This is a genomic window from Peribacillus sp. Aquil_B1, from assembly GCF_022603275.1.
In the GTDB taxonomy this organism is placed as follows: domain Bacteria; phylum Bacillota; class Bacilli; order Bacillales; family DSM-1321; genus Peribacillus.
Map to the genome: position 1 here is coordinate 403,699 of NZ_JAKXEE010000002.1, position 115,343 is coordinate 519,041.

Here is a 115,343-nt window from a genome sequence, read left to right on the forward strand (position 1 = left end):
ATCAAACAGCCGGCCCTCCAAGCTAAAGCCGTTTTGGATTTCAAGTGTATCGGCCGTTTCATGAATTGCACCAGTGGGCAATGACCTTTCATTCAACTCCCAATGTTTATTGATGGGAAGAGATATTCTGCAATGCTCCAATCTCCCCCCTGTTCCAAATGGAAAATTGAATACAGTATGATAACCAGCCCCCCACGGAAAGGGTTCAATGCCCTTGTTGGTGATTTCCAATTTTATATCCAATGTTTCAGCCCTTAAAGATAAAGACATATTCACAGTGATATCTTGTGGAAAGCTATCTTTTAGATCAAATTCACTGCTTGAAAATTCAGTATTAATGATGATTTCTTTCCCGCTCACTTCCCTTTTGCAGACTTGCCAAGGCTTGTCATGTAAAAAACCATGTATATGATTGAATTTTTCCCTTTCATTTACCGGAAACCTATACTCAGTGCCCTTATATGTAAATTGACCATCTTCAATTCGATTAGGAGGAAACAGGATAGGCATTCCGTATAAAATGGGAGCCTTTTTATACTCTTCCAGACTAACAGGAGTTCGCAGCACCTCAATATCCTTTTGCTTGTACTTAAACGAAAGCAGATTGCTTCCTAAAGACGGCGCAAGTATCGCTTCCACTTTTTCATTGCCGAATTTTAGGGCCTTTTCATTTAAAAAAGTGATATCTTCTATGTAACCTGTCACTTATTCTCCTCCTTTGACTTGAACATATATTAATCCTACTTCCACCGACCATTTTTTGCAACAAATGGAAAATATAATTCATTATCTTATATTTATGTTGGCAATCTAGCATTCGTACCGATCGACTTATACCTTATTAAATAAAAAAAAGGATGCCGTTACGGCACCCTTTTTTACTTATCTATTACTTTCACTTACTAAAGCCACTATGCCTTCTTCATCATCCAAAACAAGTTCAATGCCCGAGTATGGATCTTTATTCATGTATTCATCCAGCCATAAACGCAGCGCTTCTATCAAGTTGATGGTAATTAACACTTGTTTCCGGCCTTCCACAAACGCTTCCGCCGAAAAGCCATAATCATCATCATACATTAACTCCACTTCTACCTCATTGGGTTGTACCTGCTTTTTACGGGAAATGTAAACACAAACCGCATTGATGATATCTTGTTCGGAAATCTTTAGCCTCTCCATGGATTTGCATCCTCTTTCTTCTTCTTATCTTTGAAATATGTGAATATTTTACGGATTACAACGATTAATACCACAACCGCCAACACGTTGATTAATAGACCAAGTATAGAACCAAGCATTCCCATATTGGCGAATAGGCTGCCAAAAAGTAAACCTGCCAGTCCACCTAACATAAGTCCTTTCATTAAACCGCCTTTTGCAAATGTGTTTCCAGTCTTAGCTTTATTGGCAGTAGTAGCATCGGATTTCTTCGTTTCTTTATTTTGGAAATTCGAATTATTATTGTTGTTGCTGTTAAAGCTTCTTTTACCGGACTTGTAGCCCCTCGCATCGACAGACTCCGCATGATCCTGGAATACATAAGTGCCGACAGGCGAGAATGCTAGTGTAATTGTAAGTAATGCAGCCATAAGTTTTTTCATCATGTTTTTATTCCTCCGTTTAATAGTATGAAATGTTGTTTCTTATATGTTTTCCCAGATTTACTGAAAGTCCACATCACCTATCCTTGTTTTATCTTATAGTATTTACGTTGAAATTCAAAATAAGTTTCATTTTTTTTGATTTTTTTCAAAAAAAATAAGCAGGAGGATTTTCCCCCTGCTTATTTTTGAACGATTAGTTTACACGAACGACACGGCCGTTGAATTTACCTGCCCAATATCCGCTAGACATATTGGCGATTGCAACACCTGTTGAACTTTGGGAACCGATAAATTTGCCGCCACCGACATAAATACCAACATGCCCATCAGTTTTATACGTATTGAAAAATACTAAATCTCCAGGTTGTTTTTGACTGCTAGATACTTGACGTCCTGCACTTTTCAATGCATCCGTACTGGCTGGAAGGTTCACACCTGCTTGTTTATAAGCCCATGCAACGAATCCTGAGCAATCGAATAAACCGTTAGCGATATCGGATGCCGTTCTTCCGCCACCAAATTTATATGTGGAGTTACCGATATATTTATAACCTGCTGTAATGGCAGATCCAGTATTCGCACTGCTTGGCTTGCTTGATGCTTCAGTTTTGTTTGCTGCAGGTTTGGCAGCAGAACTGTTTTTAGCTGAATTTGAAGATGATTCAACTTTAGAAGAAGCTTTTGCCGAAGCTTCGCCTTTGGACGAGCTTGATGATTTTTCGTTAGAAGAACTTGATGATTCTTCGTTAGAAGAGCTTGATGATTCTTCACTGGAAGAATTTGAAGAATTCACTTCTTCAGCAGCGCGGTCAAGATCAGCTTTCTCTGCTGCTTTACGTTCTTCCTCTTTTTTGATATTTTCACGGATGGATGCTATTTGTGCTTCTAAACCGGCATCTTTATTCTCTAAAGATTGTTTTAGCGCTTCTGTTTCCGATTCTTTCTTTTCAATCTTAGCCTTCATGTCGACAGTTTCAGCCTTTTGATCTTTAATTTGAGATTGCATGCCTTTAAGCTCTACTTCCATATCCTTAAGGCTTTGCAATTTTTTCTCAACGGTCGCTTGCTTTTTCTCTAAGTCAGCTTTATCCGCTTCCTGCTCGCTAAGAATCTGTTGGTCTGCTTCAACGATAGTGGCTACCGCTCCAACACGATTAACGAATTCACCAAAGCTTTTAGAACCTAACACAACTTCTAGGTACTCAACGTCCCCGCCGCTCTCTTGGAATGAAAGCGCGCGCTCTTTCAAGACTTCCTCGCGTTTTGCGATTCTTTCTTCCAACGCTTTAATTTCTTTCTTTAAAGATTCTATATCTTTTTCGGTGTCTTTAATTTCTTGTTTAGTATCTTTGATTTTTTGATCGTTTTCTTTCATGGCCGATTCGATCTGGGCAATTTGGGCATTCATTTTCGATTGTTCTTTTTTCAATTGCTGAATAACTTGTTCCGCCTCTGAAATATCTGATTGTATTCCCGTACGTTGCGATTGAATGTCCGTGATAGATTCAGCTTTTACAGACGGTATGGCAAAAGCGCTTCCTAATCCAAGCATAATTGTCGTGTTCAATACGATAAGTTTTTTCTTCAAACTCATTTCCCCTGCTTTCCTCCCCTTGCATTTCCATCGACCCACTTCTTTTTCTCTATGAAAAATACTTAGTCAAAACAAATTGCTGGGAACTCTTCTCTATTTTTTTTACTCATTATGTAATCTTCTATGGTTGAGATAATATTAAATACATTTCTTAAATTCTACTATGTTTTCATCTAAGTCGTAGTATATCATCACATTTTGTCAAATGCGTAATAACAATATTACAATTATATTTCAATTTTAACATTAAACATAAAAATTCGACTTTTTCACGTGATAAAACATCCAATATCTTACATAACTAACCTCTTAATTAGACGCAAGACTTTCTATCTAGTGTTTGGAACCAAGGGACCATAGACTATTGGCAGGCAAAACTAACTACTTGCGAATGCTTGGAAGCCCTTTTGTAACAGATTACAGCTCCTTTACCTTTCGTATTGGTAGGTCCGCTGGCATACCCATAAAAAAAACCGCTCATCAGCGGTTTTTTCGTCAATATTCGACCCATCCTTAAATTCCAGCCATAAAGTCGACAAAAACTTTCAATTCTTTTGGTCGGACGAATACCTTTTCCCCTTTGCTTATTCCCAGTTTCAAATATTGTTCTTTCATCAGTTCGATTTCAAGCGGTTCGTTTGTATCCTGACGAATGACTTCTATCCGGACAATCGGGCCAATTGTATGGATGTGGTCAATAATGGATGCGATCGAATCCTTTTCTGTTGGTTCTCTTTCTATGATAAAGTTATGAGCCCTTACATAACCAGTTCCCGCTCCATCTTCACTGCCCGGTGCATTCATTTCCACATTCCCGGTTACCAATTTCCCTTGGTGAACGTTGCCCTTGAAAAGATTGACACTGCCAAGAAAATCATAAACGAATGGATTTTCCGGGTGATCATATACTTCTTCCGGAGTTCCAATCTGTTCAATTTTCCCTTCATTCATGATAACGACCCGATCAGCAACATCCATCGCCTCTTCCTGATCATGCGTCACGAATACACTTGTAACATTGAATTCATCGTGAAGTCTTCTAAGCCAACGCCGAAGTTCTTTGCGAACCTTGGCATCCAATGCCCCGAATGGTTCATCAAGCAAAAGGATATTCGGTTCAACGGCAAGTGCCCTTGCCAATGCGACACGCTGGCGCTGGCCGCCTGATAATTGCGATGGATAACGATCTTTATATCCTTCCAGCTTGACGAGTTGAAGCAATTCGGTAACCTTTTGTGCAATAACTTCTTTTCTGGGCCTTATTTTTCTAGGGCGTACCTTTAATCCATAGGCAATATTATCAAAAATCGTCATATTGCGAAAAAGGGCATAATGCTGAAAGACGAAACCCACATTTCGATCTTTTACATGTTTATGCGTGTAATTCTCTTCATTAAAAAGGATCTTTCCGTTCTCAGCCTGTTCAAGACCCGCGATGATACGCAGTAATGACGTTTTTCCTGATCCTGAAGGGCCAAGCAGGGCTACAAGTTCACCGCTCTTTATTTCCAAATCGATGTTCCGGAGTGCTTGATAGGACCCGTAATATTTTGTAACATTTTCAATGATGATACTCATTTCATTCCTCCTATCTCGCTTTGGTTGATTTAAAGTCAGTTTTCCACTCTATGAAGCTTTTAATGATCAAGGTTATGATTGCAAAGATGGACATCAGGGATGCAACGGCAAAAGCGGCCGAAAATTGATATTCATTGTATAAGATTTCAATATGAAGCGGCATCGTATTTGTCATGCCCCGTATATGGCCCGATACGACCGATACAGCTCCAAACTCCCCGATTATCCTTGCATTGCAAAGGATGACTCCATATAGAAGTCCCCATTTTATATTGGGGAGCGTCACATACCAGAATGTCTTAAACCCTCCCGCACCGAGCGTGAGTGAGGCCTCTTCTTCAGACGTCCCCTGGCTTTGCATGAGCGGGATCAATTCGCGCGCAATGAATGGAAAGGTGATGAAAATGGAGGCGATGACAATCCCTGGTATTGAAAAGATCACTTTAATGTCCAGAGATTGGAGCAGCGGACCAAGTGTTCCATGCAAGCCGAACAAAAGGACAAAAATCAACCCGGCAATGACGGGTGAAACGGAAAAAGGCAAATCTATTAATGTTATTAAAAAGTTTTTTCCCTTGAAATCGTATTTTGTTATGGTCCATGCGGCAACCACTCCAAATATGGCATTGAGTGGCAAGGTGATAAGGACAACGATCAATGTTAACTTAATCGCAGCAACGGCATCAGGATGCACAATGGCCGCAAAATATGCTTCGGCACCTTTTTCAAAGGCTTTTACAAAGATCGCGATTAATGGGACAACTAAAAACAAAGTGAGAAATAGCAATACAATGGAAATAAGGATCCACTGAATGGATCTAGGCTCTTTAGTTGCGTTTCTCGTAATCATGACTGGGTGATTCGCATGTGCAACAACGGAATTATCATGTTCCATCATATCCCTCCTACTTCCCTGAATATCTTTTGCCGGTCCACCATTGTAAGATATTGATGGTGAATAAGATTATAAATGTAATAATGAGCATGACAGCTGCAACTGCTGTAGCACCTTCATAATCATACTGTTCAAGCTTTGTCATGATGATCAGAGGGGAAATCTCCGTTTTAAACGGCATATTTCCGGCAATGAAGACAACTGATCCATACTCTCCAAGTGCCCGCGCAAAAGAAAGTGCAAAACCCGTCAATATCGCTGGAATCAATTCCGGGAAGATAATTTTAATGAATGTCTGCATTCGATTCGCCCCTAAAGAGGCAGATGCTTCTTCCATCCCTTTTTCGATATTTTCAAGCACCGGTTGAACCATCCGCACCACGAATGGCAGACCGATAAATATAAGGGCGATGATGATCCCTGCGGGAGTGAAAGCGACTTTAAAGCTGAAAAATTGCCCGATCCATCCGTTCGGTGAATACAAGGTGGTCAACGTAATTCCTGCCACGGCAGTCGGGAGGGCAAAAGGCAAATCAACCAGTCCATCGATGATCCGTTTGCCGGGAAACTCATAACGAGTAAGCACCCAGGCAATTAACACACCAAAAACTGCGTTCACAAAGGCCGCAGTTAACGCTGTCATGAAACTCAATTTATAAGAAGCGAGAACCCTTGGTTCAGTTATGGTCGCCCAAAAATCCTGGAACCCCATTGAAAATGTGTTTAGAAAAACCATCGATAACGGGATCAAAACGATGATGGAGAGATACAGCAGCGTAAACCCCATCGTCAATCCAAAACCGGGTATGGTCCTCTTTTTCGTCTGTTTACCTTCAGTCACTATATTCATCGCTTCGCCTCAACCCTTTTCTGATTTATGAAGGAGAAGATGGTAAAGCCATCTTCTCCTTCATGCTTATTGCTGTTGATAAATCTCGTCAAATGTGCCACCATCATTAAAATGCGTTTCCTGGGCTTTTTTCCAGCCGCCAAACGTATCATCAACAGTCACCATATCGATATTGGCAAATTGGTCTTCATATTCAGCAAGAACCTTCTCATCCCTTGGACGATAGAAGTTTTTCGCGGCAATTTCCTGACCGGCATCCGTATAGAGGTATTCCAGGTAGGCTTCAGCCACTTCCTTTGTTCCTTTTTTCTCGACCACTTCATCGACAACAGCTACCGGTGGCTCTGCTAATATACTGATTGAAGGATTGACGATTTCAAATTTGTCATCTCCGAATTCTTCCAGTGTTAAATAGGCTTCATTCTCCCAAGCGATTAGCACGTCACCAATTCCCCTTTCCACAAAAGTGGTCGTTGCACCGCGGGCCCCTGAATCCAGGACTTCAACATTCTGATAAAGTTTTTTCATGAAATCCTTCACTTTTGTTTCGTCATTAACGAAATTTTTCTCCGCATAAGCCCAAGCAGCCAAGTAGTTCCACCTGGCCCCTCCGCTTGTCTTTGGATTTGGGGTAATGACGGATACATCCTTTTTAATCAGATCATCCCAATCTTTAATGCCTTTAGGGTTATCTTTTTTCACCAAAAACACAATGGTCGATGTGTATGGCGTCGAGTTCTCCGGTAAACGTTTTTGCCAATCCTTCGCTAACAAATTACTAGCTTCATAAATGGCATCAATATCATAAGCCAATGCCAATGTAACGACATCAGCCTCCAATCCATCAATAACTGCCCTGCCCTGTTTACCAGATCCGCCATGTGATTGCTGAATCGTTACATCTTGACCGGATTCTTCTTTCCAGTGCTTCACGAACGCTTCATTGAATTCCTGGTACAATTCCCTTGTCGGATCATATGACACATTCAAAAGCTCGACTGACTTTGATGTCCCGCCGCCTTCCGTTTTTTCCGAGTTGCATCCCGCAAGTACACCGAATGCTAAAATCAAACTTATCAATAACATTACCTTTTTCATGAGCTTCCCCCTTTTTTTACAACAAAAAAAGCATGCTATTTCCCTTTCGATTATTCAGGAGATAGTATGCCTTCAGTTCTCTGATCAGCAAGTATTTTCTTGTATATCATTACCATAAAGCAAAGTTAACCCAGTTGTCAACTAGGTTTTTTGTGTCCTTTTATTTAAATTCATTCACGTTTTGCAAGGTTAAAAATTCCACCAAACGAAAAGGGCTCGATCCAACGGGGAGATCGAGCCCTTTTTAATACCTATTATGAATTTGATGCTTTTTGATACAGCTTATTGTCCACGATATATTGATAACACTGATCAGGCAGTAAATATCTTGGTTCCCCGCCCATCGCGAACTCATCCCTTATATATGTAGAACTGATTTCCATGGAAAGACCTTTATCAATAAGGTGAAATGTATTGCCATCATCATAATTCCTTAGCAATGGACTTTTGGATATGATTTTCAGCATATCGATCCCATCCCGTGCCATGACGATGAATTTATGATTTGCAATCAGTTTTTCCCTGAATTTCCATCGTAAGTGTACCGGCAACTCCTGATTATCAATATCTTCAAGTAAATCTGCACCCATTATGAAGTAAACTTCGTCCTTTGGAAATCGTGATTTAAAATATTCCATCGTATACCAAGTATATTGTTTACTCGTTCCGGCACGTTCATTAATTTCATAATCACTGACTTCGAATAACGGGTTGCCCCCTATTGCCAGCTTGAGCATTTCCCAACGGTGTTCATTGCTTGTTTTCATCTGTTTATCGATACGGCCATTTGAGCAAGGTAAAAAAATCACCTTGTCAAGCTTAGCACGGTGAGCAATGGTGGATGCTGTCCATAAATGCACATTCGTGACCGGATCGAAAGAAGATCCATAAACTCCAATTTTGCCCATCCTTATATCCCCCTTATCAGCCTTTCTTTTTAACCACGGCCCTGACCGGCCGGCTTCTAATGCAAGCGTCAATGCAGTCAAGACTCCAGGACCAGCCCTTCGTGGGTATGAATCCCACAGCCTGACAGTTTATTGCGGGCAGGCAATTCTTTGCTGCCGAGACAGTCCCCTTTATTGGGATGGATTCTACAGATATGAATGTTGCTATCCCCTAGCCAATATGGCGTATTTTCATTAAGGCGTTGGGAAATATCTAACCATTGGTTCATGATATTCCCCCCATTCAAAGCTTACAGTTTGGTCCTTAATGTCCAAAGCTCAGGAAAAAATGGCTGTTCAACCACTTTCTTCAGATAACTTACACCGGATGATCCGCCCGTTCCCTTTTTATTACCGATGATCCGTTCTACAGTGCTCATATGATTGAATCTCCAGAATTGTTGTTGACTTCCAATATCAACGAGTTTTTCGGCCAGCTCATACAAATCCCAGTAGTTATGCACATCACGGTAAACGGTCAGCCATGCTTGTTCAACACTTGCATTTTCCTGATAAATTAAAGACCAATCCCGCTTCAGGACCGATTGATCAATGGGAAGCCCTCTTGCAGCCAAAGCCCCTATAGCCGCATCATAAATACTTGGTTTATTCAAGGCTGCCATCATCGACTCATAAAGTTCGGGCTGATGACGGAAAACGGCCAATATTTGCGAATTCTTTTGACCCATCGCAAATTCTATCAACCTGTTTTGAAATGATTGAAACCCTGAAGAGTTTCCTAATTTCTCCCGGAATTCCATATAATCGGATGGAGTCAAGGTCGAAAGCACATTCCAAGATTGAACTAGTTGCTGTTGAATCCTGGCCACTCTGGATAGCATCTTAAAGGAAGGCTCCAAATGTCCAGCCTCTATATGATCAGTTGCCGCAGTCAATTCATGGATGATCAATTTCATCCACAATTCACTTGTTTGGTGAATGATGATGAACAGCATTTCATCGTGATGGCCGGAAAGTCGATGCTGACTTGATAAAATTTGATTTAAATGCAGATAGTCCGCATAGGACATATCTTTTTCAAAATCAGTTACCATACTTTCTTCCAAGCGATGTTCATCTCTTGGGCCCTTATCCATACTATCCCTCTTTCCCTTTACTTTCTTTTGAATTTCGACATCAATAAATAAACGATGCAAAGAAAGATCAGCCAAGGAACCCCGAACTGGAGCACAATTTTAAATGGGCCAGTGAACCAGGTAGATACCGTCAAAGCAAACAAAAGAAATGCACCAAGAATCGTTAAATATGGAAATCCATACATTTTAACCGGTAATTTGCGGCCCCCTGATTTCTCCCATCTCTTCCTGAAATATAAATGGGAAATGAACACCATAAACCAGGTTAAAATGGCTCCGAACATCGATATCCCCATCATGAATGCATAGGAAGTATCCGGAAGCAGGACCTTTACTCCTGCAGCAAGAAATATTCCTAAAGTGGATATGAGAAGGGCCCTTACCGGGACACCTTTCCTGCTCACTTTTTGAAATAGGGCTGGAGCCTGCTTTTGCTCGGATAACGAAAATATCATTCTGGTGGAGGCATATAATTGACTATTCATAGCGGATAAAGCAGCGGTTAAAATAATGAAATTCATGATCCCCGATGCCCCGGGAACATTCAGGATTTCCATTACCTTAACAAATGGGCTTTTATCAATACCGGCAGATTGCCAGGGAACAATCATTAACATGATCCCGATAGTCAGTACATAAAAAGTGGCAAGCCTGAAGACAGTTGCCTTCAAAGCTTTAGGGACGGCTATATCCGGGTCCTTTGCTTCTCCCGCCGTCACCGCAATCAACTCAGTTCCTAAAAAGCTGAAGAGCGAAATGAATATGGCGACCCAAAGCCCCCAAAATCCAAAAGGCATAAAACCTCCATCATTGGCATAGTTCTCTACACCTATCCCGCTTGAAGGTCCGGCACCAATCACTACATAGGCACCCAGTAGAATGAATATGACAATGGCGCTTATCTTGATCATTGAAAATACATACTCAAAATTCCCGAATGTATTGACACTTGTCGCATTTACATAGATTAGCAGTGCAGCAAAAAGAAAAATCCAAACACTTCCAGGTACAGCAGGGAACCAATATTTCATATAAACAGCGATGGCACTCACTTCGACACCGATGGCAAGAACATTCGCTATCCAATATGAATACCTCACAACAAAACCCGCAAATGGACTTATATATTTTTCAGCAATGGTTCCAAAGGATCCCGATGTTGGATAGGCTACAGTCATTTCCGCCAAACAACCCATCAGCAGAAGGACAATGAATGCACCTATTGCATAGCTGATAAGTACACTTGGACCTGCCGTTGAAATCGCAAGGCCGCTGCCTAAAAATAACCCGGTGCCAATTGCACATCCCATGGCTATCATTGTGATTTGATTCGATGATAATTCACGATGCAGTTTATTTTTCTCCATATGTTGCTCCCATTCTAGGCAATGATTCCCCTTTTATTTTCATAGTTCTCATCTTCCAAGCCGCTATTTTTCACTTGTAAATCCCTACCCCTTCCCATGCCAACCTTATCATTCCGTCAGGATCTTTTTCAATATAATCCTTTTTATCAAAAATCATTGTGTAGTGATTTCTTTCATCATATTTCGGCCAGATTTCGCCTTCCGGGGGATTGGGGTTTCCATGTTTCGCAAAGTTGACCCAATGGCCCTGCATTCTATGGGAAACCTTTAGGGCAGCTGACCTTGAACCATATGAAGTAATCCGTTTCCCAAATGCCGAGTCGAAAGTCTGGAAGGCAAAAGGAATTTCCATACCATGTGTCGCCCCTAATTTACTTATGCGCATTGCCGCCGTTTTATAATCAAAACGGTACATCCATGTTTTTTCAAAGCGGCTGTATGCCTCCGCATACCAAACCGAGGGAATATGGAAAGTCGCATCACGGCCAATGCCAAGTGCAGCTTCCTTTTCTGGGTAGTTTATATAAGCATTCGTAATTCGCTCTTTCGCCTCTGGATCAGTATTTTCGAACATTTTCTGAATCATCGTCGCATTAATTGGAATTAATGGGGAATCCATCTGGTCGAATAACGTCGCTTCGTCCCTATTTGTTCCTATAAGCAAGGGTATTCCCTTCGCTATTCCGGATCGAATCGAATCTAGTGGATAATCTGGCAGGAAGTCACCATCTACGACAGGTCCAAATGATAGTGAGCCCGGCATGGCCTGTGAATTTTCCTGCAAGAGTTGGTAGGAGGCAGTGACAATCTCTTGAACAGGAAGTGTCTTTAAGAGGTGGATATCATCCTTTCCAATGCCCAATATTTCAAGAAACCTTTCACTGAATTGGCGCGCAAATCCTTTTCCGTAAACAGATGTCGGAGCGGGACTTTCCGCAATGGCCTGTTTAAAAAGACCTCTTGCTGAAGGAACAGTAAGTAAAGTCGTCACCGCATTGCCACCAGCTGATTCACCAAATATCGTAACATTATCAGGGTCGCCCCCAAACGCTTCTATATTTTCTTTTACCCATTTCAGAGACGCAACCTGATCACGTAAACCTAAATTGGTTTCAAATATTTCCCCATCACCTGCCAACTCGGAAAAATCCAGATATCCCAGTGCCCCCAGCCTATAGTTGATGCTTACTACGACTACATCTCCATTCTTAGCCAGTAAATGTCCATTGTACATCTCAAGGGATCCAGCTCCCGTTATATATGCCCCTCCAGGAATCCACACCATGACCGGGCGTTTTTTATCATCAGCTCTAGGCGACCAAATATTCAGGAACAAGCAATCCTCATCCATTTTTTCATTTCCGGCCATTCCTGTCCTTACCGCCCGATCCATCGGCTGCGGGGGAATCGGACCAAAGTCCACTGCATCCAGGACACCGCTCCACTTATCAACTGGCTCCGGTGAGAGGAAACGCAGGCCCTCAACCGGCGCTTTCGCATACCTGACTCCACGCCAAACGCATATATCGTTTTCCATAGCACCTTGAAGATGCCCTTTTACCGTCGTAACTATCGACCCAATCATTCCCCTTCACCTCTTCATATAGTAGTAGATACTTAAGTTCTTCTTTTTCCATTCACTTATATCCTTCATCTTTATTGAAAAAAGATCTATAGACTCCGTTCAAATAAAGTACCGCTATCGTATATAAAGTCAGGTTATCCTCATGAGTTTGAAGTTTTCATTAAATGACCAGTTAACAAAAAAAGACCCAATCAGGTCTTTTTTTTGTTGAACTTGGTAACTTAGGCGAGCATGGCAAGGATACTCAATAAAGAGCTGCCCCGAACGGAAAGCTGTTGTGCAGCATATGTTAATTGCTGTTCATCGAGCTGTTCCAATAAAGGCTTTAATTCTAGCAATTCATTCTCCAGTCCTTTAAGGTCTGTAGATAGCTTGTCCACCATCAAGAGCACTTGCTCGGAATCAACAGTGGTTTCCGACCAGACTTGTAACCGTTCCTTGATTTCAGTCAAAGGCATATTCTGTTCTTTATACCGATTAATCATTTGAAGACGATTTAAAGCATCTTCTGTGTAATACCGATATCTTGACCCAGTTTTTTCATAGTTCAGCATTCCTAATTGTGTGTAATAGTCAATGGTTCTTCTCGAAACATTCGCAAGTTCAGCAAGCTGGCCAATCCGATATACATTCACCCAGATAGTCACCTTCTTTTAAAAATCTACTGTTAACGATACTATAACATAACTAACCAAAAAGGTGACTTCGAGGATGAAACTATTAGACTACTTTATCCGAATTGCCCTTCAACTGCTTCTTGGCAAAATACAGCGCATCTTCCTTCGATTTAAAAAAGTGCTGTTTATCTATTTTATGATACAACCCAGTGCTGAGTAACAATTCCTTTGGTTGCTGCTGAATTCCGGAAATGATTAATTTCCCCTTATATTTTCCGATGCGATTAACAATCGCCAATAGTGCTGCCTCTGCTGAAGTGTCCATATATGTTACTCGGCGCATGCTTAATACCAACACTTTCGTCTTATTATCCAAGTTCTCCAATATCGATGACTCAAGGACGTCTATCGAACCAAAGAAGAGGGGACCTTCCAAGTTATACACATTGATTTTTGAGTCCGAATTATCAATTGGAACAATCTCGGTAATCTCATGACTTCTTTCCCTGACTTTTAACGTGTGGCTCATTTTTGCAATGAAGGTGATGAAGGCAATCAATAAACCGATTCCCACTCCCATAATTAAATCAGTGAAGACTGTGACGAGGAAGGTGACTAGCAAAACCGCAGAATCCGCCGTCTTCGTTTTCAATACATGAGCAAATTCCTTTCTTTCACTCATATTCCAGGCAACAAACATCAATATGGGCGCCATGCTAGCCAAAGGTATATGCGCTGCATATGGAGAAAGCACCAGCAAAACCAGTAAAACGACAACTCCGTGAATGACTCCGGACATCGGGGAGACTGCCCCGCTTTTTATATTGGTAGCTGTCCTGGCAATGGCACCTGTTGCAGGTATCCCGCCGAAGAATGGGGTCGCGATGTTCGCGATTCCTTGCCCAACCAATTCCTTATTACTATCATGCTTGGTTCCCCCCATGTTATCGGCCACGGTAGCGGATAACAATGACTCGACACCGCCTAACAAGGCAATCGTAAAAGCAACGGGAAGGAGTGTGATGATGACTTCCACTGATAGCTCCGGCACTTGGAATTCCGGAAAACCTTTCGGAATCGCTCCATACGTGGAACCAATCGTAGCCACCTTATCGGGAAATAAAAAGTAAGCTGCAATTGTGGAAATCAGCAGACCCAGAAGCGGTCCTGGCACTCGTGGCAAAAGTCTAGGTGCGAGCAGTATGACGACAAAACATATAATCGCAACAATCACACTATATAGATTGATCGTGTCTGCTTTAATCACCAGTTCCTTCATGTTATCCATGAACGCTTCATGTTTTTCCACTTTCATACCAAAGAAGTTGGCAATTTGTCCTGAAAAGATTATTATCGCAATTCCTGTTGTAAATCCAATGATGACGGGACGGGGAATGAACTTCATCAAATTGCCTAACTTAAGCAGACCCATCAGGACTAACATAATCCCCGCTAAAAACCCGGCAATAAGCAGGCTTTCATACCCATATTGCATAACGATTCCAAATAATAAAGGAACGAACGCCCCGGTTGGCCCTCCAATTTGATACTTGGAGCCACCCAAAATCGAGATGAGGATTCCTGCGATGATGGTCGTATATAACCCGTATATCGGTTCGACGCCTGAAGCAATTGCAAAAGCCAATCCTAAAGGGATGGCTACAACACCTACGACCAATCCTGCCGTTACGTCCTTTTGAAAACCCTTCATATTATATCCTTGAAATCTGGAATCTTTTATCATCTTTTTAAAACTCACATCCTTAGCCGTTTTTTTAGTTTGGATCTACCATCATCAGGAAAAATGGCATTCTTTCATTTTAGAGGGAGTTGCTTGATCGAAATGAATCTAACTATTGTAGGTTTTTTCAACGGGACAAACCATGCGGGGGGACTTTTCAAAGCTAAGAAATAATCGTCATATGTAATCTCCTTATGTTAAGTTATTTGACATGGACTCGACCACGCTTCAACATTATACAGTAAAACGTAAAACTGTACATTGTTAGTAACGTTAACATTTGTTTACAATTTCTTTCATATTTTTACATTTACATTACAATCCGGGACCATACTTCCAGTCTAGTTAATTTGAGGCCGGAGATTCAGACTACGAATCAGGAGGTTTGAACTTTGGACTAATTCCCCATATCAGAAAACTTGATTAATGCCCAATAGAAAAAGCATGTTTTGAGAAAGATCGCTCAAAACATGCTCTATAAAAACTCAAGGCTCTTTCAGTTTACAGCTCTTCTCCTCTCGTCTCGATTATATGCTTATACCAATGAAACGACAGCTTCTTTTTCCGGTTTAATTGATCATGATGATCTACGTAAATAAATCCGTATTGCTTCTTATACCCGTTTAACCAACTTAATAGATCAATGACAGACCATGCGTAATATCCTTTTAAATGGATGCCTTCTTTGATTGCCCGCTTAATCACTTTTAAGTGCTCCTCAATATATTTAATACGGGGAACATCCACTATTTCACCACCGATAATCGGATCCTCATCACCAAGTCCGTTTTCTGTAACATACATTTTAATATCACCATAACGCTCTTTTAACATATGCAGCCCATCTAAAAATCCTTGAGGTGAGATTTCCCAGCCCCATTTTGTATATGTTTTATCTTCCATTTTTACGGTCCGATAAAAGCCATCAAAAGAAGGGTTTCCGGGAGCTAGAGTAGATGTTTCTCTTGAATGCTCCATGTTTGAAATCGCTCCCTGGTTTTTTTCCACGCGAATGGGCTGGTAATAATTGAGTCCAATAAAATCATTTTTCCCTGCATTTCTTTTTAGCGTATCCAGTTCTTCTTCAGTCCAACTTGGTGTCCAGCCTTTTTCCTTTAATTGCTCAACCACATAAGCTGGATATTCACCTTTTAAAATGGGGTCATAATACCAAAAAGTTTCATATTCATTGGCATGCCGAGCAGCTAATACATTCTCATGTTTGTCATCGATACTATAAGCAGGCAGGAATACATGGGTAATCCCAATTTCACCGTAATGATTCAGTCCCTTGTATACCTCTACCGCTTTGGCATGTGCATAAAAAACGTAATGTGTCGCTTGGAAGTATTTATTTTCATCGTTTTGGATTCCAGGCGGGTGCGCTCCTTTTAGATACCCCAAACCGCAAAACATAACCGTTTCATTAAACGTGATCCAATGTTTGACGCGATCTCCGAATGCGCGAAAACAAATCTCCGCATACTTGACGAATGCTTCAGCTGTTCGCTTATTCGTCCATCCCCCATCCTGCTCAAGCGTTAAAGGCAAATCCCAATGATACAGCGTAACAAATGGAACAATCCCATATTTTAAGCATTCATTTATAACATTATTATAAAATTCCAAACCTTTTTCATTGATTTCCCCGTCCCCGGTTGGCAAAATACGTGCCCATGAAATGGAAAACCGATATGATTCAAGTCCCATCTCTGCCATTAATTTAATATCTTCTTTGTAACGATGATAATGGTCTATCGCTACATCCCCGTTTGTACCTTCATATGTTTTCCCCGGTATCTTTGAGAAGACATCCCAATTCGTTATACCTTTACCATCTTCATCCCATGCTCCTTCTATTTGAAAAGAAGCGGAAGCTGCTCCGAATAAAAAATCGTGTGGAAACTTCAATTATAACCCTCCATTTCATACCCTCTTATAAAATTTATAATAATATATTTTATTCATTGGCACAAATATTAATTTTATTCAAGTAAAACATAAGCCTTATGATATTATCTACTATCAGGGAATGATTAAATCCAGATTCAAGAACATATACAAAAACCCGTCCACCTAAGGAGGACGGGTTACCATCTATTCAAGATGTTACTAATTACTCTACAACCGGGAGCCAACCTTTTATCCCAATCAACTTTTCCCAAAGCGGATCTGGAATGACCAGTTCATCCTGATCTTTTTTTGAAAGGGTGGTACGTATTTCCGCTTCTTTTCCAGACCTGATTTTTTCAATCCAATGCGGTTCCATAAGAAGTTCGCGGCCAAGGGCGATAAAAGGGACACCCGTTTCCATAGCTTCTGCAACTTCATCGGGTGTATGCAGTGATCCTACACCGACAACAGGGATACGATTACCTACTTTATCGTAAATTTTAACGATGCGCGACTTTGTCCTATCACTCTCGCGGAATGAGCCATTCCAGAAGTGGCCTACCGATATATGTAGATAATCCAGGTTTTGATTCGCTAATCTATCAACGAATTGAATCGTATCATCTAATGTGATTCCAGGATTGCTGCCTTCTTCAGGAGAAAGGCGGTAGCCGATGATAAACGGCTTTTTCGCATGCTCAGCAACCGTTTTCTCAACTTCATTCACAATGGTAAGCGGGAAAATCAATCGTTTTCCCAGTGTTCCACCCCAGTTATCCGTACGACGGTTCGAGTGTGGCGAAAAGAATTGCTGCAGCAAGTACGTATTGGCGCCATGGATCTCCACACCATCGAATCCTGCTTCAATTGCCCTTCTTGTTGCTTCTCCAAATGCTTTAATAATGTCTTGAATTTCATCTTCAATCATTTCCCGCGGTACAGGTGCTTCCTCGCTGGAAGCAATGGCACTTGCAGAAACAGGTTGGTTATCAGGCAATAATTCCGGCGGACTTTGTCGGCCTCCATGATATATTTGCAGGATCGCTTTTGAGCCGTTGGACTGAATCGTTTCGGCTAGTTTTTTCAAGGATGGGATAAAGAAATCGTCATCTGCACTAAGTTGGCCTGGGAATCCCTTGCCTCCAGCAGATACATAGGCACATGCTGTGACCACCGCACCTACACCAGCCGATCTTTCAGCGTAATAGGCCAGTTCATCATCGGTTACAACGCCTTGATCATCCGAAGAATAAGTGGTCATAGGAGCCATCATGATACGATTTTTCACTTCGACACCTGATGGAAATATATATGGTTGAAAAATCTTTTCGTATTTTTGATTCATGCCAATCCTCCCCCTTTACTCTTAGTGGTGATGATGTCCGTGAGGTTCCTTAGAAGGATTTGTGATTTCAAAGCCTTCTTCAGGTACATAAAAATATTTAATCCAGACACCATCAAGAAATTCTTCACGTGAATCAAGTAAAATATCGATTTCTTTATCTGTTTTGACGATTTCATCATGCTCTGCCGGTGTATCCAGCTTCATGTCATAATGGGCATGGTCGCCATGCATATGGGTGATATATACACGAATCATTTTCCCTTCGGCTTCTTCAGTGCTCAGCATTTTTTGTAAGACTTTCGCTGCATTGCGATTTATTTTGCAATTCATGTCCATTCCTCCAACAATAAAATTATCCCTGTACTGAATTCTACCCAATTAAGGGTTATGAGTAACATCCATTTTCCCCCTTCATGATTGGCCATGACCTCGGTCTGAAGGAAAAACGATCCCAATTTGCTTTCTTGCTTCATCCATGATTTCCATAGTCAACAGTGAATTCGAATATGAATTTATATCGGATTCCATTTTCCCCTGCTGTATCAAATCTACAAATTCTTTCGCTTCATAATACATGGAAGGCATATCCTGTTTAACAGAAATATTTTCAGTGGTTCCATCCCGATACTGTATATCCACCGCTTGCGGTCCAGAAATTTTCTGAATGATGATGGTTCCAAGTTCACCTTGAATTTCCGATGGCAAATTGGATTCAGTAATCTTGGAAAACATGACGACTGCCTCCATTTCATCATAAGAAAGCAGAATCGTCCCCTGCCCATCAACTCCTGATTCAAGCAACGTTCCTGATGCCTGCACCTTATTCGGTTTACCGAACAGTATAACAAGTGGATAGAGGACGTAAATGCCTAGATCCATTAAAGAGCCACTGGAGAATTCCGGATTGAATGCATTCAGCACAGTTCCTTGTTTATATGAATCATAGCGTGATGAATATTGGCAAAAGCTTCCCGAGAAACGCCTAATCTTCCCGATTTTATCCAGATTCCCTTTTATACTTTCGAAATTCGGCATGATGGTCGATTTCATCGCTTCCATCAATAGCACATCATTTTGTTTTGCTGCCTCAATCATTTCCCTTACTTCTGCCGCATTCGAGGCCATTGGTTTTTCACATAATACATGTTTTTTATTTTGTAAAAACAACACGGCTTGCCTGCAATGATGAGAGTTAGGGCTTGCTATATATACAGCGTCGATTTCATCGCTGGCAGCCATTTCTTCTAAATTCGTAAAAGTCGTATGTACTTTGTATTTATTGGCAAATTCCTTGGCTTTCTCTTCTGTACGTGAATACACGGCAGTTAAAGATAACTCCTCTACATGCTTCGCAGCCTCCAAAAATCGTTCCGTGATCCAGTTTGTACCTATTACCCCTAATCTTATCAATATCCTATCCCCTTTCAAGCTAACTTAATTATGTCCTCAATATACAGACATTTCACTGAAAAACAAAGTATAATGAACACTCGCAATTGTTTAAATTGGATTTTTTAGGCAATATTCGTTTATAATTTTTCTATATTACCACTGCCATGATGTTTCTACATACTCCCAAATTGGGAATAGAAGACTTAAAAGGAGCGTGTGAAGTTTATGACAGAATTAATGAAAAACAAAGTTGCCATCATTACCGGTGGAGGATCGGGAATTGGCCGGGGCGCTGCACTGAAACTAGCTGAAAACGGCGCGAACATCATCTTTTTTGACCGTACAGTCGAAAATGCCGAAAAAGTGAAGGAAGAAGTGGAGAACCTTGGTCAAGAGGCTTTAATCATTAAAACGGATGTATCCAAGGCCGAGCAAGTTGAACATGCCTACAAGACGGCCTATGAACATTTTGGGAAAATTGATTTTGTATTTGCAAATGCAGGCATCAACGGAGTGATTGCCCCTATAGAAGACATAAAGCCCGAAGATTGGGATCAGACACATACAATTAACCTCAAAGGCACCTTTCTCACCATCAAATACGCCATTCCTTACATGAAGGAAACGGGTGGCAGCATCGTAATCAACAGCTCCATCAATGGAAACCGATATTTCAAGAATTTTGGTTTTTCCGCTTATAGTTCATCCAAGGCAGGTCAAGTCGCTTTCGGTAAAATGGCTGCACTCGAATTGGCAAGATATAAAATCAGGGTAAATACCATTTGTCCTGGCTCGATTGATACGAACATTCACGATAACACATTCCCGGAAGATGAAAACTTAAAAAAAATCACGATTCCCATTGAATATCCGCAAGGCTCCCAGCCCCTCGCGAGGAAAGCAGGGACTACCGAACAAGCTGGTGATCTCGTATTGTTCCTAGCATCAGACATGTCCTCCCATGTTACGGGCACGGAAGTTTATATCGATGGAGCAGAATCACTATTATGATTCATACTTACCCCCTTAAAAGAAAAAGCTGAAATCCACATCAGGATTTCAGCTTTTTTCCTTTTTAAGCAACTCGCCTTAATCCGCGACGGGCAAGGAGTAAATAAGCGAACATGGCGATGACATGACAACTTACCATCACAATTCCCATCGGCAAGGGGGACTCACCTGAACCTAATCCCACCAGTGGAGCCATTAGTGATCCTAAAATGAATGGAAGCAGGCCAATTAAAGCCGAAGCACTGCCTGCAGTTTTTTTCTGATTCTGCATCGCTAAAGAAAAACTCGTTGTACCGACAATACCTACGCTGGAGACGGAGAGGAATAAAGCGACCAAAATTCCTGCCAACCCCATTTCAAGAAGGACTGAGGCAAGAAGTAATATTCCCCCAAACAAAGCTAGACATAATCCCATTTGAAGCAGTTTTTCTTCTTTGACCTTCCCTGCCAGCTTCCCGGCAACTTGTGAAGCGATGATGATCCCAATTCCGTTTATTGCAAAAATCAGGCTAAAGGTCTGTGGGGAAACCCCATAAATGTTCTGGAGAACAAAAGGTGATCCGGAAATATAAGCGAACATAGCGGCACTTATGAATCCTTGTGAAAAAGCATAGCCCATAAACACACGATCTCTCAATAAGTTCCCAAATGTCCTGATTGTATCATTTACCCCACCGGCACTCCTGAGATTAGGCGATAAAGTTTCCTTTATCCCAAAAAATGCAGCCGCAACCATAATGATACCTAATACTGAAATGACAATGAAAACTCCCCGCCAAGAAGTGAACTGCAAAAGCTGACCGCCAAAAACCGGTGCCAATATCGGAGCCGCCCCATTCACCAGCATTAACATGGAGAAGAACTTGGTCAAATCCGTTCCTGAAAAAAGGTCACGAACTATGGCCCTTGAAATGACAATGCCTCCCGCTCCCGCAATACCTTGGATAAAACGTAATAATAAAAGCAATTCAATGGTTGGTGCAAAAGCGCATAACAGAGATGAAATGCAATAAATGGATAAAGATATGATTAACGGTGTCCGCCTTCCTTTTGCATCACTTAGAGGCCCTAAATAAATTTGGCCCAAAGCCAATCCTAATAAGCAGGCCGTCAAGCTCAGCTGCGCTAAAGACGTACTGCTATTCAGATCCTCTGCCAGTGTAGGGAGGCCAGGTAAATACATATCAAGTGACAGTGGTCCAATCGCTGCAAAAGATCCCAGCATAAGAGCCATCAACAGCCTTTTGGATTTAGTCATTTCGTTGCCTGATGATATCGTTTCCTTCATTTCAATCATTATTACCCTATCCCTTTCAACTAATTGTTTCTCCTAAATAAACTCGACTTTCTTTATTTTACAAAAGATCGGCATAATTTACGATAAGTATGCTTCACTTGAATTCGTTACTTCCTTTCAGCACTCAATTAAGCATTAATGTGAGGATAAAGGAAAACTTTCAAAGGTTAACACGATTCCCACCTTCGGATGCGACTCCCTTTGAGCAACATTTTCAGCTTCGGCTAAAAAAGCCAATAAAAAATGACCCCATTTTGGAGTCACTATATACTGTAGACAAACTCGAAGTAAAGTCAGCTTGCCTGCCGTTTTTTATTTAAAAAACGTTGCAGTCGATTTCAGCAGGAGCACTTTTCACCCCTTATACCGGACGTTTTTTGTTATCCGGAGCTTTTTCTCGGCCGTTCACGTATTTTTATATAAAACAGTAAAAACTCCCGGAATATAACCAAGTCTCGTTTTAAAATCGTGAAAGGAATTCGGAATGAAACCATTCCGAATCCCATTTTAGGATCATTTTAATTTATTCAAAAATACTAAATTACGGGGAGTATCACCAGATAACCCCTCCATCAAGTTTTGTACAGCCAAAGCTGCCATTTTCAATCTTGTGGCAATGCTGGCACTGCCGATATGCGGCAATGTAACCACATTGGGCAATGTTAGCAGCGGGTGGTCCACAGGGACGGGCTCTTCTTCGAATACATCCAATCCAGCCGCCCAAATCCCTCGACTTTCCAGCGCCTGGTACAACGCTTTTTCATCGATAATCCCGCCTCTTGCGGTATTTATGAGCACAGCCGTCCCTTTCATTAATTCAAGCTGCTCCTTGCCAATCATGTAATTGGTTTCCGGTGTGAGCGGAAGCATGACACAAACGAAATCCGAGATTTGGAGCAATTTTTCAAGAGGCTGATATTCGATTCCTAATTCTTTTTCCTGTTCATATTTACGGCTTCGATTAAAATAAACTATATTCATATCGAATCCCTTAGCTCTTTTGGCAAGGGCTTCCCCAATCCTGCCTAACCCGATGATACCCAGCGTTGCACCGTATACATCTTGTCCGGTCAGCTGCATCGGCGACCAAGTTTCCCACTTTCCACTCCTTAAATAATCTTCAGCCTCCATCATCCTTCTCGCCGTTGCAAGCAGTAAGCCAAAGGTTAAATCCGCTGTCGTTTCCGTTAGAACCCCTGGTGTGTTCGTTACCATGATGCCCCTTTTTGTTGCAGTTTGAACATCGATATTATTATGGCCCACTGCCATATTCGCGATGATTTTCAGATTAGGCGCCTGTTCAATCAGTGACTCATCGATTTGTTCCGTCAATAAGCAAAGCAGCCCCTCGGCTTCTTTTATTTCTTCTTCAAGGACTTCTCTAGGGACCGGTATATCCTCTTGATCCCACATCCTGACATCATAATTTTGACTAAGACCTTCGATGATTTGTTCTGGCAATTTCCTTGTAATATATATTTTTTGCTTCAACCCATAAACCTCCTATACCGTTTCGTTCCATGAAAAGCATTTTTGCACCTTTTGTCGCCTTCAGTTTTTCATTACATAAAAAAATTAAAAGAATATTGGCTAAATTACTGGCTTGTTTATTCAATTTTAAAATAAACTAGATAAATAGACCATTCATTTCCAATAAATCTTACTATTAAATTTCTCGATTGCCTGGAAGCTTCCGCTTGACAGTTTCAGTTCATTCAACTAATCATAGAATAATAACCCTTTAAATCTATTCGGTCATTAGTAATTTCCAGATGAAGTTTATCTCGATTTAGGAGGATATGGGACGTTCATGAAAACGAATACAACATTTAAAATTTATCCAATTATAGCTCCAAGCGCTTTATCTTTAAAAAGTATAAACTTTTATTTAGTTAAACAGGATGAATCTTTAACATTAGTCGATGCAGGTATGAATGATGACGTCTGCTGGAATTTACTCCAGCAAACATTAAACGAAAATGGATTTACCCTTGGAGATATAACGGAAATTTTATTAACCCATCACCATGGAGACCATGTTGGTTTGGTCAACCGGATTACCGAACATCATCCGATTCCCGTTTATGCCCATTCTAAATCCATTCCCCGTTTAAAAAGGGACCCTGACTTCTTAAGTATGAGAATTGAATTTTATAAGCAGCTTTACCATGAGATGGGCTGTGGTGAACTTGGAGATAAACAAGTGGCTTACCTATTCAACGCGGTCGATAATAATAAAGATCAAAAACTGAATGGCGACATCATCGCAATCACGGACAAGCAATGGCTGAATTTTGAAGTGATCGAATTTCCAGGGCATGCCCCTGATCAAATTGCATTCCTTGAACAAGAAGGAAAACGGCTTCTTGCCGGTGATTTATTGATTGAACATATATCAAGCAATGCCTTGATCGAACCTGATGAAAACGGTAATAGAATGTTGACTCTTGTAGATCATATTGATTCATTAAAAAGATGTTTAGCATTACGGGTGAATCTCCTATTTCCTGGTCATGGTAACATCATTGAACAACCTGGTCATACGATTGAAAAAAGACTCAACAGCATAGAGAGAAAATCACAAAAAATACTGGCCTTGATAGAATCTGGAATTTCTACAGGCAATGAACTGGCAAAGGAGTTTTACAAACAAAAATATATAACGGAATTCCCGCTCGTCATGTCAGAAATTATCGGCCATTTGGATTATTTAGAATATCAGGGGAAGGTCACGAAAAAACTCGTTGAACATGTAGTTCATTATCAAGCTAAATGACATCAAAAAAGGCTGAAATTAAAATCGTCCCCACTTAGTGGGGGCTTTACTTTTCATGGAGAAATATACAAAATAATTGAGACTGAAATACATGGGCCTTTTTGGGTGTATTAATTAATCTAACAGGAAAACGATTAGCAAGTGAAGAATTCATTATCTGAATATTAAATATTTTCAGAACAGGAGAATGAATGTGAAAAGAAAATTTTTAAAGGTTTTAAGTTCAACAGTAGTAGCCGCAGCATTACTTGGCCCAAATGTCAGCTTAGCTGAACGAGGACCAAATACGACAGGCGGAACGAATCTTTCCACCGAAGCATTCCTTAATTATGACGAACTTGTAAAAAAATTAAACCAACTTGAGCAAGTGAGTGCAGGGAAAGTAAATGTAGAAGTGGCCGGGAAAACGAATCAGGGCCGTTCCATTCAAAAAGTGACTGTCGGTCATGGTGACAAAGTCATTCTTATTCAAAGCGAAATTCATGGAAATGAAAAAACAGGAACTGTTGCGTTATTGAACATTCTTAAAAACCTTGGTCAAAGTAACTCGCCTGAGGTAAAGAAGGTCCTTGATGAACTAACAATTGTTGCTATCCCAATGATGAACGTGGACGGCTCAGAGCTTGATCGTCGTGGAAATGAGATGACATGGTCTGAGGTTGTAGGGAAATTCCCCCAGCTTTCTAATGTGAAACCTACTTGGAACTATTACACTACTCCGAGATCAGGAGACGACTATGCTAGCAAACCCGGATTTGATGTTAATCGTGACTTTAATCCTAATCTAAACTATGTACCGAAGCCCCAAGACTTCCCGGGGGCATCTGAAAAGCCGGGCTGGTTTATTACGCCTGAAGCGCAAACGGTACGTGACACATATAAAGAGTTAAAGTCGAAATTCGGGAAAGTGGATGTTTTTATCGACCTTCATCATCAAGGGTTCCCATATATCGAAGGAACTGATGAGCGTGCAACTATGTCAATTTCAGGAAAATTCGTTCCTAACCCAAGCACTCCCGAAGGGGCTAAATATGCAGAGTATGCAGATAATTTTAAATATGATTTCTCCCGTCAGTTGACACTTGCTGCGTATAACTCACTGCAAGCAAGAGGAAATTCCGTGTTTACAGATATTTCATTATACGATCAATCTATCGACCTGCCAGGAACTGCTTTAGGGACGTTTGCTTTAAACGGAAGTGGGACGGTTCTATTTGAAGTTAGTGGTCAAACACAAAACTTTGGGCAAAAAGAGAATGGCCAGCTCGTAAAAACGGTTGAAACGGGGCTAATGGGTATTATCGATGGAGTAACAGATGGATCGGTTCATAATCTTAATCCATCAGACTATGAAAATATTCCGGAAAGTTCATCTACACCGGGAATCTAGATAAGTTTGAAACGTAATTGTAAAGGGGGCTTGTCCGCCATCCGGCACGGATTTTAATATCGGGCCAGATGGCGGACAAGCCTTTTTTAGTTGTCAACTTGACAGGGTAAGTCCATATCCATTAAAGATTTCAGCCTTTTCTTGCTGAAGAAACTCACACACATACTACAATCTCCCTGGAAAAAATGCCTTTCCTGGCTACACAGCGATCGGAGATTTCAAATCCTGCTTCTTCAATCATATGATCCATCGTGTCGATCGTTACGACGACGACCTTGTCAGCAAAGCTCCTGGCATGTTTAAGGATCGATAGCTGATCTTCCGGTGTCGCATGTGTATATAAATTGTAGGGCATATCAATAATCGCTACATCATATTTACTGGTGACCTCCGAAATCGGACCTGTAGTTACATCACCTTCGAGTCCGAAATAAGCAATGTTCTCCCTGGAACCGTCGGTAACAAGCGGGTTGATATCCCTGCCGACAATATTGATTCCCATCGACAGTGCTTCTACCAATACCGTTCCAATTCCGCAGCATGGATCAATTGCCTTCACCCCATGCGGATGCGGAACGGCTATATTGGCAATGGCCCTCGCCACTCTTGTGCTAAGCGCTGTTGAATATTCACGGGGCTTTTTCATATGTTTTAACCAAACCGCTTCAGGTTTGACATACTTCCCAAAAAACCAACGTCCTCCAAGGGTCACGATTCCAAAGACCTGATCAGGATTACGCACATCGGCATTTCCCTGAATGTGCCAGCCAATCTCCCGTTCAATTTCACGCTGTCCATCATAATCTATTTTTGCTTCTTTATTTAAGTCGTTAATTTTCACGAATAATACTTTGAACGTCGAATCTGGCAAATGAATATCCTTCACTTGCTCAACGATTTCGGATATGCTTTCCCCTTCAAACATGACGTCGACCCGCCCTTTTATGAAAGGGCTCCTGCTCGGTTCAATTGCGATATCACTTTTCAAAATATCCCCTGAAGTCTCAAAGCCAAAGAACGAGCGCATCTCCATTTTAGATAATGAGCGTTCGTCAGGGGTGCACGTAAACGTATATATATATGCCGGTTTGCGGCTATGATTAGTCAATCCATTCCCATCCTTCATTACTTTAGATTATATCTTTCTATCAAACATAGCTGTAATAGTTGAGAAAAGCAAATGGAATCGTGCAGAAAAAAGCAGGAGTGCTTTTCTTTCAACACTCCTGCTTTTATATTTTTCATGGTCCCATCACTAAAGGGTAGGAATTATTAATCCAATTTATGCAGACGGCTATTAATAAACTTTGCACGGGCCTCAATGAATTTCAGGATGAATTCGGGCTCATTATCAAATTTCTCAATATTTTCCTTAATATATGGATCTTTTGAAACATAAGGTCTTATTTGATCATGCATTTCCTGAATGATAGGTTTCATATAGCCTACATTAAAATGATTGATCAAAATTTCCTTAAGAAGTTCTTGGTACCGGACACGAAATCCCCTTACATCAAGGATTCTGGCAGTCAATGTATTGAATCCCTCGATTCCCACATAATCCTCTTCCATCACTTTCCCGTTAACATCCCTGCCCCATGTCGCATCATAATCCCATGGAATCATTTCAAAGAGTCCAGTATCTCCATTTCGATACAAGGCATAGTTATGAACGAACCCATCATAGTTTTGCGTAAATATGACACCGGCCAGCCAGCGCAGGTATTTTTCGACATCGACATATTTTACGATTTCCTTTTCAAAATCCACTCTTGAAATTGTATTGATTTGAAGAATCAGTTCTTGTAAATATAATTCATCCTTTGCTGTCCCGCATTTTTTATGATAGCCCATCTCCAATGATTTTTTGATTCCTTTATCCAAATCGCTCATCAATGAGAAATTGGCATCACCATCCACTGCATAGTAAATGGCACCCTTGGGCAGCCCCCTTGTCTTCAAATAATATTCATCCACCGATTCCAATTCCAGGTATACCCCTTCGTCCTTTCCGTTCAGATTCAGGAAAACGAACTGGGAGTTCGGTGATAATGTGCCTATATCCGCAAAAAAGTCTAAAGATAATTTATTTCTTAGTAAAGATTTATCTTTAAATTCGGCATTTAAATGAACTTCCTTGGCATTCTTAAAAGTTTTAGGTTTATAAAAGACGACATTATAGGATTTTTTGCGAAAACCGCGAATATGGGAGCCACGGTAAACAATATCAATATCAAGTTTTTTTCTGTTAAGTGTTAACTTTGCCGGTAAAGGATCATTACACCATATATCTCTGCGAAGTTCCATTAAATTAACTGGCGGAATAAAAAGCTGGTACACGGGCAGCTTCTTATCAGAATTCATATAACCCTTCCCTTCCCTTTCACTTTCCTATTAAATTATGGAAAAAAAGCGAAGGGTGTCACCCAAAAAAAATTTTTAATAAAAATGTGCGATTATCTCTGGCATATTACGTACAAGCGAATAGTTTAACGTATAGAAAGGAGATATATAAATATGTCAGACATCATTCGAAATATACAAAATGCGGTGGATAGAGCCAATTCCTTCGGGTTAAGCGATTTCATGCATAATGACCCATGTTCAAGAGGCCGTTCTTCACGTAAAAACAACAATAACAGGCGAACTTCCCGCAGAAACACTAAACGTTGCACGAGCAGGAGGAGGTCCACTTCCGGCACGCAAAGGCACTCTTGCTGGAAACGGAGATCTACATGCGGCACTCAAAGGCGCACGAGCAGGAGGAGGTCCACTTGCAGCACCCAAAGGCGCACGAGCAGGAGGAGGTCCACTTGCAGCACCCAAAGGCGCACGAGCAGGAGGAGATCCACTTGCAGCACCCAAAGGCGCACGAGCAGGAGGAGATCCACTTGCAGCACCCAAAGGCGCACGAGCAGGAGGAGATCCACTTGCAGCACCCAAAGGCGCACGAGCAGGAGGAGGTCCACTTGCAGCACCCAAAGGCGCACGAGCAGGAGGAGGTCCACTTGCAGCACCCGAAGGCGCACGTGCAGAAATCGGTGTTCTTCTCACAACTGCAGATGCCGCGGCTGCAACAGAAACTTCCGTAGGAATTGGATTTGGGGCTTCTAGGTTCATGAACCCTTTTAATGTATTTGTACAAAAATATATTGAAGGGCAAAGAGGTGTATTCTTCAACACCTCTTTTTTATATCCCTAAATCGTTACAACAAAAATGAATGATTCTTATTTAAAATCCAAAAAAAAAGATCCTACCCTTTTACATACGATAGGATCCTTCCAGTTTCACTTATTATTTAACGGAGACCAATTCGAACTGTGCGTACACATCCTTCAGCCCTGCTTGAATGGCTTGACTAGCCTTCCCACGATAATGCATTTGCACACGATCAATCAATTCTTCGATACCATCCTTCAGGCAATAGCCCCGGAGCAGCTGCCGAATGAATTCCCTGCCATGTTCTGTGGCAAGTGTGCAGGAAGCTTCGACTATTACACCATATTTAAAGTCAAGCTCTACCGTGATGGTGATGGAATCATATAGATTTCTCGCTGCCATCCCTTGTGGAAGTTTTGCATGCCCTGCAATAAAATATGTGTTCATCATCTGATCTCCTCAATCTATAGTTAATGTACGGAAACCTGCTCGAAGGGCCATGCAGGCAATTGCTTACGAAGCTCTTTATCTTGTCTGTAGCCAAGTGCGTATTCCCCCTGCATTACAGTATGAATCTCACGGGTTCCTTCGTAAATGACCGGTGCTTTTGAATTCCGCAGAAAACGTTCCACTGGATATTCATCCGAGTAGCCATAGGCACCATGAATTTGAACAGCATCATTGGCAGCTTCGTTTGCAGCATTACATGATATCCACTTGGCAAGCGATGTTTCCTTCGTATTCCTTTTTCCTTGATTTTTTAACGTACCCGCTTTAAAGACGAGCAATCTGGAAATCTCTAAATTTGCGGTCATCTTGGCAATCATCTGTTGAACGAGCTGATGCCTGCCAATCTCTTTTCCGAATGTGCTTCTTTCATGGCAATACTTCAAGCTTGCTTCCAGGCTTGCTTCAATTAACCCTACAGCACCTGCGGCCACTGTAAACCGACCGCTGTCCAATGCCGACATGGAAATCTTAAAGCCCTCACCTTCTTCACCAAGCCTATTCTCCACTGGAACTTTTACATCCGTTAAAAAGATTTCGCCTGTATTCCCGGCACGAATTCCCAATTTCCCTTTAATGGCTTTCGACTCCACTCCATCGAAAGTCCGTTCCACAATAAAAGCAGTGATTCCCCTTGAACCGGCATCATGATCCGTCTTGGCGAAAATGAGGAAATGATCTGCATAATCACAGAGCGAGATCCATGTTTTTGACCCGTTCAAGATATAATGGTCCCCAACACGTTTTGCCGTTGATTTCATTGCCGCAACATCAGACCCCGCATTCGGTTCAGTCAACCCAAAAGCGCCAATCTTGATCCCTTTTGCCTGCGGTACTAAATATTTCTGTTTTTGCTCTTCCGTCCCCCATTGCAGCAGGGTCATGCTATTCAACCCTGTATGTACCGAAACTGCAGTTCGGTAAGCCGTATCGCCTCGCTCCAGCTCTTCACAAACGATGGCCAGGGTATTATAATCCATTCCTACTCCGCCATACTCTTCTGGTATACAAACGCCCATCAACTGCAATTCCGCTAATCTTTTTAAAATATGTGGCTGGAATTGACCCTGCCTATCCCACTCTTGAATGTAAGGGATAATTTCCTTATCGACAAATTTCCTTACCACTTTCTTCACACTTTGCTGCTCTTCTGTTAATTCGAAATTCATCATTAAAATTCCTCCTAAATAATTTTATTTTCCTTGAATTTGCTTATTTGATCTGGACTATATCCAATATCAGCCAAAATGGAATCCGTGTGCTCACCATAGAGCGGCGGATGCTTTCTCATCGCAACCGGCGTTTTTGAAAGGTTCAGGGGCGATCCCGTCACTCTGAGATCTTCGATAGTGGGATGCTCCATGCTCACCAACATGCCTCTTGCGATGATTTGCGGATCCTCGAACATCTCTGCTATATCATTGATCGGACCATTGGGTATCCCTGCATCATCAAACAACCTTTTCCATTCCTTCTTTGTCTTTCCTTTTAACAAATCAACTATTATCGGAATTAATACTTCCTTGTTTTGCAAACGTTTTTCATTATGCTTAAACTGTTCCTGCTGGGCTAAATCAGGTCTGCCTATAACGGTTGAAAATCTCCTGAACTGATCATCATTTCCTACTGCCACGACAAGCTCCCCATCGCTTGTCCGGAATGTCTGGTATGGAACGATATTGGGATGCTGGTTTCCCATTCTTTCAGGGGTCAAGCCACTGAATAAATAGTTGCTGGCGACATTCACCAATGAAGAAACCTGACAATCCATTAACGAAATATCAATTTCCTGACCTTCCCCCGCTTTATCCCTATGATGTAAAGCGGATAAAATGCCAATGCATGTATAGAGGCCAGTCAATATGTCAGCTATGGCCACCCCGACCTTCACGGGACTCCCATCTTTTGCTCCTGTGATGCTCATCAAACCACTCATCGCTTGAATGATATAATCATAGCCAGGCAAATCCTTATAAGGTCCGGTTAAACCAAATCCCGTAATCGAGGCCATGATCAGCTTGGGATTGAATTCCTTTAAATCCTCATAACCCAGCCCCATTTTTTCCAATGTGCCCGTCTTGAAATTTTGAATCACGATATCGCCTGAAGACACCAACTTCCGGAAGATCTCTTTCCCTTGTTCCGACTTTAAATTCAAGGTCATGCTTTGCTTATTTCGATTGGCGCATAAATAGTAAGCGCTTTCTCCTTGGACGAATGGCGGACCCCATCCTCTCGTTTCATCCCCTGATTCATGATGCTCGATTTTAATAACATCGGCACCCAAATCACCGAGAATCATTGAACAAAAAGGCCCCGCCAAAACACGGGATACATCGATAATCCTAACTTTCTCCAAAGCTCCATTCATATCATCACCCCTTTCAAACTGTCGGGATACACAAAAAAGAGCCAGTAAAACCAACAATGTCATTACATTGAATGTTTCACTGACCCTTATCCACGAACTGTCTTCCTGCAAAGGAAGATCAAGTGAACCAAGTCAATTTTTATGGATTCCAGTTTTATAACAAGCCGGCCATGCAACAAGGTAACTTGTTGTCATCGGTTTGGTGAATTAAGTATAATTCCATTTTTTGAATTTTGCAATAATTTTGTTTGGATGTTTTTATTACTTTCACTGAATTACTCTGCAGTATACCTCCCGTTACTATAAAAATACTTCCAGTAGTAATCGGAATTGCCTTTATTCGTGAGGCATGTGATGATTGAATATGCATAACTGTCAATATATGAATTATACATACTATCAATTATAGCTCGACAGACAAGGAAAAATTAAAAGGGAGATGGCGATATGGACAATAAAAAAACGGAAATAATCGAAGCGATCAAGAAATACCACACAATCATCATTCATCGCCATGTTAATCCGGATCCGGATGCATTGGGATCACAAATCGGTTTAAAGAAGCTATTGAAGCATTCCTACCCTTCTAAAGAAGTCTATACGGTAGGCGAAGAAGTGGATAAGCTTCTATTCATTGGTGATATGGATGTCATTTCCGATAACAAATACAAAGGTGCCTTAGTGATTGTTTGTGATACGGCCAACATTTCACGGATCAGTGATTCCCGCTATGATCAAGGGGACATGCTCGTCAAAATTGACCACCACCCTGAATATGAACAATTCGGTGATCTTTCTTGGGTCGACCCCTCTTATAGCTCTGCAAGTGAAATGCTTGTTGATTTATTCTTGGAATTTCCAGTGGGATTTATCATGAATAAAGATGCGGCTAAATCATTTTATGCAGGAATACTTAGTGATACAGGGAATTTCATGAATGGGAATACCTCACCGAGGACATTAAAAATGGTTTCACACTTAAGAACTTATAATATTCAGCCAGAAAGAATCCATAACAGTCTTAATGTAAAGAAAAAAAACGCTTCAAGACTTCAAAAAGACATTCTCTTGAGCTTCAAGGTAACCGATAAAGGTGTAGCTTACTTCATTATTACGGAGGAACTTTTAAATATGTATGGTGTGGATCGAATCGAAGCTTCGAATCTAGTCAATACGCTAAGTGCCAGGGGCAATAAAATCTGGGCTTTCTTCATCGAATATCCTTCTGAAATCCGTGTCAGGATACGTTCACGGAATATTCCCATCGCTTCAGTTGCACGTCAATTCAATGGAGGAGGACATTCACTGGCTTCAGGAGCTACCATCCATTCCTGGGAAGAGGTTGATCATGTTATCCAAGCATTGGATCAAGTCTGTCCATAATAGGGAGTTCATGACCTGCGGTGTTTATATGTATGATTCTATTTCCCTGTCCATTTAAACGGATTAATTCGATCTATGCCGGATTAGAGAACTAAGCACCAAACCCAGGATAGCTGAGGAGCTTCAGACCGTAGACAAGTTGATTTCAGAAATCCGCTCCCTTTCCGCTGACTGCCTGCCAAGCCGCATCAAAGCAAGCGGCTGCGGGGTCTCGGCTAGCCAGTTATTCGGCAGGAGTGTCGCAAATTTCTTCAATCGTTTGGGGTGATACCAATCCGAACTCCCCTTTGTCGACAAACTGAAGCGCCAAAGCCAGGATGGCTGAGGCGCTTGCTTGTTTCAAGTTATTTGGACACTTCTTGAAGAATTGATAAATCGATCATGCCTTTTATATCATTGCTAGGGATATAACCAGCTTCTTTGCTTATGTCGGCCATTTCCTGAATGACTTGCTCATTAACTTCGGTTGTCACTTCAAGGCGTGAAAATGCTGAAGCCACTTCTTCTTTACTTAATTCTTTTCCAGTCAGTTCCTTCAAATGCTTAATGACCAGTTCTTGGCTTTCTTCAGGGTTGTCTTGTATAAACTTCACCGCTTTTTCATGCGCTTTCAGATAGGAAGCAGCGAGCCCCTTTTTATCCAAGAACTTCTGGCTTGCAGCCACTACCGTGTTAGGTGAATCTTTCCCCCATGCAAATTGATCCCAGTCAAGCAGTAACTTTCCTTTTGCCTGGTTTTCCAAAACATATCCCCATGGTTCCTGGGTTGCTGCTGCATCAACTGATTTTTGGACAAAAAGGGCGGTTGTGTCTGCAGGTGCTGCCGCATACAGTTCAACTGTACCCCCATTTGTAGTCGGTTTTAAGTCAACATCTTGAAGGGCCTTCCTAAGCATGACATCCTGTGTGCTTCCAATGACGGGAATCGCTACCTTTTTACCGCCCAAATCTTTTAAATCCGTAACCTTGCTGCCCTCGCTGGCAACAAGTACGGCACCTCCATTAACAGCCCCGGAGATCAAGTGGTATTCAGGGTTTTTTACGTAAAAGTTAAGCAATGGACCAGGACCGACCGTTCCGACATCAATGGCGTTTGTAGCCATGGCTTCCATGAATAATCCGCCATTGGCCACTGTTTTGGTTTCAATCTTAACATCTTTACCAAACTCTACTTCGAAAAAGCCTTTTTCAAGCGCAATGATCGTTGCACTGTGGGTTAAGTTAGGAAAATACCCAATTTTCACGGATTTCCCCCCGGACCCTTCTCCTTCTTCATCATTACTGCTGGATTGAGTGCATCCGCTTACTATTCCGATTAACAATACAGACAGTATAAGGGCAAAAAATGATTTTTTTAGCATATTTCTCTCTCCTTTTTTACTATTATTTTATTAAACTACCGTTACTTCACTCCCCATTTCAGTTGAACATTACGTTCAAGACGGGAGAAGACGACATTATCCACGATTGTTCCGATGATAGCGATGATGATCATCACGGAGATGACCAAATCCATTTGTCCCAGTGATCTGCCCATTTCCAGCAATTGTCCAAGACCGCCTCCCCCGCCGAGTAATTCACCGGCCATCAATGCACGCCAGGAAAAGGCCCATGCGATTCGGAGACCGGATATTATTTGCGGGACGGATGCTGGTAAAATCACGGTGCGAAGAAAATGAAACCCGGTCGATCCATATGTTTTTGCAACCCGCTGATATAACTGTGGCACATTTCGGAAGCCACTCGTTGCATTAACCGTCATCGTCCAAGTTGCGCCGATGGTGACGATGAAGAGGATCGAAAAATCATTCAATCCGAACCAAATGATCGCTAAAGGGAACCACACGATACTCGGGATGGACTGTAATGCCGTCACGACGAACCCTAAAGTGTCTTCGACCAATTTAAAGCGCCAAATGAAATATCCTAATATCAGACCTACTATAATGGCAATCATAAAGCCGATCAGGATACGGCCAAGGCTTTTTCCGATGGCTTCGGTTATTTGTCCGCTCATCAGTCCATTAAACAGAGTTTCCAAAACCTGAGTCAGGCTTGGGAACATGAAATCCGGAAGACTGGAAAGTCTAGATGTGACTTCCCATATCCCCGCTATCATCGCGATGAATATGATTCGTCTTAAAGCTGTAATCATTCCCCATTTCCTCCTTCAGCACTTTTTCAATTTCCTCCTGCAAAATCGATAGAACCCTTTGTTCTGTATGCAAAGTTACACTATCCGGCATAACTCCATCTTTCATGGAAGGGACGGAAATCGTCTCTTTGATCTTCCCGGGACGGGTAGCAAAGACGATAATTTTTTCGGAGAGCTGAACAGCCTCACGAATATTATGGGTAACGAAAAAGATCGTCACTTTAGTTTTTCTCCAGATTTCAAGCAGCTCTTTATGCAAGACCATCCTCGTTTGCTCATCAAGCGCGGAGAATGGCTCATCCATCAATAGGATATCCGGTTCCATCACCAACGCTCTTGCGATGGCTACCCTCTGTTTCATGCCCCCTGAGAGTTGATGTGGATAGGAGTCAACATATTTGCTGAGGTGAACCATCTTTAAAATGTCCAATGCCTTGGCTTTAGCCTCTTCATTGGGAATTTTCTTTAACTTCAATCCGTATGTAACATTTTCAAGTACCGTCAACCAAGGGAATAATCCCGCCTCTTGAAACACTACAACCCGTTCCGGACCTGGCTTCACCACTTTTTTCCCAGCTACACGTATTTCACCTGTATCTGCCTTATCAAGGCCGGCAATCAGATAAAGGAGCGTAGATTTACCACATCCAGAAGGACCGACAATCGAAACGAAACTTCCTTTCTCGACCTCTATATTAATCTTATCGAGCACCTTTATGCTTTCTTTCTTTTCATTCTTAAAACTTTTTTCAATTCCATCTATTGTTAAATACATAAAGTCACCCCACTTTTATATCGCATCAATTTACTAAACATTATTTCTTAATAATGATTAATCCAATGGTTTTTGTCAACTATAAAAATGCAAAAATTCTAATTTATCGGTAACTTTCTATTTAACTGTCAATGTATTGATAAATATTCCAGACTTACACAAAAATACATATGAACAAATCACAAACAAAAAAGCCTGAGCCCTTTGTAAGGGTTCAGGCTAAGATTTATTATCCATTTTTTAAAGTTTAGTTAACCTAAGTCACCTCTATTCTTTCGTTGACCTTAAAAAATCCTGCTTCCATACAATTTATCCTTCATCTTTTGTGTCCTTGCATGCAGAGGCTTTTTCAAAATGATACCCAAGATGAGTGTGATTATTAAAAAGAGTATCAAGATAAAAATGTCCTTGCCCGCTACGCTCCAAGTTATTCCTCCAACAGATTCACGAAGTAAACCCACAGCATAGGTGAACGGCAAGAACGGGTTAATATGCTGAAAAAAGGGCGGTGTGACCTGAATCGGGAAGGTGCCTCCTGAACTTGATATTTGAAGGACCATCAAGACGACGCTAATCCCTTTTCCAACATTTCCAAGAACGGAAACGAAGGTGTAGACAATGAGTGTAAATACTGTACTTATCAGAACGGAAAACAGGATGTACTCAAATTTATCCGCTACATAAACACCGATAAGGACGATATTCCCAATGGAAACACTAAGAGCCTGCATGACCCCAATGATGAAAAATATAAGATACCGCCCGATATAAATTTGATACGGGCTGTAGACTTTTTGAGAAACACCCACGCTAAGCATGGAAATCAAAATTGTGCCGCCGACCCAAAGGGATAGTGCCGTAAAAAAAGGAGACATGGCGGATCCATAGTTCGGAATCGGAAAGAGACTGTGTTTATTGAGCAGCACTGGTTCTGAAAAAAATTCACTTTCTTCTTCAATATCATTCCTTAGGAAATCGATCACTTCTTCCATATTATAAGACTTATCAATTTCCCGCATTTTAGAAGCTAGAGCCTTTATTTTCGTTTCGATTTCCGGAAACTTATTCTGTAACTTATCGATATCCCCTGTACGTGTTTCCAATGTTCGATTGGTCTCATTCAACAGCGTTCTCACCTCAGGAAGAACCTTGGCGCCCTCCTCCATCGTAAGCTGGACATTATTCAATATTGCATCCGTTTCATTCCAGATTTCAGTGAATTTTGGCCCCGTTTCCTTTGAATAGTTCTCCTGGAATCTTGCCAAGACTTGATCATTGGTCCCAGCAAGTTCGATAAGGTTGCCGAAGGCTCGGTTATTCAGCGCTTGAAGTTGGTTCGAAGCATTATCCCTTAGTTCATCAACCAGCTGTATTTCTGGCTGAAGCAAGTTTTGCTCATTAAATTGATTGACCCTCACCAATAAATTATACATACTGTCCAAAAGGTACAGCTCTTTGTTTATCCTCGTTATCCCTTGTTCCACCAGCTGATCATACTCATTGCCAGGCAAACCCTGACCCGTTAACCGGTTCGCCAGCACTATAACGGATTCATTATCGCTCCTGATGTTCACAATATCATTTTTCAAAAGGGGATTGATTTCTGTGAATGCCTGCCTTGTTGAATCTACATAACTAGAAACGTCCGATACCAATTTGTCCTTCTGCGATGTTATTCCTTCTATTGAATCCAGGCCACCATTAACCTTCTTAATGATATCTTCAGCCTGTTTGACATGCGTTTGAACGGTTTTGATATTTTGCTCAAGCTCAGGCAGTTCACCCTCTAATAAATACACCATGTTCTTCATTTTTTGAATCGTCGGCAACTCGTTTTGCAAGGTGATTCCGAGTTCATTAAAGATTGCAAGGATACTGCCACTGGCTGATTTAATAAAGGTTTTGCTCACATTGTCCACAATGCTATTGGCACCCGCTGCCGTTATTTTAGGAGCAATGGAATTGATCTTTTCATTAACATAGTAATCAATTTCCGCTTTCTTAGGTTCATCGGTCATGATCGTCGCAATATGTTCGGAAAAGTTCTCCGGAATGATGATGGATGCATAATAATCACCCTTTTCCACCTTTTCTATCGCTTCTTTTTCCGATGTGAATCTCCAGCCCAGATCCTTATTTTCTTTTAACCCTTCCATTACTTCCTTGCCTATGTTCACGGCTTCGCCATTTAACTCCGCACCTTTATCATTATTGGCAACACCGACAAGGATTCCTTCCGTATTTGCATACGGGTCCCAAGATGCAACAATATTAAACCATGCATAAATGGAAGGGATGAACATGAGAAAAACAACTACGATACAAACAAAGAAATTTTTATAAATGCTTTTTAAATCGTCAATGAATATTTCCTGAATATTTCTCAAAACATACCCCCGTGCAAAAGTATTTTGATACTATTATTCGAAGAAATTTCTTTAACGATACAAGTAAACATATCCATCGATTTTTTTAGACTAAATAAAAGAAGAAACAAGTAACGAACTACTTGCTTCCTTAGATTTCACGAATCTTGAATGCTTGGTTTAAAAAATAAAGCTATCAATTTATGTAAGATGGGCTCCCAATTCAAGGACGTTTCCTTGTCTTTTTCCTTTTTTAGTTACATAAACGGCAAGGTGTAAGAACATACTATCACAAACGAACTGTCGGGAGTTTTACAAGGGAGAAATAGTCATGTCAGAATCTGTTGAAATCATCTTTCGAACCTTGACCTCTTTTATTTTATTATGGGTATTTGTCCATCTCCTCGGTAAACAGACGATTGCCCAGAGGACCTATCACCTTTATATCGCTTCTATTACGATGGGGACAATTGCAGGGAATCTAGCATTCAATATAAAAATTAAATTCCTGTATTTTATCATTGCAATTATTATTATGGGTACCGTCGTTTATATGCTGAATCTTCTATCGGTTCGAAATCCGCGCTTCGGGAAATGGATCGCTGGAGAACCTGCTACCTTAATTCAAAAAGGTCAAATTCTCGAAGAGTCAATGGAACGAATGGGGTATTCATTGGATTCACTTAAACAGGCTTTGCGAGGAAAAGATATTTTCAACATTGAAGAAGTGGAATGCGCCATTTTAGAGACAAATGGCTCCCTCTCTGTATTAAAAAAAGAACAATACCAAAATGCCGCCAAGCAGGATATACCTATACTTTCCCCAGCAGCAACTATACCGATAGAACTGGTCCATGATGGAAAGATTCTATATGAAAACTTATCCAAACACCCCTACGATTACGAATCGTTAATCGCTGAACTCAAAAAAAGAAACCTTGCTGTACTTGATATCTCGTATGCTGTTGTAGGAACAAAAGGAAATTTGTATATTGATTTGATTAAGGATCAATCAAGGGAATAATCTTTTGGTTTTCAGTAAGCATCAAATATCTTAACAATAATCCGACCCATATCATGATCTGACTGGCCATTCCCTTTAAATAAAAAGTGGTTTTTCCAGAAGGAAAAACCACTTTTTCAGCCTATTATATTTAACTCTTTTCAATCACGTTTATCAATTCCCTTAAATAATCCGGTAGATCAGGCGGACGCCTGCTTGATACAAGGTTTCCATCTACTACGACGGGCTTATCTATCCAAGTTGCCCCCGCATTTTCCATATCATCTTTAATGCCCGGTGTACTCGTAACATTCTTCCCCTGTAAAATTTTAGCGGAGATCAATACCCAACCAGCGTGACAAATTTGCCCGATCGGTTTTTTCCTTTCTTCCATGCTTTGGATAAGGGATATCACTTCAGGAAACCGGCGAATTTTGTCAGGTGCCCAACCGCCCGGTACAAGAATGGCATCATATTCTTCAGCTTTAATACTGCCATACTCATAATCAGATATGGCTGGTACACCATATTTTCCAATGTATGTTTCATTCGCATTTTCTCCTGCGAGGTGAACAATCGCTCCTTCTTCTTTTAAACGTAAAATCGGATACCAGAGCTCTAAATCTTCAAAATCATGGTGCACAAGACTGATTATTTTCTTTCCTGTTAATCTCATGAAATCCTCTCCTTCTTTCGTTCTATTGCCCTTTACCATACTTCCCTTTTTCTACTGCCTGTACACTTTACATGCATTAACCGAACATCAATATTTGACCTAAAAATCAACCTTTACCAAGTACAACCCAGCTGCCTCCGCCATACGGCCCGTCTGGATTCTTTCTTTTGACTCTAAAATACTTGGTATATTTTCAGCATCTATTTCATTTAACCCTACTTCTATCAACGTCCCGACAATCTTCCTAACCATATTATAAAGAAATCCATCGCCTCGCACCGTAATTTGGATGAAGCCGGCATTTTCTTCTATATCAATGGAATATATCTCACGCACCATGGATTTTTTCTTAGACTTTGCATTTGAAAAAGCAGTGAAATCATGTTCACCTATAAAAAATTGACATGCTTTTTTCATTCTTGTGATATCCAGCTTTTTCTCTACATGCATACTGTACTTTCGCATGAAAGGATTTGTATATGGCTCGTTCCAGATCTTATACAAATAGGTTTTATCCTTAGCATTATAACGGGCATGAAATCGTTCAGGAACTAGCCTAACCTCGACAACGCTGATATCTCGGGGTAAATATCTATTCAAATAATTCATGATTTCAGCTTCAGTCAGATTTTCACCAAGCTTAAAATTGGCGACTTGAGCAAAAGCATGTACACCGGCATCCGTTCTGCTGCAACCGATGATTTCAATTTTTTCCCCTGCCATTTCCGTTAATACATTTTCTATTTTCCCTTGAATCGTATCATCACTATTACCTAGTCGCTGCCAGCCTTTATAGCGCCCGCCATCATATTGAATGGTCAATTTATAATTGTTCATTGCTTCCTCCTTATTTTATTCCGGTAAAAGTCATCTAAACAGAAAATTCTTGATAAAATACAAGCCCCCATACAACTCCTGCTGTATGAGGGAATAGATGGTCCTTTCTCAGAAAAACACTTAAATTGTTAAGTTGTTAATGAGTTTTGTAACCGCCCCACAAGTCTACAGTAAAAGGATTTCCATTTTAAGGGTTCGTTTAGGAAACACCCCCACATCCTCATGGTACATGATTTATGTAAAGTTCCTGCAGCTCATCCATGCAATTCGATAGTAAATCCCAGCAATCAAACTAAAAAAGCACTTCTGCATAGTGTACCAAAGTGGCCAACGTCATGCAACGAACGAGCCGGCATCACATATTCAGTTCCGTGCAATGTAGAATCACACAGGAATAATAAATGGCAGAGTTCGAATGGTAGCAGGCTTCCCATACTGTGACCAATAATAGAGTAAGGTACATCCCTTGTCAGAACAGGTTGTACTATTTGATATCATCGACTGCCTCTTTTACATTTCATAACACTTTTCTTGAAATCTTCTTTATGGGATTATCCTTCTATTGACGAATAAAATGCATCCATATCTATATGTATGATTTTACGAGTGCTCATTACTTTCACCCACTCTATTTTTTGGGTCTATAAACATTATCCCCACGTTGACTGCGCACTTCTTTCCAAGCGCTTATCGCCTCTTTAAGTGATTTACCATTATTAGCTGGATCATCATAATAATCACGAATAAATGTGTTGTATTCAAACTGTCTTGAAATAGTAGTACGTCTTCCATTCTTCTTATCTTCTTGTATTTTATAATAATGGTCCACTACATCATTGTATGTTTTACCTGCGTTTGCTTTAATAAAGTTTTGTAATTCAACGGAGAAGTGAAATTTAGTGCCAATTACACTTTTAAAGAATTCCCTATGTTCCTGAGTACACTTAAACCCTGGTTCAATAACAGTATTTAAAGACATTGTACTGGCACTTTTAGTTGGATAATAGGGTGATCTTTTAGGATTGGATGATGGTCTGCTAACCCTTAGACGATGACCTGTTTTTAGATAATATGCAATCCGTTCTGTAATCTCTATTTTTGAACCAGAAGCACTCATTGCTTCTTCTCTACAGAAGTTTTGTAATTCTTCCTTTAACCAATAAAATTCCAGGAAATCCTCTACTGAGATCTTTTTATCTAGATTAGGACGTTCATCATGTTTTTCCTTACTCATTTTCTACTACTCTTCCTCCCTGAAAATTAAATTCACAATCAACATTCTCCTATAATTTATCCTATCATGAAACCATTGGTAGTTGATTTAATAAGCAATCCAACCTATTTTACTAAAATAGGTTAGGTAAATAGTTATACTAAAACAATATTCTCTTGTTTTTCACAATAAATGGTAATGCACTTTTATCAAAATCCTCCGTATAAGTTAAATGTGGGTAGTGACCTGAACCCTAATTTCCATATAGGTTCCATCAGGAACTAACTCACTTATCTCTTGAGAAATAATCGGACTCACAACTATTGTTTGCGCCTCAAATACCTAAGGTTGGATTGACCTAGTAAGATTTTTCATAATGCTGTTCAGAATTCATGTAAGCAAAATGTTAGCAAAAAAATGTAATACTTGAAAGTTATATACTAGAAAATTTTTCCTAAAAAGAAAGAAAAAATACGATATAATAAGGATATTAATACGTTGATAAATCAAGAAGGAGCTCAGATAGACATAGTGTCACTGGGGTCATCTGTTTTCCCATTTACTCTAGGAGGTACATTTTGAAAGAATCTAAATTGAATAAAGGATGGTTAAGTTTGGGGGCAATCGGATTATTTTTCCTAGGAAAAATGAAATGGTTGTTTGCGCTATTGAAAATAGCAAAAGTAGGTTCTCTGATTTCTATTTTCGTTTCTTTAGGAGCGTATGCCTTGGTTTACGGTTGGAAATTTGCCGTAGCCCTAGTCTATCTAATTTACATCCATGAAATGGGACATTTACTAGCTGCTAAGAGAAAAGGCATCAAAACATCCAATGCCATTTTCATCCCCTTTGTCGGAGCGTTAATTGCCCTTAAAGAAGAACCCAAGAATGCTAACCAAGAAGCTTATCTTGCCTTCGGAGGTCCTTTATTAGGTACATTAGCATTTCTACCAGCCATCCCCCTATTTATGATGACGGAAAATCCATTTTGGCTTTTAGTTATTACACTTGGAGCCATGATTAACCTATTTAATCTAATGCCTGTGCATCCTCTTGATGGAGGACGTATAGTGGGAGTCATCTCCACAAAGCTTTGGGTATTAGGGATTATCGGGATGGTTGTATATTTGTTTCTTCATCCAAATCCATTTTTAATTCTTTTCTTATTATTGGGTATTTCTAAGTGGTGGAAAGAATTCCGTAGCGAGACAACCAGAAATCAAAGAGACAACATCATTGAATTGAATCAATTCGGTTTAAGGCAACTAGAACATTTTGCTGGTGCAACAGATGAAGAGAAAATTCGCCTGGTTAATATTTGGAATATGGAATTTAGCCAACTACATGAAAAGTTTAACAACATGAAGAGTTGGCATATCCCGCTATTTGATGATAATAAGCTAAAAGAAAAACAGCTGACCGAGGTAAAATTAAATATTTATAGTTCCTTAATGGATGCTGCTAATTCGAATGAATACCAGTACGTACCGACCGATTTTGACAATATAGGTGCGTATGAACGAATCAAGACAACATTCTTTAAGGAAGTGCAAGAACAAACTGAAATTAGGGATAAAGAGAAATCCTATTATTCATCGAGTCTCAAAACAAAAATCATCTGGTTCACATTATACATTGGGCTAGCCATCTTCTTAATGATAACAAGCTTGTATGCAGGTGATTTAATGGAGCAATATAAAACTTTATTACCGTAATACATTATGAAAAAGGGACCTCAATTTATGAAGGTCCCTTTTGTTTGCCCCATTTATCATTGTTCAGGATTACTAAAATAATTCTGCCATTCCCTACAACGTGTGTACATTGTTCATTAATGGAAGTTCTATCCCCATTTTCGTTTATGTAATAATATTTATTGTTCACAGTACCGTTATCTGAAGTAAATGATTTCGGTACCTTCCAATGCCTTTAAATATTCTAATTTCACTCGAATAACTTTTTTGGAACATGACTTGTAGAGACCGCAAACAAATGGATGTAGAAGTTGTTTTTACCGCTCAATTTTTGTTTAAACTCTTTGACATAAAAGTACTAGCATATGAACAATCCTTTTTACACTATGTATCATCGATAATGAAAAAGACAATTGGACGCGAATCACCAGCTTGGGACTGAGATCTTTTAATTTGAATGATCGTTAATCCATTTTCTGCTCTTGCCGCTCGTATTTGGCTACTCTTTGCAATTTATCTAAATTCACCTTACGATCCCATACTTTTTTTGCATTTTCTGGAATATAGGGATAAAGATATTGATCAACGACTACCTGATAATCCAGGTCATCAAGTAAATTATACGTACGAATTTTTATGGTTTTGTTATCAAGGGTGTCAATGACTATATCATTGATTAAATTCAGTGGATTTCTTACTAAATCGATGTTCCGGATATTCTTAATATAAACTGTCCCTTTCTTCGACTTAATCGTACCATTTTCACCTTGGACAATCGTTAACAGGACCTTTCCTGGAATAAAACCTGGAAGTGACCAAAGCGTTAGGTAAAGGTAAAAAGGAGTAAAGATGAGACCGCCACCAAGGTAAAATAAAGAATACTTGGAATCAAATTTCAAACCGTATATGATTAAGAAAAAACAAGCAATTAAAAAACCTGCAGTCGCAAGAAACATCCACCCGTACATGAACTTTGACCCTTTTATCTGAATGGCATTATTTTCTTTCTTAACGTTTACCAAATAATGCACCTCCTTAAGCTGGAAGAATCTTGTTGGATAATAATAGTTGATTAATAGATGCCTCATTAGCTCTCTGAATACTCAGGTCAAGGTTGTTGTCCCTTGTAGCTAGCCAACATTCATTCTTTCCTGGAATCATAAAATAAAGATCTTTTAGGTCAGGGTTATTCTCTGAGTCATACGTTAAGCTTACTAAACTATCCATTTTACCGTTTCTATTCGAAATATCATTTAAAAACTCTAAGATACTAGTAGACTCTCCCTTTTTACTTACCCATTTCTCAACAATTGACTCCGGTAAAGAATGAGATTGACTTACATCTTCTAAAAGTTCTTCAAATTCTTCACTTTTTAACTGAAGAATGACTTCACCTTGCTTTTCTAACGTATGAAAATGGAAAAAACCGCTTATAACTGAAAGGATTTCTTCTTTCGGCAGCTTAGAAATAGAGTGAACTTGATGATCGTACAATACTTTATGTAAATAAACCTCTCCATTTTTAAAATGAAAGGAAATACTATCTTCTCCATTTAAGTCTGGCTGATGTTTAGAAGCGTTTACGGTACTTTCTGCATTATTCAATGTATGAATATAGGCAGCAAATTCATCTTTTAACTTATATTGATTATCTACTTCTTTTAACATATCTTTTGCTAACAAAGAGCGAGAGGCAATTTCTAGCATTAATTTCAACTCAGCATCTTGAAGCGTTTGAAAATAGGCTCCCTTAATCGACATTCCTTGTTCAAATAAACCTTCACTATAAAATGAAAAAAGTAACTCTTCAATACTTAACTGAATGGTATTCATATATCCTCCTTAAAAAAATGAAAATTTATCCTCAAAAAAGTCTTTTGCTCCATCGACAAGGGAACTCGCTGTTTCTTTTGCTTTCGATAACCCCTTACCAATTTCCCCCACTTTCCCTATTGGGTCAGCAATAGTTTCCTTAATTTGATCATTTACGAAATCAGCACCTTTATTAACACCTTCAACAACTTTCCCAGCTTTCTCCAAACCACCTTTAATCAGTTCAAGCCCATCATGTATAGGTTCTTTCATGACAATCGCTGCTTTCTCTGCTATACCTGCCGTAAGTTTAGCCGCTTGCTCTCCAACAAGTCCTCCTACAAATGAACCTGCAGCGGCTCCTACAACCGTACCGACTGGGCCTACTAAACTTCCTAGAGCACCTCCTACGACTGCTCCCGCAATGGAACCTCCAGAAATCGCTACGGTATTATTTACTGCATTTCCTACAGCTTTTGCATTTTCTCGCTTTAAGACCTCTGGATTATTTCCATATTTCGCATAGTTTTCGGAAATTTTCAGTCCCATTCCGCCTGCTTCCATTACTCCTGTTACTAGTACTGCACTAACAGCGTTGGTTTTGGCAAATTTCGCTCCCGTCTGAAGAAATGATTTAAACGTTGTAGAGTCCAACGCTCGATGCTTAATCCCTTCAAATAATGCCTTTGAACTATCTGTATACTTAACAACATCACCAGGAAGATATTTAGCAACCTTTTTGTGAACTAAATCAGCAAATGGAACATCACTATATTTTTTCAATAAAAAGGTTGGATTTAAATACGCTCTTGCTACATTACGAAATTTGGAATTATCGACTACATCTGTTAGTTTATTTAAGGCATTCATATGTTTATACATATAGACATCTTCACTATTTTTGATAAATTGCGTAAAACCTAGGCCATAAAATGCCAGCTGCTTTGATACTAAAGCACCCATCGCAGTGAGCGCACCATATTTCTCATGCAGTTTATAAAGTTGACCGACTAAGTTATCAGCATCGGAAAATTTATTGGCGGTCATTCGAAGGTCGATTTCCATTTCACTCAGAAGGTCAACTAATTGATTTCCTGTTCCCCACGGATCTCCTACTTGATAAAAACAATGACTATACTCTGCTGGAGCACTGCTAATTAGGTTTACTAGTTCCAAATGTAAACTCTTGTATTCTTCTTCAATTTTTGACAAGTGCGAGACAAACTCATCTGCTATATCTTCCAAACGATCTGGGTCTACTGAAATTTTATTCCCCACTGTATCATCCTCTTTTCTTTTCCTTTATGAACTATTTCATCTATATACTATGAAAAAAGTGATGTCCTAATAGAATAATCTGTAAAGGCAGGATAAATAGGTCGACACAACCCGTTACCAATTTTCATCCATTCCTTGCTTACCGTCATCTTCTTTTTACTTCCCTTGTCTTTACTTATTACGAGCCATTTTAAACCTCTCAAAACAATTATCATCTTGGCAAGTACAGTTGCAAAACTTTAGCGGATAAAAGGCAGACTTAAAAAAGAGTGATTATTTGATGTACCAAAACACCAAATTGAATGAACAAAATAAAAAAACCACCGCAGCCGGGGAGTAAACTACCATCTTTATTTTGCTTATTCTTATCCGGGAGGATCCAGCCTTCCTCTTCCAAACTTTTACGATCCCTATTCTTCGGTTTCATATGACACCTCTTTATATCCTTCATTCATTTTGTTTCTACTCATCCTTCATACAAGCAAGGCGCTCTAATTCTCTTTGTCTTTCAATCTCTTCTCTCACTCTGTCAACATCATTTGCTGCACTTTCTAATTCTCTACTTATTTGATAAAGATTGTCTGAATGCCTTTGAAATAGGACAGCTGCTTCATCTAGCATTGAATCAAATTTTTTCCGGGCTTCGCCAGACCATTTCTCCGTATTTGTATGTATACTCTGCATTAATTTTGATTCATCTAATTTTAACTCCTCAGAAGATTCCTGAAAAACTTTTGTTAATGCTCTGACTTTATCCGAATTCATCTTTTCACCTCATTATTGAATCAACATACTTTTTCTCTATTTATTTCTCAAATACCATTTTAATACAACAATTCCCTATTTTAGATAAGTAAATGTTACTATAATTACTAAATCACTTCCATAGGCCCCCAGTATTGAAATAAGAAATAGATATAGGAAGAATGTTTTATTTTATTAACATAACGAGTGTAGTGTTGAATTTGTTGAGTGTATTCTGCAACTCAAAGGTATTGTGAGTTTACACTTTATTCTACATATTCGCTTATTGAACTAACCTGCCCGATAGTTGCATAAGAAAAAAGCTGCCTTAAAGACAGCTCCGCTCTTCAGCTAACGCACCCGTTTGCTTAAGTACAATAATTCACAATCTTACTTTTTTAGATAAAAACTATTACTAAAAGTTTTATATTGTATAAATATTTTAAATATGTAAAAAAGCTTACTCAAAGAGTAAGCTTAACCTCTATAAACACTATCACATGTTCCAGGTTTTGGTTCATAAAAACAATGGTCTTTAAATTGACCAGTATGAGGTTGGTCATACCATGTTGGAGGACATGGCGCATAGGGATTGAAATACCAAAGGGCATATCTAGCCGGATGCTGTCTCCAGTGCTTCAAATTCTGCTCTGCTAATCTTCTTTCAATACCTCTCGCCCTTTGATAAAATACATTCCCTTTTTGAACAGCTTCAAAAGAATAATTTCCTCCTTGTACTTGATAAATGACTTGTGGAATTGTTCTTAAACCTTTAAAGTCTAAACAATTAGCTACAAGACGATTCACAATTACATTCCCAACAAATAACATTCCTAGTCGTCCTTCACCTTCGGCTTCTGCTCTCATCATCCTTGCCATTAAGTCAACGTCTGAACTTCTGTAATTTGCTCTTGCCATTTTTACACCCCAAAAATATTGTATGAAAAATAGCCTACAGTCATGTCATTATTTATGTAATATAAAGGCTTAGTTATAATAACTTACAGCTTTTAAGTAAAATGAACACTATTATTTTTTCCCTTTATTCAACTAAACTGCCCCTATAGTTGAACAAGAAACACTCCATAACTTTTGACACTATATCCAAAAAGACGATTTCCAATTTATAGGAAATAGACCTTAAATAAATATATTAAACGCACCTCATTAATAGATTAAAATATCCAAGATGACTACAAAGATAAAAACTGAAATCAAACTCAACCAGCCTACTTTTTTTGTTACCGATTTCTGAAGGAATTTGATTTTAGATGCAATAAAAATAACACTAAAAAGTACAGCAATTGCACATAATGCTTCAAGCCAAAAAGAAATACCAATTTTATCAAGATACGGAGGAAGGAAAGTTAGTACTATAAAAATTGAACTACCCCACGCTACATTTTCCCATTTCAATTTTTTTAACCACCTTATTATTTCTAAGTTTCATTGCCATCGCTATTATAATCGAGTCCTTTATCAGCTATAAATGCTTTTTATCCGATTCTCTTAAAGTCACTCTTCAACTTATCTTCCCCGTTAGTTGCATAAAGAAAAAGCTGCCTTAAAGACAGCTCCGATCTTCAGCTAACGAACCCGTAGTTCAACAAGAAAAGGATTCAAAAAGGTTAGTTTAACCTGTTACCACGATTACTTTTGGTACTTCACAAGAAATAACATCAACCGTGTGATTTAAGCAGGGAAATTGATAATGGATGTAATTTCCAGAGGGACAATCTTCTCGTTCATTCGTGGCTATTTTTATAAAATCCAAATACCTTGACTTGGTATATACCCGAAATAGTTCTCCCTTTGATATTTCAGAGTTATCTATAGAATATGAAAAACATTCATCGATAACAGAATATGAAATATATGATTCAAATTCTAATTGCACCATAGGTAAATCGATGTTGAACGTGCTTCTATTAATAAGCAATCGTAATGAATTTTCTTTGGGTTCTATTATTTTTTCCAAATAAATATATCCTTTCTCTTGCATCAATTTATTAAAATTCACTTCATTATCACTCATTTCTTAATTTGACTATTTAAATTATACTTCATATCCCAGTCGTCTTATTGAACTAACCTGCCCCGTTCGTTCCATAAGAAAAATCCGCCTTAAAGAAAGCCCTGACCTTCAGCTACGCACCCTTTAGTTTACGTGTAATTCTTCACAGTCCTGTTGTTGGAAAAAGCGATCTCATCTTGAAGGATCGCAAGATACTTAATAACCTTTCGTGCACAAGGTTGCACAATATCCTTGTTTGAGGACGGAACAGGCAGCCGTGCCTACCGCTATGGCTTTTTTATTTTCTTTCAAGTTTTTTTGGGTTGTACTTTCTTACTTTCTCATCAACCATTACAAACAAGTACGTGCATAATAAATTCCCGTTTGGCTTGCCCGTACTGCCGCTCAAACGTAGTCTCCTCTATCCTCGTCGTAGTATTTTTATATACTCGATGGATGTTTAGCTACATAATCCAGCTCCTGAAAAATAAACATATACTGAATGATACTTGTGGCCAGATTAGAAAGGAGAAATCAGCTTTGACAAAATATCGCATCATGACCTTTGATGGAGGCGGCACCTTAGGTGCTTTAAGTTTACAGCTTTTGAACAGACTGGCTCAGCAAAACCCTAAATTAATTAGTCGAACCAATGTTTTTTCGGGAAATTCAATCGGTTCATTCACGGCCCTTGCGTTAGCAAGTGGAAGATCACCGAAGGAGACACTCCAGTTTTTTAAGGATAAAATCCTGCCGGCTTTCAGTGTTTCCCGACCAGGTGGACCTGTTTTTAACCAACAATTACCATATTCTGGTTTCATTAAAGCGGTCCAAACATTTTTCCCATCAAATCTTCTCCTCAAAGACTTAAAAAGACGAATTGTTGTCCCTGCATTTCATTTATACTCACCGGAGCTGAATCGTTGGACTCCTGTGTTATTCCACAACTTTCCTGGCTCTCCCTATTTAAATGAGAAAGCGAGTGATGTAATACTACGGAGCAGTGGTGCTCCCGCGACGCAGCGAGCCTATCAGAACTACGTGGATGGGTATACAGTAGCAACGAACCCCAGTACCGCCAGTATCGCGTTTGCAGTGGGGAAAGCCAAACAGCCGTTGGATCAAATTGCGGTATTATCCATTGGAACAGGTGAAGAGCCGACTCAATTAAGAAGAGATACAAAGGGGTGGGGGATGGTAAGTGCAGAAAACATACGTCCCGAAAATATGAAGAACCTTCCCCCAAATTGGGGAGTTCTTTTGGACCGATCGCCCAATGAGCCCTTACTGCCATTTCTTCAGATTGTCGCTAGTGGATCCGGTTACTATGAATCCATGGTCAGTTCTCAACTTCTAGGAAATCGTTTTTTTCGGTTAAATCCACGGATCCCTAATTTCTCCAAAACGGACCCTTCTGTGGTTCCAGCTGTCATTTCAATTGCTAACAAAACAAATTTACAACCTGCAGTTAAATTTATAGAGAAAAACTGGAATTAATAAAATCATCCCATAAATCTGATTGAATCTTGGTTTTCATTTCAAGAATTTTAATTTTTTATAAAAAACAGCCAGAACCTGGCTGTTTTTATTTTATTCAGTTCTTCTTCATCTAAACTGCCCGTTAGTTCCATAAAAACCGCCTAAAAGACAGCTCTGATCTTCAGCTAATGCACAGGTTAGTTGATTAAAATAATGTATCTTCATCCCATATACGTTCCAAGATCACTTCATTATTAATAAAGTTTATTTGAAAAACGTCAGGATTACTAAGATTTTCCCAACACTCAAAATCAAAGTTACGATTATAATTCTTTAATAGTAAGGATATTATATTTCCATGACTGACGATTACTGTGTTTTCAGTCCCACTTTTAATGACCTCTTCTACAACATTTACAATTCGATTCATCGCTTCTTGACTTGACTCTCCTCCTTCAAATTTTAATTCCATATTATTAAATGTTGCTTTTAGTTTTTCATACCAATCAGGTAAGTCCGTTGCGCTTAGTTTGCGTTCTGAGAGGCGGTCATCAATCCCTATTTTAATATTTGTTTTCTCACTTAATGGTTCCACTGATTGAATAGCACGCAAAAACGGACTTGATATTATTCGGTCAATTTTTGTATTACTGAAGAAATCAACTAAATATTCCGCTTGTTTTGACCCTTTTTCTGTTAATTGAGATTCCGAAGGTTGCCCCTGAGCTTCGCAATGTCTGACAATGTAAATCTTCTTTAGCATAAGATCCTCCCAATAAGTAGTAAATACTAGTTTCTATATTTGTCTGTAGCTTTCCTTCTTGAACTATCCTGCCCCGATAGTTGCATTAGAAAAAGCTGCCTTAAGACAGCTCTGATCTTCAGCTAACTCACCCGTTAGTTGAACAAGACTTCTCTTTTTTTTACACATTATTTTCGAATGGTGTCGATTTATTTTTCGACATATTTCTTTTCTTGAAAGGAATTAACACTTGGATAAGCGAATATAGGTATTTAAGTTTATTAGAAGGGGTGATTCAAGTGAGTATTAACATGGCTGAACACAGACTTGTCAAAGAAATAGCGATTTCAATCATCTCTACCCGTTTAGAAAAAAGCTTGGATGAAATAGAAAACTTATTTGGTGTTATTCTCGATACAGAACCGGCAGATGTATTGGCTACAAAAGCGAAAAAATTAGCCACTGCTACAACTGTAGAACAATGCATTGATATATTTATATAGAAGATTGAAACACAAAAAGGTACTCACATTGTTGTGAGTACCTTTTTGCCTAAAATTTTCACTTTAAAGTATGAACAGGAAAACGATTAATTTACTTCCATAATCCATTTTGCTTTGCTGCCCGTAATATAATCTGTGTAGAAGATTTCATAAGGTGCATTACCAGTTACTCCGAAAGCAGCAGGTCCGTTAACATGCTTACCTGCTTGAACACTCTCGGTTAATGTATCGAGAGCATATACCTCCATCTTTTCACCTTTGCTGTCATATACTTCAAAATCTCCAGCGCTACCTACTTGTTCTTCTTTTGTCCCATTTTGGTATTCAATATCAAATCCCAATACTTCTTTGGGCTGTGTTTCTTCAAATTCGTTTCTTTCCTTTGTAAATGTGCATTTGTTAATGTAATGATATGACCTTCTACATTTACCTTTTCACATAGTTTGAAGGTTCCAAGCTCTTTATGTTTTTGTTCGGAATCCTCACTCTCTTCATCGAATTCAATGGGTTTCTTGTTTTCCGCAATAACTGTATTGCTCAAATCAACGGTACGGATAGTTGGTTCTTTTCTATCATCGTAGAGCTCAGAGTGTTTATATAGTACTCGTATGTAGGCATCCATAATAGCTGATTGCATGGTGTTCTCAAAGCTTCCACCATCTGAGTTGTTCACTTTCATTTCTATCGTTTTAGAGTCTTTTAATACAATGCTTTTATAAGTGATAGTTCCTTCTTCATCAGGACTAGCCATCTGTTTTAAAATGGTCTTGAAATCTTTTTTAGGCATATAAATTTTAGCCCATTGTTTTTACAATGAAAACAGGAAAGGTAAGTAAAAGTGGGAAGTACAGATTTCAAGAATCATATAGGAGATTGTTTAGAGAAAGTAATTTAATGTTAACGTAAACATTGCAAGAAAAACGATATTCGGTTAAGAAATTCAAAAGTAAATCGATGGCGATATATGATTTGATCACAACCTATGGGACCCGCTTTTTAGGCAAAGGAAATAATAAAAATTAGTCGTCTACCAAATGGAGGAATAGACGTTGTTCTCTCTCAGAAGAATGATTAGCATTGTAAGCAGCATCTTCTTTTTGTGTTAAAAGTTGAAGCAGTTCTATTAAGGCTAGTGTACCAACATTATTGTTTAATAGAATATACAAAAAAGAAACGGTAATACTTAGAGAAGTATTACCGTTGTTGATAGTGTCTTTGATTAAAATTAGCTTACCTTCGTTGTTTTACTTTTGCTCTTGTTACCTGATTTATCTTGAGCGTATACCTTTATAATAGATCCCTTCTTTTGTGCCTTTATTTTCACTTTATAATTTCCTCGGCTATCTACTACACCTTGTCCGATTTTCTTGCTTCCATTGTAGATATATATGGATGCGCCTTTTTCACTCTTCCCAGTCACGGTTACTGTCTTGCTTGTTATTTTGTTTATGGCTGGGACAGGTGGAGCTGTTTTATCGATTACCTTAACGATTCTGTTGGAGCTTTTATTCCCGGAAGCATCTTTGGCATAAACGGCAATGGATGTTCCGGCTTTTTGCTTCGGAATCTTCACGGTATACGAACCGCTTTTTGATGTGGTTTCCCCTATTTTCTTGGTTCCCACCATCGCATATACTTTTGCATTCGTTTCCGCTTTACCCGAAATAGTCGTCGCATTATCATAAACTGGACTAACACTTGGGGTAGATGGAGCCGTTTTATCGATTACTTTAACCGATTTATTTGCACTCTTATTTCTAGCTACATCAACCGCATAAATAAGAATCGTAGTACCGGCTTTTTGCTTAGCAATCTTAATAGAAAAAGCACTGTTTTTCGCTGTTGTTTCTCCGATTTTCTTGCTTCCCACCATCGCATATACTTTTGCATTCGTTTCCGCTTTTCCTGCAATAACAGTAGCATGATCATAGACGGCATTAACGGTTGGAGTGGACGGCGCTGTAGCATCTTTAACCGTTATCTCTTTTGCAAGACTTGTATTTCCAGCAGCGTCTGTTGCTGTTACCGATATTTTTGTTCCGGCTTTTTGTTTGGGAATGGAAACCGTATATGTGCCTGCGGTACTTGCTTTCGCTGTTCCTATTCCTTTCGTCCCTGCTTTGACCGAAAGGGTGGACCCTGCTTCGGCTTTCCCTGTAACATTCGTTGATCTATCCGTTATTTCATTCACACTCGGTACTGTTGGAGCTGCATTATCTACAGGTGGTGTCCAAGATGAATCTAGCTTTTTAATGTTAGCAGAGGAAATATAACCAGTAGACTTCCCATCTTTCGTTTTAACATGAAACCAGACATATTGATTTGCATTTGCTGCTTTCTCTGTTTTATCCGTATATGTAAATCCTATGACTGTCAATCTAGCATTTTTGGGAGCTAGATTATTTACGACATTGGAAGTAGCTGGTCGGTCTCTTAGACTGCCATTTCCTCCTGTTACAACTACATCGTCTCCTTCCTTTACAAAGTAAACAGAAGTATGCAATGGGTCATTTAGTAAATATGTCTTTTCCCTAAAAACAATATTGTTGTTAGTGTCGTAAGAGAAGTGCTCTTTCTTAAAAGGAAATTGTGCTAAAAATTGATTTCCTGTTAAGAAGCTATCTCTTTCAATAGAAGAAAAGACTTTTTCTTGATAAGCGTTTGTATTTTTCAATCCACTACTCTGATAAACAGGACCGTTAATAGATTTTGTTCCATTGTACGCCATTATAGGGAAATACCAATTTTCTATTTCCTGTCTTCCTGCACCTTGTATTTTTGGAAGAATATTTTTATCGAGATAATTGTACTTTTCGTTGAGGATTTTGACTCCCTCCTCAATATTGAAGGCGATATCGTATTTTAATTTCTCTTTGTACGTTAATTTCTCATTCTCGTCGTACCCCTCTGGTATATCTGTAACCTGCATGATACCAATTCCGCCATCAGAGGAGATGTTAGGTTTGCCCGGCGTTATGAATTGCACCCAATAACTTTCTCTCCAGGCCACAGCCTTTACAACTTCAGGAGGGATTTCTGCATCCAAAGCTGCATTCGTCAGTAAGCAGTTAATATGTTGAAAATCCGGATTATCATTTTGCTCAATTACCCCAAACTTTGTGCATTTGGAAGACCATTCTGACGCGGCAGAGGTTTCTTCATTGACCAAACCAAGTAATAAACATGTTAATAATCCCGCCCTTAAAAAGATAGATTTCATTATTCCATTCTCCATTCTACTTAGTTAACAATCTAGCTATATTTTACCATAATTAGTTTTTATTAATAGTTTATCCAATGTTATTTAAAAAATAGAATGAAGACTAGAAACTGAAGACACAACCAGGGTTGCATTAATAGATTTCTAGTTAAAACCGAACAAAAAAGAGTTAATACTCACACAAGTATTAACTCTCGAATGTTAATCCTATTAACTGTTGCTCCTACACTATCCGAATATTAAACCCAATTATTGACTGTAGAAACTGATGGTGCTGTTTTGTCGATAACTTTGACTGATTTGCTTCCACTTTTATTTCCTGCTGGATCAACCATATAAACCACTATGGATGTGCCTGCTTTTTGTTTAGCAATGTTAATGGAATAAACGTTGTTTTTTGCTGTTGCTTCCCCGAATTTCTTGTATTTATAGGGAAAATGGACAGCAGATTGCTGTCTGTTTTTATTGATTCGGGCTTCAAGTGAGAGAGGTTACATGTGACTTCAACAATTTCCCTTATAAGCCCCTACTTAATAGGGCTTTTTCATGAGTACAGGTCAGGTATTTTCGGGAAACAGCATTAAAATATCCTACATCAATAATTGATGCTTTTTCTCCTTTATCCGGGCATTGAATATGCTTAAGCTGAAGTGATTCATTGATTATGACCAAGTCTATTGCACCCAATTCTTTTTTGCACCAAGAACATTTTACAGGTAGTAAGTTTTCTTTTCCCATTAAAGAAGCCCCCTTTTTGATAAATAGGTATTCTCTATGTCTAGTTGCTATTCCTACCTGTTCACATAACCGTCAAAAATCCCTTTTTCATTACATAGTCAGATGATGTCTACATCGCTTGTTTAGCTAACCTGCCCCGTTAATACCTTGAGAAAAAGGTTGCCGCAGCAACCTCATTATTGAAGCAATGCACCCGTTAGTTTGAAGAAGAAAATTTCATTTTTCAAATCTAACTAACGTTTTTTCGGGAATTTTAATCTCATCAATATCAAAGTTATTGATCCGGAGGGTTATCTCACTATCTCGCTTTTCAGCTTCTTCTCCTACCCAACAACTATACAGTTCAAAAAAATCACCTTTTTCAAGGTAACTGTCCATAATTTCACATAATTCTATTAGCTTCTTTTTCGATTCGGCACACGTTTTTGGGTTCATATATTCTGAAATCTCAATTCCCCAATGACTTGATACCTCATAAACGTAAGGAGCCTTATGTATATATGATTTTAGGAACAGTAATATTTGGTGTTTTAGTTTTGATAATACTGATGAGGTTTCTTCAATTAACAGGTGCTTTACCTCAATAAGAGAGTCGCTATGACAGCTCTTTTAGTTTAAAGTCGGGGCACCATTTTCCTAGAGTACATTAATTTATTAGCATTTTATCTAATTCACGAACTTTATCATATGACTCCAATAGTTGTTCAGGTATTAATGTTCTCCCATAATCCCAAGCATTCGTTTCTATTTCAGATTTTAGCTTTTCTTTTTCTTCTTCGTGACCATACATTAAAATCTTTAAATCATGTTTGTTTTTCTTAAAATCCAAATAATAACCAATCATACGATAAAGAATAATTTTAACAAAGTCTTCCTCTGTCTCTTTAATTCTAATTTTCCCTTTATAACCGTTAACTTGAAGGTAATTGAATTTTATAGTATTGGTGGATACGTTATAACTCATAGGTGCACTTAGATTATTGTCAAATTCATAAATAATATCCAAATTGTGTTCATTTAATGTGTTATTAATTATCTTTTCGATATCGCTTATATAAAGCATTTAACTATCACTTCCCTTTTAAAGATTGACTTCATTATAGTAGTAGATTAAGTTATTCTTCCTTTATCAATATCATAAACTGTTGCGATCTTAAAATCACACAGTTAAAAATTAAGGAAATATTTACTATATAGAGGGTAAATCATACGAGAAGTGTGATTAATCCCCTAATAGAACCCTAATTGGAAAGGAATTTTACTTTTCATTACTCTTCCATACTTTCCTCCTTCTATTTATTTCACTTTAAAACTTTCTATCATTGGTTGTAATTCTTCTTGATGATATTGTTCTACCATCATTTCAATGAAGGCATTGCATTATACTTTTCGAGCAAAGAAACGTAATGAAGTGCTACATTATGCGCAATATTAAAGAAGGGAACAGGTTCTTTGTAACCACTCTCACTGTGAGCTGAAAATTTATCTCTGAGTCTTTCATCGTTTGCCGATATTTTGCATAGTCTTCATGCGTCATGTTCAGAGCTTCCAAGAAGTATTCCCGTGCATGGTATTCGGTAGTAAAGGTAACCGAACACATTATGGTAAAGTGGGTTTTACCAAAGAATATAATTATGTACCTTTTAAAGAAAAGCCAAAAATTTTAACCTCCATCGAGAGCTGAATAAGCAAAAGGCTTTACCCACGGTTCCTTGAAATATTAATTATTACAAATAATTGTCCTGTAATACGTTTTAATCCTTCTCTATCCGCCACCAATTGAGTAAATCATACATAATGAACTATATCTTTAAAAACAAAAAAAGACCCAAATCCTTGGTATCAAGAATTTGAGCCTTTGGTAGTTGATGACCTGTGAGGGATTCGAACCCACGACCCCTTCCCTGTCAAGGAAGTGCTCTCCCACTGAGCTAACAAGTCGTATGTAATGACTGACTGGTTACTTAAGTACATAATTTATTATAAGTTTTTTTGTTAAAAAGTCAACGCATTATATTAAAAAAGTTTTAATTTTTTCTTATTTTATTTCCCCGCTCTGCAAAACGCGAACGAACATTCCCTTTTCACTTGCATATAAAACAAATGTTCGCATATAATGATAGCAAGCAAGTCAGCAAAGGAGTGACAGGGAATGAAATATATACTTCGTAAACATATGGAAGAAAATGCTCCATTGGAGATAATTTATCTCTCCGAACAAGGTAAGATCACGCAGCGGAAAATTCAGGTGCTTGAAATTTATCCAGGCCATATTCACGCATTCTGTTTTCTAAGGCAGACAAAACGGACATTTAAAGTGGCCAACATCCTTTCTGCCCGCCTCATTAAGGCCAGGTTTGACAGGTCTGGCTAAAAGATTGTTAATCAAGGTTCAACCGATTAACTCTTCTTCTTCCTGGATGTCCTTTTCCTGTTCGGTTAACGATTCTTCTTCATCTCTCAGACGGTGAGCTAACCTTGAGGCGGCACTCGCGGCAATGCTTGCAACGATATCATCCAGGAAGGTATGAACGATTCCTTCTTGCTTCTTATCAAGTTCGTGTATGACGCCTATTTTATTTTTATCCAAATGCCCAAAGGTCGTGACAGCAATGCTTCCGTAACCGAGTACTGCACCAAAGGCAATCGTTTCATCCACTCCGAATAGCCCTTCATCAGACTCAACAATCGATTGCAGTGGTTCTGATAGTTTTTTTTGCTCGGCCAGTTTATCCAGCTCCACACCGACTAAAATGGCATGTTGAATTTCCCTTTTCAACAGGACACGCTCAACGCTGTGGATGCATTCCTCCAGCTTAAGATCAGCTTTGTACGGGAACTGCAATTCATAAACGATTTTTGCAATTGCTTCCACACTGACACCACGCTCTAATAATGTTCGTTTAGCCGCTTTCGTTACTTCCCTGCTGTGTACCTGTACATCTGCCATTTTATTCGCCACCTTTTTTATTGTATTATTTTTCTATATCCTTTTATTATAGCACCTTATTATTCAAATTTTTAGAAAATACAATGAAAATTTTCTATTCTAAAATCTTGTCACGGGAAAAAGTCACAAGGCTATGCTAAAATAATCAAGTAAGTTGTTTTTCATTATTAATGATCATTGAGGTGCGGGAGAATGAGTTTACGCAAAGGCACAATTAAAGAGTACATGTTTAAAAGCGAAGCTTTAGCAGAAGAATTGGAACTGCTTGTTTACTTGCCTGCTAATTTTTCGCCACTGTATAAATATTCGCTTGTGATTGCTCAGGATGGCCGTGATTATTTTCAAATGGGGCGAATTGGTCGGGTAGCAGATGAACTCTTAGGGAACGATGAGATTGAGAATATCATCATTGTCGGCATTCCCTATAAAGACCGATTTGACCGCAGGCGCAAATATCATCCGGACGGGGAACAGCACATTGCATACATACGTTTTCTTGCCCATGAACTTGTCCCGTTTTTAGATGATGAATTCCCAACCTATCAAATGGGACATGGTCGAACTTTGATAGGTGACTCTCTTGGCGGTACAGTTTCTTTATTGGCCGCACTAAAGTATCCGCATACATTCGGGAAATGCATCATGCAGTCGCCACTTGCCAATGAAGCAGTAATGGATGCAGTACGTAATTTTGAGGATCCGCATCTTCTTGAACTTTACCATGTGATCGGGACTGGGGAAACAGATGTTCCGACGACGGATGGCAAGAAGGCAAACTTCATAGAACCCAACAGGGAATTGCATAAATTAATAAATCAAAAAGGATTTCCTTACTTCTATGAAGAATTTGAAGGTAATCATACCTGGAAATACTGGCAGGCAGATTTAAAACGAGCACTATTGGAAATGTTCTAATCCTCTCTTTTTGAGATGGTTTCAAGAAAAAACATGTCCAACTTTAATACAACAATAAAAAATTATCAGGAGGTTTTATTTATGAAATATGGTGTTGCAATTTTCCCTTCAAAAAAACTTCAAGATTTAGCTAACTCCTATCGCAAACGGTATGATACGAAATATGCTTTCATACCACCGCACCTGACGCTTAAACCAACGTTCGAAGCGACGGATATGGAAATTTCAACGATCGCGGATCAATTAAAAGACATTGCTCGTAAGTGCAGGCCATTTACGTTGAACGTTACGAAAACGAAATCTTTCCAGCCTGTAAGCAATACTATTTATTTCAAAGTGGAATTATCCGAAGGGCTTCAAGAGCTGCATGATGCACTTAACAATGAGGATTTCATTAAAAGTGAAAGTGAGCATGCTTTTGTCCCGCATATTACCATCGCCCAAGATTTATCCGATAATGAGCATTCTGATGTTTTAGGCCAATTAAGCATGCTTGACATCAGCCATGAAGAAGAGGTGAAACGAGTTCACTTGCTGTATCAACTTGAAGATGGGGCATGGACCGTTTATGAAACATTTAGATTAGGAGCTGAATGATTTCGTGTTTGTAAAAATCGCAGAGAACAGCCAAGAGCTTGAAAATGCTTATATGATTCGAAAAAAAGTGTTCGTCCAAGAACAAAACGTCCCTCTTGAAGAAGAGATCGATGAATATGAACAACAGTCTACACATTTCGTTTTATATGATGATCAGCGTCAGCCAATCGGTGCCGGCCGTTTCAGGGTCATCGACAACATCGGTAAAGTCCAGCGCATTTGTGTACTATCATCGGGCCGTAAGAATGGTGCCGGTGCCATGATCATGAATGCTATTGAGGAATATGCCATCCAGCAGGAAGTATCTCAATTGAAGCTTGATTCCCAGGTCCATGCCATCCCTTTTTATTCGAAATTAGGGTATGAGATCGTTTCCGACGAATTCATGGATGCTGGCATCCCTCATAAAACGATGAAGAAAACCATTTTATGATATAAAAAAGCTGTCCTTTCAGTTCTCTGATTGGACAGCTTTTTTTGTTTGTTCATGAACTTAAATTATCGTTTTATAAAAAAAACCATTTCCGTTCAATGGCAATCTCCGCAAAAATACATAGTCTATATATAGAAAGCAAGAAGGAGGGAAAATTTTATGGGTAACAATGATTTTAACCTGGAGGAGTCTCAAAAAAGACTGATGGAACTGCTGGTTTCGAGGACTATGAGAAAACATGGTTTCAAAAAGGAAAAGGTCGATCTAACCGAAAGAGAGAAAAACAACCTTAAAGAAACCATTCGCCATTTACAAGAGCAATCACTAAAAATCATAAACCAAGAAAAGAACATCACGGAACATGATGTTAATCCAGTTACAAATTCCATTCACAACAAATTCACGGATTCCAAAGATAAATGACACACCATATCACCTAATCAAACCTTACTTGCTGGCGAGAAATAAGTAAACCGAGACATAGCAGCACTTACATTTCATTCCTAAAGCTCCAGCTTCTTTATTATTCATCCCCACACACTAATACTTTCTCTAAGTATTAAAAAATAGACGAATTAACTGATTTATTCGTCCAACCCGATTACCCATCAAAGCATATTTTAATAGGGAATAAAACCTAAGGAGGAAAAAACAACATGAACCAAAATGTATATCGTAGCAACTGTAACACACATGAAGACTCTGAAAGATCATGGTCGGCTCTAGATTCCGCTTCCAGACATCCACTGTCAGGGTTCTGTAACGACGATGACACACGCATTAGCCAAGAGGCAATACAGGATAATAATCAAGTTCAGCTTTCTGAAGAACTTATTTACATTAAAGATTCTTGTAATGTAAATGTCACTTCAACGGATGTTAAAGCGGCCCTTTCTCTTCAAGCTGCTCTACAAGCTGCAATTGCGGTCATCGTAAGCATTTCCATCGCAGATTCTGATAATGCTGAGAAGATCACTCAAGAATTAATCCAATCTTCTAATGTTAAACAAATCACGCGCCAAAAAACAATCGTTGAAAACAGCCGTGATATCGACATTACAACGACTGATGCACAAATCGCTCTAAACATCCAATTATTACTTCAACTATTGTTAGCTCTAATCGTAGAAATTGACATTCTCTAAGGAATCAACACAAAAAGGACACTTCACGTGTCCTCTTTTGTTTTTTATGGCAGAACTAGACAACTTCGTTAAAAAACCTGCCTTTTCCTGTCATTTCAGCCGTTAAATCTTCGCTGACCCTCATGCCCATTTGATATTTATATGTGCCTGCCCCATATGTACTTTCCCGATCATTATCTTTCATTTGATGTAATCCTTCAAAGCTTCCCCTCTCCCTTTCCAGCACCTGATCAAAACGGACAGGTTGAATGGGTGTCGTCCCTTTAACAATTCTTACATTCTTGGCAGCTTCGGCCGTCCGGTTGGCATATTGAATATAATCAAATTGTGTGACAGGTGCTATGTAACCCATAGTTTTCCCTCCTTATATATACATAGTTCTGTTGTCATTTAATTACCCGACCGAAACAATATTTAAACACGATTTCCGCATTCTTTTTTCCTAATCTTCTGGTATGATGAGTATTGCCGATATTTTTAATAGATTAGAGGTATCCATTTATATGAATCAAGCAAAATCTGGCAATGAAATCGTACATTTACATACCGTTTCAGCTGGTGAGCTGCAGACACTGTTTGAAAAAGGAAAACGTGATCAGCTTTCTTGTATCATTTGTCATAAACCAGTGAAATTATTTATTGGAATCCATGAAACGCCTTATTTTTATCATAGTGATCCATCGCAGGTACCCTGTGATATGCCAATTTCAGAACCAATAAGTGAGGAAAAGCCATTAGAGTATATGGAACAGAATGGATTTAGGATTCCTACATCACGAACCATTACGGAAACGAAAACCATTACAGAACCTTTCCTTAAAAGCCGGCCCATAACCGGCAATCCGAAATTTTCAGATAAACCATCCTGCCTGGCACAATCAGAGGAACCATACTTTCAAGAATTATCCTCATCGGGGGTTGTTCTCGATGCAGAGCAACTCAAGGCGGTAACGACAATCGATGGACCAATTCTCGTCCTATCAGGAGCAGGCAGCGGGAAAACCCGCGTATTGACGGTACGCACAGCCTACATGCTTACAGTGAAAAAGATTGATCCTAAAAGCATCATGCTTGTAACATTTACGGCGAAATCCGCAAAGGAAATGCAGCAGCGTCTGCTCGGTTATCCTTATATGACTCCTTCCCTTGTTTCTCAAATCGTTAGCGGGACCTTTCATAGCATCTTTTATAAAATCCTGATTTTCCATGAACCAGCCAAATGGCAGCGTGATTTCCTATTGAAGTGGGAGTGGGAAAAAGAAAAGGTATTAAAACAGGCTGGCAGGGAATTGGAACTTGATGATAAGGAATTTGCATATGATCAAGCCCTTCAACAAATTGGGCTTTGGAAAAACTCATTGGCTTTTCCAGAAGATATCCAACCTAAGGACGATTGGGAGAAATCGTGTTTATTTTTATATAAGAAATATGAAGAATATAAACAGCAAACAGGGAAGTATGATTTTGATGATATGCTTGTAGGCTGTTATGTATTTTTAAAAAATCACCCGGATTTTTTAAAGAAATATCAGCAAAGGTTTAATTATTTTTTGGTGGATGAGTTTCAGGATATCAATAAAGTTCAATATGAATTGATAAAACTCCTCTCTGCTGAATCAAAAAATGTATGTGCAGTTGGAGATGATGATCAATCGATCTATTCATTCCGGGGAAGCGATCCGAAGTATATTTTGAATTTCAATCATGATTTCCCTCGTTCCCAAGTTGTGAAACTGACGGAGAATTACCGCTCTTCCCATGAAATTGTCGCTACAGCGAACCGATTGATCAAGCGCAACCAGAACCGGATGGAGAAAAAGATGAGGGCACAGCATGATTCAGGAAATCCCCCTGTTTTATTTTATCCTTATGATGAGGAATTGGAAGCAACGATGATCGTATCCGATATCCAAGAGAAAATATCCAAGGGAGCAAACCCTGGGGATTTTGCAGTATTGTACAGGACACACACGATGTCCAGGGCCATTTTTGAACGGCTGGCCGCTTCCAACCTGCCATTCGTCATTGAAAAGGATGCGGATTCGTTTTATCAGCGCAAGGTCATTCGCGGCATGCTTGCCTTTATGCGTTTGAGTTTGTTCCCGCATGACAGCAAGGCAGCAGCTGATGTCCTTTCCTCCTTATTCCTAAAGCAAAGTATATTACAGGAATTAAAAGCAATGACAATATTGCAGGATTGTGATTTTATCGATGCATTTGCTTTTGTTAAGACAGGACATGCTTTTCAGGAAAGAAGATTAAAAACGATTCCAGGACTGATACGCTCTTTAAAAATAATGTCGCCACTCGTAGCTTTGGAAATCATCGAAAAAGATTTAGGATACCAGGAATATGTAAAAAAGCGCGGAAATGATGCGAACCTGGAAAAAGGGTCCGATGACATCCGTGACTTAAAGGTGGCGGCAAATCGTTTTCCCACCGTCGCCGCCTTCCTTGAACATGTCGATCATATGACTGCGATGGTCCAAGAGATTAAACAGCTATCGAAACATTTTAAGGATGCCATACAGCTTACCACCATACACCGTTCCAAAGGGCTTGAATACCAAACCGTTTATGTCCTTGCTGCTGTTGATGGCAGCATCCCTCATGATTTCGCACTTGAATCTTACCGAAAAGGGGAACTATCCCCTCTTGAAGAGGAAAGACGATTGCTCTATGTAGCGGCAACCAGGGCCAAAAAGGATCTTTACCTTTCGATCCCGCAAACTAGACGCGGACGGACCGCGCATCCATCACGTTTCTTGAAGCTTTGACCAAAAGCTGATGCTAACCATATATGAAAAAAGATGAAAAAAAAGGTTCGGAATGGTCTCATCCCGAATCACTTGAAATTTTATGGAATGAAATCAAGCTGCAACTTTTTTATAAAAAAAACTGCGGACAAACCCGCTTTCTTCAAGTTTGTCTGCAGTCTGAAGGCCTGCGTGATAGCAGGCCTTTTTTCACTTTTTATTTATCATATTGGATATCGTCCCGAAATCGAGTTTATTCCCTTCAGCTACGATGGAATGAACGATTTTATCTTCCGTTTCTTTATTGACCGGTTTATTCGCGATTTTTGAAACACGCTTAATGACATTTCTAACAGTCGTTTCATCTTTGAAATTGGCTCCTTGGAGCGAGTTTGCCAATTCTAATACATCTTTCATATTTACGCCGGTTTTACCTTCTATGTTTTTAAAAAAGTTATTATCCATACCTAAGCCCCTCCCTTTTCTGTACCTATCCTATGGCATTATCAGAAAAATGGTGCTAGGCCCATACAAATAAAAAAAAGGAATAGGCTTCTTCTGCCTATTCCTTTTACCTTAGCAGAAAGAAGCCCCTACAATGATCAATAGGATAAACAATACAACGATTATCGCGAAAGTGGAACCGCCGCCACCGTATCCTCCGCCATAACCGCCGCCGTATCCATAACCGCTGCCGCCACAACAACCGTAGCCACCAAAACCAAACATACATATCACCTCGCTCTCGCTAAAGCTTACTGATAACATATGTAGGTCTGGACAAATATGTATAGGCCATGTCCTAGTCCAGGCTGCCTATTTCCGCTTGTTCATCCTTTTGGTCTGAAAACCAATGCTCCGATGAACCCAAAGACGATTGCTGCAGAGATACCGGAACTTGTAATTTCAAACATGCCTGTCAGTACGCCGACGAGACCATGTTTTTCCGATTCCATCATCGCCCCGTTCACCAGGGAGTTCCCGAACGAAACGATCGGTATGGTTGCTCCGGCACCAGCAAAGTCAATAAGCGGCTCATATAAATCAAATCCGCCAAGGACAGCTCCTATTACGACGAACAAGCTTAACGTATGTGCCGGTGTCAGCTTAGCAACATCGAAAAGAAGCTGGCCGACTACACAGATCAAGCCACCGATGACAAAGGCCCAAAAAAACATTGCTAACATCGAAATCTCTCCTTTTTCATGAATTCATCCCATATTCAATGGCTACAGCATGGGCAATGCACGGAATCGTATCTTTTTGCTGGACGGAAAGTGGTGACAATAATGCTCCTGTTGCGACCAGCAGGATTTTTTTATATTTACCGGAAATCATTTCATTCAATATATGACCATATAATACCACTGCCGAACATCCCGCGCCGCTCCCGCCAGCCAAAACAGGCTGGTCCTTTTTGAAAATCATCAATCCGCAATCCTTGAATTTTTCCTGATTGATATCACAGCCCTTTTGCTTTAATAAGTCAAGAGCTGTCTCACTTCCTATCTGACCTAAATCACCAGTAATGATGAAATCATAATCATCCGGGGTCAAACCAGTATCTTTGAAATGGGCAAGTATCGTATCGACTGCCGCCGGGGCCATCGCTCCCCCCATATTGAAAGGATCTTTCAATCCCATGTCAATGACCTTTCCGATAGTGGCGGAGACAATATGGGGAAATTCCCCTTGCTTGCTTCCATCAGGAGCAACAAGCGCCACCCCTGCTCCCGTTATCGTCCATTGAGCTGTAGGTGGTTTTTGCCCGCCATATTCTGTTGGATAGCGAAATTGTTTTTCAACAGCTGCATTGTGGCTCGAGGCACCTGTCAACACATAGTTAGCACCGCCATAATTAGTGATGAAGGCAGCTAGAGCAAGCCCTTCCATCGATGTGGAACAGGCTCCAAACAAGCCGAAATATGGAATACCATTGGTTCTTGCTGCAAAGCTTGTAGGTGTAACCTGATTGATTAAATCACCCGCCAAGAAAAATTGCACTTGCTCCTTGCCGATCTTGCCTTTTTCCAATGCAAGCTCAACCGCTTTTTCCATCAAATGCCGATGAGCTTTCTCATATGAATCCTGCTCCATCCACAAATCGTCGTATAGAATATCGAAATCACCCGCGATTTCTCCATTAGCTTCAAATGGCCCGCCTGTTACCCCTGTTTCCAAGATGACCGGTTTATTGGTAAACATCCATGTTTGTTTTCCCTTTAACACCGCTTAGCCCCCAATCATTAGGTAAATCGTTTTTATCAACGCCACGATAAAGGCTGAAAATACCCCAAATAAAATGACCGAGCCGGCCAATTTAAACATATTGGACCCAACACCAAGTACAAAACCTTCCGTCCGATGCTCAATGGCTGCTGAAATGACTGCGTTACCGAAACCAGTGACAGGGACGGCACTTCCTGCCCCAGCAAACTGGCCAATGCGGTCGTAAAATCCGAAACCGGTCATCAAAAGAGCCAGGAACACCATCGTAGCAGTGGTCGGGCCTCCGGCTGTCTGTTCCGTAAAATTGAAAAAATAAATATAGAAGTAGGAAATGGCTTGTCCCACTATGCAGAAAATGCCACCTACTAAAAAGGCCTTTAAACAATTCTTCACTATCGGTCTTTTAATTTCATGCTTCCCTTGAAGTTCCTGATACGCATCCTGCTGTGGGGTCGTTTTCTCCTTGCCGCTCATATTGCTGAACCTCTCTTCTAAATTAATTCTTTTTGAAGTTCTTCAATTTCCTTGAACTTCTTCCTTGCCTTTTTCTCGGGTACATCTTTTTCCTTAAGTAACTCGTTCAATCTTACCGATTCCAAAAAGATTTTATAATCGCTAGATACGATAAAATCATTTTTGGGAAACTTGTCTTCCAGATTTTTGGTCACAGTCTTTTCAATTTTCTTCATATGAAAACGTTGTAAGTGCTTAACCTTATAAGCGACGATAATCTTTTTGTCGTTTTTCACGACGATCACGTCATAGATGGTGTCTTCATTAGCAACTGTTTCCTTGACCTTTGAGATCAGTCCCTTTTCATCCTTCTCATCCATCCCATTAATGATATCCATCGGTTCAGGATTCGTACGTTTAATCATTGCTAAATTCTCCGTTTTTCCATCATTCTTATTGCTGCATGCAGTAAGCACACACAAAAAAACTATAAAAACCAGAAAGCTGGCCTTAAAATACCTTCCTTGTCTGAACATAGAATCACATCCCAATTTATCGTTCTATTGTTATTTTCTTGTTTAACTGATTTTTTATGAATGGTAGGATTAGGAAATGTAAAAAACCTTTCCGAAATGGAAAGGTTTTTTACTCAATAGCCTTTATTTTTATTGTTATTATTACAGCCACAGTCCTTCTTGATTTTGACCGGTTGATCTTTTTTTATCGGTTTGGCATAAGCCCATGGATTCTGTTTCTGATTCAATTTATGACTCCTCCTTTAACATCTATACCATACTATATGAACGAAGAGACAAGTTGTTTCCAATCAAATGTCCATAATTTTGCTGATTATGACTTCAATAATCGCCCCTACTGCTGCTACGGCAAGGATTAATATCAGTGCGTCACCTATAAACCAATGTTGGATATAAATAAAAACCAGAAAAAGGCTGACCCAGACACCCACGCACCAATAACAGCTTAGTAATTGACCAAACCAGCCAAGCAGGCCCTTTTCCTTGGGCATTAAATATATTTCCACTACTCCTTCTTCATTTTTTTCCTCTATCTCATTAAAAAAGGGGCGGCGCAACGGCTCCATGATTTTATCGAAGACGATCAAACGTGTCAGCCTGAAGGAAGCCAAGCCTAATATGATAAATAAAGTGAATTCATTTTGTGGGGGAAACATTTAATATTGCTCCTTCACTTGGATTCTTCAATTATTTTGGCATCGATAATATCCGGCAGACCCACGAAACGGACATGGTTCCCTCTTTTAATCTTCACTGATTCCCCCTTCATTCCCAATACATGAAACTGAAGCGTTTCTCCGTTAATAACAGCCTCACATAGTGGCTTTGGAAAACCTTGATGATTGGATAGGCGGGAAATGATATCACGAGAAGAATCTTTCTTCTCCACCTTTTTCCTTTTTCTCTTAACTGGCTTATCGCTTTTCTGTTCTATTTGTTCAGGATGTTCCATTTCTTCAACCGGAGTTTGCTCAGGGACATATTGTTCGGTGATTTTCCTTATTCCCGTTATCTCCTCTTCAATTTCCTTCATGGCATCATAAACACCAAATTCGCGTTTGATTTGTTCGATTTTTTCGTTTTTATTTTCGGCTTCATCCTGAAGTTCCGGCTCAACGCTGTCTTGGGGTTCAGCGTTTTTCGTTCGAAAATCACTTTGCATATTTCCACGCAGATCTGATATTTTCGCTTGATCGACATATAAAAGTGGTTTGGATTCCTTATCGCCATTTTTCTCAGACATGAAAACCCTCCTTAATATTTCAGAATATCCACGGACTGCAGCTGTTCCATTTGGTATTGGACAACTTTTTTACCGAATTTATGCCTTATGAACAAACTGGATTCTTTTTTTTGTTCCAATTTTCCGAATAGTGTGCGGTCATTGATGATGAACTTACATACAGGCTTAGGTGCAAAGGCTGGAAGTCGGGACAATAGCTCCACCAATTCCTCGGCGGTATATGAAGTGCTGATATTTTTTTCATGCAAATTGATATGTCTCTTCAGCGTACTTTGTATGGTTTGTTTTCCATCAGCACAAGGCAGACCAACTTTCTTCACGTCCATGATACCCCTCCTTCTTTTTCACGAATAGGGTTGAAAGCAGGTTTATGCCGATTCTCGCAAACAATGAATATCCGCTCTATGTATCATTTATATGAAATTCACCCTTCTTTATGCTGGAGATGTGCCACTCCCCCAAAAAAGGACATCAACTAATCTTGGATATGCTGGGCATTAGTGGAGAAAACTAAAAAAATAATGGTTGTTAAAGGAGCTCCGAAGATGAAAAAAAATGGAAAGGTTTCAACCGTACAACTATCTTTAATCGTGATGACGGCTGTCGGTTTAAAAAATCATGTAACGATCCTTCCTCATTTACTGCCAAGTGCTAAACGGGATGGCTGGATTTCCGTACTGCTTGCTTTAGGGTTGATACTCCTTTGGTGTTTACTTTTGTTTTACATTCACAAAGCCACCGGACAGACCAACATATTTGTATGGGTGGAAACGAATATCGGAAAGGTACCAGGCAAAACTTTATCCATTGTCATAAGTACCTTTTTCGCTTCATTAGCTGCGGTGTCCTTAAAAGAAATGATTGTGTGGACAAAGGTATCCTATTTACCCATAACGCCACCAATCCTTGGCATCATCCTTTTTACGGGATTATGTTTTTTTCTTGCTTCCACTAACATCCAAACGATTGTTATCACTAACACATTCGTACTGACTGCGGTAATCATTTTTGGTTTTTTTGTAGCGATCACAAATATCCAATTTAAGGATTTTTCACTATTAAAGCCAATCATGGAAAATGGATGGTCTCCCGTCATTTCTGGAATAATCTATCCTTTGTCAGGGCTTATTGAATTGATTGTCATACTATTCATGCAGCAAAAACTTCATGGAAATCTAAAATTCAGGGTTTTTGCCTTAAATGCCATTATCCTTACCTGGCTAATCCTTGGCCCCCTAATTGGTTCCATTACGGAGTTCGGTCCAATGGAGGCTTCCAGACAAAAATATCCGGCTTTTGAACAATGGGGATTGGTGACTTTAGGTAGATTCATTGAGCATCTTGATTTTCTCTCGATTTACCAATGGTTAACCGGAGCCTTCATAAGAGTATCGTTTTTCTTATTCTTATCACTGGAGGTGCTATCCATAAAAAAAAAGCGCAGCAAAACGATATTACTCATTGCCTATTCCATTATCCTTATCGTCTCCAACGCTTACAGCTTCAGTGATGTAATTTTATATCACATTATCGGAGTGTATGTCATGCCGATTACGTTCTGGTTCTTTTTAGCGGTTTCCATCCTTTTAAGTATTTTTGTTTTCTTCAGCAATCGTAGAAAAAGGAGGCCAACATCCAATGTTCAAGAAAACCAAAAAGCAACTGTCCAATCCGAAAAATAAAAAGGATTACATAGAAAAACTTGATATAAAAGAGGAATCCGATTTAAGAAAAATATTTCAAAATTCAGGAGATGTTTTTTTCCAAAGCAGTCTTTATCGTAATGAGTTTCCCCTTAAAGTAACATTAATTGGATGTGAAGGACTTATCGATACTGATTTGTTAAATAATCTTGTTTTTGAAAGGTTAACTTTATTTTTTCAAAAGTACCCAAAGGGCAAATTAGCTATCGAGGATTTAAAGGACTCCCTTCACCTTCCTCAACTTACGGAAATTAACACCAATGAAGAGTTATTTGCAGATATCTATTCTGGGAAGTTAATCCTTCACTTTGAAGGATTCGAATATTTATTATCCGCTAATATTTCTAAGCGTCCCCAGCGCAACCCTGAGGAAACATCTGCCGAAGTCACAATCAAAGGACCCAGGGATAATTTCATAGAAGATTTATCCATTAATGTCGCTTTAATCCGTAAGCGAATGCGAACAAACTCCTTGAATGTTAAATATTTCGAGGTGGGCAGGCGAACTTTGACTAAAGTCGCTGTTTTATATATGGATGACATTTCTAATCCTGATATGGTTCAGGAAGTATCTCGTAAAATTGAAGCAATCGATGTAGATGGGATATATGGCGGTAATCAATTTATGGAATTGATTGAAGAAAAGCCATCGATTCTTTTCCCTAGACATGACTATTCGGGAAAGCCGGATTTTGCCGTACAATGCCTGTTAAAAGGAAGGCTATTAATTTTAATTGATGGTGTTGCCTACACCATGATTACACCAATCAACCTCTTCATTGTCTTAAAAACATCCGAAGATAATGAATACACGTCCATTTATGCTTCATTTGAAAGGGCCCTTCGATTATTCGGTATTTTTATTGCGGCTCTATTACCAGGTTTTTGGGTCGCTTTAACAACCTTTCATCAAGACCAGCTCCCGCTGATATTATTGGCCACAGTAGTGGAGTCCAGAAGGGGCCTGCCACTTCCAACAGCACTGGAGGCAATTACGATGGTAATCGTCTTTGAAATCTTCAAAGAAGCAGGGATGCGTCTCCCCACTACAATAGGGCCTACATTAAGTGTATTGGGAGCCTTGATCATAGGGGATGCCGCCATCCGCTCCGGTTTAACCAGTCCGGCCATGCTTGTAGTCATCGCCGGTTCAGCTGTCGCCACTTTCACTCTCGTCAATCAGTCGATCATTGGCGTCATCAGCTTAATAAGGCTCGTGGCCATTATATCCGCTTCATTTTTGGGACTTTTCGCATTTATTTTGTTAGCCCTATTTTTATGTGCATATGTAAGTAATATCCGGATATTAGGAGTTCCTTATATGGAAGTTTCCGCTAATTTGAGTATGTCCAACATAGTCAAAACACTTTTTCGCATTCCTCCCTCATTGGATAAAAGACGCCCATCCATCTTTTCTTCAAAAGATCCTACGAAGAAAGGTGAGGAAGGACATAAATGAAAACGAAAAGCGCTTTCATTCTTTTATTATGTGTTCTCGTTCTCACTGGCTGCTGGGATTCCAATGAACCTGAACGCCTTGTGTATGCAAATGGTTTAGGCATCGATTATAAAAACGGAAAGGTCATCGTACACCTTCAAATAATTAATATGAAAGGATTAGCCAAATCGGAATCCGGCGGTGACCCAAGTTCACTTAACGCAGCTGATGTTGGAACAGCTACTGGAAATACGTTGGAGGAAGCATTATTCAATTTATATCATACGGCCGATCGGCGTATTTATTGGGGACACCTCTCATTTGTGATTTTTTCTGAAGAAGCGCTAAATGTGGGCGGGCTCAAATTCACAGTTGATTTTTTGGACCGTTACCGTGAAACACGTTATCGGATATACTTTTTCATGACTAAAGATTCGATAAAAGATGCCATGCTCATTTCTCCCATTGAAAATATCTCCATGGCATTTTCAAAGCTGAGTGATCCGGATGATAACTATCATCAAAGTTCATTCATCCCGCCCATCAATCTTAGAGAGATAATCATTCAACTCGATGAACCTGCCAATCAAGTATCCATTCCAGAATTAAAAATAACTGAGCAATGGACCGGTCAGGATAAAAAGAAGAAGTCATTATTAATGGAAAGTGTAACGATCATTTCCAATAATAAAATAAAGGAATTTCTTCCTAAGAATGTCATGAATGGTGGGCGATTAGTCAATAAAGATTTCGTTCGTGATAGCGTAACCCTTTTCCCCGGAACAGAAAAGGATACATCTGTCATTCTTTACGATAAAAAGACAAAGATCACTCCTATCATCGGAAAAAATGGGAAAGTCCGATTTGATGTGGACTTGAAAATAAGGGCAAGTGTTGAATTGATGAAAAATGATATAACGCGTAAACAATATGAATCAGAAATAAAACGCTCAATCATGAAAGAGATAAAAAAAACATATCAATATACGCAAAAAAGAGATATCGACCTCTTCAAACTCTCCAAAATACTTTATCGGGATGAAAATGATACTTGGAAAAGAATTGAGAACGAAGGAATGATCCCCTTGGAAGATGATACGCTCAGACAAATTAGGGTTGAGGTAGAACTTCAAGATACCGGTAAACAAAAATTATCTCCTATCTTTGAAGGACAGAGAGACAAAGTTTGGAAAAACCAATAAAAAAGGGGACCGATATCTATCGGCCCCCTTCTTTTATTGTCATCCGATTACATGGTAACCGGAATCCACATGGATATTTTCCCCGGTAATACCCCGGGACATGTCACTTAATAAAAATACTGCCGTATCCCCTACTTCTTCAGGAGTCGTTGTACGACGGAGCGGTGCTTCTTCTTCAATCTTCTTTAAGATTGTATTGAAGTCACGAACACCTTTAGCGGATAAGGTACGGATAGGTCCTGCTGAAATAGCATTCACTCGAATGTTGTCTTTGCCAAGATCACTTGATAGGTAACGGACATTGGCTTCAAGCGAAGCTTTAGCCACTCCCATTACATTATAATTAGGCATGACACGTTCACCGCCAAGATACGTCATTGTGACAATGCTGCCGCCTTCCGGCATGATTTCTTTCGCGGCTTTAGCCACCGCCGTTAAAGAAAATGAACTGATATTATGGGCAAGCAAAAACCCTTCACGGCTCGTGTTGACAAACTCACCGTCCAGCTCTTCCTTGTTAGCGAATGCCACACTGTGTACCACGCCATGAATGATATTTGTTTCTTCCTTGATCGCCGCAAAACATTTTTCAATGCTTTCATCCTTCGTTACATCACATTGCAAAATAATGGAAGACTCCCCTTCCAATGTAGAAGATAGTTCCTTAACGCTTTTTTCCGTACGGTCTTTTCCGTAAGTGAAGATAAGCTTTGCACCTGCTTTATGTAAGGAACGGGCAACTCCCCATGCTATACTTCTTTTATTCGCAACACCCATTATGACAAACGTTTTTCCTTCTAATGAAAAAGTCATCGTATATGACCTCCTATTTTTAATACAAGATATTAGTACCTGCTACTAATGACAGTATATCAAATTTCCTCTCATAAAAACACCGTTTTCTGAAGCCACCTGGGAATAACACTTCAAAAAATCCTTCTTTAGCTTATAGTAAATAACCCATGAATAATGTAGCTAATCCGAAATAAATTAGGATACTGATAATGTCATTGATGGTCGTGATGAATGGTCCGGAAGCAACCGCCGGGTCGATCTTCATTTTATGCATGAGGAGCGGTACAAGCGATCCAGCGAGTGTGGCGACTATCAATGTAATGAAAATCGATATGCCGACCAATAAACCGAGCATTAAATCCCCTTGCCAAATATATACGATTAAGCTGATGGCTATTCCACATGTCAGGCCGGTGATGAGGCCTGTCCCAGCCTCCCGCAAAACTAGCTTCCACTTGCTATCCTGCTCCAAGTCCCCTGTTGCAATTCCCCGTACTGCAACAGCCAATGCTTGAGTTCCTGTGTTACCGGCCATTCCGCCAATCAATGGAATAAAAACAGCAAGAATCGCTTTTTGGCTAAGTGTCTCCTCAAAACGGCCAATCAGGCTGGCGGTCAATAAGCCTAAAAACAAAAGGATGATCAACCATGGCAGCCGTTTCTTGGCAGCAGAAAAGGGACTCTTATCAACATTGTCCAAATTTGATACACCCGCCAATTTGGAATAATCATCAGACGCCTCTTCATCCATGACATCAATGATATCATCAACCGTAATAATCCCTAACAAATGGTTTTGGAAATCGACGACAGGCACGGCAAGGAAGTTATAGTCCCTTATTTTTCGTGCCACCTCTTCCTGGTCTTCCGATACAGGTACGGAAACTACCCTGTCATCCATTAAATCACCGATCAAGGCATCTTCATCAGCTATGATCAATGTCCTGAGCGATAAAACACCAAGCAGCTTCTTATCCTGATCGGTAACGAACACATAATATATCGTTTCCGCTTCCGGAGCTTCCCTTTTTAAGATCTGCATGGCTGATCGAGCTGTTTCGTTTGCTTCAATGGCAATGAACTCTGTCGTCATGATACTTCCTGCCGTAGATTCCTCATAGTTCAGAAGCTCTTGGATTTCACTTGCCGCTTCATCATCCATGATGGTCAAATAGCTGACCGCCTGCTCATCATTGATTTCATTCAGGACGTCAGCCGCATCATCCGCATACATATTGGAAAGCATATCCGCTGCATAAGAAGGGTTCATTTCTGCCAGCAGGCTTTCGTAATCATCTTCATCTATTTCTATATTTTCAAAAAGGCCTGCCATTTCTTCCGGTGACAAATATGTGTAAACGACGGATCTGAATTCATCTGACAGGCTTGTATAAAATTGAGCCTGATCATATGGATGCATTTCAAGGAACTCCGTCCGAAACTGATCCAGATTTTCCGTTTTAAGCGCTTCAAGCAAAAGCTCATTATTCATTTGACTGCTCTCCCGCTCCCGGTCCTTCATCTCCTCCATGACCATACACCTCCTAATACATATTTTTTCATTTCCTCGTTTATATTTTATTTTTTTAAATAATACTATACTAATACCATACACATAGACAAAACAAACAAAGGATGTGTCAAATGAACATCGATATCATCGGGGACATTCATGGATGTTTCGCTGAATTCAGGCAGCTGACCGAAAAAATGGGCTATACATGGGAGACTGGGTTTCCTGTACATCCCTCTGGAAGGATTCTCGGCTTTGTAGGGGATTTAACCGATCGCGGCCCAAATTCCCTACAAGTAATAGAGGTTGTCCATGAATTAGTCATTAACCAAAATATTGCAAGGTATGCCCCAGGTAACCACTGCAATAAATTGTATCGTTATTTTTCAGGCAATAAAGTTCAAATATCGCACGGTTTAGAGACTACTGTAGCTGAATATGAATCACTGAACAACCGGGAACAGAAGAAGATCCGAAAAAAATTCATGGATTTGTATGAACGTTCCCCACTTTATCAACTCCTTGATGAAGGGCGCTTGATCATTGCCCATGCAGGAATTCGCAGTGACTATATTGGTCAATATAACAGTAAGGTAAAAACCTTTGTCCTCTATGGTGATATAAATGGCTCCAAACATCCCGATGGGTCTCCTGTCAGGAAGGACTGGGCCCAATCCTATAAAGGGGAAACATGGATTGTATATGGACATACACCAGTTCCTGAAGCTAGACGAGTCAATCATACATACAATATTGATACAGGCTGCGTCTTCGGTGGAAAACTGACCGCTGTCCGTTATCCCGAAATGGAGCTTCAAGAGGTGCCTTCAACTATGCCATATATTGCGGAAAAATTCAGGACATCTTTTGATTAACCAAAAAAACTCGCCATCTTGGTGAGTTTTTTTGCGTCTATGGATTTTTCATAGGCTTGAATTCGTTTTAATGCGCCGGTTATAAAGTCAACTTCCCTCGAGCAAACGGCTCATATCTTCTGGTAACTCCTCTTGAAACAACATCATCTTCTTGGTGAAAGGATGTAAAAATTTCAATTCAAAACAATGAAGGGCTTGGCGAGGGATACCGTTCCTTTTCCCTCCATATAAATCATCACCAGCCAGCGGGTGACCTATATGCGCCAGATGGACCCTGATTTGATGTGTTCGCCCTGTTTGGAGCTCCAGATTAAGGAATGTATGGGACGCTGTGTATGCCAATACCTTGAATAGGGTACAGGCATACCGGCCATCCTCCCTGACTTCCCGTTCAATGATACTGGTCGATTTTCGTCCGATCGGCGCCACTATCTTTCCAACAGGTCCTTCAACGATTCCTTCAGCTATGGCTTGGTATCTCCGTTTAACCTGTCCTGATTTTTGCTGTTCACTTAAAAGGTGATGGATATGCCGGTGCTTGGCAATTAAGACCAGACCTGATGTGTCCCGGTCAAGACGTGTAACTATATGGATCGTTGCCTGTATTCCCGTCTTCCTATAATAACCCGCCAAGCCATTCGCCAGACTGCCGTTGGGATGCTCGCGGGAAGGAATAGTATTCATGGAAGGGGGCTTGGCCACTACCAATACAAACTCATCTTCATACCTGACATTAAGGGGGATGGGTTCCGGTAAAAGGCCTTCGCTTGCCTGCTCCGGCGGAAATATGATGGTGACGATGTCGCCTGTTTCTATCCGTTCCCTTACGGTTACTTCTTCGCCGTTCAACTGGATATATCCACCTTTAAACTTAATATCCGTTAAAGCTCGTTTTGAAATATCGCATTTGCTGAGAAACTCTCGCAATAAAGAGCCAGAATCCTCTTCAAAAACCGACCAGGTCAAAGTAAAGTTTTGATTTGACATGAGGTGAGTCTATCTCCTTAATTAGCAATAAATGAATCATGCACTCTTTTCCAGAAAGGAAAAGGGCGGAATCTGGCAAATCGGATCTTTTCATCTGCCACCCGGCATTGTATCGACTTTACATTTTCCTGTAGCAAGGACAAATGGTCGACGGTAATTTGAAAATTGACCGCATTGACCGGCCTGAACATACAAGTATGATGTGCCGGCAGCAGAAGCGGCGATCCTACCGTCCTGAACACCCGGTTATTAATGGATGCCAATTCGGTAATCTGGATGGCATCGATTGATGGATGGACGATGGCCCCGCCAAGCGCCTTATTATACGCCGTGCTTCCAGATGGCGTAGCAATGCATAAACCATCTCCACGGAACGTCTCGAAATGCTGTCCGCGAATTTCAACGTCCATGACGAGCGTCCCTTCAACACTTTTGACTGTCGATTCGTTCAAAGCCAAAAACCTGGCTTCCCGTCCACCATGCTGATAACGGACGATCGTTTCGAGCAGTGGATATTCCACTATTTGAAATGGTGTTTTTGCTAAAGCAATCACCAATTTTTCTATTTCATCAGGGGTCCAATCTGCATAAAAACCAAGATGTCCTGTATGTACACCAACAAAGGCGGTTTTATCCAATCGATTCTTATAACGATGAAAAGCATATAATAAAGTACCATCACCACCGACAGAAATGACAATATCCGGCTGATCTTCGTCATATTCCAAATGAAAGTCCTGAAGATACGTTCGCATCCTTTGCATTAAAGTATTCGATTTCGCATCTCCTTTTGACGTAATCGCAAATTTCATGTAATCCCACCTTCAATTTAGATTTCTTCTCGTTTACCCATTTATGCGTTCAAGAATCTTTTTTCCTGGAAAAAAGACGCTGTGCTTCCTGGATTTCTGTACGGATTTGCGACATCTCTGCATCAAGCAGGAAGGCAGCTTCAGCTGCACGTTTGAGTCGCAGTTGAATATCTTCCGGGAAAATGCCTTTATATTTATAATTTAAAGAATGTTCGATCGTCGCCCAAAAGTTCATCGCAAGAGTCCTGATTTGAATTTCGGCAAGGATATTTTTTTCACCATGGATCGTCTGGACCGGATAGCGGATTACAACATGATAAGAACGGTAGCCGCTTGCTTTTTTATGGGAAATATAGTTTCTCTCCTCGACTATCTCGAAGTCATTGCGGCCTCGTAATAGTTCAACTACCTGTTCGATATCATCCACGAACTGGCACATCATCCGAAGTCCTGCAATATCCTGTATTTCCGTTCCCAATTTATCAATGGGAATATCCTTCAGGCTCGCCTTATCCAAAATGCTGACAATCGGCTTTACCCTGCCTGTTACAAATTCGATCGGTGAGTGAATATTCTCTCTCTCAAACTGTTTCCTTAATCCTTTTAGCTTAACCTTTAATTCTTCGACAGCCTGAGTATAAGGCGCCAAGAAATCGTCCCAACTCTCCATTGCCACACCACCTATATCTATCTAAAAAGCGCCTGTTCAACTCTGGTATGGGCAGAACGCTCTCCTAAATCCAGCAGTCACATGACTTTATGCCAATTCACCGCTGGATCCTATTCAATTTTTCTAGCAAAAAGTTATGTATTAAATTTCTATATACTTATATTCCCTTTCTCATGCTCAACGTTTATATTTTATCATATCCTGCAATTGATTCCTAAATATTCAAGTACAATAGCAAAAAATTATTGAATTCAATTTGACAGCTGGAATGGTTCTTATATGATTAACCTAAGAATCAGCCAGAAGGGATGGAACACATGAACCAGCATATTGAAATTGAATTTAAAAACCTCTTAAGCGAAAAGGAATTTCATCAACTGATCGAATACTTTCATGTCGGGGCATCGAACTTTAAAACACAGAAAAATCATTACTTCGATACACTCGGGTTCACTTTGAAAAATCAAGCCTCTGCCCTTAGGATCCGTGAGAAAAACGGGCGTTACGAGCTGACTTTAAAACAGCCCGCTACAGAAGGATTATTGGAGACGAATCAAGATATCTCAGAAGAAACCGCATATGCGTTTCTGAATCATAACACATTCCCTGACGGCGAGATCCAACTTCTTATCCTCGAATGCGGAATTGATCCGAAAGACTTTACCTGCTTTGGCACATTAAAGACGGACCGTTTTGAATTCCCTTACAAAGAGGGTTTACTTGTTTTAGATCATAGTTCGTATTTGAATCAGGAAGACTTTGAGCTTGAATATGAAGTGACCGATGCAAACGCCGGGAAAAAAAATTTCCTGACCCTCCTTGAAACCCTTCAAATTCCGGTAAGGGAAACCGAAAATAAAGTGAAGAGGTTTTATCGGGCCAAATTCCAAAAATAATCCTGTTTGAACCCATTCGGAGGTGGAGTGTTTGAAAATCCAAGATTTCAAAACGTTCATGGAATTGCAGGCAATCCAGCAATTCACAAATGGCAACAACACAAATGCAAATTCCTCTCGATCCATTTTCCAGGACATGCTCTCGGAACTGGTTTCGGGTGATGCTCTTGAAGGCGCTTCGCAGACATTGGGTTCCCTTTTATCACGCGTGGAAGCCGAAACGAAGTCCTTCCTTCAACCTGGCGTCCTGACATCCATGAACACCAACCCGGTATCCACTGCCCCTGCTGACAATCAGAGCAGTGAAACGGCAACAAACTATGATCATATCATCAGCCAGGCGGCCAGCTTATATAATCTCCCGGAAAAACTGATTAAGTCCGTCATTAAACAGGAATCGAACTTTAACCCTGAAGCCACCAGTTATGCGGGTGCAGCTGGCCTTATGCAGTTAATGCCCGCAACTGCAAAAAGCCTTGGGGTGGATGATGCAACCGATCCGGAACAAAACATCATGGGCGGGAGTAAATATTTAAGTCAAATGATGGCACGTTATGACGGGGACATCCAGATGGCCCTTGCTGCTTATAATGCAGGGCCCGGAAACGTAGATAAATATAACGGCATCCCCCCCTTTAGAGAAACTCAGAACTATGTTCAGAAAGTTTATGGCACATTTTCAAGCTAAAGCAAGCTGACCCTGATTATTTGTGCGGGTCAGTTTTTTCATGTCTATATATTCTTTTCCCATGAATTGTTAACAAATCGTAAAGCACCCAAAAACCTGTCATTTCCGGATCATTCCCCTGTGTCATACTACAGATGTAAAATTTTCTTTAAGCTATATATTTGTTATATCAGGACGTCATTGATAAAATATGAATAAATATCAACCATCTTTCTTTAAAAGGAGTAATCAACATGATGCAAGGGAACCCTACACCATATGAATTGATTGGAGAAGGGCAATTACACAAGTTAATTGATGTGTTTTACTCCAACGTTAGTCAACACCCGGATCTGCAGCCAATATTCCCTGACGATTTAACTGAAACGGTCCGTAAGCAAAAACAATTTATGACTCAATATTTAGGCGGTCCCTCTTTGTATACAGAAGAGCATGGCCATCCTATGTTGCGGGCTCGACATATACCTTTTGAAATTACACCAGAACGTGCGAAAGCATGGCTCTCATGCATGTATCAAGCTATGGACGAAGTTGGCCTTGAGGGTGAGATTAGGGAGTTTTTCTATCACCGCCTCTATTTGACGGCACAGCATATGATCAATACATCCGGAACTGACGGGAAAGGAGAAGGCAGTTGAGCGCACAAAAACCAGTTTTCAATATTTCCGATTGGATCAAGACGCAGCATTGCTATGATATAGGAAAAAAGCCAATTGAAATTTATGTTTTTGTTGATCCGCTTTGTCCCGAATGCTGGGGCTTAGAACCAATTATTAGGAAATTACAGATAGAATATGGCCAATTGTTCAGTTTACGCCATGTTTTAAGCGGTAAAATCGATTCTCTTAATATGGGGAAAAATAAAAATTATGAAAACATTGCTCAAGTTTGGGAAAAGACAGCCAGCCGCTCGGGAATGTCCTGCGACGGAAGCCTTTGGTCTGAAAACCCAATCTCTTCTCCATATACAGCTTCCATCGCAATAAAAGCAGCCGAATTACAGGGCCGTAAATTGGCCATTCGCTTTTTAAGGCAGCTTCAAGAATATGTATTCATAGGAAAAAAGGATATATCCAACATCGGAGTCTTGACCGAATGTGCCAATATGGTTGGATTGGATGTGGAAGAATTCCTTTATGACATCAATTCTTCCAGTGCAGCCAAAGGCTTTCAATGTGACATGAAAATCACGAGCGAAATGGAAGTGACTGAAATACCTTCCCTTGTCTTTTTCAATCAAAATATTGAAGAAGAGGGAATAAAAGTTTCAGGTGTCTATTCTTACGAGGTATATGTTCAAATTTTAGAAGATATGCTGAATGGTCTTCCAGCCCCTGCACCCCCCCCCACTCTCGAGGAGTTTTTAAGCTGTTTCAAACTAGTGGCCACGAAGGAAATTGAAACCGTTTATAATATGAATAAGAATAACGTCGAGTTGGAAATGAAAAAGCTTGTTTTAAAACAGGTGGCAGAGAAGATACCAGCTAAATACGGAACTTTTTGGAGATATACAAAGAAGCAGTCATGAATTTGACTGCTTCTTTGTTATATTAAAGGAAAAACCATGCAATCCAAAAGATTGCATGGCTCTTTATAAGAAAATAAGGGGATGGGAGAAATTTTTCACGATCAAACAAAGGGGTATAAGTTTGTTTGTGATTCACTTCACAATAAATAATATAACAGATAAACTATTTGTGTTTCAACTATATGTGTAACTTTTCACAAATTGTTCACAATATATATTTTTCATTTTTTTATTATCCCTTCCGATATATAGCTATATACGAGCCCTTTTTATTTAAAGCTATAAGTGTTTTTGATATCCGCTTAATATCTATCTAGATTGAAGATACATTCACTTGTGAACTTTATCACATTATCTTTATAATTGCCTAAGCCTTTTTTTAACTTAAAGCCGATCATTTAATTCTTTTTACTTTTCATGCAAATGAAAAACCCCGGCAAACCGCTAAATTTGCTGGGGTTTTCATCTATTTATACGAATAAGGGGATGGGAGAAATTTCACGACGAACAAACAAAGGGGTATATGTTTGGGATGTGATAACTTCTATATCTGTACTATAGCAGATTACACACCTTAATTGCAAGAACTTTGTGCGCAACTTCACATTATTGTCATATTCTTAGAATACTGCTTTATCTAAAACATACTATCTAATAAAGAGCAGATGAGCTTTTTCTGCTGCCAGGTTGGAGGTGACCAAATTGAAAGTCTTTATTCTGCTCATACTCTTGATAGGGTCGCTATTCGTCCAGCTACTCGGTATCATGAACCTCATTCCTCTGTATTTTACCTCCCCTATTTTATTTTTTGTTTTCTTTATAATTCTTCATAGCTTAAATCAGAGAAATCGTTTTAAAGGATTATGACGGACATCCATATATGATGAAAAGGACCCGGCAGTGCTCGGGTCCTTTTCACATCCTATTTATTCAAAAGCTCTTCCAACTCATTTAATTTTTCTTCGAATACATTCATGGCTTCTTGTACAGGCTCGGCTTTTGTCATATCGACACCAGCCTTTTTGAGTACTTCTATCGGATAATCGGAACTTCCTGACTTCAAGAATTCCAGATACCTTTTGACAGCAGGCTCTCCTTCTTCAAGGATTTGCTTGCTCAATGCTGTTGCTGCACTGATTCCAGTCGCATATTGATAAACATAGTAATTATAGTAGAAGTGTGGAATACGCGCCCATTCCAAACCGATTTCTTCATCAATGGTCACATTCTCACCAAAGTATTTTTTGTTCAGCTCATAATATTCCTTAGTAAGCATATCCGCTGTCAACGCTTCCCCATTTTGAGCTTTCAAATGGATGGTATGTTCAAACTCTGCAAACATCGTTTGCCGGAACAATGTGCCGCGGAAACCTTCCAGGTAATGATTCAATAAATAAATGCGTTTCTTTTCATCTTCGATTGAATTCAATAAATAATCATTCAACAGGTTCTCATTACAAGTCGATGCAACTTCCGCTACAAATATTGAATAATTCCCGTATGGATATGGCTGATATTTACGTGTATAGTAGCTATGGACCGAATGTCCAAACTCATGAACGAGCGTGAATAAGTTATTGACGTTATTTTGCCAGTTCATTAAAATATAAGGATTCGTCCCGTATGTACCAGAAGAATAGGCACCACTTCGTTTCCCTTTGTTTTCATGCACATCGACCCAACGGTTTTCAAATCCCTCTTTCAAAACGTTCAAATAATCCTCTCCAAGCGGAGCAAGTCCTTTAAGGACATAATCCTTGGCCTCGTCATATGTAACCTCCATCTTCACTTCTTTAACAAGAGGAGTGAATAGATCATACATATGAAGTTCATCTAATTGCAGTACTTTTTTACGTAAATCAAGATAACGGTGAAGTAATGGCAAGTTGTCATTGACCGTTTTAACGAGATTATCGTATACAGTCTCCGGAATGTTGTTATTACTTAACGCCGCTTGGCGTGCTGAATCATATTTTCGAACCGTGGCATTGAAGTTATGGTTTTTCACCTCACCAGACAGGGTTGAAGCAAATGTATTGCGGAACTCCCCATACTTGCTGTATACCCCCTTAAATGCCTCCTCACGTACACGGCGATCTTCACTCTCAAGAAAACTGATATACCTTCCGTGAGTTATTTCCACTTCATTTCCCTTTTCATCCTTGATGGTCGGGAATTTCAAATCGGCATTGTTAAGCATACCGAAAGTATTGCCCGATGCATCGAGTACTTCTGATGCCTGCGCCAATAATTCTTCCTGCTCTGCAGATAAGATATGTGGTCTCTGAAGATTAATTTCCTCTAAAGAATGCTTGTATAATTTCAATTCTTCTTTTTCTTCCAAAAACCCTTCCACTTTACTTTCGTCAATGCTCAATAGTTCAGGAACCATATATGAAAACGCAGCCGCTGCCTGGGCATATAAAGCTTTAGCCCGATCCTCCATCCCTTGATAAAAAGGATTGGTTGTATCTTGATCATTGCGCATATGTGAATAAGAATAAACTTTCCCTAGCTTCTCGAATACTTCATCTTGGAGTTGAAGCGCCGCGAATAACTTTTCTGCGCTTTCACCCAACGTCCCTTTATGTGCCTCCGCTTTCTTGAGGTCTTCCTTTACCGCTTTGAAAGCAGCTTCCCAATCTTCCTCGGTTGCGAAGATATCTTCCAGTCTCCAAGTATCTTCAGGAGCTATTTCACTTCTTGAGGGTAATGTATTCGTTTTTGTTTCCTGTGCCATAAAAAAATTCCTCCTCATTCTATAGAAACTTGCCATTGGGCTAACTCGTAAACCGGATAGACGCCGCAATGCTTCATTCGGCGTTCATTCCTTTTAAAGCTTATAATTCCCAGCTCTTATTACTATTTCTCCATTAACAAAAATAATCCTGCCATTTCATCTGAATTCAAGATAAATAGAGATGTTATCACTGATTATACTGGATATTCCCCTTTTCCATCATCAATTTATGCTTATCATAGAAATTTTTTTCCAAAATTCGGGCTTGATCACTGGTGAAGGCAAGGGTAAATTCCCTTTCAACTTTATACACCCCTTTTTCAGGCTTTGATAGATAACCCAATTGCTCCAAAAGCATGATATATTGACCTACAGGATATTCGATTGGTTTTTCATGAAGCAATGGCAACGGTCTGAACTTTATTTCCCCTTTTTTTAAGCGCTTTTTAAAAATGCAGATAATATCAGCCATAGAAATCTTTTCCCCTGTTCTTTTCTCTTGAAACACATCCATGTATAACCATGCCTGCCATTCAATCGAGGCAGTATCGATCAACAGCATCCCTTTGACGGGAACACCCACTTCAATGGGAAGTGTCGCAGGTGTAATATGATGTGAATAAAGCTCTTCGAAAAAAGGATCGCATCTGCGTGCTGTCTTCACTCGATGCAGGGACCAGCCATTTCGTTTATATCTCCATGCAGGCAGAAAAGGGAAACCAAAGCAATTTTGGGGCAATGCCCGACTAGGGGGAAGGAGCTTTAAAGAAGCTGTTGTCAATTCGGCAAAGACGGTTCTAGAGGTAAACGGAGTGAGGTTCTTCAATACTGATAAATGATCAGTTTCCGGGCAATACATCCAAAGAAACGGATGATGGAAGCTGCCGGTGACGAAGAGCCATTGGAAGCGGGTTAAACTGAATTCATACAAGCTTTTCCTTTTTAAGCGTTTTGCAGCGAGGATCCAGATTGGCTTGATGCCTATGCTTTGGTAGGCTCTTGTCCTTTCCATGAATTCCACCTCGGGGATAACTGAGCATTGAAATTCTATTGCATAGCGATTGCCTCCTATCACAGCTAAAATATCAGCCCTTTTCTTAATTTCAGGAAGGTAGGCTTCTAAATCCACTTGGTAACCATGTGACAATAACCACTGAAACAATTTTCTTTTTCCCATTAAATGATACGCGGATTCCGGTTCTGAAGTAGCACGGCATGAAGAACTATTTTTATGTGCGAAATGAGGGATCCTGACGTTTCCCGCTTTGATGGTCATTTCCATCTTGCAGCATGGACAGTAATAATCTGCTGACTTTCTCCATTCATCAATCTCGTTTGCCGGTATCTTTTCAGGAAGGGTAATCCAAGTTCCATCTTTCTTTATCGCAGTTAGCATACATCTCCTCCTCATCCACTACATTCGCCTGCTTCACTTAGGATTCCTTTTAATCGCAAAAAAAAAAAATGCCTGATCGGCATAAAGGAAAGTTACTATCTAAAGAAGGGGTGATAGCAATCGACATGTGGACTCCAATATTTTCAAACCGAAATTTCGTTTAGAAAAGGCACCAATCTCCACTTCTTGAGATACCTTTATATCTTCCAAAAAATCATTCACCAGCTGCCGAGTACTTTCCGTCCTGTAGAGGAAAGCATTGACTTCGAAATTCAGGTGAAAGCTTCTCATATCCATATTGGTTGTCCCAATCGACGCCAGTTGGTCATCAACGATGATGATTTTACTATGCATGAAGCCCTCATTATATTGGAATATACGAACTCCGGAAGCGAGCAATTCGGGAAAATAAGTTCTCGAAGCATGAAATACGATACGTTTATCGGGGTTCTTCGGTACGAGCAGCCTGACATCCAAACCACTTAAAGCAGCTACCTTCAACGCTTGAAAGATATCGTCATCAGGAACGAAATACGGAGATGCAATCCAGACGGACTTTTCTGCCGAAGCGATCATTTTAAAAAAAATACTTTTAATGATCGTCCACTCACTATCCGGCCCGCCGCCAATCAATTGAACTCCGCCATGTCCATGGTGGTTCGGCAGGCTAGCCATGAGATATTCATCACTTAAAAAACTATTATTGGTGGTATAATACCAATCCTGCAGAAATATGAGCTGTAAAGTCCTGACCGCTTCCCCCTTTATGATAAGATGCGTATCCCGCCAAGAACCGAATTTCTGATCTTGTCCCAAATATTCATCCCCAATATTGAGGCCGCCTATGAAACCGACAGAGCCATCTATCACAATTATTTTACGATGGTTGCGAAAGTTGAATGTATTATTTAATAAAGGGAGATGCAACGGACCAAAAGCAACCATTTCAACTCCCGCACTCCTCAGTTCATCGATATATGAACGAGCTAACTTCCAGGAACCAACCGCATCAAAGAGAAATCGGACCTCTACCCCTTCTTTTACTTTTTGAATCAAGATGTCCTTCAGCAAACCGCCAATACGGTCATCCCTAACAATATAATATTCTAAATGAATATGATGTGTGGCTTTTTTTAATTCTTCGATGATATTGGAAAATGTCTCATCACCATTCCTTAAAACCCGGGTTTCAGTCGTAAATGAAATAGGGCTATTCCCCAGCCTATTTGCAAGAGTGATTAACTGCTGAGGGGTATCGCCCATTTCCATCATTCGGTCATTATACTCGGCCCCGCCGCTTATTTTCACGAAACTCTGTTTATCCAAAAAGTACTTCTTGCGAAATATCCTTTCTTTCCGAAAATTACGGCCAAACAAAAAGTAAAAAATGAAACCGATGAATGGGAAAGCGCCAAAAATAACCAGCCATGTTATGGTCTCAATCGGATCTCTGTTTTCCAGGAAAATGTTGAATCCAATTATCACCAAGAAAAGGGTCAATATAAGGCTGGAATAAAAAATCACCCTGCCATCGACGCCATTTATTAGAAAATACCAAGAGCCGACCAACAAGAGAATAAGCAGACCAATGCCAACTATATTCTTCACCTAGACTACCTCCAATTAACAAACACAGGCACATGATAAACCGTAAAGCACTCATTCTTGGACGAAAAGGCCGATTTCTACTGAAATCGGCCTCAACAGTCTATGCGAAATATTTATCGACCGTTGTGAATACATCATTTTCGATAACTATCTTCCCGTACTCTTCAAGCATGTGCACCGTTATAGGTGACTCCTGACTATATTCCAATAAAAGACTTAGAACATTATCGATTTCTTCCTCATCAATCTCAGCCTCGGAAAATTCGATATAAAGATAATATTTATTCTGATAAACATAAAGTTTTGTCGTCCAGTCATCCAAGCCATGACGCTTGCTTAATGAAATGACATCTTCAAAATCCTCGAAAGTCGTGATGAATTCAATCATACCATCTTCAAATGTCATACCGCTTTCTTCATCTTTCCCATGAAAATGTTGATCAAGAAGCGTATCCATCTTGTCTGATACATTCAAATCCCTTAACTTATCATCTGAAAGAGGCAGCTCGAGCTTCTGACCATCTTTGGCAAGCTGGGCTTTTGTGACCAAAACTTCCAAGCCTTTTTCAAGGGCTTGAACTTGAATCCATAAAGGTCCTTCAATCATGAATTCTTCTTCTTGATGCACTTCATCCATCATTTCCCAAAAAAGTTCCTCACTTCGCTCGCGGCTGTACCAAATTTCTTCGCGATCAAAGCCTCTTTCCTCAATATCTATATAGGAAATATAAAATTTAACTGTATCGTCATTAATGCGTTCGATTTCCATGATTCCCCTCTCCCTTCCTTTCTCATTTTGAAGGGATAATAACCCCCAAGCGAAAATTGCTCTTAAAAGCTCTTTACCCGTAAGTGAATACTGTAAATCATGATAGTCATTAAAACAGACTATTTTACATCATTTTATGACAAAACCTTGAAGAAGGGAAATAAAAAACATTACATATCTAAAAAACAATTGTTTGCCTAATATTCCATTCATTCTATAAAAAAATTCATCCGCATGCAACTATCATAATGCTTTCTTCAATTTTAAACTTACTGCCATTAATGCCTTATTATATACACGGCATGATGAGGTGCATTCTTACTTTTTCTTTAAATGATGACCGGTTCAAGGGACATGCTGCAAATCCGAAAAATTTGGTGTCGCCTATGAATCCTGTTATGATACCCGTCATTAAGTAAAAAAAATCAGCGAAAAAACGATTATGTATAAAGAAAAAGCCCTGCACATTTCCTGGCAGAGCTTGAAAGACCTTATTAGTTGACCATACGTTGTGCTTCCCGTAGCTGGAAGGTACGAACTTTACGTGGTAAAAAGCGTCTTATCTCATCTTCGTTATAACCAACTTGAAGCCGTTTCTCGTCAAGGATAATCGGACGTCTTAACAGACCTGGATTTTCCTTGATCAATTTATATAATTCTTGAAGAGGCAGGCTCTCTAAATTTACGTTTAACTTTTGGAAAGTTTTTGACCGTGTTGAAATGATTTCATCGGTTCCATCTTCAGTCATTCGAAGAATTTCTTTAATCTCATCAATCGTTAACGGTTCTGAAAAAATGTTTCTTTCTTTATAACCAATCTCATGTTCCTCTAACCATGCTTTTGCTTTCCTGCATGAAGTACAACTAGGTGATGTATATAATGTTACCATGTTTACTCACACTCCCTAAATATAGAATCGGTGATCTATGAGGGGAAATCTACTATTAGTATTCATAAGTACCACTCTAATTTGAAATAATTTTAAATAAGTAATTCATTTTCTTTATTATACACTAAATTATTTAAAATGAATACCCTTTTTGATATTTGGAAAAATCCTTATAAACTTCTAGTTTAGCCTGTACTATAGCTTTTTCTGTTTTTTATGTAATACATTAAAACCGCTTTTTCTAATTGAAAATACCTACCTACCATTCTCAGTTAACTCTCAATTCGGCCCTCATGATTTTTTTATTAACTCTTACTTTTATTTACCCCCCATCTTTGTCAATAAACAAGAACATGTTAATATATTTTCTTTAATAAAAAGCAAATTCCTTCTTTCACATGAAAAACCATTCTTTTAGCACATATATTTCCAAAAGTAAAAAAGTAATTCGAAAAAATCAGCGATAAGTGAGTAATCTACCATCCAAGAAATTATAGATATTCATTTGCCCGCAATAAATGCACAATAAGAAAAAAAATACAGTTTGCCTGGAGTCGAAAAACATGATAATTATTTTCAATAACCCGCTCCCTTTCCGCCGACTGCCTTGCCAAGCCCCATCAAAAACACGCTGCCTCCGTGGTCTCCACTAGCCAGTTTTTCTGCAGGAGTGTCGCACTTTTCTTCAATCCATTGAGGTTTTTCATAGAACAGTAAAAAGCCATGAACTTATAACATATCGTGGTTGGGCTGAGAACATTCCAAACCTCCTTTATGGACAAATTTCTTGAACACTTTTTTCGGCCCTTACTGTACTTTTTCGACGTACGGAGCTATTTTTTCAGCCTTTCCCGCAGTTTTTTCTTCCTATACCGCACTTTATTCGACCCACAACGTACCTTATTCGACCTACACCGCACTTTATTCGACCCACACCGTACTTTATTCGACCTACACCGCACTTTATTCGACCGTTCACGAATTTTTTCGATCCACCGCACTTTTTTCGACCTACACCGTACCTTATTCGACCTGCACCGCACTTTATTCGACCTACACCGCACTTTATTCGACCTACACCCTACTTTATTCGACCTACACCGCACTTTATTCGTCCGTTCACGAATTTTTCCGACCTACACCACACTTTATTCGACCTACACCGTACTTTTTTCGACAAACTAAAAAGGGCCGGTTAAACGCCGGGCCCCTTTTTTTCTTAAATTTCCATCTCTTTAAAAATATCCGTTTCCTGACTTGCATTCAAGCTTAGTACATCCTCTACATCTTGATAAGATTTCCCATATAGGTCATCATCTTTGTAAGTATGGATTTCAGAATAAATCTCTTTCATGAAGTCAAATACGTCTTCTTCATCAACTGATGGATTTGCTGGCCAATATAGGATTTCCATAGGCGTATTCTCCTTAGTGGCAAGGGATTTTCTGCTGTAGGAAATTGAAGAGGCATGCTGGAATCCTTCCCTTTTATAAAATTTCAGCCTTTTAAATGAATCGTCATCATTTTCTTGTACTGGTTCTACTTCCAGCAAGATCGTTTTCTGCTTTTTTTGCAGTTTTTGAATTAATTTCCTTCCTAGTCCCTGCCCCCTTGAATTCTTTGATACAAAAAGGTAATCAACGAATATAAACTCTTCTCCCTCCACATACAATAAAACATGGTCGGGACCTTCATCCTTTTTATATATTTCCTGCTTATCTTCTAAAAGAACTTCTATATGTTCTTTGGACTTCATTTCTTCAATAGGGAAATACTGGTTCAACTTATCGTACCAATTCATAATTTAATCTCCTCATTTGCTAGATTATACTTTCCAGATTTTTTCTTATCCACTACAATGGAACTTGAATAGCTTGAAAATATTAGGAGGGTTTTGATGATCAGTTACTTTTTGGACTTTTTATTAGTCGCTGCTTGCGTTATTGGCATTACAGCTGTGAATGGCGTTGTGACGAATGGCATCGGCGAAAAATGGTTTGGCGGGAAACGTCACTCTCATATTTTCGATCAATCGAAACGAATTCAGTCAGGGTGGAGTAAAGTTGGCGGGAATAAAAAGCGGTAATTCAGAGAGAAATTGGATGACCGGAAGGCTCTTCCAAGGTCATCCTTTTTTTCATGGGGTATAGTCTACTCCCTTTGTATATCGATTTGCTGCATTCCATAATAAGTATTCATCAATACCATTATCATTCAATGCTTTTATTTGGGCTTCCACTTCTTCCTTTCCATACCTTTGGTAATTCCCTTCACCTAAATATGAGGCAGTAAAATCTTGTAGCCAAGGTCTTGAAGTAGGTGGAGTTTTTAATTCCTTCAGCTTCCCGTTCTCCAATTTCGCATATTCCTTAACGAGATTATAAGGCTCCAAATCAGGTTTATCGATACCAAAATAAGATGTCCAGTGACTCGGATAGATCATCGAGGAAATGACATCGACATTCTCAGAGATTTTTGTGAAGTTTTGCCCTATTCCGGGAGCCTCAGGCAATGTAGCTGCATATCCAAAAATATCCACCGATACTTCCACATCATATGGCTCCAGCTGTTTCCTCGCATAACTTACGAAATCTGTCACTGCCTGAACCCTTTTGGCTGTATGACTCACTTTCGCTTCATCATATTCACCGACGTCATATTTCAAATCATCTTCTTTATTTTCGAATCCTTCGGGAAAACGGACATAGTCAAATTGAATTTCCTTAAAACCCATCTTTGCCGCTTCAATGGCAATACCGACATTATAATCCCACACCTCTTTTAAAAATGGGTTAACGAAGGCTTCCCCTCGACCATTTTTCCATACATTTTCGCCATCTAAAAATGATAATTCGGGCTTCTCTTTGGCCAAAAGTGAGTCTTTAAAGACGACTACCCTTGCAATCGGGTAAATTTGTTTATTCTCCAATTTTTTCAGCATTGCCTTTGGATTTTTTATGTAGTCTTTACCAATCCCAGCATATGGAGAATCCGGATCTTCGGTTTTAAACGTTACGTTCCCCTTGTCATCCTTAATGTCAATGACCATCGCATTCAAGTCGGTTTCATCTACATATTTAATAAGTTCATTCAATTTATTGCCGCCCGCTGCAGGCCCTGTCACATATATTCCGCGCACAGCATCCGGATAGTCGAATTTCAACCCCGAATCAAAAACAAAACGCGGTACGCTCGCAGGCAATTCTTTATTTTCTAATGCTACCTGCCTGGTTTCGTTCATGCCTTGTGCATGAACTGGCTGTTGAATCAGGAATATACACATTCCTGTCATCAACCATTTACACATTGGTTTCATTTTCTCCACCTCATTCGCCATCAGTCATCAATATTCAACAAATATAATAAACCCCTTTCTTTAATACCACAAACAATTAACTTTACTCCTATATATTATAAATAATTAAAAAAACTGACTTAGAAATAAGAATACGTTTAACAAACCTGTATTCCCTTGTGAGTATTCTTCCCTAAAATGGTCTGCTCATTGGGAAATATGTTAAACGGATTGATTTTCCTTGAACCCTTCATTTCTTCCATATTCAAAAAAAGAAGCGAAAAATCCGTTCTATTGGCTTGTTTGCCGTTTCAATTATACATTTAATATGAATAAATGCTAAAATACAGTATAGTGGACATTTCGTATTCTCAAAAATGGCATCGATACAGGACAAAACGGCCCTCCACAAGATTTAAATGAGCATTTCCCATCAATGGTATATGCACATTTCTTTCAAAGAAAGTGGATTCATTTTCTATTTATCCTTACAATAATGAAGAGCGAATATCCATTTATCAATAAACGCATTTAGAGGAGTGACTAGCAGTTGAAAAGGATTTTCTCCGGCATTCAGCCATCCGGTTCCGTTACTTTAGGAAATTACATCGGAGCAATGAAACAATTCGTTAACTTACAAAATGAATATGATTGTTTCTTTTGTATTGTTGACCAGCATGCAATTACAGTACCACAGGATCGCATTAAGTTAAGGAAAAACATTAAAACATTGGCCGCTTTATATTTGGCTATTGGCCTGGATCCTGAAAAGAATACCATCTTCATTCAATCAGAAGTACCAGCACATGCCCAGGCAGGCTGGATTTTACAGAGTATATCCTATATTGGGGAACTTGAGAGAATGACGCAATTTAAAGACAAATCCGCTGGCAAAGAAGGGGTATCCGCAGCACTGCTTACTTACCCTCCGTTGATGGCTGCCGATATCCTCCTTTATAGTACAGATGTAGTTCCTGTCGGGGAAGATCAAAAACAGCATCTTGAATTGACACGCGATTTGGCTGAACGGTTCAATAAAAAGCATAATGATATATTTAAAATCCCAGAAATCAGCCTCCCTACAGAAGGGGCCCGTATCATGTCCCTTCAGGAACCAACCAAGAAAATGAGCAAATCCGATCCTAATAAAAAGGCAACGATTGCCTTATTGGATAATCCGAAGCAAATCGAAAAAAACATCAAGAGCGCAGTTACCGATTCGGAAGGAATTGTCCGTTACGATAAGGAAAACAAAGCGGGTGTTTCCAACCTTATGTCCATATACTCGATCTTCAGTGGAAAAACCTATTCGGAAATTGAAGAGATGTATGAGGGCAAAGGTTATGGTGACTTTAAAAGTGATTTGGCTGAGGTGGTTCTTGGAGAAATCCTGCCAATTCAGGAACGCTATAATGAATTGATCGATTCGCCTGAATTGGATGAAATTCTGGACCGCGGTGCAGAAAAGGCGAACATGGAAGCCAATAAAATGATCAGAAAAATGTATAATGGCATGGGACTTGGCAGAAAGAGATAAAAAAAAGACGATCCGTTAAGGATCGTCTTTTTTTATAATATTGATGGGCTATCGCCAGCCTCCACTTGCCACAGCTTTTCAAAGAAAGGCTGCCCCTTCACAAGGTTTTCACAAAGCTGAAGGTGCTTCTCTGACCAGCCTTCCTTCATTTCTTCATATAATTCAAGCCAAGCTATCTGAAAATCCATTTCTTGAATGCTTTCATATTTCTCAGGAGCCCATTCTGTATACCAATAGCGGATTTCAGCCGTGTTTTTCGCCGTGAATAATTGGTCCATGGCCATGAATAGCAATTGCTTAAGCTGTCTTTCTTTTCTTGTCAAACCGTTCATGAATAAGGGAGACGGCGACAAAATATGATATTCTTTCTCAGATGTAGGTTTTTCAGTAAAGGTGTAATCCATCTCATCATGGTTTTCTATCATGTCATAAACAATTTGTTCCTGCCGGGGAATTATTCTGCTTTTCCTAATCGGAATATGATACCCTATCGTATCTACAGCTAAGATTCCATTTCCGTCCGTCACGATAAAACAATAGTCGAGCTGAATTCGTTCATGATTTTTCCTTGCATATGCTTTTTGATATACATCATTCAGCAGTGGCTTAGGTAATTCTGACAAGTCGTTTTCTATGTAGTGGAACAATGTTGATGACACTTTCAACAAAGGAACTTGATCTAGTAGTTCGATCCCGTCATCCTTCCTCCATTCATGAAAATGACAAATATTATAGCCGTTTTCTTCTCCTTCAAACCAGTTAACCCATACATCATGAAGATATAGCATCATTCATCCCTCACTTAAACAAATTTCTGTTTGTCAATCAGTATAGGCAGGAACCATACAATTTATTCCTATTCTAGAAAACAGATTAAGAAAAAAAGAACGTATATATTTAACTCTTTTTAGATAGGAATTCTTCAGATTGAATAATGAACGATTTTTTCACAGAGAGTTTCTCAGAATTTTTCACCAGGTAATAGCCACTACAGTATCCAAGCATATATGGGTATCCTTTCGTCCCGAGCAGAAGTGCATCATGAAGGGGATCTGTACGTTTTATCGTGTGCTTTTCCTCTAAATGCTTACTCCAAAATTCTCTTAGTTTATCTTCCTGATATAACTTAGTCCATTTAGCTAAAAATTTTGTTCCTAAGTATTTCCCCACCGTTCTTTCCGCCAGTCCTTCCATGATCATCGTATCCAGGAGAGTGAATTCTTTTTGGTCCTTTTTCAAATGATGCAGACGGCAAACATGATGATATTCATGAATCAACAGCGCCTCCATTTCCTTTTCGGCTATCCCCTTGCCGTAAAAAAGGAATAGTTTATCTTCAAATGCCAACCCTGACTTCGTTTCCATTTTTTTATTCCATATCCCTGAAGACATGAGCGGAAAAATATATATGGGAACATCAGGCCCACCCCATAGCTTCTTATAAGCTGTAAACAACCTTTGTGTTTTCTCCCAGACATTATTTTCGTTTAAGTCTTCCCATGTTTGTTTTGTTTTTTGATTCGGCGAATACATGCCATGCTTCAATAAATGATGATAAATCATGTCCGCATCAAGGGTATTATTGAATGTACCTTTAACTCTCTCCATCATCCGGACCGGGCGGTTGAAATCCTTCTTCATCCATTCATTGGTTGAAATGACTCCCATTTCCCATACACCTCCGCTTCTATTGACTATCGTATGATTTAAAGAAGGCGGTTGACACATTTTAATTCCTTGTAATTGCAATTTTCCCTTCAACATAAAAAGAGCAGATCCCTAAGATCTGCTCTTCCTTCGAACTTATTGATATTTTTTGAAAAGAATAGTTGCGTTATGTCCACCGAATCCAAGTGAATTGCTGATGGCTGCATTGATTTCGCCCTTCCTTGCTTGATTCGGGACATAGTCCAAATCACACTCAGGGTCTGGTGTTTCAATATTGATGGTTGGAGGCAAAATGCTGTCCCTGATTGCCTGAATCGTGAAAATCGCTTCCACACCGCCTGCTGCCCCTAACATATGGCCTGTCATCGATTTAGTGGAACTTATTGCAAGTTTATTAGCATGGTCGCCAAAGACTTCTTTGACTGCCATCGTCTCGTATTTGTCATTGTAAGGCGTACTCGTTCCGTGGGCATTCACATATTGGATGTCTTCAGGATTCAAACCTGCATCCTCGATTGCAATTTTCATCGCTCTTGCCCCGCCTTCTCCACCTGGTGCCGGAGCGGTAATATGGAAGGCATCTCCAGTTGAGCCATAACCAGCTATTTCAGCATAAATCTTGGCTCCTCTATTCAATGCATGTTCAAGATCTTCCAGAACGATGATTCCAGCTCCTTCGCCTATTACGAAACCATCACGGTTAAGATCAAAAGGACGGCTAGCCGTTTGTGGATCAGGGTTTGTCGATAAAGCCGTATTTGCACAGAAGCCTGCAACCGACATTTTTGTGATTGGCGCTTCGGCCCCGCCTGTAATCATCACATCGGCATCGCCCCGTTGAATGGCTTTAAACGCATCACCAATTGAATTAGTTCCTGTTGCACAGGCCGTTACCGTACAAGAATTGATTCCTTTTGCACCCAGTAAGATAGAAACCTGGCCAGCTGCCATGTCCGGAATCATCATTGGTACGAAAAATGGGCTTACACGTTTATATCCTCTGTTTAAAAAGTTTTCATGCTGTGTCTCAAGTGTTTCCAGCCCGCCGATACCCGAACCGATCCAAACTCCGACACGTGCAGCATTTTCATCGGTTATTTCCAGCTTGCTATCATTATATGCCATAACGGAAGCTGCAATTGCATAATGGGTAAAACGGTCCATCTTGCGTGCTTCTTTACGATTTATATATGTTTCTATATCAAAATCCTTGATTTCAGCAGCCACTTTTACGGGATATTCTTCAGCATTCAAACGAGTTAAAGGTCCTATCCCCGATTTCCCCTCGATTATATTTTTCCATCCAGTTTCTGCATCATTACCAACTGGAGAGATTGCTCCAATACCTGTTACAACTACACGACGATTAGTCATTTAAAAATGGCTCCTTCCTATTTTTAAAGCTCTTACGTTTTGCTTCTTCTTTTATTTACCCCACCTAAGAGCGATCGCTCCCCATGTAAGGCCACCACCAAAACCGACCATGACGATTAAATCATTGTCTTTGATTCTTCCTGCTTCCATTTCTTCCACAAGGGCCATTGGAATGGACGCTGAAGAAGTATTTCCATATTTATGAATCGTTTTTGTCATTTTTTCAAGCGGGAGATCCAAGCGTTCCCTTGAGGCTTCCATAATTCGTATGTTAGCTTGATGCGGGACAAGCAGATCCACATCTTCTTTCGTCAAACCAGCTTTGTCCAAGACACCCAGGCTGGATTCACCCATCTGACGGACAGCAAATTTAAATACTTCACGTCCATTCATATGAATGAAATCTCCCTCCTGTAATAAGTGCTTCCCACCGGTTCCATCTGCGCCTAATTCAAAGGAAAGGACTCCTTTTCCCTCAGATACAGGTCCAAGTACAACTGCACCAGCTCCGTCACCAAAAAGTACAGCAGTATTGCGGTCTTCCCAATTCGTTACTTTCGAAAGCTTTTCAACACCGACAATCAGCACATGCTTATATGCACCTGTCTTAATAAATTGCTGTGCCGTGATCATTGCGTACATAAAACCGGCACATGCAGCACTTACATCCATTGCAGCTGCCTTCATCGCTCCCAATTTCTCTTGAATCATGCAAGCGACAGAAGGAAATGACTGATCCGGTGTAACAGTGGCTACAAGAATTAAATCTATCTCTTCAGCCAGAATTTCCGCATTTTTCAATGCAGCTTTTGCGGCTTCATAAGCCATGTCAGATGTATCAATATCATCATTGGCAATTCTTCTTTCCTCAATACCCGTCCTAGTCCGAATCCACTCATCAGAAGTGTCCATTATTTTCTCTAGGTCCGCATTTGTTACGATTTTGTCGGGTAAGTAGCGACCAAGCCCTAGTATTCCAGCATTCATCTTGCCATCCCCTTATATTTTAATGAGTTATTATAATCATCTATTATTACCTGGTACTAATTTTATATAAAAAAAGACTTCCTTGCAAGAGTTAACAGTTTGAAAAGCTAAAGAAATCTCTTTCGGAAGTCGGACAAGCGCCTATGCCAAGGGAAATTGGGGACATACATTATAAATAAAAGGAGAATAGGAGGAATTCATTTTGGACATCTTCAATCGCAACAGGGAGAGAAAACCCGATGATCATTTTTCGAATTTGATGTTTGGCAGGAAAAATGAACCGGAGCAAGAGGAAGCGCAGGTTGATTACATGCAATTGATGGCGAGCGTTGAGACCTTGATGGGCTTATACAGTCAATACAAACCGACCATTGATAAAATCAATCTGAGCCCATTGATCGCCAAGTTCTTGAAAAAAGAATAATAAAATTTAAGGCTGCCCTTTTACCGGACAGCCTGCCTTTAATTAACGCTGAGCATCTTGTTTACCAAGCTCATAAGCTTCTTGCATAACGCTTTTAAAGAGCTCCATGAATGGCTCTGCCATCTCCATTGAGAATGGAATCCCGCTTGCTTCAAGCTTCGCTTTAGCCTCTGGGAAGTATTTCATGGCGATTCCCATAAATTCAAGAGTTTTATCTGAACTCATTCGCATTTCCCCCTATCTTTTGAATATTCATCGATTGATCATTGTGATGCCTAAATAAGCTCAATATTATCATAATTCCACTGAACCCTTTCGTAAAGGGCGTACATATAAAATCATGAATTTCTTTTGATGTTAATTCCTATCCTTGAACATTATAGTACAAGACATATAGATTAGAGGCAAATATACAGTTTTGTCTTTCCCAAATAACGAAAATGTTAATCACGCTTTCTCCACGTTTTAAGTAAGTTTAATCGTTTATTATGTTTTCTCTGTAATGCAATGCCTTCTTCCGGTTCCATTTTGCATTGCACTTCAAATATTGTTCCTTTATTGATTTTAGTTGTTGATTCGGAAGTGAATGAATCCATCCTTTCACCAAATATCAACTTGGCACATTTATCCCAATGATCATCAATACTGCTGCACAATTGGATGTCCCTATCGGAACTTGTGGTAAGCACCGCTTCCAAAGCATTTACAAAATCAGTGATGTAGATTGCATCTCCAGTATATTCATCAGCAATTGCCGCTTTGATATTAGACTGTCCAAGCTGATTGATTCCAGCTTCAAAGCTCATGCCTTCCGATTGCCAAGGTCCATAAATCGTCGGTAAAAATATGATTTTTGCAGAATCCATTTCACGAATCGAGCTTAATATCGACTGAAATATACCGACATCTTTTTCAATGGGCATGAAAAGTACGAAATTTGGCGTTTCATTCTTGCCATTTTTTTTGCATTTCTCGATGAAGGATACGATCTCTCCTATTACAAAATCGATTTTGTCCATTTTTCCGCTTTGAATATCGTAACAAGATATGAACACCGTGTCCTGCTGTGAAATATCCAATAATTTAAGTTTGTTTATCGGAAAGTATAGATAATTTGAATTCCTGCCTATTTCAAGTTCCTTTTCTTCCTTAATATATTGACTTGCTTCGGAATCAGCCCAATCGATTCCGATTACTTCTTTCCCTTGGTTCAAAAAATATTGAGTCACATAGAATCCCACAAATCGATAAGCGCCAATGACAATGTTTGTTTGCATCAATACAGCCTCCTCGTATGCCATCAAGCCCACTTCACCCGGCACGTCTAGTTTTTTTAGATGCTGTATCGTATGCAAACTATTGTAAAAATATATCTCTTCTCATAAAGTCTCTTCATTCTCATTGAAAAACTTCTGTATTTGATAGGGGATTTTATAACGTTTTTCGGGCAATATATACGTCAGCTGCAAGTCTGCTTTTCTAGCCAGCTGGATTTGCCGATAAAGGGAGGCTTGCTCTTTCCGCAAGCTTCCAAAAACCTGAATCACTTTCATGGGGATATTCTCTGCGATCATTGAATCTTCAGTGTCCAGTATATGCTGTTCACATTCTGTCGGATCGAGCTCAAATGCAGCAGCGACCTCGGACAGCCACTTTTTATAGAAGAATTTATTTTCCTTTTCTTTCTCCAGTTGTGCTTTCAAGGAAAAAACCGGATCTATCAATACGACGGACCGTATTTTATTACCAAGTTCATTCATTAACTTTAAGGCAAGGAGTGCGCCTGTCCCCTCTGCCAATATATGAACTTTTTGATTGACTATTTCTTTTTTCATGAACAGAATATATAGGTTAAGGGAAAGCTCGAGTGCTTTAGGACTGCCCCAGTTTGCTCCGTAAAAATTAGATGAAAATAGGGTGTATCCGTATTCCTTTAAATATTCCAATATCTGCAGCCTGCCAGGATGCTGCAGCCAAAAGCTGCTTTCTTTTTCGACAAAATGACTACGGTCTCCAATTACCATTACGGAAAAACCACTGGGCCGTTCTGGATAATAGATGATATTCCATTGGTCATCAATTTGAAAAGTTCGTTGTTCCATCGTTCAAACTCCTTTAAGGAATATTACTACTACTATATTAATTTATGACGAAAAATAGAAAGGGTCAGTGGAAACGCCTAACTTCTTATCTTTAATTAACCAAGCACGGAGTTTTTACTTTTATTTTTTCCGTATGATTTCCCTTTTGAAGTTTGAAACCAACAAGTCTGCCTGAAAAGAAAAGTTCTCTTATGATTTAATGTATTGAATTATTTAAAGGTTATTATTAAAAACACGTTTTAACTGTATATTAATTATGGTAAGATAAAAATGAATGTAGTGGAATGAGGTGAAATTCGATGCGTTATGCTTGGACAATTTTTTGGACATTCTTATTAGTGCATATGACTGTATATGTTGTTTCTTCCATGATCGGAGTTTCATACGATGCTGCGCAGGGAACGATTTTAGGATTAGCTGCTGCTATCCTGATTTGCATCATCCCGGCTATCATGCCTGCTGGGCCAGCTAAAGACTCTCATCAACATTAAGAAGCAAAAGAGGACATCCTTTATAGGATGTCCTTTTTGTTATACCGTTCTTTGCTTACGGGTAAACTACATTTCAACGTTTTTATATGAGAACCAATTCATCATGATCATAATCAATCGTTATTCCCTCTTTAATCTCAACAGTCCCGGCAATGATTTTACGGGCGATTTTCGTTTCCAGATGCTTTTGGATGAATCGCTTCAGCGGTCTTGCCCCATATACCGGATCATATCCTTGTTCCGCAATGAATTCCTTAGCCGCTTCAGTAACATTCAGGACTATATTTTGTTCAGTCAACCTTACTTGTAATTGATGAACCATTTTATCTACTATTTCAACGATTTCTTGTTTTGTAAGAGGTTTGAATAATACAATGTCATCAACTCGATTCAAGAATTCCGGACGGAAATGCCCTCTTAACTCTTTAAAGACCTGATCTTTTATTTCTTCCTCAATGCCTCCATCCACCCTGTTGGACTGCAATAAGAAATGGGATCCGATATTGGAAGTCATGATGATCACCGTATTTTTACAGTTGATTGTTCTTCCCTGGGAGTCTGTTATCCTTCCATCATCCAGCATTTGCAGCAAAATATTGAAGACTTCCGGATGCGCCTTTTCAATTTCATCCAATAATATAACTGAATATGGGTTTCTCCTAACAGCCTCCGTAAGTTGGCCGCCTTCCTCAAATCCAACATATCCAGGAGGTGCACCAACAAGGCGGGACACCGCATGTTTCTCCATATATTCCGACATATCGATTCGAATCAAATGTTCCTCACTATCGAATAACGTTTCTGCCAAAGCTTTTACCAATTCGGTTTTACCTACACCCGTTGGCCCAAGAAAAATGAATGAACCGATTGGTCTGTTTGGATCTTTAATTCCAGCTCTTGCCCTTAAAACAGCATCGGATACGAGTTCCACCGCTTCTCCTTGACCTATTACGCGTTCATGCAGGATATCAGATAGGCGAAGCAGCTTCTCCCTTTCACTTTCCACCAGCTTGCTAATCGGAATCCCCGTCCACCTTGCAACAATCGAGGCAATTTCCTCCTCCGTCACTTCCTGGCGAAGCAATCGTGATTCCTGTTTTTCCTTTTCCAATTCGTCTTCCATTGCTTCCAATTCTTTTTGAAGCTGCGGAATCCTTCCATGCCGAAGTTCAGCTGCCCGGTTAAGGTCATAGTCATTCTCTGCCTGATCCAGTTCATGACGCAGTTTCTCTAGCTCTTCACGTTGATCCTGCACCTTTTGAAGCGCTGATTTCTCCATTTGCCACTTCGATTTCATGCTATTCGCTTGATCCTGAAGTTCTGATAGTTCTTTTTGAAGCACTTCCAGCCTTGCTCTGCTTTGAGGGTCCTCCTCATTCTTCAAGGCCGCCTCTTCAATTTCAAGTTGCATGACTTTTCTCGTAATTTCATCCAACTCGGATGGCATTGAGTCGATTTCCATTCGGATCATCGCACATGCTTCATCCACAAGATCTATCGCTTTATCCGGTAAAAATCGCTCCGTTATATATCGGTTCGAAAGGACAGAGGCCGCAACGATCGCCCGATCGTGTATCCTGACGCCATGGTGAATTTCAAACCGTTCCTTTAATCCCCGCAAAATTGAAATCGTATCTTCAACATCCGGTTCAGGAACCAGAACCTGTTGGAAACGGCGTTCCAGAGCCGGATCCTTTTCAATATATTGCCGATATTCATCAAGGGTCGTTGCACCGATACAATGCAGCTCACCGCGCGCAAGCATCGGCTTTAACATATTTCCGGCATCAAGTGCGCCATCCGTTCTTCCTGCACCGACAATTGTGTGCAATTCATCAATGAATAATAGAATTTTACCGTCACTCTTCTTGATCTCATTCAAGACCGCTTTTAGGCGTTCCTCAAATTCACCGCGGAATTTGGCACCAGCGACAAGCGCACTCATATCAAGAGAAAAAACGGTCTTGTCCTTTAATCCCTCAGGCACATCCTTCCGAACGATCCTTTGTGCCAGCCCCTCGACTATGGCTGTTTTACCTACTCCGGGTTCTCCTATTAATACAGGATTATTTTTCGTTTTACGTGAAAGGATCCGGATGACGTTACGGATTTCCGTATCACGGCCGATTACGGGGTCAACCTTCCCCGATTTAACCTCAGCAACGAGATCTCTGCCGTATTTTTTCAGTACTTCATAAGTGCTTTCAGGATTTTGACTAGTCACTCGCTGATTCCCCCTTATATCGTTTATAACCTGTTTTGCTTTATCATAATCCATTCCATATAATGAAAAAAGCCTGTTCACATTCGTTTTATTGACCTGCAGCGACGCAAGGAGTATATGTTCGACAGATAAGTATTCATCCTCCCACATCTGCATTTCCTTTTCGGCAGCCATCAACATTTGCTGCAGGGAGGATGACATGTAAACCTGGGAAACACTACCGCTCACTTCCGGTAATCGATCCAGTTCCTTATTTAGCTCTATATCAAATAGATTCATCGGTTTACCAGATTCCGATAAAATCCTGATTAATAAACTTTCATCCTGTTCCATTAAGGCCTTTAATAAATGAAGCTCCGTCAGCTCGGGATTCCCTCTATCTTTGGCTAGTTCCTGGCCGCCAATGAACGCCTGTTGGGTTCTTTCCGTCATTTTATTCATATCCATCTTAAAACCTCCCATTCATCTATATCATGAACGAATTCCCACTCAGTTTGACCAACTTTGACCTTTATATTTTCATTATACTTTTAATTTTCCCCATGTAAAGGAAAGATATAAAAAATGCAGTAGATAAGGTAAACGGCAAAAACCTTTCTTCATATAGAAGAAAGGCTTGTTCAATTTGGTTGATTTCCTCTCCAGGCACTCGCTTTCAGCGGGCGGTCCGGGAGCCTTGCGCCTGCGGGGACTCCCTTGGACTCGCTTTTCCCGCAGGATCTCGCACACCCGCTCCAATCAATTTTCTTTAACTTTTAGATGCATGATGAATCAAAACCGGATTATGCTTTCACGGCCGTTTTATTATAGCCATGAAATTCATCGACGAATTGGAAATCCTTATCCGTCCGACCTGCAAGGATCGTATCTCGGAGAAGAATGCCTGTATCGGTCGTATTGTGGATGATTTCCCCCCAAATTCTTGCGCTCGATTGAACTTTAGCCGTGCGCGGTATGCGTTCCTCTTGATATTTCAAAAATGCCTGTTCAATGTCATTCCCATGCTTATGAAGCATATCCGATAAATAAGCTGCGTCTTCTAAAGCCTGGCAAGCCCCTTGTGCCAAGTATTGAAGCATCGGATGTGCCGCATCACCCGTAAGTGTAATTCTTCCTTTTGTCCAATTATCGATTGGTAACCGGTCATACATTGGCCAGCGGCGTTGTCTTTGGATGAATGAAATCGCATTCTGAACAAGCTCACAAGTTCCGGCAAACACAAGGTCCATTTCTTCCGGGGTTCCCCATTGATCTGTTTTTTCGTTTTCTTCCGTGTATTGAGAACTTTTGAACACCACTACTTGGTTGTATAGTTCTCCCCTTCTAACCGGGTATTGAACAAGATGAAGGTTTGGCCCAATCCACATATAAACATCATCTAAATCTCCATGGCTCGTAACCTCTTCCATCGGAATCGCTCCCCTGTATGCAACATATTGAGAGCAGATCGGTTGATCTTCCACAAAAAGTTTCCGTGCCTTGGACCATAATCCATCGGCTCCAATGACAGCGGTTCCTGAATGTTGGGACCCGTTGGCAGAAGTAACCGTCACTTCCCCTTCATTTTCTACCGTTTCAATAATGGTTTGGTTCGTAACCAGTTCAATATACGGGTTATTTTCACAGGCTTCAGCCAGTACTTTATGCAAATCGGAACGATGCAAGACAACATACGGTGCTCCATATCTTTCTTTATAAACATCACCTAAATCCAAAGCGGAAAGCTCTTTTCCGGAAAAGGCATCCATCAGCACCAATCTTTTTGGAAATACTGCAATTTCATTGATTTTATCCATGACCCCTAAACGCTGCAAGACGTTGGTGGCATTTGCTGCAAGCTGAATCCCTGCACCAATTTCGCCAAATTCGGGAGCTTGTTCAAGGACTTTTACATATTGTTTTGTTTCTGCAATTCCTAAAGCAGTTGCCAATCCGCCAATTCCCCCACCGATAACGATGAATGGTTTATTTTCTGTGTTCATCATCAATTCCCCCTATATTTAGTTGCTTTTAGCCAATGTTGCGGATCACTACGACAGTAAGCGTTTTCATTCGACTGGCATTCCATATATTCATCAGGATCTAAGCTGAAGTTTCCAAACAGATTATTTTCAAACCAAAACAGGCTTGAATTCACTTTCAACCTTTTGGTAACCATTGTTTGCGTCTAATGCCTGTTGCTGCTCCAAGTCGAATCTCTCCATTATTGGTAAGTCGTTTACTGAGAACAAGTAAGAATCCGCTTCTGCAACATGCTCATGCCATGCCCAATTTGGAACGACGAAATAATCTCCCTTGGACCAGTCAAAACGCACTCCATTAATTACCGTATAGCCTGAACCTTGGTGCACTTGATAAATTGTGGAATGGGTATGGCGATGTGCTTTCGTATGGAAACCTTTCGGAAGTTTCTGCATCCATGCCCCCATCGTCGGATTGGCCGTTTGGCCATTTGATGGATTGATATATTCCACGGCGAAACCATCATATGGATCCGGTTCAAAATTCATTAAACCTTCTATCGCTGCTTTGGTGCCTTTCCACTTGTAGTTGGCAAGCGGTGCCACTTGTGAATAACGGTCGGATACTGGACGAACCATTCCGCCTTGATAACGGAGCTCTGAAAAATTATCGGGCCGTTTAGGCGTTTCAATCCGATCAGGATATGGTTCAAAGAAAGTGCCGCCTATGGAATAGATGGTTGGGATATCAAGGGCATCCATCCAAATCATTGGTTTATCGCCAACATGTCCATGACCATGCCATAGGTTTTTAGGCGTGATCAAGAAATCTCCTTCTTCCATGAAGATCCTTTCTCCCTGCACGATGGAGTAAACACCTTCACCATTCGTAATGAAACGAAGCGCACTTTGGGAGTGACGGTGGGAAGGGGCCACTTCACCTGGCAGCAATAGCTGGACCGCTGCATATAGCGTTTGTGTTGTCGAAGCCCATCCCCAAGGCTGACGATAAGTGAGTCCAGGGTTCTGAAAATAAATGGCCCTGCGCTCCCCGCCTCGGTCAGGTGTGAATATTTCAGCCGCTTCCATCAATTTTTTTGTCAAAAGCTCTTCTTTCCATAAATAAGCATGCGCATGAGGTTTAGGTTCATGATCCATCAGAGCGGGAATGGCTTCCCACAGCGGCCCAAGGTTATACTGCTGAATATCCTTTGTAAAATCTTTTACGATTGTACTATTCATGTATTCCGATTTTTCAGCCATATTAATCCCTACTTTCTTTTTTATCTTGCCTCACTGGATCTTAGAAAGATTTCGCTTTATTTGATCATAGTGTCCTGAAACATGCTCATCGATGAAGTGATCGACTATATAAGAAACTGGTTTGTTTCCGAACTTAGCGAAATTCCGGTGTGGCGATTCTTTGGATAGTGTTTCTTCATCTAAATTCCCGAGACTGCTCTCCACTTTGTATTTAAGCTCCTCCACTTGCTTCATGACAACTTCAACAGCAAGTTTGTCTGTATCTGTAACTGCTGCCAATCGGGCTGGATCTTGCAATCCACGCCCCCATTCGGCTCCAGGCATCGCTATTACAGTTTCCACTTCACCTAACCAATAAGGAATGGCTTCAGCTAAATGGGAAAGTATCTGCATGATTGACCATTCATCCTCCGCTGGTTTAAATCGGATTGTATCTTCCGGTAGGTTTGCCGCTGTTTCAAGAATGTGGCCGATTGATTGTCGAACCGATTGGATTGAAGTCCCGATATCCTGATAAGCCATTTTATTTTCCCTCCCCGACACGTCGCACACGGTTTTCAAGATAACCTATTTTGTCTATTTCGATTTTGACAACGTCACCATCTTTTAAAAATACTTGTGGATCACGGGCTACCCCTACGCCACCCGGTGTTCCTGTAAGTACGATGTCACCTGGTTCAAGAGTCATTAAGTTCGATAAGAATTCAACTAGATACTTCACATCGAATACGAAGTTGGATGTATTCGTTTTTTGGCGTTCTTCACCATTTACCGTTAATCGGACATTTAAGCCAGATGGATCGGAAAGTTCATCGGAAGTGACTAACCAAGGCCCCATCGGAGCACTTCCTTCAACCGTTTTCCCTTGTAGCCACTCAAGTGTTCGCCGTTGGATATCACGGTAAGTGACATCATTCGCAATTGTATAACCAGCTACATAATCAAGAGCATCTTCTTTAGAAACATTACGTGCCCTTTGTCCGACCACAAAAGCGAATTCAGCTTCATAATCTAGTTGTTCTGAGATTGGGAAAAACGGTATATCGTCCTGGGGACCGATTACTGTATTGGCGAACTTTGCGAATACCACAGGGAATGGAGGCAGTTCACGACCCATTTCAGCAATATGCTCACGGTAGTTATGTCCGACACAGATAATTTTGCTTGGCTTTTGGACAGGGGCCTCAAGCTTTATATTTTCAATTTCATGTACCAATTTATGTCTGAAGGAATCACGATTGTTAATAGCGTAGTCCGCAGCCTTTTGCGCGATGGAAAGGCTTTCATTCCCTCCCTGTAAAAACTCCTCCATTGTTGCAGGGACATACGCGTCAGCGATTTGTTCACTGCGAAGTTTCCCTTCGCTTTCAAGAAGCGCTTGATAGGCATAGTTCAAGTCAACTACTATATTATTCGGGTAAATTGCACCAATACGTTTAAATCCTTGACTGCTGAAAGTTACTAATTTCATATTTCATTCTCCTTTATTTATCTGGATTTTTTTTAATAACTCTTTTTGATGCCACCATCCCAATTCTGCTGGATTCGCGTCACATACCAGTATTTTGAATGACTGTACATCTTATCTTTTTCACTTATAGGTAACACTGTTCACTATTTATATAAATAATAACTCAATTTTCGGAATATTGTCAAGAAAGTATTGCAAATTTTTGTGCAAATGTTATCATCTACACCATTATCAGTACTTCGGAATCAATAAAAACTGCGCTAAAGTTATTTTTTAATAGGAAAGGATATTGATAGCTTCAAGCAGCCAGCGGTTTTTCTGCTAAATTTCATTTATATTTTACAGATTCTGATATACTAGACCTAAATTAAAACAGATTAGGGAGATTGATTTATGGAAATCGTAAAATCCGGTTCGACGATTCAATCATTACAAATAGGGATGAGCATCATAGATTTACTTGCTTCGCAAAGAACTCCTTTAAGATTCTCTGATATACAGGAATTAACGGATATTACAAAAAGTAATCTCTATAAGTATTTGAATACTTTGACTCAACTGGAGCTACTATATCGCGATAAGACAACCGGTATGTATCATCTTGGGAGCAAATTGATTCAATACGGAATGGCAGCGATAGGAAATGAGGATGTAACGAGCAGAATAACTCCTTATTTACAGGAAATCAGTCACCATACTTCTTGTACGGTCCTTTTTTCCGTTTGGACATACGATGGACCAATCACTGCGAAGATATGGAATTCCAACCAAAACTTAAACATCGGGGCACAGTTAGGTACGAGACTTCCACCATCATCCTCTTCCGGAAAGGTATTCACTGTATTTCAGGATCCATCATTGACGGCGGAATGGATTGAAAAAGATCGTAATGTTACAGGTCCGTTCCTTAAAGAAACAAATGAATATGATGAAATTCGGAAATACAAAATAGCTTTTGCCAAAGAGCCTCTAGTACCATCCGTTTCCTCGATGTCGATTCCGGTTTTTAATTATAATTCGGAATTATTGGGAGCGATCACTGCCGTTGGGTTCACCGAGAGCATTCCTGATCATTATGAAGATCCTTTAAGCCATTATTTAAGGAAGTGCTGTTTGGAAATCTCGAATATATTCGGTTATTCTGCTGAATAGAAAAAAAAGCAGGAAGAAGGAGGGCGATCATTCCTTTTTCCTGCTTTTAGATGTTTCATGGCTTCCGCTTATATGTCCATATCCGGTTATGATTGGATGTTTCAGGAAAAGAATCCCCTGCATCAAGCTTTACCATTTTCGGATTCACTACCGTGCTGCCCGTTTCACCGATTTCTACGTAGGTCCCATTATTAGGTGCCTTCTGACCCGGCTTAAATTGACGATTTTGCCCCATAGATTTCACCCCTTTACATGCTTTCCCTGTTATTATTACCAGGTTCCTTCCTTTCATGTCAGAAAAATTAAGAACATACAGGAAAGCGGCTGAATTAAAAAAGTGTTGTTCTTTGAACTTGACTTGACCGTTGATTGGAACATAGGGCACTCGCTTTCCGCGACGGTCCGGGAGTCTCGAACACCCGCTCCAATCAACTTTGTTTTAACATTAAGAACTGCTGTCACTTTTTGTTTAAAACAGATGGATTAAAAACTTAAGGTGTTAAGGATGCTTTCTAAACATGGTTCTATTCAGCGAGATCATCTTGAAATGATTACTTTAGATCACTTGGTGCCATCGAACCATTTGGTTAGTAAAATGAAGGCATCAATTAGTGTCTTTTTCATCGATGACTTGGTGGTAGGAAGTCCAAGTATTGATCTAGTTATGATCCTCTAACTGCTACAATAAAATCAAAAAGGTTTCGGAATGAGACCATTCCGAAACCTTTTTTTCTAAAAACTGAGTGACTGCTCTCTGAAGAGACTCTTGTTTGGTTAAGACATTAAGTCCACAAGGACCGCCTTTTGGGCATGCAGACGATTTCCGGCTTGGTGGAAAACGACGGAATTAGGCCCATCGATGACTTCAGCCGTAACCTCTTCCTCCCGATGTGCAGGCAGGCAATGCATGAATAAATAATCTTCTTTAGCAAGTTTTACCAACTCACCATTGATTTGATAATCTTTAAAAGCTTCTAAGCGGATACCATTCTCGATTTCCTGCCCCATGGAAGTCCAAACATCGGAATAGACGATATCCGCATCTTTTATGGCTTCCGAAGCTGAGGTTGTTAGCAAAATTTTACTGCCAGTCTCTTCTGCCACTTTTTTAGCATAGGCGACGACCTTTTCATCAGGTTTATAGCCATCAGGACATCCTATGGAAAAATCCATTCCCATTTTTGCACAGCCTACCATCAATGAATTGGCAACATTATTGCCATCACCGATATAACTCATCTTCAAGCCTTTTAGGTGCCCTTTTATCTCGATGATCGTCAAAAAGTCAGCAAGCACCTGACAAGGATGGGCAAGATCTGTTAACCCATTGATGACTGGGATAGTTGCATTTTCTGACAATTCCAGGATTTTTTCATGTTCGAAGGTACGAATCATGATGCCATCAATATATTCAGAAAGGACTTTTGCAGTATCGGAAATCGTTTCACCACGTCCAATTTGCAAGTCATTGCCACTTAGGAACAAAGCGTGTCCGCCAAGCTGCATCATGCCCACTTCAAAAGAAACACGAGTACGGGTAGACGATTTTTCAAAGATCATCCCCAGCGTTTTACCTTTTAAAGGCGTATATTCTTCACCGGCATGCAATTTGCCTTTAATGGTCTGCGCCAGTTTTAACAAATCTGCAATTGCAGTTGGTGTAGACTCCTTCATGGTCAAAAAATCTTTTCCATTTAAAATCTTCGCTTGTGTCGGTGCCGTCATTGAACTCATACGTGTGACACTCCTTTCGAATATGGTACAAGCCATTCCTGAAGCGAGTTCACCTCTGGATCAGCATTTTCTACCGATTGTAGATAGGCCTTGAACGTCTCTTCTTCCGTAAATGCAAGCAGTCGGTATTTCGCTGCAAGTAACCTTAGCTTTTTATCTTCCTCCGTTGTTCCATATGCCAAAACGACCGCCGCATTTCCTTCATTTAACCATTTATCAAAATCTGAATTCCCCAATATCAAACCTGCTTCTTTGATTTGGGCTAACAAATCTTCACTTAATTGGACAGATCCTGACTGATAAACACCTGTAGTATGTTTAACTTTTTGTGCATGGAATACTTTTGTCAACGCTTCATTTACCGTTTCCCCGATGGCGATTCCTTCACCTGTTGATTTCATTTCCGGACCTACCTTCGAATCAAGTCCGCTTAGTGCAAATGTAGAGAATACGGGATATTTGACGACTGCATATGGAATTTCATCCATTAAGCCCGTTTTTTCGAACGCATTCGACAATGAATATTTCCCAAGCAATATTTTTGTCGCGATTTGCACCAAGGATACATCGGTCACTTTACTGATGATTGGAATTGTCCGGCTTGCACGAGGATTCACTTCCAATACATATACACTATTTCCCTCAATCACGAATTGGATGTTCATAAGTCCTTTATATCCAAGTTCACTAACTAGTTTATTAGCATAAAGGGTCATTTTATCTTTGATATCATCCGTTAAGGATTGTGCTGGCAATAATGCCATGCTATCTCCTGAATGGACTCCTGCTTTCTCTATATGTTCGGCAATGATGGGAATGTATACATCATTTCCATCCGCAATCAAATCGATTTCGGCTTCCTTCCCTGCAATATAGGAATCGATCAACACTGGATAGACAAGTGCCGTTCCATTTGCCATTCTATTCAACAAGCTTTCCTTGGAGCGGATGATTTCCATTCCCTGGCCGCCAATTACATAGGATGGGCGTAAGAGCACCGGAAAGCCGATTGCCTCTGCACTTGCAATTAATTGTTCTTCACCATTAGCCATAGAACCCGGTACATGCGGGATATCCAGTTTTTGAAGAAGCTGATAGAAACGATCACGATCTTCTAATTGATCCAGTGTATCGAAGGAAGTCCCCAACAAATTGACACCGTATTCTTCCAGGCCTTTTGCCAGGTTTATCGCAGTCTGCCCACCAAATTGGACGATAACATCTTTAATATCTTCCGCTTCTATTACATTAAGAACATATTCAAGAGTCAACGGTTCGAAATAAAGGCGATCTGCCGTCGCAAAATCCGTGCTTACCGTTTCCGGATTATTATTGATCATGATCGTTTCAACATTTTCATCCTGGAGCGCATAAACACCGTGAACCGAACAGTAATCAAATTCTATTCCCTGTCCGATGCGGATCGGACCGCTGCCAATCATCAAGACTTTCTTTTTATCCGTTTTTTTCTGTTCGTTCTCACCAAAATATGTTGAATAGTGATAGTTCGTATGTGATTCGAACTCGGCTGCACATGTATCAACCGTTTTGTAGACAGCCGTAAGTCCTAGTGATTTGCGGTGTGCTCTCACTTCCATCTCACTCACTTTCCATACGGAAGCAAGATAGCGGTCGGAAAAGCCCTTTTCCTTGTATGTCTGCAGTTCTTCCTTTGTTACCTGATCGATTGCCTTAGATTCAATCTCCAATTCGTACTGGATCAATGAAGCAAAGGATTTAAGGAAGAAATAATCTATGGCTGTCGCTTCATGGATTTCTTCAATCGTCACGCCTTTTCTAAGCATTTCAAAAATGACAAATATTCGTTCATCAGATTTTTCGGCAAGCTTTCCCCAAAGTTCAGGAACTGCTATATTTTTCAGCGATAATAGCTGCAGCCCAATCGTTTTCAATTCCAATGAATCGACGGCCTTTTGGACTCCCGCTTCAAAGCTGCGGTGTAAAGCCATCACTTCACCAGTCGCCTTCATCTGTGTTCCCAATTTGCGGTTGGCGGTCGTGAATTTATCGAATGGCCACCTTGGGAACTTCACCGCTACGTAGTCAAGAGCAGGTTCGAAGCTTGAATATGTGCTTTTCGTTACTGGATTGATGAGCTCCGATAAATCGTAGCCGACAGCGAGCTTTGCGGCTATGCGTGCTATTGGATAACCTGTTGCTTTGGAAGCCAGTGCCGATGAACGGCTGACGCGCGGGTTTACTTCTATTAAATAATATTGCTTGCTATTCGGATCAAGGGCAAATTGAATGTTACAACCGCCTATGATACCTAAAGCAGAAATGATTTTAATGGATGCGGCACGCAGCATCTGAAACTCATCGTCCGATAAAGTCTGTGATGGTGCCACGACGATCGAATCACCTGTATGGATCCCGACCGGATCGATGTTTTCCATATTACAGATGGTAATGCACGTATTGTTGCCATCTCGCATAACCTCATATTCGACTTCCTTATAACCAGCTATGCTTCTTTCAATCAAGCATTGTGTAATCGGGCTTTCTTGAAGTCCGCCCCGTACAAGTTCCTTGAAGGTGTCCAGTGAATCGGCAATACCACCGCCAGTTCCGCCGAGTGTATAAGCGGGACGAACGATGATGGGGAAACCGATTTTGTCGGCAAAAGCCAGCGCTTCTTCAAGAGTATGAACAATTGTACTGTCGGGAACGGGTTCACCTATTTCAAACATCAACTCACGGAACAGCTCACGATCCTCCCCTTTTTTGATGGAGTCGATCGGAGTTCCTAATAATTTGACATTATATTTTTCGAGTATTCCAGCATCATCCAATTGATAAGCGAGATTCAATCCTGTTTGACCGCCTAATGTAGCGAGCAGGCCATCCGGCTTTTCTTTGGAAATGATCTTTTCCAGTACGTCAACTGTTAAAGGTTCGAAATAGACAGCATCCGCATTCATATCATCAGTCATGATCGTTGCTGGATTGTTGTTGACCAGTATGACTTTATATCCTTCTTCCTTTAAAGCAAGGCAGGCCTGTGTACCTGCATAATCGAATTCGGCGGCCTGCCCAATGACAATAGGCCCCGAACCAATCACTAAAATGGTCTGTATCGTGTTGTCCTTAGGCATAAGCTTTTTCTCTCCCGCTATAATCAT

General features: G+C 40.0%; 114 protein-coding genes, 1 tRNA gene and 2 pseudogenes (2 of these 117 only partly in view). 30 read left to right on the plus strand and 87 right to left on the minus strand.

From position 1 onward, the window contains the following. The 19 genes from MPH60_RS15675 to MPH60_RS15765 form a co-directional block, all read right to left on the minus strand. Positions 1-705 carry the 5' portion of an aldose 1-epimerase gene (locus MPH60_RS15675; protein WP_241590531.1) on the minus strand. The gene continues 270 nt to the left of window position 1, outside the view, so 705 of the gene's 975 nt are visible here — the first part of the coding sequence; its start codon is at positions 703-705; its stop codon lies off the left edge, out of view. A 177-nt stretch (positions 706-882) separates the two neighbouring features. Continuing rightward, positions 883-1,182, minus strand: coding sequence for a YxcD family protein (locus tag MPH60_RS15680; protein WP_241590532.1), 300 nt, complete (start codon positions 1,180-1,182; stop codon positions 883-885). Next, a complete protein-coding gene (locus MPH60_RS15685) occupies positions 1,170-1,604 on the minus strand; it encodes a hypothetical protein (protein ID WP_241590579.1) in 435 nt (144 codons plus the stop codon). The genes MPH60_RS15680 and MPH60_RS15685 overlap by 13 nt, the downstream gene beginning before the upstream one ends. Positions 1,605-1,800: 196 nt before the next feature. Next, positions 1,801-3,195, minus strand: a complete 1,395-nt coding sequence (locus tag MPH60_RS15690) for a C40 family peptidase (protein WP_241590533.1) — start codon at positions 3,193-3,195, stop codon at positions 1,801-1,803. A 519-nt stretch (positions 3,196-3,714) separates the two neighbouring features. Beyond that, entirely contained in the window at positions 3,715-4,779 is a 1,065-nt protein-coding gene (locus MPH60_RS15695) for a sulfate/molybdate ABC transporter ATP-binding protein (protein WP_241590534.1), read from the minus strand. Between the two features lie 10 nt (positions 4,780-4,789). Next, positions 4,790-5,629 (minus strand): sulfate ABC transporter permease subunit CysW, encoded by an 840-nt coding sequence (gene cysW, locus MPH60_RS15700; protein WP_241590580.1) that lies wholly within the window; start codon positions 5,627-5,629, stop codon positions 4,790-4,792. A gap of 55 nt (positions 5,630-5,684) precedes the next feature. Then, a complete protein-coding gene (gene cysT / locus MPH60_RS15705; RefSeq protein WP_063232096.1) occupies positions 5,685-6,524 on the minus strand; it encodes a sulfate ABC transporter permease subunit CysT in 840 nt (279 codons plus the stop codon). A 66-nt stretch (positions 6,525-6,590) separates the two neighbouring features. Beyond that, entirely contained in the window at positions 6,591-7,622 is a 1,032-nt protein-coding gene (locus MPH60_RS15710) for a sulfate ABC transporter substrate-binding protein (RefSeq protein ID WP_241590535.1), read from the minus strand. 254 nt (positions 7,623-7,876) lie between these two features. Further along, complete coding sequence (nadD, locus tag MPH60_RS15715) at positions 7,877-8,530, minus strand: nicotinate (nicotinamide) nucleotide adenylyltransferase (RefSeq protein ID WP_241590536.1); 654 nt, start codon at positions 8,528-8,530, stop codon at positions 7,877-7,879. A gap of 77 nt (positions 8,531-8,607) precedes the next feature. Then, entirely contained in the window at positions 8,608-8,799 is a 192-nt protein-coding gene (locus tag MPH60_RS15720; RefSeq protein ID WP_241590537.1) for a hypothetical protein, read from the minus strand. 21 nt (positions 8,800-8,820) lie between these two features. After that, a complete protein-coding gene (kynA, locus tag MPH60_RS15725) occupies positions 8,821-9,666 on the minus strand; it encodes a tryptophan 2,3-dioxygenase (protein WP_241590538.1) in 846 nt (281 codons plus the stop codon). 17 nt (positions 9,667-9,683) lie between these two features. After that, positions 9,684-11,033 carry an amino acid permease gene (locus MPH60_RS15730; RefSeq protein ID WP_241590539.1) on the minus strand — a complete coding sequence of 450 codons (1,350 nt, stop codon included), beginning with the start codon at positions 11,031-11,033 and terminating at the stop codon, positions 9,684-9,686. A 70-nt stretch (positions 11,034-11,103) separates the two neighbouring features. After that, the gene (locus MPH60_RS15735) at positions 11,104-12,618 is read right to left on the minus strand and encodes a carboxylesterase/lipase family protein (RefSeq protein WP_241590540.1); all 1,515 of its coding nucleotides are present in this window, start codon (positions 12,616-12,618) and stop codon (positions 11,104-11,106) included. 221 nt (positions 12,619-12,839) lie between these two features. Beyond that, positions 12,840-13,253 (minus strand): MerR family transcriptional regulator, encoded by a 414-nt coding sequence (locus MPH60_RS15740; RefSeq protein WP_241590541.1) that lies wholly within the window; start codon positions 13,251-13,253, stop codon positions 12,840-12,842. A gap of 85 nt (positions 13,254-13,338) precedes the next feature. Continuing rightward, on the minus strand, positions 13,339-14,979 hold the full coding sequence (locus MPH60_RS15745) for a SulP family inorganic anion transporter (protein WP_241590542.1): 1,641 nt from the start codon (positions 14,977-14,979) through the stop codon (positions 13,339-13,341). Positions 14,980-15,477: 498 nt separating this feature from the next. Then, entirely contained in the window at positions 15,478-16,887 is a 1,410-nt protein-coding gene (locus MPH60_RS15750; RefSeq protein ID WP_241590543.1) for a GH1 family beta-glucosidase, read from the minus strand. Between the two features lie 205 nt (positions 16,888-17,092). Beyond that, the gene (locus tag MPH60_RS15755) at positions 17,093-18,214 is read right to left on the minus strand and encodes an NADH-dependent flavin oxidoreductase (protein WP_241590544.1); all 1,122 of its coding nucleotides are present in this window, start codon (positions 18,212-18,214) and stop codon (positions 17,093-17,095) included. Between the two features lie 21 nt (positions 18,215-18,235). After that, the gene (locus MPH60_RS15760; RefSeq protein ID WP_101224065.1) at positions 18,236-18,544 is read right to left on the minus strand and encodes a heme biosynthesis protein HemY; all 309 of its coding nucleotides are present in this window, start codon (positions 18,542-18,544) and stop codon (positions 18,236-18,238) included. Positions 18,545-18,625: 81 nt separating this feature from the next. Continuing rightward, entirely contained in the window at positions 18,626-19,624 is a 999-nt protein-coding gene (locus MPH60_RS15765; protein WP_241590545.1) for a Gfo/Idh/MocA family protein, read from the minus strand. 207 nt (positions 19,625-19,831) lie between these two features. Here MPH60_RS15765 and MPH60_RS15770 point away from each other — a divergent pair, with 207 nt between their 5' ends. Continuing rightward, a complete protein-coding gene (locus MPH60_RS15770) occupies positions 19,832-20,617 on the plus strand; it encodes an SDR family oxidoreductase (protein ID WP_241590546.1) in 786 nt (261 codons plus the stop codon). Positions 20,618-20,681: 64 nt separating this feature from the next. Here MPH60_RS15770 and MPH60_RS15775 read toward each other — a convergent pair whose 3' ends face one another. Further along, on the minus strand, positions 20,682-21,905 hold the full coding sequence (locus tag MPH60_RS15775; protein WP_241590581.1) for a multidrug effflux MFS transporter: 1,224 nt from the start codon (positions 21,903-21,905) through the stop codon (positions 20,682-20,684). A gap of 522 nt (positions 21,906-22,427) precedes the next feature. Continuing rightward, positions 22,428-23,405 carry a 2-hydroxyacid dehydrogenase gene (locus tag MPH60_RS15780; protein ID WP_241590547.1) on the minus strand — a complete coding sequence of 326 codons (978 nt, stop codon included), beginning with the start codon at positions 23,403-23,405 and terminating at the stop codon, positions 22,428-22,430. A gap of 319 nt (positions 23,406-23,724) precedes the next feature. On the opposite strand from MPH60_RS15780, the gene MPH60_RS15785 reads away from it, so the two are divergent. Both MPH60_RS15785 and MPH60_RS15790 read left to right on the plus strand, forming a co-directional pair. Beyond that, positions 23,725-24,690 (plus strand): MBL fold metallo-hydrolase, encoded by a 966-nt coding sequence (locus MPH60_RS15785; protein WP_241590548.1) that lies wholly within the window; start codon positions 23,725-23,727, stop codon positions 24,688-24,690. A gap of 193 nt (positions 24,691-24,883) precedes the next feature. Beyond that, positions 24,884-26,080 carry a M14 family zinc carboxypeptidase gene (locus tag MPH60_RS15790; protein WP_241590549.1) on the plus strand — a complete coding sequence of 399 codons (1,197 nt, stop codon included), beginning with the start codon at positions 24,884-24,886 and terminating at the stop codon, positions 26,078-26,080. 154 nt (positions 26,081-26,234) lie between these two features. On the opposite strand, the gene MPH60_RS15795 is transcribed toward MPH60_RS15790, so the two are convergent. Together MPH60_RS15795 and MPH60_RS15800 are read right to left on the minus strand one after the other, a co-directional pair. Beyond that, complete coding sequence (locus MPH60_RS15795) at positions 26,235-27,188, minus strand: TRM11 family SAM-dependent methyltransferase (protein WP_241590550.1); 954 nt, start codon at positions 27,186-27,188, stop codon at positions 26,235-26,237. A gap of 164 nt (positions 27,189-27,352) precedes the next feature. Continuing rightward, on the minus strand, positions 27,353-28,444 hold the full coding sequence (locus MPH60_RS15800; RefSeq protein WP_241590551.1) for a CotH kinase family protein: 1,092 nt from the start codon (positions 28,442-28,444) through the stop codon (positions 27,353-27,355). Positions 28,445-28,597: 153 nt separating this feature from the next. Here MPH60_RS15800 and MPH60_RS27975 point away from each other — a divergent pair. Then, positions 28,598-28,651 (plus strand): annotated as a pseudogene (locus MPH60_RS27975) (hypothetical protein); the annotation flags it as partial. A gap of 22 nt (positions 28,652-28,673) precedes the next feature. Next, positions 28,674-29,282: a hypothetical protein gene (locus MPH60_RS15805; RefSeq protein WP_241590552.1), complete on the plus strand. Its 609-nt coding sequence runs from the start codon at positions 28,674-28,676 to the stop codon at positions 29,280-29,282. Between the two features lie 93 nt (positions 29,283-29,375). Here the strand turns inward: MPH60_RS15805 and MPH60_RS15810 are convergent, their stop codons facing one another. The 3 genes from MPH60_RS15810 to MPH60_RS15820 are packed head-to-tail and all read right to left on the minus strand — an operon-like array spanning position 29,376 to position 32,118. Then, a complete protein-coding gene (locus MPH60_RS15810) occupies positions 29,376-29,687 on the minus strand; it encodes a DUF3870 domain-containing protein (RefSeq protein WP_241590553.1) in 312 nt (103 codons plus the stop codon). A 23-nt stretch (positions 29,688-29,710) separates the two neighbouring features. Then, entirely contained in the window at positions 29,711-30,916 is a 1,206-nt protein-coding gene (locus MPH60_RS15815; RefSeq protein ID WP_137020391.1) for an acyl-CoA dehydrogenase family protein, read from the minus strand. A 14-nt stretch (positions 30,917-30,930) separates the two neighbouring features. Then, a complete protein-coding gene (locus MPH60_RS15820) occupies positions 30,931-32,118 on the minus strand; it encodes a CaiB/BaiF CoA transferase family protein (RefSeq protein ID WP_241590554.1) in 1,188 nt (395 codons plus the stop codon). A 447-nt stretch (positions 32,119-32,565) separates the two neighbouring features. Here MPH60_RS15820 and MPH60_RS15825 point away from each other — a divergent pair, with 447 nt between their 5' ends. After that, positions 32,566-33,501 carry a DHH family phosphoesterase gene (locus MPH60_RS15825; RefSeq protein ID WP_241590555.1) on the plus strand — a complete coding sequence of 312 codons (936 nt, stop codon included), beginning with the start codon at positions 32,566-32,568 and terminating at the stop codon, positions 33,499-33,501. 344 nt (positions 33,502-33,845) lie between these two features. Here MPH60_RS15825 and MPH60_RS15830 read toward each other — a convergent pair whose 3' ends face one another. From MPH60_RS15830 to MPH60_RS15845, 4 genes are all read right to left on the minus strand, one after another. After that, entirely contained in the window at positions 33,846-34,862 is a 1,017-nt protein-coding gene (locus MPH60_RS15830) for an aliphatic sulfonate ABC transporter substrate-binding protein (RefSeq protein WP_241590556.1), read from the minus strand. Between the two features lie 41 nt (positions 34,863-34,903). Continuing rightward, positions 34,904-35,656, minus strand: a complete 753-nt coding sequence (locus MPH60_RS15835) for an ABC transporter permease (protein WP_101224076.1) — start codon at positions 35,654-35,656, stop codon at positions 34,904-34,906. Next, entirely contained in the window at positions 35,589-36,431 is an 843-nt protein-coding gene (locus MPH60_RS15840) for an ABC transporter ATP-binding protein (RefSeq protein WP_241590557.1), read from the minus strand. The genes MPH60_RS15835 and MPH60_RS15840 overlap by 68 nt, the downstream gene beginning before the upstream one ends. A 284-nt stretch (positions 36,432-36,715) precedes the next feature. Next, positions 36,716-38,818 carry a YhgE/Pip domain-containing protein gene (locus MPH60_RS15845; protein ID WP_241590558.1) on the minus strand — a complete coding sequence of 701 codons (2,103 nt, stop codon included), beginning with the start codon at positions 38,816-38,818 and terminating at the stop codon, positions 36,716-36,718. A gap of 310 nt (positions 38,819-39,128) precedes the next feature. Here MPH60_RS15845 and MPH60_RS15850 point away from each other — a divergent pair, with 310 nt between their 5' ends. Next, the gene (locus MPH60_RS15850; RefSeq protein ID WP_241590559.1) at positions 39,129-39,821 is read left to right on the plus strand and encodes a DUF421 domain-containing protein; all 693 of its coding nucleotides are present in this window, start codon (positions 39,129-39,131) and stop codon (positions 39,819-39,821) included. Positions 39,822-39,951: 130 nt separating this feature from the next. On the opposite strand, the gene MPH60_RS15855 is transcribed toward MPH60_RS15850, so the two are convergent. The 3 genes from MPH60_RS15855 to MPH60_RS15865 all read right to left on the minus strand — a co-directional run bounded on the left by MPH60_RS15855 (position 39,952) and on the right by MPH60_RS15865 (position 42,547). After that, positions 39,952-40,476 (minus strand): type 1 glutamine amidotransferase domain-containing protein, encoded by a 525-nt coding sequence (locus tag MPH60_RS15855; protein WP_241590560.1) that lies wholly within the window; start codon positions 40,474-40,476, stop codon positions 39,952-39,954. Positions 40,477-40,575: 99 nt separating this feature from the next. After that, positions 40,576-41,313, minus strand: a complete 738-nt coding sequence (gene truA, locus MPH60_RS15860) for a tRNA pseudouridine(38-40) synthase TruA (RefSeq protein WP_241590561.1) — start codon at positions 41,311-41,313, stop codon at positions 40,576-40,578. Between the two features lie 628 nt (positions 41,314-41,941). Continuing rightward, positions 41,942-42,547, minus strand: coding sequence for a DUF6434 domain-containing protein (locus tag MPH60_RS15865; protein WP_241590562.1), 606 nt, complete (start codon positions 42,545-42,547; stop codon positions 41,942-41,944). Positions 42,548-43,104: 557 nt separating this feature from the next. Here MPH60_RS15865 and MPH60_RS15870 point away from each other — a divergent pair. Next, on the plus strand, positions 43,105-44,241 hold the full coding sequence (locus MPH60_RS15870; protein WP_241590563.1) for a site-2 protease family protein: 1,137 nt from the start codon (positions 43,105-43,107) through the stop codon (positions 44,239-44,241). A 25-nt stretch (positions 44,242-44,266) separates the two neighbouring features. Here MPH60_RS15870 and MPH60_RS27980 read toward each other — a convergent pair. The 8 genes and pseudogenes from MPH60_RS27980 to MPH60_RS15905 form a co-directional block, all read right to left on the minus strand. Next, positions 44,267-44,416, minus strand: a pseudogene (locus MPH60_RS27980) (DUF6843 domain-containing protein); the annotation flags it as partial. Between the two features lie 268 nt (positions 44,417-44,684). Then, positions 44,685-45,242: a DUF5381 family protein gene (locus MPH60_RS15875; RefSeq protein ID WP_241590564.1), complete on the minus strand. Its 558-nt coding sequence runs from the start codon at positions 45,240-45,242 to the stop codon at positions 44,685-44,687. A 13-nt stretch (positions 45,243-45,255) separates the two neighbouring features. After that, on the minus strand, positions 45,256-46,053 hold the full coding sequence (locus tag MPH60_RS15880) for a hypothetical protein (protein WP_241590565.1): 798 nt from the start codon (positions 46,051-46,053) through the stop codon (positions 45,256-45,258). A 9-nt stretch (positions 46,054-46,062) separates the two neighbouring features. Further along, a complete protein-coding gene (locus MPH60_RS15885; protein WP_241590566.1) occupies positions 46,063-47,310 on the minus strand; it encodes a glycine zipper domain-containing protein in 1,248 nt (415 codons plus the stop codon). Positions 47,311-47,569: 259 nt separating this feature from the next. Continuing rightward, positions 47,570-47,737, minus strand: a complete 168-nt coding sequence (locus MPH60_RS15890) for a hypothetical protein (RefSeq protein ID WP_241590567.1) — start codon at positions 47,735-47,737, stop codon at positions 47,570-47,572. A 35-nt stretch (positions 47,738-47,772) separates the two neighbouring features. Continuing rightward, positions 47,773-48,075, minus strand: coding sequence for a WXG100 family type VII secretion target (locus tag MPH60_RS15895; protein WP_241590568.1), 303 nt, complete (start codon positions 48,073-48,075; stop codon positions 47,773-47,775). Between the two features lie 456 nt (positions 48,076-48,531). Beyond that, positions 48,532-48,972 (minus strand): cell wall hydrolase, encoded by a 441-nt coding sequence (locus MPH60_RS15900; RefSeq protein WP_241590569.1) that lies wholly within the window; start codon positions 48,970-48,972, stop codon positions 48,532-48,534. A gap of 249 nt (positions 48,973-49,221) precedes the next feature. Further along, entirely contained in the window at positions 49,222-49,470 is a 249-nt protein-coding gene (locus MPH60_RS15905) for a hypothetical protein (RefSeq protein ID WP_241590570.1), read from the minus strand. 1,138 nt (positions 49,471-50,608) lie between these two features. Here MPH60_RS15905 and MPH60_RS15910 point away from each other — a divergent pair. Further along, entirely contained in the window at positions 50,609-51,565 is a 957-nt protein-coding gene (locus tag MPH60_RS15910; RefSeq protein ID WP_241590571.1) for a patatin-like phospholipase family protein, read from the plus strand. Positions 51,566-51,752: 187 nt separating this feature from the next. Here MPH60_RS15910 and MPH60_RS15915 read toward each other — a convergent pair whose 3' ends face one another. Then, positions 51,753-52,310 carry a histidine phosphatase family protein gene (locus MPH60_RS15915; RefSeq protein ID WP_241615849.1) on the minus strand — a complete coding sequence of 186 codons (558 nt, stop codon included), beginning with the start codon at positions 52,308-52,310 and terminating at the stop codon, positions 51,753-51,755. 290 nt (positions 52,311-52,600) lie between these two features. On the opposite strand from MPH60_RS15915, the gene MPH60_RS15920 reads away from it, so the two are divergent. After that, complete coding sequence (locus tag MPH60_RS15920) at positions 52,601-52,792, plus strand: hypothetical protein (RefSeq protein WP_241590583.1); 192 nt, start codon at positions 52,601-52,603, stop codon at positions 52,790-52,792. A gap of 86 nt (positions 52,793-52,878) precedes the next feature. Here the strand turns inward: MPH60_RS15920 and MPH60_RS15925 are convergent, their stop codons facing one another. From MPH60_RS15925 to MPH60_RS15950, 6 genes are all read right to left on the minus strand, one after another. After that, positions 52,879-53,133 (minus strand): hypothetical protein, encoded by a 255-nt coding sequence (locus MPH60_RS15925; protein WP_241590584.1) that lies wholly within the window; start codon positions 53,131-53,133, stop codon positions 52,879-52,881. After that, entirely contained in the window at positions 53,085-53,579 is a 495-nt protein-coding gene (locus MPH60_RS15930; RefSeq protein ID WP_241590585.1) for a hypothetical protein, read from the minus strand. Before MPH60_RS15930 ends, MPH60_RS15925 begins: the two co-directional genes overlap by 49 nt. 438 nt (positions 53,580-54,017) lie before the next feature. Then, positions 54,018-56,012 (minus strand): Ig-like domain-containing protein, encoded by a 1,995-nt coding sequence (locus MPH60_RS15935; protein ID WP_241590586.1) that lies wholly within the window; start codon positions 56,010-56,012, stop codon positions 54,018-54,020. A gap of 516 nt (positions 56,013-56,528) precedes the next feature. After that, complete coding sequence (locus MPH60_RS15940) at positions 56,529-56,750, minus strand: hypothetical protein (protein ID WP_241590587.1); 222 nt, start codon at positions 56,748-56,750, stop codon at positions 56,529-56,531. 646 nt (positions 56,751-57,396) lie between these two features. Next, complete coding sequence (locus MPH60_RS15945; RefSeq protein WP_048686592.1) at positions 57,397-57,813, minus strand: hypothetical protein; 417 nt, start codon at positions 57,811-57,813, stop codon at positions 57,397-57,399. Between the two features lie 806 nt (positions 57,814-58,619). Continuing rightward, positions 58,620-58,691: transfer RNA gene (locus MPH60_RS15950), tRNA-Val, on the minus strand. Between the two features lie 211 nt (positions 58,692-58,902). On the opposite strand from MPH60_RS15950, the gene MPH60_RS15955 reads away from it, so the two are divergent. Next, entirely contained in the window at positions 58,903-59,124 is a 222-nt protein-coding gene (locus MPH60_RS15955) for a hypothetical protein (RefSeq protein ID WP_076367067.1), read from the plus strand. An 18-nt stretch (positions 59,125-59,142) separates the two neighbouring features. On the opposite strand, the gene MPH60_RS15960 is transcribed toward MPH60_RS15955, so the two are convergent. After that, positions 59,143-59,700, minus strand: a complete 558-nt coding sequence (locus MPH60_RS15960; RefSeq protein WP_101224089.1) for a phosphatidylglycerophosphatase A family protein — start codon at positions 59,698-59,700, stop codon at positions 59,143-59,145. Between the two features lie 192 nt (positions 59,701-59,892). On the opposite strand from MPH60_RS15960, the gene MPH60_RS15965 reads away from it, so the two are divergent. The 5 genes from MPH60_RS15965 (at position 59,893) to MPH60_RS15985 (ending at position 62,790) form a co-directional block, all read left to right on the plus strand. Next, a complete protein-coding gene (locus MPH60_RS15965; RefSeq protein WP_101224090.1) occupies positions 59,893-60,615 on the plus strand; it encodes an alpha/beta hydrolase in 723 nt (240 codons plus the stop codon). Between the two features lie 81 nt (positions 60,616-60,696). Further along, entirely contained in the window at positions 60,697-61,212 is a 516-nt protein-coding gene (locus MPH60_RS15970) for a YjcG family protein (protein WP_241590588.1), read from the plus strand. Between the two features lie 4 nt (positions 61,213-61,216). Next, positions 61,217-61,645 (plus strand): GNAT family N-acetyltransferase, encoded by a 429-nt coding sequence (locus MPH60_RS15975; RefSeq protein ID WP_241590589.1) that lies wholly within the window; start codon positions 61,217-61,219, stop codon positions 61,643-61,645. A gap of 159 nt (positions 61,646-61,804) precedes the next feature. Next, positions 61,805-62,068: a hypothetical protein gene (locus tag MPH60_RS15980; protein WP_137017245.1), complete on the plus strand. Its 264-nt coding sequence runs from the start codon at positions 61,805-61,807 to the stop codon at positions 62,066-62,068. A 233-nt stretch (positions 62,069-62,301) separates the two neighbouring features. Further along, on the plus strand, positions 62,302-62,790 hold the full coding sequence (locus MPH60_RS15985) for a spore coat protein (protein ID WP_241590590.1): 489 nt from the start codon (positions 62,302-62,304) through the stop codon (positions 62,788-62,790). A 55-nt stretch (positions 62,791-62,845) separates the two neighbouring features. Here the strand turns inward: MPH60_RS15985 and MPH60_RS15990 are convergent, their stop codons facing one another. Beyond that, positions 62,846-63,142, minus strand: a complete 297-nt coding sequence (locus tag MPH60_RS15990; RefSeq protein ID WP_241590591.1) for a hypothetical protein — start codon at positions 63,140-63,142, stop codon at positions 62,846-62,848. 151 nt (positions 63,143-63,293) lie between these two features. On the opposite strand from MPH60_RS15990, the gene MPH60_RS15995 reads away from it, so the two are divergent. Beyond that, positions 63,294-65,567, plus strand: coding sequence for an ATP-dependent helicase (locus tag MPH60_RS15995; RefSeq protein ID WP_241590592.1), 2,274 nt, complete (start codon positions 63,294-63,296; stop codon positions 65,565-65,567). A 189-nt stretch (positions 65,568-65,756) separates the two neighbouring features. Here MPH60_RS15995 and MPH60_RS16000 read toward each other — a convergent pair whose 3' ends face one another. The 9 genes from MPH60_RS16000 to MPH60_RS16040 form a co-directional block, all read right to left on the minus strand. Then, positions 65,757-66,011, minus strand: coding sequence for a stage VI sporulation protein F (locus MPH60_RS16000; protein ID WP_034314458.1), 255 nt, complete (start codon positions 66,009-66,011; stop codon positions 65,757-65,759). Between the two features lie 111 nt (positions 66,012-66,122). Further along, complete coding sequence (locus MPH60_RS16005; protein ID WP_072272578.1) at positions 66,123-66,275, minus strand: YjcZ family sporulation protein; 153 nt, start codon at positions 66,273-66,275, stop codon at positions 66,123-66,125. 101 nt (positions 66,276-66,376) lie between these two features. After that, a complete protein-coding gene (gene spoVAE / locus MPH60_RS16010) occupies positions 66,377-66,733 on the minus strand; it encodes a stage V sporulation protein AE (RefSeq protein ID WP_241590593.1) in 357 nt (118 codons plus the stop codon). A gap of 16 nt (positions 66,734-66,749) precedes the next feature. Continuing rightward, a complete protein-coding gene (gene spoVAD / locus MPH60_RS16015) occupies positions 66,750-67,775 on the minus strand; it encodes a stage V sporulation protein AD (RefSeq protein WP_241590594.1) in 1,026 nt (341 codons plus the stop codon). Between the two features lie 3 nt (positions 67,776-67,778). Then, a complete protein-coding gene (gene spoVAC, locus MPH60_RS16020) occupies positions 67,779-68,249 on the minus strand; it encodes a stage V sporulation protein AC (protein WP_241590595.1) in 471 nt (156 codons plus the stop codon). Positions 68,250-68,266: 17 nt separating this feature from the next. Further along, complete coding sequence (locus MPH60_RS16025; RefSeq protein ID WP_241590596.1) at positions 68,267-68,653, minus strand: YhcN/YlaJ family sporulation lipoprotein; 387 nt, start codon at positions 68,651-68,653, stop codon at positions 68,267-68,269. A gap of 401 nt (positions 68,654-69,054) precedes the next feature. Next, the gene (locus MPH60_RS16030) at positions 69,055-69,420 is read right to left on the minus strand and encodes a DUF1360 domain-containing protein (protein WP_241590597.1); all 366 of its coding nucleotides are present in this window, start codon (positions 69,418-69,420) and stop codon (positions 69,055-69,057) included. A 14-nt stretch (positions 69,421-69,434) separates the two neighbouring features. Next, positions 69,435-70,007, minus strand: a complete 573-nt coding sequence (locus MPH60_RS16035) for a hypothetical protein (RefSeq protein ID WP_241590598.1) — start codon at positions 70,005-70,007, stop codon at positions 69,435-69,437. Positions 70,008-70,018: 11 nt separating this feature from the next. After that, entirely contained in the window at positions 70,019-70,333 is a 315-nt protein-coding gene (locus MPH60_RS16040; protein WP_241590599.1) for a hypothetical protein, read from the minus strand. Between the two features lie 219 nt (positions 70,334-70,552). Here MPH60_RS16040 and MPH60_RS16045 point away from each other — a divergent pair, with 219 nt between their 5' ends. Genes MPH60_RS16045 through MPH60_RS16055 form a run of 3 tightly spaced genes read left to right on the plus strand, consistent with a single transcriptional unit; the run spans position 70,553 to position 74,350 of the window. Beyond that, the gene (locus tag MPH60_RS16045; RefSeq protein ID WP_241590600.1) at positions 70,553-71,689 is read left to right on the plus strand and encodes a GerAB/ArcD/ProY family transporter; all 1,137 of its coding nucleotides are present in this window, start codon (positions 70,553-70,555) and stop codon (positions 71,687-71,689) included. Beyond that, a complete protein-coding gene (locus MPH60_RS16050) occupies positions 71,646-73,169 on the plus strand; it encodes a spore germination protein (RefSeq protein ID WP_241590601.1) in 1,524 nt (507 codons plus the stop codon). The genes MPH60_RS16045 and MPH60_RS16050 overlap by 44 nt, the downstream gene beginning before the upstream one ends. Then, positions 73,166-74,350 carry a Ger(x)C family spore germination protein gene (locus tag MPH60_RS16055; protein ID WP_241590602.1) on the plus strand — a complete coding sequence of 395 codons (1,185 nt, stop codon included), beginning with the start codon at positions 73,166-73,168 and terminating at the stop codon, positions 74,348-74,350. Before MPH60_RS16050 ends, MPH60_RS16055 begins: the two co-directional genes overlap by 4 nt. Positions 74,351-74,389: 39 nt before the next feature. On the opposite strand, the gene fabI is transcribed toward MPH60_RS16055, so the two are convergent. After that, positions 74,390-75,163: an enoyl-ACP reductase FabI gene (gene fabI, locus MPH60_RS16060; RefSeq protein ID WP_241590603.1), complete on the minus strand. Its 774-nt coding sequence runs from the start codon at positions 75,161-75,163 to the stop codon at positions 74,390-74,392. Positions 75,164-75,296: 133 nt separating this feature from the next. Then, entirely contained in the window at positions 75,297-76,667 is a 1,371-nt protein-coding gene (mgtE, locus tag MPH60_RS16065) for a magnesium transporter (RefSeq protein ID WP_241590734.1), read from the minus strand. Between the two features lie 122 nt (positions 76,668-76,789). Here mgtE and prpE point away from each other — a divergent pair, with 122 nt between their 5' ends. Continuing rightward, on the plus strand, positions 76,790-77,533 hold the full coding sequence (gene prpE / locus MPH60_RS16070; RefSeq protein ID WP_241590604.1) for a bis(5'-nucleosyl)-tetraphosphatase PrpE: 744 nt from the start codon (positions 76,790-76,792) through the stop codon (positions 77,531-77,533). A gap of 87 nt (positions 77,534-77,620) precedes the next feature. Here the strand turns inward: prpE and MPH60_RS16075 are convergent, their stop codons facing one another. The 3 genes from MPH60_RS16075 to MPH60_RS16085 are packed head-to-tail and all read right to left on the minus strand — an operon-like array spanning position 77,621 to position 80,002. Next, positions 77,621-78,520: an RluA family pseudouridine synthase gene (locus MPH60_RS16075; RefSeq protein WP_241590605.1), complete on the minus strand. Its 900-nt coding sequence runs from the start codon at positions 78,518-78,520 to the stop codon at positions 77,621-77,623. 17 nt (positions 78,521-78,537) lie between these two features. Beyond that, positions 78,538-79,332 (minus strand): NAD kinase, encoded by a 795-nt coding sequence (locus tag MPH60_RS16080; protein WP_053534153.1) that lies wholly within the window; start codon positions 79,330-79,332, stop codon positions 78,538-78,540. 49 nt (positions 79,333-79,381) lie between these two features. Beyond that, on the minus strand, positions 79,382-80,002 hold the full coding sequence (locus MPH60_RS16085; RefSeq protein ID WP_034314484.1) for a GTP pyrophosphokinase: 621 nt from the start codon (positions 80,000-80,002) through the stop codon (positions 79,382-79,384). A gap of 317 nt (positions 80,003-80,319) precedes the next feature. On the opposite strand from MPH60_RS16085, the gene MPH60_RS16090 reads away from it, so the two are divergent. The 4 genes from MPH60_RS16090 (at position 80,320) to MPH60_RS16105 (ending at position 83,114) form a co-directional block, all read left to right on the plus strand. Further along, positions 80,320-80,898, plus strand: a complete 579-nt coding sequence (locus MPH60_RS16090) for a CYTH domain-containing protein (protein ID WP_241590606.1) — start codon at positions 80,320-80,322, stop codon at positions 80,896-80,898. A 22-nt stretch (positions 80,899-80,920) separates the two neighbouring features. After that, complete coding sequence (locus MPH60_RS16095) at positions 80,921-81,586, plus strand: lytic transglycosylase domain-containing protein (RefSeq protein WP_336275399.1); 666 nt, start codon at positions 80,921-80,923, stop codon at positions 81,584-81,586. 233 nt (positions 81,587-81,819) lie between these two features. Further along, positions 81,820-82,224 (plus strand): globin domain-containing protein, encoded by a 405-nt coding sequence (locus MPH60_RS16100; RefSeq protein ID WP_048686552.1) that lies wholly within the window; start codon positions 81,820-81,822, stop codon positions 82,222-82,224. After that, a complete protein-coding gene (locus MPH60_RS16105) occupies positions 82,221-83,114 on the plus strand; it encodes a ClpXP adapter SpxH family protein (protein ID WP_245406304.1) in 894 nt (297 codons plus the stop codon). Before MPH60_RS16100 ends, MPH60_RS16105 begins: the two co-directional genes overlap by 4 nt. Positions 83,115-84,036: 922 nt before the next feature. On the opposite strand, the gene pepF is transcribed toward MPH60_RS16105, so the two are convergent. The 6 genes from pepF to MPH60_RS16135 all read right to left on the minus strand — a co-directional run bounded on the left by pepF (position 84,037) and on the right by MPH60_RS16135 (position 92,318). After that, positions 84,037-85,854 carry an oligoendopeptidase F gene (pepF, locus tag MPH60_RS16110; RefSeq protein ID WP_241590608.1) on the minus strand — a complete coding sequence of 606 codons (1,818 nt, stop codon included), beginning with the start codon at positions 85,852-85,854 and terminating at the stop codon, positions 84,037-84,039. Between the two features lie 187 nt (positions 85,855-86,041). Next, positions 86,042-87,250, minus strand: coding sequence for a competence protein CoiA (locus MPH60_RS16115; protein WP_241590609.1), 1,209 nt, complete (start codon positions 87,248-87,250; stop codon positions 86,042-86,044). Positions 87,251-87,349: 99 nt separating this feature from the next. Then, the gene (gene cls, locus MPH60_RS16120) at positions 87,350-88,858 is read right to left on the minus strand and encodes a cardiolipin synthase (protein WP_241590610.1); all 1,509 of its coding nucleotides are present in this window, start codon (positions 88,856-88,858) and stop codon (positions 87,350-87,352) included. Positions 88,859-88,958: 100 nt separating this feature from the next. After that, positions 88,959-89,627: an adaptor protein MecA gene (mecA, locus tag MPH60_RS16125; protein ID WP_034314498.1), complete on the minus strand. Its 669-nt coding sequence runs from the start codon at positions 89,625-89,627 to the stop codon at positions 88,959-88,961. Between the two features lie 494 nt (positions 89,628-90,121). Further along, complete coding sequence (gene spxA, locus MPH60_RS16130) at positions 90,122-90,517, minus strand: transcriptional regulator SpxA (protein ID WP_034314502.1); 396 nt, start codon at positions 90,515-90,517, stop codon at positions 90,122-90,124. Between the two features lie 1,219 nt (positions 90,518-91,736). Next, entirely contained in the window at positions 91,737-92,318 is a 582-nt protein-coding gene (locus MPH60_RS16135) for a GNAT family N-acetyltransferase (protein ID WP_241590611.1), read from the minus strand. A 96-nt stretch (positions 92,319-92,414) separates the two neighbouring features. Between MPH60_RS16135 and MPH60_RS16140 the strand changes: the two genes are divergently transcribed. After that, a complete protein-coding gene (locus MPH60_RS16140; protein WP_241590612.1) occupies positions 92,415-92,603 on the plus strand; it encodes an FAD:protein FMN transferase in 189 nt (62 codons plus the stop codon). 51 nt (positions 92,604-92,654) lie between these two features. On the opposite strand, the gene MPH60_RS16145 is transcribed toward MPH60_RS16140, so the two are convergent. Continuing rightward, on the minus strand, positions 92,655-93,800 hold the full coding sequence (locus tag MPH60_RS16145) for a putative glycoside hydrolase (protein ID WP_241590736.1): 1,146 nt from the start codon (positions 93,798-93,800) through the stop codon (positions 92,655-92,657). A gap of 562 nt (positions 93,801-94,362) precedes the next feature. Here MPH60_RS16145 and trpS point away from each other — a divergent pair. After that, positions 94,363-95,349 carry a tryptophan--tRNA ligase gene (trpS, locus tag MPH60_RS16150; protein WP_241590613.1) on the plus strand — a complete coding sequence of 329 codons (987 nt, stop codon included), beginning with the start codon at positions 94,363-94,365 and terminating at the stop codon, positions 95,347-95,349. A gap of 32 nt (positions 95,350-95,381) precedes the next feature. On the opposite strand, the gene MPH60_RS16155 is transcribed toward trpS, so the two are convergent. The 4 genes from MPH60_RS16155 to MPH60_RS16170 all read right to left on the minus strand — a co-directional run bounded on the left by MPH60_RS16155 (position 95,382) and on the right by MPH60_RS16170 (position 99,378). Beyond that, a complete protein-coding gene (locus MPH60_RS16155) occupies positions 95,382-96,137 on the minus strand; it encodes a YjbA family protein (protein WP_034314514.1) in 756 nt (251 codons plus the stop codon). 109 nt (positions 96,138-96,246) lie between these two features. Next, positions 96,247-97,113 carry a DUF2268 domain-containing protein gene (locus tag MPH60_RS16160; RefSeq protein ID WP_241590614.1) on the minus strand — a complete coding sequence of 289 codons (867 nt, stop codon included), beginning with the start codon at positions 97,111-97,113 and terminating at the stop codon, positions 96,247-96,249. Positions 97,114-97,152: 39 nt separating this feature from the next. Beyond that, on the minus strand, positions 97,153-98,391 hold the full coding sequence (gene fabF / locus MPH60_RS16165) for a beta-ketoacyl-ACP synthase II (RefSeq protein ID WP_048686925.1): 1,239 nt from the start codon (positions 98,389-98,391) through the stop codon (positions 97,153-97,155). A gap of 51 nt (positions 98,392-98,442) precedes the next feature. Continuing rightward, complete coding sequence (locus MPH60_RS16170; RefSeq protein WP_241590615.1) at positions 98,443-99,378, minus strand: beta-ketoacyl-ACP synthase III; 936 nt, start codon at positions 99,376-99,378, stop codon at positions 98,443-98,445. 202 nt (positions 99,379-99,580) lie between these two features. On the opposite strand from MPH60_RS16170, the gene MPH60_RS16175 reads away from it, so the two are divergent. Further along, the gene (locus MPH60_RS16175) at positions 99,581-99,802 is read left to right on the plus strand and encodes a hypothetical protein (RefSeq protein WP_241590616.1); all 222 of its coding nucleotides are present in this window, start codon (positions 99,581-99,583) and stop codon (positions 99,800-99,802) included. A 42-nt stretch (positions 99,803-99,844) separates the two neighbouring features. Here MPH60_RS16175 and MPH60_RS16180 read toward each other — a convergent pair whose 3' ends face one another. The 3 genes from MPH60_RS16180 to MPH60_RS16190 form a co-directional block, all read right to left on the minus strand. Beyond that, positions 99,845-100,027, minus strand: coding sequence for a ComZ family protein (locus MPH60_RS16180; protein ID WP_034314525.1), 183 nt, complete (start codon positions 100,025-100,027; stop codon positions 99,845-99,847). 218 nt (positions 100,028-100,245) lie between these two features. Then, complete coding sequence (locus MPH60_RS16185; protein WP_241590617.1) at positions 100,246-101,079, minus strand: hypothetical protein; 834 nt, start codon at positions 101,077-101,079, stop codon at positions 100,246-100,248. Positions 101,080-101,181: 102 nt separating this feature from the next. Next, positions 101,182-101,904 (minus strand): hydrolase, encoded by a 723-nt coding sequence (locus MPH60_RS16190; RefSeq protein ID WP_241590618.1) that lies wholly within the window; start codon positions 101,902-101,904, stop codon positions 101,182-101,184. A 299-nt stretch (positions 101,905-102,203) separates the two neighbouring features. Here MPH60_RS16190 and MPH60_RS16195 point away from each other — a divergent pair, with 299 nt between their 5' ends. Then, positions 102,204-102,395 (plus strand): YjzD family protein, encoded by a 192-nt coding sequence (locus tag MPH60_RS16195; protein ID WP_048686917.1) that lies wholly within the window; start codon positions 102,204-102,206, stop codon positions 102,393-102,395. 82 nt (positions 102,396-102,477) lie between these two features. Here MPH60_RS16195 and clpB read toward each other — a convergent pair whose 3' ends face one another. From clpB to MPH60_RS16220, 5 genes are all read right to left on the minus strand, one after another. After that, positions 102,478-105,066: an ATP-dependent chaperone ClpB gene (clpB, locus tag MPH60_RS16200; protein ID WP_241590619.1), complete on the minus strand. Its 2,589-nt coding sequence runs from the start codon at positions 105,064-105,066 to the stop codon at positions 102,478-102,480. Between the two features lie 335 nt (positions 105,067-105,401). Further along, complete coding sequence (locus MPH60_RS16205) at positions 105,402-106,604, minus strand: FAD-dependent monooxygenase (RefSeq protein WP_241615850.1); 1,203 nt, start codon at positions 106,602-106,604, stop codon at positions 105,402-105,404. Positions 106,605-106,730: 126 nt separating this feature from the next. Continuing rightward, on the minus strand, positions 106,731-107,843 hold the full coding sequence (locus MPH60_RS16210; protein WP_241590621.1) for a cupin domain-containing protein: 1,113 nt from the start codon (positions 107,841-107,843) through the stop codon (positions 106,731-106,733). A gap of 30 nt (positions 107,844-107,873) precedes the next feature. Then, a complete protein-coding gene (locus MPH60_RS16215; RefSeq protein ID WP_241590622.1) occupies positions 107,874-108,365 on the minus strand; it encodes a DinB family protein in 492 nt (163 codons plus the stop codon). A 1-nt stretch (position 108,366) separates the two neighbouring features. Then, positions 108,367-109,314, minus strand: coding sequence for a fumarylacetoacetate hydrolase family protein (locus MPH60_RS16220; protein ID WP_241590623.1), 948 nt, complete (start codon positions 109,312-109,314; stop codon positions 108,367-108,369). Between the two features lie 393 nt (positions 109,315-109,707). Here MPH60_RS16220 and MPH60_RS16225 point away from each other — a divergent pair, with 393 nt between their 5' ends. Further along, positions 109,708-110,466: an IclR family transcriptional regulator gene (locus tag MPH60_RS16225; protein ID WP_241590624.1), complete on the plus strand. Its 759-nt coding sequence runs from the start codon at positions 109,708-109,710 to the stop codon at positions 110,464-110,466. A 55-nt stretch (positions 110,467-110,521) separates the two neighbouring features. Here the strand turns inward: MPH60_RS16225 and MPH60_RS16230 are convergent, their stop codons facing one another. The 4 genes from MPH60_RS16230 to MPH60_RS16245 all read right to left on the minus strand — a co-directional run. Further along, positions 110,522-110,701 (minus strand): YjzC family protein, encoded by a 180-nt coding sequence (locus tag MPH60_RS16230; protein WP_034314546.1) that lies wholly within the window; start codon positions 110,699-110,701, stop codon positions 110,522-110,524. 539 nt (positions 110,702-111,240) lie between these two features. After that, a complete protein-coding gene (argF, locus tag MPH60_RS16235; RefSeq protein ID WP_241590625.1) occupies positions 111,241-112,200 on the minus strand; it encodes an ornithine carbamoyltransferase in 960 nt (319 codons plus the stop codon). Then, a complete protein-coding gene (locus tag MPH60_RS16240) occupies positions 112,197-115,316 on the minus strand; it encodes a carbamoyl phosphate synthase large subunit (protein WP_241590626.1) in 3,120 nt (1,039 codons plus the stop codon). Before MPH60_RS16240 ends, argF begins: the two co-directional genes overlap by 4 nt. Beyond that, positions 115,309-115,343, minus strand: the 3' end of a protein-coding gene (locus tag MPH60_RS16245; RefSeq protein ID WP_241590627.1) for a carbamoyl phosphate synthase small subunit. It continues 1,048 nt past the right edge of the window; 35 of the gene's 1,083 nt are visible here — the last part of the coding sequence; the start codon falls outside the window, past its right edge — the gene reads right to left on this strand; its stop codon occupies positions 115,309-115,311. Before MPH60_RS16245 ends, MPH60_RS16240 begins: the two co-directional genes overlap by 8 nt.

Bases quoted from the DNA above. Each gene is read 5' to 3' on its own strand.
- MPH60_RS15800 (WP_241590551.1), bottom strand. From the start codon at position 28,444: ATGAATTCTGATAAGAAGCTGCCCGTGTACCAGCTTTTTATTCCGCCA.
- prpE (WP_241590604.1), top strand. From the start codon at position 76,790: ATGAACATCGATATCATCGGGGACATTCATGGATGTTTCGCTGAATTC.
- pepF (WP_241590608.1), bottom strand. From the start codon at position 85,854: ATGGCACAGGAAACAAAAACGAATACATTACCCTCAAGAAGTGAAATA.
- argF (WP_241590625.1), bottom strand. From the start codon at position 112,200: ATGAGTTCAATGACGGCACCGACACAAGCGAAGATTTTAAATGGAAAA.
- MPH60_RS15710 (WP_241590535.1), bottom strand. From the start codon at position 7,622: ATGAAAAAGGTAATGTTATTGATAAGTTTGATTTTAGCATTCGGTGTA.
- MPH60_RS16080 (WP_053534153.1), bottom strand. From the start codon at position 79,332: ATGAAATTTGCGATTACGTCAAAAGGAGATGCGAAATCGAATACTTTA.
- MPH60_RS15730 (WP_241590539.1), bottom strand. From the start codon at position 11,033: ATGGAGAAAAATAAACTGCATCGTGAATTATCATCGAATCAAATCACA.
- MPH60_RS16215 (WP_241590622.1), bottom strand. From the start codon at position 108,365: ATGGCTTATCAGGATATCGGGACTTCAATCCAATCGGTTCGACAATCA.
- truA (WP_241590561.1), bottom strand. From the start codon at position 41,313: ATGAACAATTATAAATTGACCATTCAATATGATGGCGGGCGCTATAAA.
- MPH60_RS16085 (WP_034314484.1), bottom strand. From the start codon at position 80,002: ATGGAGAGTTGGGACGATTTCTTGGCGCCTTATACTCAGGCTGTCGAA.
- MPH60_RS15760 (WP_101224065.1), bottom strand. From the start codon at position 18,544: ATGAATTGCAAAATAAATCGCAATGCAGCGAAAGTCTTACAAAAAATG.
- MPH60_RS16075 (WP_241590605.1), bottom strand. From the start codon at position 78,520: ATGTCAAATCAAAACTTTACTTTGACCTGGTCGGTTTTTGAAGAGGAT.
- MPH60_RS15825 (WP_241590555.1), top strand. From the start codon at position 32,566: ATGGACAATAAAAAAACGGAAATAATCGAAGCGATCAAGAAATACCAC.
- MPH60_RS15880 (WP_241590565.1), bottom strand. From the start codon at position 46,053: ATGAATACCATTCAGTTAAGTATTGAAGAGTTACTTTTTTCATTTTAT.
- MPH60_RS15840 (WP_241590557.1), bottom strand. From the start codon at position 36,431: ATGTATTTAACAATAGATGGAATTGAAAAAAGTTTTAAGAATGAAAAG.
- MPH60_RS16160 (WP_241590614.1), bottom strand. From the start codon at position 97,113: ATGTTGAAGGGAAAATTGCAATTACAAGGAATTAAAATGTGTCAACCG.
- clpB (WP_241590619.1), bottom strand. From the start codon at position 105,066: ATGGATATGAATAAAATGACGGAAAGAACCCAACAGGCGTTCATTGGC.
- MPH60_RS16055 (WP_241590602.1), top strand. From the start codon at position 73,166: ATGAAAACGAAAAGCGCTTTCATTCTTTTATTATGTGTTCTCGTTCTC.
- MPH60_RS15805 (WP_241590552.1), top strand. From the start codon at position 28,674: ATGACCCATGTTCAAGAGGCCGTTCTTCACGTAAAAACAACAATAACA.
- MPH60_RS15830 (WP_241590556.1), bottom strand. From the start codon at position 34,862: ATGCTAAAAAAATCATTTTTTGCCCTTATACTGTCTGTATTGTTAATC.
- MPH60_RS15900 (WP_241590569.1), bottom strand. From the start codon at position 48,972: ATGGCAAGAGCAAATTACAGAAGTTCAGACGTTGACTTAATGGCAAGG.
- MPH60_RS15990 (WP_241590591.1), bottom strand. From the start codon at position 63,142: ATGGGTTACATAGCACCTGTCACACAATTTGATTATATTCAATATGCC.
- spoVAC (WP_241590595.1), bottom strand. From the start codon at position 68,249: ATGAGCGGCAAGGAGAAAACGACCCCACAGCAGGATGCGTATCAGGAA.
- MPH60_RS15785 (WP_241590548.1), top strand. From the start codon at position 23,725: ATGAAAACGAATACAACATTTAAAATTTATCCAATTATAGCTCCAAGC.
- MPH60_RS15920 (WP_241590583.1), top strand. From the start codon at position 52,601: ATGGCTGAACACAGACTTGTCAAAGAAATAGCGATTTCAATCATCTCT.
- MPH60_RS16040 (WP_241590599.1), bottom strand. From the start codon at position 70,333: ATGGACGTGAAGAAAGTTGGTCTGCCTTGTGCTGATGGAAAACAAACC.
- MPH60_RS16195 (WP_048686917.1), top strand. From the start codon at position 102,204: ATGCGTTATGCTTGGACAATTTTTTGGACATTCTTATTAGTGCATATG.
- spoVAE (WP_241590593.1), bottom strand. From the start codon at position 66,733: ATGTTAGCAATGTTTTTTTGGGCCTTTGTCATCGGTGGCTTGATCTGT.
- MPH60_RS15935 (WP_241590586.1), bottom strand. From the start codon at position 56,012: ATGAAATCTATCTTTTTAAGGGCGGGATTATTAACATGTTTATTACTT.
- MPH60_RS16170 (WP_241590615.1), bottom strand. From the start codon at position 99,378: ATGAATGCTGGAATACTAGGGCTTGGTCGCTACTTACCCGACAAAATC.
- mgtE (WP_241590734.1), bottom strand. From the start codon at position 76,667: ATGAAGGACCGGGAGCGGGAGAGCAGTCAAATGAATAATGAGCTTTTG.
- fabI (WP_241590603.1), bottom strand. From the start codon at position 75,163: ATGACTTTTTCATTAGAAGGAAAAACGTTTGTCATAATGGGTGTTGCG.
- MPH60_RS15720 (WP_241590537.1), bottom strand. From the start codon at position 8,799: ATGAACCAATGGTTAGATATTTCCCAACGCCTTAATGAAAATACGCCA.
- MPH60_RS15995 (WP_241590592.1), top strand. From the start codon at position 63,294: ATGAATCAAGCAAAATCTGGCAATGAAATCGTACATTTACATACCGTT.
- MPH60_RS16210 (WP_241590621.1), bottom strand. From the start codon at position 107,843: ATGGCTGAAAAATCGGAATACATGAATAGTACAATCGTAAAAGATTTT.
- MPH60_RS15850 (WP_241590559.1), top strand. From the start codon at position 39,129: ATGTCAGAATCTGTTGAAATCATCTTTCGAACCTTGACCTCTTTTATT.
- MPH60_RS16025 (WP_241590596.1), bottom strand. From the start codon at position 68,653: ATGATTAAACGTACGAATCCTGAACCGATGGATATCATTAATGGGATG.
- MPH60_RS16050 (WP_241590601.1), top strand. From the start codon at position 71,646: ATGTTCAAGAAAACCAAAAAGCAACTGTCCAATCCGAAAAATAAAAAG.
- MPH60_RS16205 (WP_241615850.1), bottom strand. From the start codon at position 106,604: ATGATGAACACAGAAAATAAACCATTCATCGTTATCGGTGGGGGAATT.
- MPH60_RS16240 (WP_241590626.1), bottom strand. From the start codon at position 115,316: ATGCCTAAGGACAACACGATACAGACCATTTTAGTGATTGGTTCGGGG.
- MPH60_RS15755 (WP_241590544.1), bottom strand. From the start codon at position 18,214: ATGAATCAAAAATACGAAAAGATTTTTCAACCATATATATTTCCATCA.
- MPH60_RS15930 (WP_241590585.1), bottom strand. From the start codon at position 53,579: ATGCCTAAAAAAGATTTCAAGACCATTTTAAAACAGATGGCTAGTCCT.
- MPH60_RS16135 (WP_241590611.1), bottom strand. From the start codon at position 92,318: ATGAATTGGTACGATAAGTTGAACCAGTATTTCCCTATTGAAGAAATG.
- MPH60_RS16225 (WP_241590624.1), top strand. From the start codon at position 109,708: ATGGAAATCGTAAAATCCGGTTCGACGATTCAATCATTACAAATAGGG.
- MPH60_RS15735 (WP_241590540.1), bottom strand. From the start codon at position 12,618: ATGATTGGGTCGATAGTTACGACGGTAAAAGGGCATCTTCAAGGTGCT.
- MPH60_RS16000 (WP_034314458.1), bottom strand. From the start codon at position 66,011: ATGGATAATAACTTTTTTAAAAACATAGAAGGTAAAACCGGCGTAAAT.
- mecA (WP_034314498.1), bottom strand. From the start codon at position 89,627: ATGGAAATCGAACGCATTAATGACGATACAGTTAAATTTTATATTTCC.
- MPH60_RS16030 (WP_241590597.1), bottom strand. From the start codon at position 69,420: ATGTTTCCCCCACAAAATGAATTCACTTTATTTATCATATTAGGCTTG.
- cysW (WP_241590580.1), bottom strand. From the start codon at position 5,629: ATGATTACGAGAAACGCAACTAAAGAGCCTAGATCCATTCAGTGGATC.
- MPH60_RS15820 (WP_241590554.1), bottom strand. From the start codon at position 32,118: ATGAATGGAGCTTTGGAGAAAGTTAGGATTATCGATGTATCCCGTGTT.
- MPH60_RS16155 (WP_034314514.1), bottom strand. From the start codon at position 96,137: ATGCTATATCTTCATGATGTATGGGTTAACTGGTTTGAAGGAGAAGAA.
- MPH60_RS16185 (WP_241590617.1), bottom strand. From the start codon at position 101,079: ATGCAAACAAACATTGTCATTGGCGCTTATCGATTTGTGGGATTCTAT.
- MPH60_RS15680 (WP_241590532.1), bottom strand. From the start codon at position 1,182: ATGGAGAGGCTAAAGATTTCCGAACAAGATATCATCAATGCGGTTTGT.
- MPH60_RS15895 (WP_241590568.1), bottom strand. From the start codon at position 48,075: ATGAATTCGGATAAAGTCAGAGCATTAACAAAAGTTTTTCAGGAATCT.
- MPH60_RS16145 (WP_241590736.1), bottom strand. From the start codon at position 93,800: ATGTGTATATTCCTGATTCAACAGCCAGTTCATGCACAAGGCATGAAC.
- MPH60_RS16190 (WP_241590618.1), bottom strand. From the start codon at position 101,904: ATGGAACAACGAACTTTTCAAATTGATGACCAATGGAATATCATCTAT.
- MPH60_RS15955 (WP_076367067.1), top strand. From the start codon at position 58,903: ATGAAATATATACTTCGTAAACATATGGAAGAAAATGCTCCATTGGAG.
- MPH60_RS15940 (WP_241590587.1), bottom strand. From the start codon at position 56,750: ATGGGAAAAGAAAACTTACTACCTGTAAAATGTTCTTGGTGCAAAAAA.
- MPH60_RS16005 (WP_072272578.1), bottom strand. From the start codon at position 66,275: ATGTTTGGTTTTGGTGGCTACGGTTGTTGTGGCGGCAGCGGTTATGGA.
- MPH60_RS15960 (WP_101224089.1), bottom strand. From the start codon at position 59,700: ATGGCAGATGTACAGGTACACAGCAGGGAAGTAACGAAAGCGGCTAAA.
- MPH60_RS16100 (WP_048686552.1), top strand. From the start codon at position 81,820: ATGATGCAAGGGAACCCTACACCATATGAATTGATTGGAGAAGGGCAA.
- MPH60_RS15695 (WP_241590534.1), bottom strand. From the start codon at position 4,779: ATGAGTATCATCATTGAAAATGTTACAAAATATTACGGGTCCTATCAA.
- kynA (WP_241590538.1), bottom strand. From the start codon at position 9,666: ATGGATAAGGGCCCAAGAGATGAACATCGCTTGGAAGAAAGTATGGTA.
- MPH60_RS15970 (WP_241590588.1), top strand. From the start codon at position 60,697: ATGAAATATGGTGTTGCAATTTTCCCTTCAAAAAAACTTCAAGATTTA.
- MPH60_RS15815 (WP_137020391.1), bottom strand. From the start codon at position 30,916: ATGAATTTCGAATTAACAGAAGAGCAGCAAAGTGTGAAGAAAGTGGTA.
- MPH60_RS15745 (WP_241590542.1), bottom strand. From the start codon at position 14,979: ATGATAAAAGATTCCAGATTTCAAGGATATAATATGAAGGGTTTTCAA.
- cysT (WP_063232096.1), bottom strand. From the start codon at position 6,524: ATGAATATAGTGACTGAAGGTAAACAGACGAAAAAGAGGACCATACCC.
- MPH60_RS16035 (WP_241590598.1), bottom strand. From the start codon at position 70,007: ATGTCTGAGAAAAATGGCGATAAGGAATCCAAACCACTTTTATATGTC.
- fabF (WP_048686925.1), bottom strand. From the start codon at position 98,391: ATGACTAATCGTCGTGTAGTTGTAACAGGTATTGGAGCAATCTCTCCA.
- MPH60_RS16090 (WP_241590606.1), top strand. From the start codon at position 80,320: ATGAACCAGCATATTGAAATTGAATTTAAAAACCTCTTAAGCGAAAAG.
- MPH60_RS16180 (WP_034314525.1), bottom strand. From the start codon at position 100,027: ATGAGTTCAGATAAAACTCTTGAATTTATGGGAATCGCCATGAAATAC.
- MPH60_RS15855 (WP_241590560.1), bottom strand. From the start codon at position 40,476: ATGAGATTAACAGGAAAGAAAATAATCAGTCTTGTGCACCATGATTTT.
- MPH60_RS15890 (WP_241590567.1), bottom strand. From the start codon at position 47,737: ATGAAACCGAAGAATAGGGATCGTAAAAGTTTGGAAGAGGAAGGCTGG.
- MPH60_RS16230 (WP_034314546.1), bottom strand. From the start codon at position 110,701: ATGGGGCAAAATCGTCAATTTAAGCCGGGTCAGAAGGCACCTAATAAT.
- MPH60_RS15835 (WP_101224076.1), bottom strand. From the start codon at position 35,656: ATGATTACAGCTTTAAGACGAATCATATTCATCGCGATGATAGCGGGG.
- MPH60_RS16140 (WP_241590612.1), top strand. From the start codon at position 92,415: ATGATCAGTTACTTTTTGGACTTTTTATTAGTCGCTGCTTGCGTTATT.
- MPH60_RS15685 (WP_241590579.1), bottom strand. From the start codon at position 1,604: ATGAAAAAACTTATGGCTGCATTACTTACAATTACACTAGCATTCTCG.
- MPH60_RS16045 (WP_241590600.1), top strand. From the start codon at position 70,553: ATGAAAAAAAATGGAAAGGTTTCAACCGTACAACTATCTTTAATCGTG.
- MPH60_RS15980 (WP_137017245.1), top strand. From the start codon at position 61,805: ATGGGTAACAATGATTTTAACCTGGAGGAGTCTCAAAAAAGACTGATG.
- MPH60_RS15865 (WP_241590562.1), bottom strand. From the start codon at position 42,547: ATGAGTAAGGAAAAACATGATGAACGTCCTAATCTAGATAAAAAGATC.
- MPH60_RS15810 (WP_241590553.1), bottom strand. From the start codon at position 29,687: ATGAACACATATTTTATTGCAGGGCATGCAAAACTTCCACAAGGGATG.
- MPH60_RS15985 (WP_241590590.1), top strand. From the start codon at position 62,302: ATGAACCAAAATGTATATCGTAGCAACTGTAACACACATGAAGACTCT.
- MPH60_RS15775 (WP_241590581.1), bottom strand. From the start codon at position 21,905: ATGAAGGAAACGATATCATCAGGCAACGAAATGACTAAATCCAAAAGG.
- nadD (WP_241590536.1), bottom strand. From the start codon at position 8,530: ATGGGCAAAATTGGAGTTTATGGATCTTCTTTCGATCCGGTCACGAAT.
- MPH60_RS15770 (WP_241590546.1), top strand. From the start codon at position 19,832: ATGACAGAATTAATGAAAAACAAAGTTGCCATCATTACCGGTGGAGGA.
- spxA (WP_034314502.1), bottom strand. From the start codon at position 90,517: ATGGTAACATTATATACATCACCTAGTTGTACTTCATGCAGGAAAGCA.
- MPH60_RS15945 (WP_048686592.1), bottom strand. From the start codon at position 57,813: ATGCTTTATATAAGCGATATCGAAAAGATAATTAATAACACATTAAAT.
- MPH60_RS15965 (WP_101224090.1), top strand. From the start codon at position 59,893: ATGAGTTTACGCAAAGGCACAATTAAAGAGTACATGTTTAAAAGCGAA.
- MPH60_RS16115 (WP_241590609.1), bottom strand. From the start codon at position 87,250: ATGCTAACTGCGATAAAGAAAGATGGAACTTGGATTACCCTTCCTGAA.
- MPH60_RS15915 (WP_241615849.1), bottom strand. From the start codon at position 52,310: ATGCTAAAGAAGATTTACATTGTCAGACATTGCGAAGCTCAGGGGCAA.
- MPH60_RS16220 (WP_241590623.1), bottom strand. From the start codon at position 109,314: ATGAAATTAGTAACTTTCAGCAGTCAAGGATTTAAACGTATTGGTGCA.